The sequence below is a fragment of the Streptomyces sp. NPDC107522 genome (assembly GCF_055657525.1).
The window spans coordinates 224178-336925 of the sequence record NZ_JBVKAU010000007.1; the positions used below are offsets into that span (position 1 = coordinate 224178).

113 protein-coding genes (2 of these 113 cut by a window edge) are annotated in these 112748 nt (G+C 69.1%); 89 read left to right on the top strand and 24 right to left on the bottom strand.

Annotated features, from left to right (window positions below):
• The 6 genes from ACZ7L6_RS24285 to tuf all read left to right on the top strand — a co-directional run.
• A protein-coding gene (locus ACZ7L6_RS24285; protein WP_471927215.1) for a DNA-directed RNA polymerase subunit beta' crosses the window boundary here: on the top strand, window positions 1-3683 show its 3' portion. It extends 217 nt beyond the left edge of the window; the window shows 3683 of its 3900 coding nt (coding positions 218-3900); the start codon falls outside the window, past its left edge; its stop codon occupies window positions 3681-3683.
• A gap of 157 nt (window positions 3684-3840) precedes the next feature.
• A complete protein-coding gene (locus ACZ7L6_RS24290) occupies window positions 3841-4407 on the top strand; it encodes a DUF1707 and DUF4190 domain-containing protein (RefSeq protein ID WP_471927217.1) in 567 nt (188 codons plus the stop codon).
• A gap of 329 nt (window positions 4408-4736) precedes the next feature.
• On the top strand, window positions 4737-5108 hold the full coding sequence (gene rpsL / locus ACZ7L6_RS24295; RefSeq protein WP_003948652.1) for a 30S ribosomal protein S12: 372 nt from the start codon (window positions 4737-4739) through the stop codon (window positions 5106-5108).
• Window positions 5109-5110: 2 nt separating this feature from the next.
• Window positions 5111-5581, top strand: coding sequence for a 30S ribosomal protein S7 (gene rpsG / locus ACZ7L6_RS24300; RefSeq protein WP_003998848.1), 471 nt, complete (start codon window positions 5111-5113; stop codon window positions 5579-5581).
• Between the two features lie 39 nt (window positions 5582-5620).
• Complete coding sequence (gene fusA, locus ACZ7L6_RS24305; protein WP_019754096.1) at window positions 5621-7747, top strand: elongation factor G; 2127 nt, start codon at window positions 5621-5623, stop codon at window positions 7745-7747.
• Between the two features lie 168 nt (window positions 7748-7915).
• Entirely contained in the window at window positions 7916-9109 is a 1194-nt protein-coding gene (gene tuf / locus ACZ7L6_RS24310; RefSeq protein WP_390741020.1) for an elongation factor Tu, read from the top strand.
• Window positions 9110-9208: 99 nt separating this feature from the next.
• Here tuf and ACZ7L6_RS24315 read toward each other — a convergent pair whose 3' ends face one another.
• A complete protein-coding gene (locus tag ACZ7L6_RS24315) occupies window positions 9209-9727 on the bottom strand; it encodes a hypothetical protein (protein ID WP_471927220.1) in 519 nt (172 codons plus the stop codon).
• A 232-nt stretch (window positions 9728-9959) separates the two neighbouring features.
• On the opposite strand from ACZ7L6_RS24315, the gene ACZ7L6_RS24320 reads away from it, so the two are divergent.
• The 46 genes from ACZ7L6_RS24320 (at window position 9960) to ACZ7L6_RS24545 (ending at window position 46588) form a co-directional block, all read left to right on the top strand.
• Complete coding sequence (locus tag ACZ7L6_RS24320; RefSeq protein WP_471927222.1) at window positions 9960-10547, top strand: LbetaH domain-containing protein; 588 nt, start codon at window positions 9960-9962, stop codon at window positions 10545-10547.
• The gene (locus ACZ7L6_RS24325; RefSeq protein ID WP_471927224.1) at window positions 10544-11683 is read left to right on the top strand and encodes a glycosyltransferase; all 1140 of its coding nucleotides are present in this window, start codon (window positions 10544-10546) and stop codon (window positions 11681-11683) included. Before ACZ7L6_RS24320 ends, ACZ7L6_RS24325 begins: the two co-directional genes overlap by 4 nt.
• 149 nt (window positions 11684-11832) lie before the next feature.
• Window positions 11833-12534 carry a CDP-alcohol phosphatidyltransferase family protein gene (locus ACZ7L6_RS24330; protein WP_471927226.1) on the top strand — a complete coding sequence of 234 codons (702 nt, stop codon included), beginning with the start codon at window positions 11833-11835 and terminating at the stop codon, window positions 12532-12534.
• A gap of 132 nt (window positions 12535-12666) precedes the next feature.
• Window positions 12667-13647, top strand: a complete 981-nt coding sequence (locus ACZ7L6_RS24335) for an NAD-dependent epimerase/dehydratase family protein (RefSeq protein ID WP_471927228.1) — start codon at window positions 12667-12669, stop codon at window positions 13645-13647.
• Between the two features lie 26 nt (window positions 13648-13673).
• Window positions 13674-14873: a glycosyltransferase family 4 protein gene (locus ACZ7L6_RS24340; RefSeq protein ID WP_471927230.1), complete on the top strand. Its 1200-nt coding sequence runs from the start codon at window positions 13674-13676 to the stop codon at window positions 14871-14873.
• A 152-nt stretch (window positions 14874-15025) separates the two neighbouring features.
• A complete protein-coding gene (locus ACZ7L6_RS24345) occupies window positions 15026-16462 on the top strand; it encodes a hypothetical protein (RefSeq protein ID WP_471927232.1) in 1437 nt (478 codons plus the stop codon).
• Window positions 16459-18084: a YveK family protein gene (locus ACZ7L6_RS24350; RefSeq protein ID WP_471927234.1), complete on the top strand. Its 1626-nt coding sequence runs from the start codon at window positions 16459-16461 to the stop codon at window positions 18082-18084. The genes ACZ7L6_RS24345 and ACZ7L6_RS24350 overlap by 4 nt, the downstream gene beginning before the upstream one ends.
• On the top strand, window positions 18081-19622 hold the full coding sequence (locus ACZ7L6_RS24355; protein ID WP_471927236.1) for an oligosaccharide flippase family protein: 1542 nt from the start codon (window positions 18081-18083) through the stop codon (window positions 19620-19622). Before ACZ7L6_RS24350 ends, ACZ7L6_RS24355 begins: the two co-directional genes overlap by 4 nt.
• A gap of 73 nt (window positions 19623-19695) precedes the next feature.
• Window positions 19696-21237: a fibronectin type III domain-containing protein gene (locus ACZ7L6_RS24360; RefSeq protein WP_471927238.1), complete on the top strand. Its 1542-nt coding sequence runs from the start codon at window positions 19696-19698 to the stop codon at window positions 21235-21237.
• The gene (locus ACZ7L6_RS24365; RefSeq protein WP_471927240.1) at window positions 21234-21722 is read left to right on the top strand and encodes an FAD synthase family protein; all 489 of its coding nucleotides are present in this window, start codon (window positions 21234-21236) and stop codon (window positions 21720-21722) included. The genes ACZ7L6_RS24360 and ACZ7L6_RS24365 overlap by 4 nt, the downstream gene beginning before the upstream one ends.
• A gap of 508 nt (window positions 21723-22230) precedes the next feature.
• Entirely contained in the window at window positions 22231-22539 is a 309-nt protein-coding gene (gene rpsJ, locus ACZ7L6_RS24370) for a 30S ribosomal protein S10 (protein ID WP_003948644.1), read from the top strand.
• 18 nt (window positions 22540-22557) lie between these two features.
• Window positions 22558-23202 (top strand): 50S ribosomal protein L3, encoded by a 645-nt coding sequence (gene rplC, locus ACZ7L6_RS24375; protein ID WP_019753089.1) that lies wholly within the window; start codon window positions 22558-22560, stop codon window positions 23200-23202.
• An 8-nt stretch (window positions 23203-23210) separates the two neighbouring features.
• The gene (gene rplD / locus ACZ7L6_RS24380; protein WP_471927242.1) at window positions 23211-23867 is read left to right on the top strand and encodes a 50S ribosomal protein L4; all 657 of its coding nucleotides are present in this window, start codon (window positions 23211-23213) and stop codon (window positions 23865-23867) included.
• Window positions 23867-24286, top strand: a complete 420-nt coding sequence (gene rplW / locus ACZ7L6_RS24385) for a 50S ribosomal protein L23 (RefSeq protein WP_471927244.1) — start codon at window positions 23867-23869, stop codon at window positions 24284-24286. Before rplD ends, rplW begins: the two co-directional genes overlap by 1 nt.
• Window positions 24287-24326: 40 nt before the next feature.
• Window positions 24327-25163 carry a 50S ribosomal protein L2 gene (gene rplB / locus ACZ7L6_RS24390; protein WP_037887002.1) on the top strand — a complete coding sequence of 279 codons (837 nt, stop codon included), beginning with the start codon at window positions 24327-24329 and terminating at the stop codon, window positions 25161-25163.
• Window positions 25164-25175: 12 nt separating this feature from the next.
• Window positions 25176-25457 carry a 30S ribosomal protein S19 gene (gene rpsS, locus ACZ7L6_RS24395; RefSeq protein ID WP_019753092.1) on the top strand — a complete coding sequence of 94 codons (282 nt, stop codon included), beginning with the start codon at window positions 25176-25178 and terminating at the stop codon, window positions 25455-25457.
• Between the two features lie 44 nt (window positions 25458-25501).
• Window positions 25502-25849 (top strand): 50S ribosomal protein L22, encoded by a 348-nt coding sequence (rplV, locus tag ACZ7L6_RS24400; protein WP_019753093.1) that lies wholly within the window; start codon window positions 25502-25504, stop codon window positions 25847-25849.
• Window positions 25849-26670, top strand: a complete 822-nt coding sequence (gene rpsC, locus ACZ7L6_RS24405; RefSeq protein ID WP_003998826.1) for a 30S ribosomal protein S3 — start codon at window positions 25849-25851, stop codon at window positions 26668-26670. The genes rplV and rpsC overlap by 1 nt, the downstream gene beginning before the upstream one ends.
• A 5-nt stretch (window positions 26671-26675) precedes the next feature.
• Window positions 26676-27095, top strand: a complete 420-nt coding sequence (rplP, locus tag ACZ7L6_RS24410; protein ID WP_030745246.1) for a 50S ribosomal protein L16 — start codon at window positions 26676-26678, stop codon at window positions 27093-27095.
• Complete coding sequence (rpmC, locus tag ACZ7L6_RS24415) at window positions 27095-27319, top strand: 50S ribosomal protein L29 (RefSeq protein WP_003974259.1); 225 nt, start codon at window positions 27095-27097, stop codon at window positions 27317-27319. Before rplP ends, rpmC begins: the two co-directional genes overlap by 1 nt.
• Window positions 27319-27606: a 30S ribosomal protein S17 gene (gene rpsQ / locus ACZ7L6_RS24420; RefSeq protein ID WP_003992363.1), complete on the top strand. Its 288-nt coding sequence runs from the start codon at window positions 27319-27321 to the stop codon at window positions 27604-27606. The genes rpmC and rpsQ overlap by 1 nt, the downstream gene beginning before the upstream one ends.
• 106 nt (window positions 27607-27712) lie before the next feature.
• Window positions 27713-28081: a 50S ribosomal protein L14 gene (gene rplN, locus ACZ7L6_RS24425; protein WP_003998823.1), complete on the top strand. Its 369-nt coding sequence runs from the start codon at window positions 27713-27715 to the stop codon at window positions 28079-28081.
• 2 nt (window positions 28082-28083) lie between these two features.
• On the top strand, window positions 28084-28407 hold the full coding sequence (gene rplX, locus ACZ7L6_RS24430; RefSeq protein WP_433045758.1) for a 50S ribosomal protein L24: 324 nt from the start codon (window positions 28084-28086) through the stop codon (window positions 28405-28407).
• Complete coding sequence (gene rplE, locus ACZ7L6_RS24435; RefSeq protein WP_015658460.1) at window positions 28407-28964, top strand: 50S ribosomal protein L5; 558 nt, start codon at window positions 28407-28409, stop codon at window positions 28962-28964. Before rplX ends, rplE begins: the two co-directional genes overlap by 1 nt.
• Before the next feature lie 5 nt (window positions 28965-28969).
• Window positions 28970-29155 (top strand): type Z 30S ribosomal protein S14, encoded by a 186-nt coding sequence (locus ACZ7L6_RS24440; protein ID WP_003948630.1) that lies wholly within the window; start codon window positions 28970-28972, stop codon window positions 29153-29155.
• 213 nt (window positions 29156-29368) lie between these two features.
• Window positions 29369-29767, top strand: coding sequence for a 30S ribosomal protein S8 (gene rpsH / locus ACZ7L6_RS24445; RefSeq protein WP_015658459.1), 399 nt, complete (start codon window positions 29369-29371; stop codon window positions 29765-29767).
• A gap of 24 nt (window positions 29768-29791) precedes the next feature.
• Window positions 29792-30331, top strand: a complete 540-nt coding sequence (rplF, locus tag ACZ7L6_RS24450; RefSeq protein WP_031477828.1) for a 50S ribosomal protein L6 — start codon at window positions 29792-29794, stop codon at window positions 30329-30331.
• Window positions 30332-30334: 3 nt separating this feature from the next.
• Entirely contained in the window at window positions 30335-30718 is a 384-nt protein-coding gene (rplR, locus tag ACZ7L6_RS24455; RefSeq protein ID WP_471927249.1) for a 50S ribosomal protein L18, read from the top strand.
• A gap of 36 nt (window positions 30719-30754) precedes the next feature.
• Window positions 30755-31360 carry a 30S ribosomal protein S5 gene (gene rpsE, locus ACZ7L6_RS24460; protein ID WP_009190144.1) on the top strand — a complete coding sequence of 202 codons (606 nt, stop codon included), beginning with the start codon at window positions 30755-30757 and terminating at the stop codon, window positions 31358-31360.
• A gap of 2 nt (window positions 31361-31362) precedes the next feature.
• The gene (gene rpmD / locus ACZ7L6_RS24465; RefSeq protein ID WP_003998814.1) at window positions 31363-31545 is read left to right on the top strand and encodes a 50S ribosomal protein L30; all 183 of its coding nucleotides are present in this window, start codon (window positions 31363-31365) and stop codon (window positions 31543-31545) included.
• A 2-nt stretch (window positions 31546-31547) separates the two neighbouring features.
• The gene (gene rplO / locus ACZ7L6_RS24470; protein ID WP_019753100.1) at window positions 31548-32003 is read left to right on the top strand and encodes a 50S ribosomal protein L15; all 456 of its coding nucleotides are present in this window, start codon (window positions 31548-31550) and stop codon (window positions 32001-32003) included.
• Between the two features lie 245 nt (window positions 32004-32248).
• Complete coding sequence (gene secY, locus ACZ7L6_RS24475; protein WP_471927251.1) at window positions 32249-33565, top strand: preprotein translocase subunit SecY; 1317 nt, start codon at window positions 32249-32251, stop codon at window positions 33563-33565.
• Window positions 33565-34227, top strand: coding sequence for an adenylate kinase (locus ACZ7L6_RS24480; protein WP_471927253.1), 663 nt, complete (start codon window positions 33565-33567; stop codon window positions 34225-34227). The genes secY and ACZ7L6_RS24480 overlap by 1 nt, the downstream gene beginning before the upstream one ends.
• A gap of 185 nt (window positions 34228-34412) precedes the next feature.
• Window positions 34413-35249: a type I methionyl aminopeptidase gene (map, locus tag ACZ7L6_RS24485; protein ID WP_471927255.1), complete on the top strand. Its 837-nt coding sequence runs from the start codon at window positions 34413-34415 to the stop codon at window positions 35247-35249.
• A gap of 242 nt (window positions 35250-35491) precedes the next feature.
• On the top strand, window positions 35492-35713 hold the full coding sequence (gene infA, locus ACZ7L6_RS24490) for a translation initiation factor IF-1 (RefSeq protein ID WP_003948620.1): 222 nt from the start codon (window positions 35492-35494) through the stop codon (window positions 35711-35713).
• 59 nt (window positions 35714-35772) lie between these two features.
• Window positions 35773-35886, top strand: coding sequence for a 50S ribosomal protein L36 (gene rpmJ / locus ACZ7L6_RS24495; protein WP_003974245.1), 114 nt, complete (start codon window positions 35773-35775; stop codon window positions 35884-35886).
• Window positions 35887-36083: 197 nt separating this feature from the next.
• Complete coding sequence (gene rpsM, locus ACZ7L6_RS24500; protein WP_019753104.1) at window positions 36084-36464, top strand: 30S ribosomal protein S13; 381 nt, start codon at window positions 36084-36086, stop codon at window positions 36462-36464.
• Window positions 36465-36529: 65 nt separating this feature from the next.
• On the top strand, window positions 36530-36934 hold the full coding sequence (gene rpsK / locus ACZ7L6_RS24505; RefSeq protein ID WP_003956432.1) for a 30S ribosomal protein S11: 405 nt from the start codon (window positions 36530-36532) through the stop codon (window positions 36932-36934).
• 150 nt (window positions 36935-37084) lie between these two features.
• Complete coding sequence (locus tag ACZ7L6_RS24510; RefSeq protein WP_003966937.1) at window positions 37085-38107, top strand: DNA-directed RNA polymerase subunit alpha; 1023 nt, start codon at window positions 37085-37087, stop codon at window positions 38105-38107.
• Window positions 38108-38203: 96 nt separating this feature from the next.
• The gene (gene rplQ, locus ACZ7L6_RS24515; protein WP_471927257.1) at window positions 38204-38710 is read left to right on the top strand and encodes a 50S ribosomal protein L17; all 507 of its coding nucleotides are present in this window, start codon (window positions 38204-38206) and stop codon (window positions 38708-38710) included.
• 141 nt (window positions 38711-38851) lie between these two features.
• Window positions 38852-39718 (top strand): tRNA pseudouridine(38-40) synthase TruA, encoded by an 867-nt coding sequence (gene truA, locus ACZ7L6_RS24520; protein WP_471927259.1) that lies wholly within the window; start codon window positions 38852-38854, stop codon window positions 39716-39718.
• A 225-nt stretch (window positions 39719-39943) separates the two neighbouring features.
• Window positions 39944-41566: a glycosyltransferase family 2 protein gene (locus ACZ7L6_RS24525; RefSeq protein WP_471927261.1), complete on the top strand. Its 1623-nt coding sequence runs from the start codon at window positions 39944-39946 to the stop codon at window positions 41564-41566.
• On the top strand, window positions 41566-42591 hold the full coding sequence (locus tag ACZ7L6_RS24530; RefSeq protein WP_471927263.1) for a glycoside hydrolase family 26 protein: 1026 nt from the start codon (window positions 41566-41568) through the stop codon (window positions 42589-42591). Before ACZ7L6_RS24525 ends, ACZ7L6_RS24530 begins: the two co-directional genes overlap by 1 nt.
• Window positions 42591-44399: an ArnT family glycosyltransferase gene (locus tag ACZ7L6_RS24535; RefSeq protein WP_471927265.1), complete on the top strand. Its 1809-nt coding sequence runs from the start codon at window positions 42591-42593 to the stop codon at window positions 44397-44399. Before ACZ7L6_RS24530 ends, ACZ7L6_RS24535 begins: the two co-directional genes overlap by 1 nt.
• Before the next feature lie 75 nt (window positions 44400-44474).
• Complete coding sequence (locus ACZ7L6_RS24540; protein WP_471927267.1) at window positions 44475-45785, top strand: UDP-glucose dehydrogenase family protein; 1311 nt, start codon at window positions 44475-44477, stop codon at window positions 45783-45785.
• Window positions 45786-45814: 29 nt separating this feature from the next.
• Entirely contained in the window at window positions 45815-46588 is a 774-nt protein-coding gene (locus ACZ7L6_RS24545) for a polyprenol monophosphomannose synthase (protein ID WP_471927269.1), read from the top strand.
• A gap of 70 nt (window positions 46589-46658) precedes the next feature.
• Here ACZ7L6_RS24545 and ACZ7L6_RS24550 read toward each other — a convergent pair whose 3' ends face one another.
• Complete coding sequence (locus tag ACZ7L6_RS24550; RefSeq protein WP_471927271.1) at window positions 46659-47543, bottom strand: hypothetical protein; 885 nt, start codon at window positions 47541-47543, stop codon at window positions 46659-46661.
• A gap of 73 nt (window positions 47544-47616) precedes the next feature.
• On the opposite strand from ACZ7L6_RS24550, the gene ACZ7L6_RS24555 reads away from it, so the two are divergent.
• From ACZ7L6_RS24555 to ACZ7L6_RS24575, 5 genes are all read left to right on the top strand, one after another.
• On the top strand, window positions 47617-48882 hold the full coding sequence (locus tag ACZ7L6_RS24555) for a glycosyltransferase family 87 protein (protein ID WP_471927273.1): 1266 nt from the start codon (window positions 47617-47619) through the stop codon (window positions 48880-48882).
• Window positions 48883-49151: 269 nt separating this feature from the next.
• A complete protein-coding gene (gene rplM / locus ACZ7L6_RS24560) occupies window positions 49152-49595 on the top strand; it encodes a 50S ribosomal protein L13 (RefSeq protein ID WP_030046395.1) in 444 nt (147 codons plus the stop codon).
• 42 nt (window positions 49596-49637) lie between these two features.
• Entirely contained in the window at window positions 49638-50150 is a 513-nt protein-coding gene (gene rpsI, locus ACZ7L6_RS24565) for a 30S ribosomal protein S9 (RefSeq protein WP_146463584.1), read from the top strand.
• A gap of 260 nt (window positions 50151-50410) precedes the next feature.
• Window positions 50411-51769, top strand: a complete 1359-nt coding sequence (gene glmM, locus ACZ7L6_RS24570) for a phosphoglucosamine mutase (protein ID WP_471927276.1) — start codon at window positions 50411-50413, stop codon at window positions 51767-51769.
• Window positions 51770-51935: 166 nt separating this feature from the next.
• The gene (locus ACZ7L6_RS24575; RefSeq protein ID WP_471927278.1) at window positions 51936-52472 is read left to right on the top strand and encodes a hypothetical protein; all 537 of its coding nucleotides are present in this window, start codon (window positions 51936-51938) and stop codon (window positions 52470-52472) included.
• Here ACZ7L6_RS24575 and ACZ7L6_RS24580 read toward each other — a convergent pair.
• Both ACZ7L6_RS24580 and coaA read right to left on the bottom strand, forming a co-directional pair.
• Entirely contained in the window at window positions 52469-53416 is a 948-nt protein-coding gene (locus ACZ7L6_RS24580) for a DUF389 domain-containing protein (RefSeq protein ID WP_471927279.1), read from the bottom strand. The genes ACZ7L6_RS24575 and ACZ7L6_RS24580 overlap by 4 nt on opposite strands.
• 50 nt (window positions 53417-53466) lie before the next feature.
• Window positions 53467-54435: a type I pantothenate kinase gene (gene coaA, locus ACZ7L6_RS24585; RefSeq protein ID WP_471927280.1), complete on the bottom strand. Its 969-nt coding sequence runs from the start codon at window positions 54433-54435 to the stop codon at window positions 53467-53469.
• A gap of 200 nt (window positions 54436-54635) precedes the next feature.
• Between coaA and ACZ7L6_RS24590 the strand changes: the two genes are divergently transcribed.
• Both ACZ7L6_RS24590 and ACZ7L6_RS24595 read left to right on the top strand, forming a co-directional pair.
• Entirely contained in the window at window positions 54636-55649 is a 1014-nt protein-coding gene (locus tag ACZ7L6_RS24590; protein WP_471927281.1) for an ATP-binding cassette domain-containing protein, read from the top strand.
• Window positions 55646-56461: an ABC transporter permease gene (locus ACZ7L6_RS24595; protein ID WP_471927282.1), complete on the top strand. Its 816-nt coding sequence runs from the start codon at window positions 55646-55648 to the stop codon at window positions 56459-56461. Before ACZ7L6_RS24590 ends, ACZ7L6_RS24595 begins: the two co-directional genes overlap by 4 nt.
• Window positions 56462-56946: 485 nt before the next feature.
• Here the strand turns inward: ACZ7L6_RS24595 and ACZ7L6_RS24600 are convergent, their stop codons facing one another.
• Both ACZ7L6_RS24600 and ACZ7L6_RS24605 read right to left on the bottom strand, forming a co-directional pair.
• On the bottom strand, window positions 56947-57384 hold the full coding sequence (locus ACZ7L6_RS24600) for a hypothetical protein (RefSeq protein ID WP_471927283.1): 438 nt from the start codon (window positions 57382-57384) through the stop codon (window positions 56947-56949).
• Between the two features lie 138 nt (window positions 57385-57522).
• Window positions 57523-57771, bottom strand: coding sequence for a hypothetical protein (locus ACZ7L6_RS24605; protein ID WP_471927284.1), 249 nt, complete (start codon window positions 57769-57771; stop codon window positions 57523-57525).
• A gap of 208 nt (window positions 57772-57979) precedes the next feature.
• Between ACZ7L6_RS24605 and glmS the strand changes: the two genes are divergently transcribed.
• A complete protein-coding gene (gene glmS / locus ACZ7L6_RS24610) occupies window positions 57980-59827 on the top strand; it encodes a glutamine--fructose-6-phosphate transaminase (isomerizing) (protein WP_471927285.1) in 1848 nt (615 codons plus the stop codon).
• Here the strand turns inward: glmS and ACZ7L6_RS24615 are convergent.
• Entirely contained in the window at window positions 59788-60000 is a 213-nt protein-coding gene (locus ACZ7L6_RS24615) for a DUF397 domain-containing protein (RefSeq protein ID WP_471927286.1), read from the bottom strand. The genes glmS and ACZ7L6_RS24615 overlap by 40 nt on opposite strands.
• Window positions 60001-60008: 8 nt before the next feature.
• Entirely contained in the window at window positions 60009-60845 is an 837-nt protein-coding gene (locus ACZ7L6_RS24620) for a helix-turn-helix domain-containing protein (protein WP_471927288.1), read from the bottom strand.
• 212 nt (window positions 60846-61057) lie between these two features.
• Here ACZ7L6_RS24620 and ACZ7L6_RS24625 point away from each other — a divergent pair, with 212 nt between their 5' ends.
• Window positions 61058-61468 carry an ATP-binding protein gene (locus tag ACZ7L6_RS24625; protein WP_471927290.1) on the top strand — a complete coding sequence of 137 codons (411 nt, stop codon included), beginning with the start codon at window positions 61058-61060 and terminating at the stop codon, window positions 61466-61468.
• Window positions 61469-61478: 10 nt separating this feature from the next.
• Here the strand turns inward: ACZ7L6_RS24625 and ACZ7L6_RS24630 are convergent, their stop codons facing one another.
• The 4 genes from ACZ7L6_RS24630 to ACZ7L6_RS24645 all read right to left on the bottom strand — a co-directional run bounded on the left by ACZ7L6_RS24630 (window position 61479) and on the right by ACZ7L6_RS24645 (window position 65471).
• Entirely contained in the window at window positions 61479-61871 is a 393-nt protein-coding gene (locus ACZ7L6_RS24630) for a VOC family protein (RefSeq protein ID WP_471927292.1), read from the bottom strand.
• Window positions 61868-62173, bottom strand: a complete 306-nt coding sequence (locus ACZ7L6_RS24635; protein ID WP_471927294.1) for an ArsR/SmtB family transcription factor — start codon at window positions 62171-62173, stop codon at window positions 61868-61870. Before ACZ7L6_RS24635 ends, ACZ7L6_RS24630 begins: the two co-directional genes overlap by 4 nt.
• 283 nt (window positions 62174-62456) lie before the next feature.
• Complete coding sequence (locus ACZ7L6_RS24640; RefSeq protein WP_471927296.1) at window positions 62457-63638, bottom strand: FAD-dependent monooxygenase; 1182 nt, start codon at window positions 63636-63638, stop codon at window positions 62457-62459.
• Window positions 63639-64025: 387 nt separating this feature from the next.
• Window positions 64026-65471: an NAD(P)H-hydrate dehydratase gene (locus tag ACZ7L6_RS24645; protein WP_471927298.1), complete on the bottom strand. Its 1446-nt coding sequence runs from the start codon at window positions 65469-65471 to the stop codon at window positions 64026-64028.
• A gap of 185 nt (window positions 65472-65656) precedes the next feature.
• Between ACZ7L6_RS24645 and ACZ7L6_RS24650 the strand changes: the two genes are divergently transcribed.
• The gene (locus tag ACZ7L6_RS24650; RefSeq protein WP_471927300.1) at window positions 65657-66796 is read left to right on the top strand and encodes a hypothetical protein; all 1140 of its coding nucleotides are present in this window, start codon (window positions 65657-65659) and stop codon (window positions 66794-66796) included.
• Between the two features lie 57 nt (window positions 66797-66853).
• Here the strand turns inward: ACZ7L6_RS24650 and ACZ7L6_RS24655 are convergent, their stop codons facing one another.
• A complete protein-coding gene (locus tag ACZ7L6_RS24655; protein ID WP_471927302.1) occupies window positions 66854-67225 on the bottom strand; it encodes a holo-ACP synthase in 372 nt (123 codons plus the stop codon).
• 100 nt (window positions 67226-67325) lie between these two features.
• Between ACZ7L6_RS24655 and ACZ7L6_RS24660 the strand changes: the two genes are divergently transcribed.
• The 5 genes from ACZ7L6_RS24660 (at window position 67326) to ACZ7L6_RS24680 (ending at window position 71791) form a co-directional block, all read left to right on the top strand.
• Window positions 67326-68357, top strand: a complete 1032-nt coding sequence (locus tag ACZ7L6_RS24660) for a L,D-transpeptidase family protein (RefSeq protein ID WP_471927304.1) — start codon at window positions 67326-67328, stop codon at window positions 68355-68357.
• Window positions 68358-68429: 72 nt separating this feature from the next.
• On the top strand, window positions 68430-69596 hold the full coding sequence (gene alr / locus ACZ7L6_RS24665; protein WP_471927306.1) for an alanine racemase: 1167 nt from the start codon (window positions 68430-68432) through the stop codon (window positions 69594-69596).
• A gap of 155 nt (window positions 69597-69751) precedes the next feature.
• Window positions 69752-70996 carry an alpha/beta fold hydrolase gene (locus ACZ7L6_RS24670; protein WP_471927308.1) on the top strand — a complete coding sequence of 415 codons (1245 nt, stop codon included), beginning with the start codon at window positions 69752-69754 and terminating at the stop codon, window positions 70994-70996.
• Window positions 70962-71474 carry a tRNA (adenosine(37)-N6)-threonylcarbamoyltransferase complex ATPase subunit type 1 TsaE gene (gene tsaE / locus ACZ7L6_RS24675; protein ID WP_471927310.1) on the top strand — a complete coding sequence of 171 codons (513 nt, stop codon included), beginning with the start codon at window positions 70962-70964 and terminating at the stop codon, window positions 71472-71474. Before ACZ7L6_RS24670 ends, tsaE begins: the two co-directional genes overlap by 35 nt.
• A gap of 146 nt (window positions 71475-71620) precedes the next feature.
• Window positions 71621-71791 (top strand): hypothetical protein, encoded by a 171-nt coding sequence (locus ACZ7L6_RS24680; protein ID WP_471927312.1) that lies wholly within the window; start codon window positions 71621-71623, stop codon window positions 71789-71791.
• A 129-nt stretch (window positions 71792-71920) separates the two neighbouring features.
• Here the strand turns inward: ACZ7L6_RS24680 and ACZ7L6_RS24685 are convergent, their stop codons facing one another.
• A complete protein-coding gene (locus tag ACZ7L6_RS24685; protein WP_471927314.1) occupies window positions 71921-72475 on the bottom strand; it encodes a hypothetical protein in 555 nt (184 codons plus the stop codon).
• Window positions 72476-72589: 114 nt separating this feature from the next.
• Here ACZ7L6_RS24685 and tsaB point away from each other — a divergent pair, with 114 nt between their 5' ends.
• The 4 genes from tsaB to ACZ7L6_RS24705 are packed head-to-tail and all read left to right on the top strand — an operon-like array spanning window position 72590 to window position 75141.
• Window positions 72590-73246: a tRNA (adenosine(37)-N6)-threonylcarbamoyltransferase complex dimerization subunit type 1 TsaB gene (gene tsaB / locus ACZ7L6_RS24690; protein WP_471927316.1), complete on the top strand. Its 657-nt coding sequence runs from the start codon at window positions 72590-72592 to the stop codon at window positions 73244-73246.
• Between the two features lie 26 nt (window positions 73247-73272).
• Entirely contained in the window at window positions 73273-73761 is a 489-nt protein-coding gene (gene rimI / locus ACZ7L6_RS24695; RefSeq protein ID WP_471927528.1) for a ribosomal protein S18-alanine N-acetyltransferase, read from the top strand.
• Window positions 73754-74887, top strand: a complete 1134-nt coding sequence (gene tsaD, locus ACZ7L6_RS24700; protein ID WP_471927318.1) for a tRNA (adenosine(37)-N6)-threonylcarbamoyltransferase complex transferase subunit TsaD — start codon at window positions 73754-73756, stop codon at window positions 74885-74887. Before rimI ends, tsaD begins: the two co-directional genes overlap by 8 nt.
• Window positions 74884-75141 carry a hypothetical protein gene (locus tag ACZ7L6_RS24705; protein WP_471927320.1) on the top strand — a complete coding sequence of 86 codons (258 nt, stop codon included), beginning with the start codon at window positions 74884-74886 and terminating at the stop codon, window positions 75139-75141. Before tsaD ends, ACZ7L6_RS24705 begins: the two co-directional genes overlap by 4 nt.
• 48 nt (window positions 75142-75189) lie before the next feature.
• Here ACZ7L6_RS24705 and ACZ7L6_RS24710 read toward each other — a convergent pair whose 3' ends face one another.
• The gene (locus tag ACZ7L6_RS24710) at window positions 75190-77517 is read right to left on the bottom strand and encodes a beta-xylosidase/alpha-l-arabinosidase (protein ID WP_471927322.1); all 2328 of its coding nucleotides are present in this window, start codon (window positions 77515-77517) and stop codon (window positions 75190-75192) included.
• Between the two features lie 121 nt (window positions 77518-77638).
• Here ACZ7L6_RS24710 and ACZ7L6_RS24715 point away from each other — a divergent pair, with 121 nt between their 5' ends.
• The 6 genes from ACZ7L6_RS24715 (at window position 77639) to ACZ7L6_RS24740 (ending at window position 86728) form a co-directional block, all read left to right on the top strand.
• Window positions 77639-78712 carry a LacI family DNA-binding transcriptional regulator gene (locus ACZ7L6_RS24715; RefSeq protein ID WP_471927324.1) on the top strand — a complete coding sequence of 358 codons (1074 nt, stop codon included), beginning with the start codon at window positions 77639-77641 and terminating at the stop codon, window positions 78710-78712.
• Between the two features lie 111 nt (window positions 78713-78823).
• The gene (locus ACZ7L6_RS24720; protein WP_471927327.1) at window positions 78824-80170 is read left to right on the top strand and encodes a glycoside hydrolase family 10 protein; all 1347 of its coding nucleotides are present in this window, start codon (window positions 78824-78826) and stop codon (window positions 80168-80170) included.
• A gap of 135 nt (window positions 80171-80305) precedes the next feature.
• Entirely contained in the window at window positions 80306-81361 is a 1056-nt protein-coding gene (locus tag ACZ7L6_RS24725; RefSeq protein WP_471927329.1) for an LCP family protein, read from the top strand.
• Window positions 81362-81533: 172 nt separating this feature from the next.
• Window positions 81534-81890 (top strand): YciI family protein, encoded by a 357-nt coding sequence (locus ACZ7L6_RS24730; protein ID WP_471927331.1) that lies wholly within the window; start codon window positions 81534-81536, stop codon window positions 81888-81890.
• 44 nt (window positions 81891-81934) lie between these two features.
• Window positions 81935-83239 (top strand): RNA polymerase sigma factor, encoded by a 1305-nt coding sequence (locus ACZ7L6_RS24735; protein WP_471927333.1) that lies wholly within the window; start codon window positions 81935-81937, stop codon window positions 83237-83239.
• Between the two features lie 156 nt (window positions 83240-83395).
• On the top strand, window positions 83396-86728 hold the full coding sequence (locus tag ACZ7L6_RS24740) for an NACHT domain-containing protein (protein WP_471927335.1): 3333 nt from the start codon (window positions 83396-83398) through the stop codon (window positions 86726-86728).
• On the opposite strand, the gene ACZ7L6_RS24745 is transcribed toward ACZ7L6_RS24740, so the two are convergent.
• Window positions 86725-87894, bottom strand: coding sequence for a THUMP-like domain-containing protein (locus ACZ7L6_RS24745; RefSeq protein WP_471927337.1), 1170 nt, complete (start codon window positions 87892-87894; stop codon window positions 86725-86727). The genes ACZ7L6_RS24740 and ACZ7L6_RS24745 overlap by 4 nt on opposite strands.
• Before the next feature lie 304 nt (window positions 87895-88198).
• Between ACZ7L6_RS24745 and ACZ7L6_RS24750 the strand changes: the two genes are divergently transcribed.
• The 4 genes from ACZ7L6_RS24750 (at window position 88199) to groL (ending at window position 92448) form a co-directional block, all read left to right on the top strand.
• Entirely contained in the window at window positions 88199-89215 is a 1017-nt protein-coding gene (locus ACZ7L6_RS24750) for a polysaccharide deacetylase family protein (protein ID WP_471927339.1), read from the top strand.
• A complete protein-coding gene (locus ACZ7L6_RS24755; RefSeq protein ID WP_471927341.1) occupies window positions 89212-90066 on the top strand; it encodes a polysaccharide deacetylase family protein in 855 nt (284 codons plus the stop codon). Before ACZ7L6_RS24750 ends, ACZ7L6_RS24755 begins: the two co-directional genes overlap by 4 nt.
• Before the next feature lie 327 nt (window positions 90067-90393).
• On the top strand, window positions 90394-90702 hold the full coding sequence (gene groES / locus ACZ7L6_RS24760; protein ID WP_055493212.1) for a co-chaperone GroES: 309 nt from the start codon (window positions 90394-90396) through the stop codon (window positions 90700-90702).
• A 120-nt stretch (window positions 90703-90822) separates the two neighbouring features.
• Entirely contained in the window at window positions 90823-92448 is a 1626-nt protein-coding gene (gene groL / locus ACZ7L6_RS24765) for a chaperonin GroEL (RefSeq protein WP_471927343.1), read from the top strand.
• Window positions 92449-92552: 104 nt separating this feature from the next.
• Here the strand turns inward: groL and ACZ7L6_RS24770 are convergent, their stop codons facing one another.
• Window positions 92553-93245, bottom strand: coding sequence for an ester cyclase (locus ACZ7L6_RS24770; RefSeq protein WP_471927345.1), 693 nt, complete (start codon window positions 93243-93245; stop codon window positions 92553-92555).
• Between the two features lie 100 nt (window positions 93246-93345).
• Between ACZ7L6_RS24770 and ACZ7L6_RS24775 the strand changes: the two genes are divergently transcribed.
• The gene (locus ACZ7L6_RS24775) at window positions 93346-96684 is read left to right on the top strand and encodes a hypothetical protein (RefSeq protein ID WP_471927347.1); all 3339 of its coding nucleotides are present in this window, start codon (window positions 93346-93348) and stop codon (window positions 96682-96684) included.
• Here the strand turns inward: ACZ7L6_RS24775 and ACZ7L6_RS24780 are convergent.
• From ACZ7L6_RS24780 to ACZ7L6_RS24790, 3 genes are all read right to left on the bottom strand, one after another.
• Window positions 96647-97420 (bottom strand): SDR family NAD(P)-dependent oxidoreductase, encoded by a 774-nt coding sequence (locus ACZ7L6_RS24780; RefSeq protein WP_471927349.1) that lies wholly within the window; start codon window positions 97418-97420, stop codon window positions 96647-96649. The two genes, ACZ7L6_RS24775 and ACZ7L6_RS24780, sit on opposite strands and share 38 nt — an antisense overlap.
• Before the next feature lie 43 nt (window positions 97421-97463).
• Window positions 97464-98987, bottom strand: coding sequence for a multicopper oxidase family protein (locus ACZ7L6_RS24785; RefSeq protein WP_471927351.1), 1524 nt, complete (start codon window positions 98985-98987; stop codon window positions 97464-97466).
• A gap of 408 nt (window positions 98988-99395) precedes the next feature.
• Window positions 99396-100655 carry an MFS transporter gene (locus tag ACZ7L6_RS24790; protein WP_471927353.1) on the bottom strand — a complete coding sequence of 420 codons (1260 nt, stop codon included), beginning with the start codon at window positions 100653-100655 and terminating at the stop codon, window positions 99396-99398.
• A 139-nt stretch (window positions 100656-100794) separates the two neighbouring features.
• Here ACZ7L6_RS24790 and ACZ7L6_RS24795 point away from each other — a divergent pair, with 139 nt between their 5' ends.
• Window positions 100795-101730, top strand: coding sequence for a LysR family transcriptional regulator (locus tag ACZ7L6_RS24795; RefSeq protein ID WP_471927355.1), 936 nt, complete (start codon window positions 100795-100797; stop codon window positions 101728-101730).
• Between the two features lie 34 nt (window positions 101731-101764).
• Here ACZ7L6_RS24795 and ACZ7L6_RS24800 read toward each other — a convergent pair whose 3' ends face one another.
• Window positions 101765-102433, bottom strand: a complete 669-nt coding sequence (locus tag ACZ7L6_RS24800; RefSeq protein WP_471927357.1) for an MOSC domain-containing protein — start codon at window positions 102431-102433, stop codon at window positions 101765-101767.
• Between the two features lie 80 nt (window positions 102434-102513).
• On the opposite strand from ACZ7L6_RS24800, the gene ACZ7L6_RS24805 reads away from it, so the two are divergent.
• On the top strand, window positions 102514-103425 hold the full coding sequence (locus ACZ7L6_RS24805) for a LysR family transcriptional regulator (protein ID WP_471927359.1): 912 nt from the start codon (window positions 102514-102516) through the stop codon (window positions 103423-103425).
• Between the two features lie 64 nt (window positions 103426-103489).
• On the opposite strand, the gene ACZ7L6_RS24810 is transcribed toward ACZ7L6_RS24805, so the two are convergent.
• Window positions 103490-103819 carry a WhiB family transcriptional regulator gene (locus ACZ7L6_RS24810; protein WP_433045929.1) on the bottom strand — a complete coding sequence of 110 codons (330 nt, stop codon included), beginning with the start codon at window positions 103817-103819 and terminating at the stop codon, window positions 103490-103492.
• Between the two features lie 381 nt (window positions 103820-104200).
• Here ACZ7L6_RS24810 and ACZ7L6_RS24815 point away from each other — a divergent pair, with 381 nt between their 5' ends.
• The 4 genes from ACZ7L6_RS24815 to ACZ7L6_RS24830 all read left to right on the top strand — a co-directional run bounded on the left by ACZ7L6_RS24815 (window position 104201) and on the right by ACZ7L6_RS24830 (window position 108599).
• Window positions 104201-104812 (top strand): response regulator transcription factor, encoded by a 612-nt coding sequence (locus ACZ7L6_RS24815; protein ID WP_003948568.1) that lies wholly within the window; start codon window positions 104201-104203, stop codon window positions 104810-104812.
• 304 nt (window positions 104813-105116) lie between these two features.
• Window positions 105117-105704, top strand: coding sequence for a sigma-70 family RNA polymerase sigma factor (locus tag ACZ7L6_RS24820; protein WP_127178445.1), 588 nt, complete (start codon window positions 105117-105119; stop codon window positions 105702-105704).
• 139 nt (window positions 105705-105843) lie between these two features.
• Window positions 105844-107346, top strand: coding sequence for an IMP dehydrogenase (guaB, locus tag ACZ7L6_RS24825; protein WP_471927362.1), 1503 nt, complete (start codon window positions 105844-105846; stop codon window positions 107344-107346).
• 128 nt (window positions 107347-107474) lie between these two features.
• Window positions 107475-108599, top strand: a complete 1125-nt coding sequence (locus ACZ7L6_RS24830) for a GuaB3 family IMP dehydrogenase-related protein (protein WP_471927364.1) — start codon at window positions 107475-107477, stop codon at window positions 108597-108599.
• Window positions 108600-109277: 678 nt separating this feature from the next.
• Here ACZ7L6_RS24830 and ACZ7L6_RS24835 read toward each other — a convergent pair.
• Complete coding sequence (locus tag ACZ7L6_RS24835; protein WP_471927366.1) at window positions 109278-110486, bottom strand: nucleotide sugar dehydrogenase; 1209 nt, start codon at window positions 110484-110486, stop codon at window positions 109278-109280.
• A 262-nt stretch (window positions 110487-110748) separates the two neighbouring features.
• On the opposite strand from ACZ7L6_RS24835, the gene ACZ7L6_RS24840 reads away from it, so the two are divergent.
• Window positions 110749-112455: a glycerol-3-phosphate dehydrogenase/oxidase gene (locus tag ACZ7L6_RS24840; protein ID WP_471927368.1), complete on the top strand. Its 1707-nt coding sequence runs from the start codon at window positions 110749-110751 to the stop codon at window positions 112453-112455.
• Between the two features lie 100 nt (window positions 112456-112555).
• Here ACZ7L6_RS24840 and ACZ7L6_RS24845 read toward each other — a convergent pair whose 3' ends face one another.
• Window positions 112556-112748 carry the 3' end of a serine hydrolase domain-containing protein gene (locus ACZ7L6_RS24845; protein WP_471927530.1) on the bottom strand. The gene runs 815 nt beyond the window's last position, so the window shows 193 of its 1008 coding nt (coding positions 816-1008); the start codon falls outside the window, past its right edge; it ends in the stop codon at window positions 112556-112558.

A 112748-nucleotide genomic window follows, 5' to 3' on the forward strand; every position in this document is an offset into this window, starting at 1 on the left:
TCATCTGCGAGCGCTGTGGCGTCGAGGTCACGCGCGCCAAGGTGCGTCGTGAGCGGATGGGCCACATCGAGCTGGCCGCGCCCGTCACGCACATCTGGTACTTCAAGGGTGTCCCGAGCCGGCTGGGCTACCTGCTCGACCTGGCTCCCAAGGACCTCGAGAAGGTCATCTACTTCGCGGCGTACATGATCACGTACGTCGACGAGGAGCGCCGTACCCGCGACCTGCCCTCCCTGGAGGCGCACGTCTCGGTCGAGCGGCAGCAGATCGAGAACCGCCGGGACGCCGACCTGGAGGCCCGCGCCAAGAAGCTGGAAAGCGACCTGGCCGAGCTGGAGGCCGAGGGCGCCAAGGCCGACGTGCGCCGCAAGGTGCGCGAGGGTGCCGAGCGTGAGATGAAGCAGCTGCGCGACCGTGCGCAGCGCGAGATCGACCGCCTCGACGAGGTGTGGACCCGGTTCAAGAACCTCAAGGTCCAGGACCTCGAGGGCGACGAGCTCCTCTACCGCGAGCTGCGCGACCGCTTCGGCACGTACTTCGACGGTTCGATGGGTGCCGCGGCGCTGCAGAAGCGCCTGGAGTCCTTCGACCTCGACGAGGAGGCCGAGAAGCTCCGCGAGATCATCCGTACCGGCAAGGGCCAGAAGAAGACCCGTGCGCTCAAGCGCCTGAAGGTCGTCTCCGCGTTCCTGCAGACCAGCAACAGCCCCAAGGGCATGGTGCTGGACTGCGTGCCGGTCATCCCGCCGGACCTTCGCCCGATGGTGCAGCTGGACGGTGGCCGCTTCGCGACCTCCGACCTGAACGACCTGTACCGCCGTGTGATCAACCGGAACAACCGACTGAAGCGCCTTCTCGACCTCGGTGCGCCCGAGATCATCGTGAACAACGAGAAGCGCATGCTCCAGGAGGCCGTCGACGCGCTGTTCGACAACGGTCGTCGTGGTCGCCCGGTCACCGGTCCCGGTAACCGTCCGCTGAAGTCCCTCAGCGACATGCTGAAGGGTAAGCAGGGTCGATTCCGTCAGAACCTGCTCGGTAAGCGTGTGGACTACTCCGCGCGTTCCGTGATCGTCGTGGGTCCGCAGCTGAAGCTGCACCAGTGCGGTCTGCCCAAGGCGATGGCGCTGGAGCTCTTCAAGCCGTTCGTGATGAAGCGCCTGGTCGACCTGAACCACGCGCAGAACATCAAGAGCGCCAAGCGCATGGTGGAGCGCGGCCGCACGGTCGTGTACGACGTCCTCGAAGAGGTCATCGCCGAGCACCCGGTTCTGCTGAACCGTGCTCCCACCCTGCACCGCCTGGGCATCCAGGCCTTCGAGCCGCAGCTGGTCGAGGGCAAGGCCATCCAGATCCACCCGCTCGTCTGCACCGCGTTCAACGCGGACTTCGACGGTGACCAGATGGCCGTGCACCTGCCGCTGTCCGCGGAGGCGCAGGCCGAGGCCCGCATCCTGATGCTGTCCTCGAACAACATCCTCAAGCCCGCCGACGGCCGTCCGGTGACGATGCCGACCCAGGACATGGTCCTCGGTCTGTTCTTCCTCACCACCGACGGCGAGATGCGGGACATCAAGGGTGAGGACCGCTCCTTCTCCTCCGTCGCCGAGGCGATCATGGCCTTCGACGCGGGCGAGCTCTCGCTCCAGTCGAAGATCGACATCCGCTTCCCGGTCGGCACCATCCCGCCGCGCGGCTGGACCCCGCCGGCGCAGGAGGAGGGCGAGCCGGAGTGGCAGCAGGGTGACAGCTTCCGCCTGAAGACCACGCTGGGTCGTGCGCTCTTCAACGAGCTGCTGCCCGAGGACTACCCGTTCGTCGACTACGAGGTCGGCAAGAAGCAGCTCTCCGAGATCGTCAACGACCTCGCCGAGCGCTACCCGAAGGTCATCGTGGCGGCGACGCTCGACAACCTGAAGGCGGCCGGCTTCTACTGGGCCACCCGTTCCGGTGTCACCGTCGCCATCTCCGACGTCGTCGTTCCCGAGGCGAAGAAGGAGATCGTCCGCGGCTACGAGGCGCAGGACGAGAAGGTCCAGAAGCAGTACGAGCGCGGTCTGATCACCAAGGACGAGCGCACGCAGGAGCTCATCGCGATCTGGACCAAGGCGACCAACGAGGTCGCCGAGGCGATGAACGACAACTTCCCGAAGACCAACCCGATCTTCATGATGGTGAACTCGGGTGCACGAGGCAACATGATGCAGATGCGTCAGATTGCCGGTATGCGTGGTCTGGTGTCGAACGCGAAGAACGAGACGATCCCGCGGCCCATCAAGGCCTCGTTCCGTGAGGGTCTGTCCGTGCTGGAGTACTTCATCTCCACGCACGGTGCCCGTAAGGGTCTGGCGGACACCGCCCTGCGTACCGCCGACTCGGGTTACCTGACCCGTCGTCTGGTGGACGTCTCGCAGGACGTGATCATCCGCGAGGAGGACTGCGGCACCGACCGTGGCCTCAAGCTCGACATCGCCGAGCGCGGTGCGGACGGCGTGCTGCGCAAGGCGGACAACGTCGAGACGTCCGTGTACGCGCGTTGCCTCGCCGAGGACATCGTGGTCGACGGCAAGGTGCTGGCCCCGGCCGGTACCGACCTGGGCGACGTGCTCATCGACGAGCTGGTCCGCCACGGCGTCGAGACGGTCAAGACCCGCTCGGTCCTGACCTGCGAGTCCGCCGTCGGCACCTGCGCCATGTGCTACGGCCGCTCGCTCGCCACCGGCAAGCTGGTCGACATCGGTGAGGCGGTCGGCATCATCGCCGCCCAGTCCATCGGTGAGCCCGGTACCCAGCTGACGATGCGTACCTTCCACACCGGTGGTGTGGCCGGTGACGACATCACCCAGGGTCTGCCGCGTGTCGTCGAGCTCTTCGAGGCCCGTACCCCGAAGGGTGTCGCCCCGATCTCCGAGGCCACCGGCCGCGTCCGGATCGAGGAGACCGAGAAGACCAAGAAGATCGTCGTCACCCCGGACGACGGCAGCGACGAGACGGCGTACCCGATCTCGAAGCGTGCCCGACTCCTGGTCAGCGAGGGCGAGCACGTCGAGGTGGGCCAGAAGCTCACCGTGGGTGCCACCAACCCGCACGACGTGCTGCGCATCCTGGGCCAGCGTGCCGTCCAGGTCCACCTGGTCGGCGAGGTCCAGAAGGTCTACAACTCGCAGGGTGTGTCGATCCACGACAAGCACATCGAGATCATCATCCGGCAGATGCTCCGCCGTGTGACGATCATCGAGTCCGGCGACGCCGAGCTGCTGCCCGGCGAGCTGGTCGAGCGCTCGAAGTTCGAGACCGAGAACCGTCGTGTGGTCCAGGAGGGCGGTCACCCGGCCTCCGGTCGTCCGCAGCTCATGGGTATCACCAAGGCCTCGCTGGCCACGGAGTCCTGGCTGTCGGCGGCGTCCTTCCAGGAGACGACCAGGGTCCTCACGGACGCGGCGATCAACGCCAAGTCCGACTCCCTGATCGGCCTCAAGGAGAACGTCATCATCGGTAAGCTCATCCCGGCCGGTACGGGCCTGTCCCGCTACCGCAACATCCGGGTCGAGCCGACCGAGGAGGCCAAGGCCGCGATGTACTCGGCCGTCGGCTACGACGACATCGACTACTCGCCGTTCGGCACCGGCTCCGGCCAGGCCGTTCCGCTGGAGGACTACGACTACGGTCCGTACAACCAGTAAGCGAGCGTCCGCTTGAAGGGCGGTCACCCCTCGGGGTGGCCGCCCTTCGGCGTTCGCCGGGAGCGCCTCCGGGTTTTCTCCGGGTGTGGCCCCGATGTCGGGAATGGCGGTTCGGCGCATCATGGAGGGAACCCGACCTTTACGGGGGAGGTGCTCCATGACCCATCCGTCGTGGCAGCCGTGGCAGCCGTGGCAGCCGTGGCAGCCGTGGCAGGGGAGCGGCGTCCCACAGCCGTGGGCCGGGGCCGGTGCCCCCGGGATGCTCGCCTCTCACGCCGACCGTGAGCGTGCCGTGGACGTGCTCAGGGCCGGCTTCGGCGAGGGGCGGCTGGAGCAGCCGGAGTTCGACAAGCGGGTTGCGCGGGCCTACACGGCCCGTACGGTGGGCGAGCTCGCCCTGCTCGTCGCCGACCTGCCCCAGGGGCCCGTGCCGCAGCCGGCGCCCGTCGTGCCCGTCCCGCGGACCTTCCTGCCGGTGGCCCGGCCGCAGACCAACGGCAAGGCGGTCGGCTCGGCCGTGTGCGGCGTGCTGTGTCTCGTGAGCTTCGGGCTGACCGGCATCCCCGCCGTGGTTCTGGGGCACTCGGCGCGCAACGAGATTCGCCGCACCGGGGAGAGCGGTGACGCGCTCGCCCTGACCGGGCTCGTGCTCGGGTGGCTGTCGACCGCGTGCTGGGCGGTTCTGCTGACGCTGATGGTCGTGGCCGCCGCCCTGTCCGCATGAGCTCTGAGAGAAGTGGCCTGACGTGGCCGGATCGGGAATTCGAAGATCAAACACGCCGCGCGGTCTTGACATCGGCCGTATGGCGATGCGGGCGGGGCCCATTTGTTTTGACCGCAGCGAATGAGGTAGGTACGCTCAGACCTTGTGCCTGGGGTGTGCCCTGGCTCTCGTGCGTGCCTTCAACCGCATAACGAGCTGTGAGCGGCCACCGTAATCTGTGCTCTTTTCGCCTCGCGGCGGGAGTCCGCCGGATTCGACACACCCGACCGCGTGGGTCGGCGACGTTCCAGGTTAGCTGTACCAATCGGCACACAGAAACCGGAGAAGTAGTGCCTACGATCCAGCAGCTGGTCCGCAAGGGCCGGCAGGACAAGGTCGAGAAGAACAAGACGCCCGCACTCGAGGGTTCCCCTCAGCGTCGTGGCGTCTGCACGCGTGTGTTCACGACCACCCCGAAGAAGCCGAACTCGGCCCTGCGTAAGGTCGCGCGTGTGCGTCTGACCAGCGGGATCGAGGTCACCGCTTACATTCCGGGTGAGGGACACAACCTGCAGGAGCACTCCATCGTGCTCGTGCGCGGCGGCCGTGTGAAGGACCTGCCGGGTGTTCGCTACAAGATCATCCGTGGCTCCCTCGACACCCAGGGTGTCAAGAACCGCAAGCAGGCCCGTTCCCGCTACGGCGCCAAGAAGGAGAAGTAAGAATGCCTCGTAAGGGCCCCGCCCCGAAGCGCCCGGTCATCATCGACCCGGTCTACGGTTCTCCTCTGGTCACGTCGCTCATCAACAAGGTGCTGCTGAACGGCAAGCGCTCCACCGCCGAGCGCATCGTCTACGGCGCCATGGAGGGCCTGCGCGAGAAGACCGGCAACGACCCGGTCATCACGCTGAAGCGCGCTCTCGAGAACATCAAGCCGACCCTCGAGGTCAAGTCCCGCCGTGTCGGTGGCGCCACCTACCAGGTGCCGGTCGAGGTCAAGCCCGGCCGCGCCAACACCCTGGCGCTGCGCTGGCTGGTCGGTTACTCCCGCGCCCGTCGCGAGAAGACCATGACCGAGCGTCTCCTCAACGAGCTTCTCGACGCCTCCAACGGCCTCGGTGCGGCCGTGAAGAAGCGCGAGGACACCCACAAGATGGCCGAGTCCAACAAGGCCTTCGCGCACTACCGCTGGTAGTCGCTACCCACATCGAGACCGAGAGAAGACTGAAGCCTTATGGCTACCACTTCACTTGACCTGGCCAAGGTGCGCAATATCGGCATCATGGCCCACATCGACGCGGGCAAGACGACCACCACCGAGCGGATCCTGTTCTACACCGGTGTGTCTTACAAGATCGGTGAGGTCCACGACGGCGCTGCCACCATGGACTGGATGGAGCAGGAGCAGGAGCGTGGCATCACGATCACCTCTGCTGCCACCACCTGTCACTGGCCGCTGGAAGACGTCGACCACACCATCAACATCATCGACACCCCGGGCCACGTCGACTTCACCGTCGAGGTGGAGCGCTCCCTGCGCGTGCTCGACGGTGCCGTGACGGTGTTCGACGGCGTCGCCGGCGTTGAGCCCCAGTCCGAGACGGTGTGGCGTCAGGCGGACCGCTACCGCGTTCCGCGTATCTGCTTCGTCAACAAGCTGGACCGTACGGGCGCGGAGTTCCACCGCTGCGTCGACATGATCAGCGACCGTCTGGGTGCCCAGCCGCTCGTCATGCAGCTCCCGATCGGTGCCGAGGCCGACTTCAAGGGCGTCGTGGACCTGGTCCGCATGAAGGCGCTCGTCTGGTCCGCCGAGGCGACCAAGGGCGAGATGTACGACGTCGTCGACATCCCGGCCACGCACACCGAGGCCGCCGAGGAGTGGCGCGGCAAGCTGCTCGAGGCCGTCGCGGAGAACGACGAGGAGATCATGGAGCTGTACCTCGAGGGCGAGGAGCCCTCCGAGGAGCAGCTGTACGCGGCCATCCGCCGCATCACGATCGCCTCCGGCAAGTCCAGCGACACCACGGTCACCCCGGTGTTCTGTGGTACCGCGTTCAAGAACAAGGGCGTCCAGCCCCTGCTCGACGCGGTGGTCCGCTACCTGCCCTCCCCGCTCGACATCGAGGCCATCGAGGGCCACGCGGTGAACGACCCCGAGGAGGTCGTGAAGCGCAAGCCCTCCGACGACGAGCCGCTGTCGGCGCTGGCGTTCAAGATCATGAGCGACCCGCACCTCGGCAAGCTCACCTTCGTCCGGGTCTACTCGGGCCGCCTGGAGTCCGGCACGCAGGTGCTGAACTCCGTCAAGGGCAAGAAGGAGCGCATCGGCAAGATCTACCGCATGCACGCGAACAAGCGTGAGGAGATCCAGTCGGTGGGCGCCGGCGACATCATCGCCGTCATGGGTCTGAAGCAGACCACGACCGGTGAGACGCTGGCCGACGACAAGAACCCGGTGATCCTGGAGTCCATGGACTTCCCGGCGCCGGTCATCCAGGTCGCCATCGAGCCCAAGTCGAAGGGCGACCAGGAGAAGCTGGGCGTCGCGATCCAGCGTCTGGCCGAGGAGGACCCGTCCTTCCAGGTCCACTCGGACGAGGAGACCGGCCAGACCATCATCGGTGGTATGGGCGAGCTGCACCTCGAGGTGCTGGTCGACCGTATGCGCCGTGAGTTCAAGGTCGAGGCCAACGTCGGCAAGCCGCAGGTCGCCTACCGTGAGACGATCCGCAAGGCCGTCGAGCGTGTCGACTTCACGCACAAGAAGCAGACTGGTGGTACCGGCCAGTTCGCCAAGGTGCAGATCGCGATCGAGCCCCTCGAGAGCGGCGACACGTCGTACGAGTTCGTGAACAAGGTGACCGGTGGTCGTATCCCGAAGGAGTACATCCCTTCGGTCGACGCCGGTGCGCAGGAGGCCATGCAGTTCGGCATCCTCGCCGGTTACGAGATGACCGGTGTCCGCGTCACGCTGCTCGACGGTGCGTACCACGAGGTCGACTCCTCCGAGCTCGCGTTCAAGATCGCCGGTTCGCAGGCCTTCAAGGAGGCCGCGCGCAAGGCCAGCCCCGTGCTGCTCGAGCCGATGATGGCCGTCGAGGTCACCACGCCCGAGGACTACATGGGTGAGGTCATCGGTGACATCAACTCCCGCCGTGGCCAGATCCAGGCCATGGAGGAGCGGGCGGGTGCCCGCGTCGTGAAGGGCCTCGTGCCCCTCTCGGAGATGTTCGGTTACGTCGGCGACCTGCGCAGCAAGACGTCCGGCCGTGCGAGCTACTCCATGCAGTTCGACTCCTACGCCGAGGTTCCGCGGAACGTCGCCGAGGAGATCATCGCGAAGGCCAAGGGCGAGTAACGCACCGCGTTAACGCAGCGCGTTCACACGCCGTAGGCTTGACTCCGGAGCCTCACGGGGCAAACGCACACAATCGTGGTGTTTGCCCCGGGTTCCGGGACTTAACAGCAAAGATCACCTGGCGCCGATGAAGTAAGGCGTACAGAACCACTCCACAGGAGGACCCCAGTGGCGAAGGCGAAGTTCGAGCGGACTAAGCCGCACGTCAACATCGGCACCATCGGTCACATCGACCACGGTAAGACGACCCTCACGGCCGCCATTACCAAGGTGCTGCACGACGCGTACCCGGAGCTGAACGAGGCCACCCCGTTCGACAACATCGACAAGGCTCCTGAGGAGCGCCAGCGCGGTATCACCATCTCCATCGCGCACGTCGAGTACCAGACCGAGGCGCGTCACTACGCCCACGTCGACTGCCCCGGTCACGCGGACTACATCAAGAACATGATCACCGGTGCCGCCCAGATGGACGGCGCGATCCTCGTGGTCGCCGCGACCGACGGTCCGATGCCGCAGACCAAGGAGCACGTGCTCCTGGCCCGCCAGGTCGGCGTGCCGTACATCGTCGTCGCCCTGAACAAGGCCGACATGGTGGACGACGAGGAGATCCTGGAGCTCGTCGAGCTCGAGGTCCGTGAGCTCCTCTCCGAGTACGAGTTCCCGGGCGACGACCTGCCGGTCGTCAAGGTCTCCGCTCTGAAGGCGCTCGAGGGCGACAAGGAGTGGACGCAGTCCGTCCTGGACCTCATGAACGCCGTCGACACCGCGATTCCGGAGCCGGAGCGCGACGTCGACAAGCCGTTCCTGATGCCGATCGAGGACGTCTTCACGATCACGGGTCGCGGTACGGTCGTCACCGGCCGTATCGAGCGTGGTGTCCTGAAGGTCAACGAGACCGTCGACATCATCGGCATCAAGACCGAGAAGACCACCACCACGGTCACCGGCATCGAGATGTTCCGCAAGCTGCTCGACGAGGGCCAGGCCGGTGAGAACGTCGGTCTGCTCCTCCGTGGCATCAAGCGCGAGGACGTCGAGCGCGGCCAGGTCATCATCAAGCCGGGCTCGGTCACCCCGCACACCGAGTTCGAGGCGCAGGCCTACATCCTCTCCAAGGACGAGGGTGGCCGCCACACGCCGTTCTTCAACAACTACCGTCCGCAGTTCTACTTCCGTACGACGGACGTGACCGGCGTCGTGACCCTCCCCGAGGGCACCGAGATGGTCATGCCGGGTGACAACACCGAGATGAAGGTGGAGCTCATCCAGCCCGTCGCCATGGAAGAGGGCCTGAAGTTCGCCATCCGTGAGGGTGGCCGGACCGTGGGCGCCGGCCAGGTCACCAAGATCAACAAGTGAGCTTGCTGATCTGACCTGGTAGCTCCAACGCGAGCTCCTGAAGGGGCCCGTACGACTTCGGTCGTACGGGCCCCTTTGCTTTGCGTCGGCTGGGACGCGTCAGCTGGTGGAGCCGTCCTCTACGAGGCAGAAGTCGATGTGGCTGAGGCCGTAGAAGTCGTTCGGGGGCGAACTGCTCGTGTTGAGCGGCGCGTGGAGATCCGCGTCCGCCTGGATGCCGGTGGGCCGGTAGTCATAGAGGTTGGCGTTCGGGCCGCCCTTGACGATCACGCCGATGGCGGCGAAGTCGTCGGAGATGTCGAAGTCGAAGGTGTTGTCGGTGCCGATGTTGAGGATGGTCACCTCGTCGTCGTCCCCGAACGACCCCGCCCTCACCGGATCGACCTTGACGATCCGGTCGCAGTCGAACGGGGTGATGTTGGCGGGCAGCGTGGTGAAGGTCGGGTTGCCCGCCACCTCCACCGGCTGCTCGCCGGAGTCGCTGGGCGGCCCCGGCTGAGCCGACGCGGGGCCGGCCGCGAAGGCGACCGCGAGCGCGGTGGTCAGGCCGAGGCCGACGCACCGCGCTCCCCATCTCGCTCGTGTCGACCGTGTGGTTGTTCGAGTGGTTACTCGCACGACGAGTGCTCCTTTTTGGTCTTTGTTCCGGTGTTCCGGGCAGTCTGATCATTTGCACAATCAGACCGGCGTCACTCGCCGGGGATTCGTCTTACTGGGCCGTCCGGGCGGCAGAGCACCGGAAAGGCCGAGCATCGTGCGATAACACGCCTGTATGTCCTGGGTCATGAAGTGCGGTCATAGTAAGTACATGTAAATACGGCTATCTCCCAGTTCGTGAAGGGCTACCGCCATGGCAGAGACCGCAGCGCCACCCGATTCGGGCCCCCGCCCAGGCCGGCCCGATCACCGGGCAGTCGTCGAGCGTTCCCTGCGGGGTTTCACGGGGGCGGGCTATGACAAGGGGCGTCCGTGGCTTGTCCAGGCGGCGTGGTTCGCCGTACTCCACCTCGCGTTCAGCAGGTGGTGGTTCCCGGCCCGCTGGCGGCCCGCTGTGCTGCGGGCCTTCGGCGCGCGGGTCGGGCGGCGAGTGCTGATCCGGCACGGTGTTCGTGTGCACTGGCCCTGGCGGCTGCGCATCGGGGACGACGTGTGGATCGGTGAGGGCGCCTGGCTGCTGAACCTCCAGCAGATCACGATCGGCAGCGACGTGTGCGTCTCGCAGGACGCGTTGCTGTGCACGGGAAGCCACCAACACCGCAGCCCCACCATGGAGTTCGACAACGGGCCCATCCAACTGGAGCCCGGATCCTGGGTCGCGGCCCGGGCCGTCGTACTGCGCGGCGTGACCGTCGGCCGGGGTGCGGTGGTGGGTGCCTCGGCGGTCGCCCACCGCGACGTCGCTCCGGGTGAGGTCATCACCAGTGGGGCCGCGGCATGAGGGTGGTCCACGTGGTGACGCTCGTCAGCGATGACGGAGCGTACGGCGGTCCGACGAGTGTGGCCGCCGGGCACCTGGAGGAGTGCGCCGCCCGCGGCCACGAGGTGACGCTGGTGTCCCTGTGGCGGGGCAGGTCCCCGGCGCCGGCACACCTCGGTTCGGTGCCGCTGCGCACGCGCCCGGCCCGCTCCCTGCTCCCTGGGGGATTCTCGGGGCTCATGCATCCGCTGCTGCTCAGGGACATGTGGCGCACCATGGGCAGGGCAGATGTGGTCCACATCCATGCGGGGCGCGATCTCGTCTCCATGGCTGCGCTCGCCGTCGCCGCGCTGCGCCGCAAGAGGTTCGTCGCACAGACGCACGGCATGGTGCAGCCCCGGCGCGCGGCCGTCGTCAGGCTCTTCGACCGCTTGTACGTGCCGCTGCTGCGCCGGGCGCGCGGCTGCCTGGTTCTCACCGAGCACGAACGTCGGGCCGTGGCCGAGGTCGTCGGTGCCGACGGTCCGCCACTGGTGACGCTGCCCAACGGTGTGCGCCCTGGGCGCGGAGGCGAGGCGGAGCATGGGCGTGAGACGGAGCGCGGCCGGGAGGTGCTCTTCCTCGCCCGGCTGCACCCGCGCAAGCGCCCGGAGGTCTTCGTCGAGATGGCCGCTCTCGTGCACCGGAGGATGCCCGACGCCCGCTTCACCCTTCACGGGGCGGATGAGGGGATGCTGCCGACGGTGCGCCGACTGATCGCCGCCCACGGGCTGGAGGGCATCGTCTCCTACGGCGGGGCGCTGGGGCATGCCGAGGCGCTGAAGGCCTATGCGAGGGCGGCGGTCTATGTGCTGCCCAGCATCGACGAACCGTTTCCGATGACCGTGATGGAGGCCCTCCAGGCGGGCACCCCGGTGGTGTGCACCGACAGCTGCGGCATCGCGGACGAGCTGGCTCGCCGCGAAGCGGCCGTGGTAACCGACGGCAGTGCCTGGGAGCTGGCCGAAGCGGTGTGCCGTGTGCTGGCCGACGACACGAAGCGGGGCGCCCTCGTGGAGGCGGGGCATCGCGCCGTCGCGGAGGCGTTCTCGGTCCACGCGGTGACGGATCGGCTGGAGGAGATCTACCGGGACATGTGCCCCGTGCCCCGTCCATAGGAGCCGCACCAGGGATCTGCGGCCGATCGGATGGACGCCCTGGCCATTTTGCTGGTCGGATCAGGTGAATGGGGTCCAGGCGCCTACTTTCGGGCCACGGGTTCCCTTCTCGGAACAGCCGTCCGCCCGTTCACGCACGAGGTCAGGGAATGGACTTCTCCAGCACGCTGCGGCAGCTCTCGAAGATGCAGAAACCCGCTCAGGGGGTTTCCGTCTACACACGGTTCGTCAACCGGCCGGCCGGCAGGCTGCTCGCGGCAGCGGCGTACCGTATCGGGTTCTCACCCAACCATGTGACGGCCGTCAGCGCGCTGATCACCTTCGCGGCCGTTTTCGCGACGGCTCTTCATCCGCCTTCACGTGCGCTGGGACAGTTCGTCTCGCTTGCTCTCCTGCTCGGCTTCGCACTCGATTCCGCGGACGGGCAGCTGGCCCGGCTGCACCGGTCGACCAGCCTTTCCGGAGAGTGGCTGGACCATGTGGTGGACTGCGCGAAACTTCTGGGCATTCACGCGGCGGTGCTGATTTCCTTCTACCGCTTCTTCGACCTGCCGCGTCCCGCGTTGCTGCTCCCGATCGCCTTCCAGTTCGCCGCTGTCCTGCTGTTCTTCGGGGGGATTCTCACGGAACAGCTGAGAAGGCGAAGAGGGGAGGTGCCGGCCGGACCGGTGGCTCCGCCCTCCCGTTTTCGCGGCATGGCGCTGTTGCCCGTGGATTACGGCCTGTTGTGCCTGAGCTTCCTCTTCCTGGGGAGCCGGCAGCTCTTCCTCGCGTTGTATGTCGCCTTGCTCGCGGCCCACGTCGTGCTGCTTCCGGCGTTCCTTGCCAAATGGCTCCGGGAGCTGTCCTGACGCGAACTCGATGTGAACTCGGACGGAGCCATCGGGCGCCTTGTCATGCGGAAACGCGGGGTATATCGCATGAAAAGGTGCAAACAGTGATTAATGTTCCAGGCAGATTCCGGCTTTCGAGAAGGAGCTGCCATGAGCAAGCAGGTGGACATCGTTGTCGCGGGAGGCGGGGGATTCATCGGTGGGCATCTCGCCGCAGACCTCCTGTCCCAGGGGCTGACCGTCCGGTGCGTCGACATCAAGCCGCGGCACGAGTGGCATCAAGTGCACGCCGCCGCCGAGAACGTCGTCGCCGATCTGTCCCTTCTCGACAACGCCCGCGCCGCCGTCCGGAACGCCGGCCAGGTGTACATGCTGGCCGCCGACATGGGCGGCATGGGCTTCATCGAGAACCACAAGGCGGCCTGCATGATGTCGGTGCTGATCAGCACCCACATGCTCAAGGCGGCGCACGAGGCCGGTGTCGAGCGCTACTTCTACTCCTCCTCCGCCTGTGTGTACGCCGCCGGCAGGCAGACCGACCCGAACGTCACCGCGCTGAAGGAGCGGGACGCCTATCCGGCGCAGCCCGAGGACGGTTACGGCTGGGAGAAGCTCTTCTCCGAGCGCATGTGCCGCCATTTCGAGGAGGACTACGAGTTCGTCTGCCGCGTCGCGCGCTACCACAACGTGTACGGGCCGGCGGGCACCTGGACCGGAGGCCGCGAGAAGGCCCCGGCGGCCGTGTGCCGCAAGATCGCCGAGGCAGCCCTCTCCGGTGATCACCGGATCGAGATCTGGGGCGACGGCCGGCAGACCCGTTCCTTCATGTACATCGACGACTGCCTCCACGGCACGCAGATGATCATGAACGGAGACAGCAGCGTCCCCGTCAACCTCGGCTCGTCAGAACTGGTCACCATCAACCAACTGGTCGACATCGTCGAGGAGATCGCGGGCATCCGCTGCGAGCGCAAGTACCAGCTGGACGCGCCGCAGGGCGTACGCGGCCGCAACTCCGACAACGGCCTGATCCGCGAACTGTACGGCTGGGAGCCGTCCGTCCCCCTGGCCGACGGCCTCGAGAAGACCTACGCCTGGGTCTACGACCAGGTCAAGCTCGCTCGCTCCTGATCCTTCGAACCGGCCGGGAGCAGCAGATGAGGATTCTCGTCCACGACTACAGCGGGCACCCGTTCCAGGCGCAGCTCAGCCGTGAGCTGGCGCACCGCGGTCATGACGTCGTTCACTCCACCTGCTCGGCCTACGTCTCCGGGAAGGGCAACCTCGCCGAGGACGCGGTCGCCGGCCTTCGCTTCGTCACCATCGGCGACCGCGTCGTGCTGGACAAGGGCGCCTACGTCCGACGCCTCTTCCAGGAGACGCGGCTGGGCCTGGAGCTGGCACAGCAGGTACGGCGTGAGAAGCCGGACGTGGCGATGCTGGCGAATCTGCCGATCCCGGCGCTGGTGGTGGCCGCGTCGGCGCTGAAGTCGCTGCGCATCCCCTGGGTGCTGTGGCACCAGGACATCACCGCCGTGGCGCTCAAGAGCTTCGCCGTCGCCGGAGTGTCGAGGCTGATGGGCGTCGCCGCCAGAGTCTTCGAGCAGGGCGAGAGATGGTCGGCGCGACGCGCCTCGGCGATCGTGGTGATCGCCGACTCCTTCCTGCGGATCCACCGGGAGTGGGGCACCGCCGGCAAGGTCACGGTCATTCCCAACTGGGCGCCGCTGGACGAGATTTCCCCCGCGGTCCGGGCGAATGCCTGGTCGCGGGAGCACGGCCTCACCGGCGTGCGGACCCTGCTGTACTCGGGCACCATCGGCCTCAAGCACAACCCCGTCCTGCTGGTGCGGCTCGCCGAGACCTTGCGCGAGCAGGGCGAACGGGTCCGCCTCGTCGTCGTCAACGACGGCCCGGCCGTGCCGGTCCTCAAGGAGGCCGCCGCCGAACGCGGGGTCGATCTGACCCTGTTGCCCTTCCAGCCCTACGAGCGGCTGCCCGAGGTGCTGGGCACGGGCGATGTGCTGGTCGTGCTCCTGACGGCGGACGCCGGAGAGTTCTCGGTCCCCTCCAAGACATTGTCGTATCTGTGCGCCGGGCGCCCGGTGCTGGGCCTGATGCCGGCGGACAACCTGGCGGCCGAGTTGCTCCGTCAGGCCGGCTCGGCGGTGTTCGCCCCGGAGGAGTCCTCGCTGGCCGACGCCGCCACGTGGGTCCGCGAAGTCCTGAACGACCCGGCGCGCGCCGAACTGCTGGGCAAGGAGAGCCGGGCGCTGGCCGAGCGGGAGTTCGCCCTGGAGGGGTGCGCTTCACGATTCGAGGAAATTCTGCGAGCGGCGACCCGGACCGGTGAATGATCATGGTGAATTCATAGGAATTACGCCGATTGAAACACCCTCTGAAATACCGGAGATCGACCGGACCTTCCGGTTATAAATCTATCGGCGTCGATTCATTCCGTTTGCCCGCTCATCCGGGGGTGCAGGTGCGAGGCAGTCAGAGGCGTTGCGTGGCGGCGGTGTGCTGCTGGGCCTTCCTTTTCATCGCCTTCCTGCCGGCGCTGATCCTGCAGGCCATCGACACGCGATTCGGCGTGGCACTCGCCGTGCAGTGCGTCGTCGTGGCGCACACCGGAGGCGGACTAACCCGGGTACTCACCGATACGTCGGTGCGCCTCGTCGCCTTCGGTTTCTGGCTCTTCGCCTACGTCTGGCTCGGACTGGCACCGCTCGCCATGCTCGCCACCGACAGCTACCCGCTGGGATACCGCACCGGTGAGACGACCGCTTTCGCGGCCGCCACGCTGACCGAACTCGGGCTCCTCGCCTACTGCGCGGGGGCGGCACTGGCCGCCGGACGCAAGGGCGCCCGGTCGACGGCGCTCGCGCCCCTGCTGTCCCGCAGACTCGCGCCGCTGCCCGTGCTCCTGCTGTGCGGGCTGGCACTCGCGCTCGCGATCGTGCTCATCCCCGGGCACGAAGGGGGGCTGCGAGCCTTCTTCACCAGCAGACAGGCTCTGTGGAAAACGGGCACCGAGGAGGACCACACGCATGCGCTGCGTGTCTGGCTCGTCGCCGTTCCCGCCTTCTGGGCCCTGGTGGCCCTGATCCACCTGCCCCGCCGCCGGACCGGGGGAGACCGGTTGCTGCGTGCGGTCCGATGGATGCTGCTCCCGGTCCTGCTCGCGCTCAACGTGACCGTCAACAACCCGATCAGCAGGCCGCGGTTCTGGGCCGGCACCGTACTTCTGGTCCTGCTTTTCTCATGGCCCCGGTTCAATACGCCGCGGGCCTTTCGCGTCACCGCCGCGGCGATCACGGTCGTGGTGCTGCTCGCTTTCCCGTACAGCGACTACTTCCGTTACAACGAACGCGAGTCGGTACAGGTCGTGGGGCTGGCGGAGCAGTTCACCGCCAACATGGACTACGACGCTTTTCAGCAGATGCAGACCGGCATCGATTATGTGCAGGAAAAAGGCTTCTCGCCCTCGGCCGCGCTCGGCCCCGTCCTGTTCATGGTGCCCCGCTCCCTGTGGTCCGACAAACCGCAGGCCACGGGTATCGAACTCGCCCAGTACGCGGGCTACGACTTCCAGAACCTCTCCGCGCCGCTGTGGATCGAGAGCTACCTGTGGGGCGGTGCTCCGTGTGTCGTCGCCGTCTTCTGCCTGCTCGGCGCGGCCGGACGGCGGATGGACGACATCAGGGCACGACTGTGGGACCGCCCGAGCACGCTGGCGGTTCTGCTGGTCCCCGCCTTCGCCTTCTACCAGATGATCTTCCTGCGCGGCAGCCTCCTGGGGATCATCGGCCCCCTGCTGCTGCTCCTGACCGTTCCGCTCTTCATCACCACCCGCGCGGCCAGGTCGTTCCGGCTCCCGTCACCGGCGCGGCCGCCTGCGCTGACGGGCCACGCACCCATCCCCGGACACAGGAGGCACCCGTGACCAGCCCCGCCGGTTTCGACGATCGGTACGACGACCCCGACCAGCTTCGCGACCAGGTGCGCCTCCTGCTGAGGTACCGCTCGGCCATCGCGCTGGGCGTGGTGCTCGGGCTGCTCGGCGGACTGATCCTGGTCCTGCTGCGCGCGGGCGGCTACACCTCCACCAGCGAGGTGCTCGTCCGCCCGAGAACGGACCCCTTCAACGCGATGGGGGTGTCCGTCGACAACCAGGTGAGCATGGGCACGGAACAGCAGATCGCCCTCAGCGCGACCGTCGCGGCCCGCGCGGCGAAGGCGCTGCGGCAACCGTCCCGCGCCGACGCGCTGCTGACGGACCTGCGCGTGACGAACCCCCGGGACACACAGGTGCTCCGGTTCGAGTACACGGCGGGCACCGCCCAGCGTGCGGCCCGGGTGACCAACGCGTTCGCGCAGGCCTATCTCGCCGATCGCCAGGACCGGTCCCGGGCCATGGTCACGCGGATGACCGGCGCGCTGGAACAGCAGATCACCGCGCTGACCAAGCGGATCAACGACAAGAAGGCCGACGGGTCCGGCACCGCGACCGCGGGCCTGCGGGAACAGATCGCCGTCCTGCACAAGCGGGTCTCGGACATCCGGGCCTACGACACCACCGGCGGTGACGTCGTCCGCCGGGCCGAGCCCGCGGCGCGGCCCTCGGGACCGGGCCCCGCCTGGCTCGTCGCGCTCGGACTGATCGCCGGTCTCGCCCTGGGTGTCGTGCTCGCCTGGCTGCGATCCGCCCTCGAACCGCGGGCCCGTTCGGTCGGCGAGGTCCAAGCCGCGCTGGGCGCTCCGGTGCTGGGCATCCTCCCGGAGCCCGGCACCGACGGCGCACTGCTGGAGGTGGGCCGGGCCGGCGGCAGCGGTGCTGAGGCGTACCGCACCCTCGCCTTCCGCCTGCGGGGCGGCGACGGCCGTACGGCCGTGGGCACGCTCATGATCGTGGCGCCGACTGCATCGAGGCGGGCCTCCGGCACGACGCAACGAGGTGACGAGACCGTCGCCGTGAATCTCGCCGCCGCCCTCGCCGAGTCCGGCGACGACGTACTGCTCGTGGACGCCGCCGCGCACACACCCGGCCTGTCGGCACGACTGCCGCTCTCGACCGGCGACACCGCACCGGCCGACGTCCCCGAGGGCACGGTGGTCGTCGACGCGGGCACAGCCGGGCGGTTCACGCTCTGCCCCGACAGCCGTGACATCACGGGCGACGACGTCACGGCGGCGGCGCGTGCCCTGGCATCCGCCGATTCCGAGCGGCCGACGCTCTTCCTGGCCCCGCCCCTGCTGGAGCACGCCGACGGTCTGGCGCTCGCCCAACGGGTGTCCGGCGTGCTGGTGGTGGGCGTTCTGGACGACATCAGGCGCAACGACCTCAAGCGGGTGCGCGAGCTGATCGACTGCCTGGGAGGGCACATCGTCGGCGCGGTGCTCCACCACGGCACCCGGCCCGGCCTGCTCCGCCGCGTCCTGGACAGCGACCGTGTACGTCGTGCGAGGGAGCGGATCGCATCCACGACACCGACCGCGCCGGCCGGCGACGACGCCGGGAAGCCGACGGTGCCCGTCCAGGACGACACGCTCAGCGCCTCCCGGTGAGCGCCTCCGGTACGGCCGTCTCCACCGGCGACTCGCCTGCCCGGTGCGGAGTCGCGGCCACGGCGCGCGGCGGGTGGTGGGGCTTTCTGGGCGCGACCGCCAACGCGGTCTTCGGCTACGCCCTGGTCGCCCTGGTCACCCGCGCGCTCGGGGCGTACGGCGCCGGGGCGGTGTTCACCGGCGTCGCGGGCTTCACCATCCTCTGCAACACCTGCAAGCTCGGTGCCGACACCGGGCTGGTGCGCTTCGTCTCCGGTGACCTGGCCACCACCGGGGGCCGCAGGGTGGGCGCACTCCTGCGCAGCGCGGTCGTGCCGGGAGCGGTGGCGAGTACGGCCGCCGCCGCGCTGCTCTTCTCGTCCCCCTGGACGGCCACCTCGCTGCTGCCGAGTCTCGCCCCGGACGACGCGGTGACCCTGGTCCGGCTGTTCGCCGTGTTCCTCCCCCTGGCCACGATCACCCTGGTCCTGCTGGGCGCCACGCAGGGCTACGGCACCGTGATTCCGTACGTCGGTGTCGAGCAGATCGGCAAACCCGTACTGCGCGTGCTGATCGCCGTGCCGGTCGTGCTGCTGGCGCCGGGTGTGCTGAGCCTGGCCGCTGCCTGGCTCGTGCCCTCTCTGGCGGGCTTCCTCGTCGCCTGGTTCGCACTGCGCAGGTACCGCCGGACGAGTCCGGGACACCCGTCCGCAGGGGAGGGTTCCGCCGCCCGGCGGGGATTCTGGGCGTTCGCCGCGCCACGGGCGGTGTCCTCCGTCTTCGACATCAGCGCGGTCTGGCTGGGTGTCGTCCTGCTGTCCAGCCTGGCGACGAGTGAAGAGGCGGGCATCTACACCGCCGTCGGCCGTGTCGTCATCGCGGCGACTCTGCTGCAGCTCGCCATCCGGCTGGCCGTCGCTCCGGAGATCAGCCGCCTCCTCGCCGTGGGCGACATCCCGCAGGCCCACCATCTCTACCGCATCTCGACGCGCTGGATCGTGCTGTTCTCCTGGCCACTGCTCGTCCTGCTGGCGAGCTTCCCGGGCACCGTACTCAGTTTGTTCGGGCCGGAGTTCGAGCAGGGGGCGCCCGCGCTGCTGGTGCTCTGCGTCGCCGCAGCGGTCAACGTGGGGGTGGGAAACGCCCAGACGGTGCTGCTCATGGCGGGCAAGAGCTCCTGGCATCTGGCCGTCACCGGTGTCGCGTTCGCCGTGCAGCTGACGGTCGGTCTGCTCGCCATTCCCCGGCTGGGTGTCCTCGGAGCCGCCCTGTCCTGGGGTGCGGCGACCATCGTCGAGAACCTCGTCTCGGCCGCGTTGGTGCGGCGGCATCCGGGCTTCACGTTCATCGACGACGGATACCTCCTCGCGACGGTCACCGGTCTGTGCCTCACGGTGCCGCTGGTCCTCCCCGCGCGGCTGCTGGCAGGTGACACGGCCGTCGGACTTGCCGTAGCAATCACCATGGGATTTTGCGTATTCGGTATAAGTTTGTGGAGATTTAGTACCCCTCTGGGGGTGCGTGAACTAGTCGGCGTGCTGCGCGAACGCACCACATGAGGCCCTCTCGGACCGAGACCGCCAGACCTTCCCCCCTCTCACCACCCGTATCCGCTGCAACCCGGGATGTTCCATGCGCCTGAGAAAAAGCACGAAGAGGACGGCCACCACGGCTTCGGCTGTGGCCCTCCTCGCGGCTGCCTCGCTCATCACCGCCTCGGCGTCGGCGGCCGACGGCGACGAAGTGCCCCTGACCGCCGACACCTTGGCGACCTGGCAGACCGACGGGATCGTCTGGTCGCTCGCGTACGCGGACGGTGTCGTGTACGTCGGCGGCAGCTTCGACAAGGTCCGCCCTCCGGGCGCCGGACCCGGCCAAAGTGAGGTCGTCCGCAGGAACTTCGCCGCGTTCGACGCCGCCACCGGCAGACTGCTGCCGTGCGCCGTCTCCTTCACCGGCAGCGGTGGCACGGTACGGGCGCTGAAGGCGTCGCCGGACGGGAAGGTGCTGTACGCCGGCGGTTCGTTCGCCAAGGCCGGTCGGGCCCAGGTGGCCAACGCCGTCGCGCTCGACACGGCGGACTGCTCCGTGCGCAAGGACTTCCGTCCGAGCGTGTCGTCCTTCGTGCGGGCCATCGACGTCACGAACGACACGGTCTATCTGGGGGGCGACTTCACGGTCGTCGACGGCCGGGAGAGGGAGCGCGTCGCGGCGTTCACCCGCAGAGGCTCGCTGCTGCCGTTCCAGGCGGAGATCGACCGTCCCGTATACGCCCTCAGCGCCGCGCCCGCATGGGGCAAGATCCTCGTCGGCGGTGACTTCCGCATGGTCAACGACGATCTGGAGTCGGCGCTCGTCGCCCTGCATCCCGTCACGGGCAAGACGGTGACCTCGTACCCGGACTGGCTGCCGAGCAGATCGGCCGTGAAGGCGCTGACGCGCGACAAGACCAACTTCTATGTGGCGGCCGAGGGCAGCGGGACGGGCATCTTCGACGGCCGCATCGCCGCCCGCCTCGGCAAGCGCAAGATGGTGTGGAAGGACAACTGCCTGGGTGCCACCCAGGCAATCGCCGTGCACAACGGCATCCTCTACAGCGGATCCCACGCCCACGACTGCACTGAGACACCGGGCGGTTTCCCGGAGATCCACGACCGCCAGCACTTCCTGGCCCAGTCGATCCGCAACGCCCGCATCCTGCACTGGTTCCCCGACACCAACGGAGGAACCGGCGAGGGCAACGGCCCTCGAGCGCTGGCGGTGGCGCGTGGGGTCCTGTGGGCCGGGGGCGAGTTCACCCGGGTCAACGGCAGGCCCCAGCAGAGCCTGACGCGTTTCGGGGCCGGGCCCGACAGGGGAGCCCCGGAAGATCCGCCCCGGCTCACGGCCGCGAGCCGGGGCGCCGGCCGGATCACGCTCAGCTGGCGGGCCGCATGGGACCGGGACGACGCGAAGCTGACCTACCTGATCTACCGGGACGGCCGCCTCGTGGCCTCGCCGACGCGACGGTCCACCGAGTGGCGCCGCCCGCAGATGACGTACACGGATTCCGTCACCCCCGGCTCGCGGCATCGCTACACGATCGCCGTCACCGACGGCCGGAACGCCTCGGCCACGTCGGATGCGCTCGTGGTCACCGCGTCCGCCGCCGGGCGCGCGAAGGGCAAGCGTTGACGGGGGAACGCCTCGGTTACGCGCCCGGGGTCTTCGACCTCTTCCACGTGGGCCATCTGAACATCCTGCGCCGGGCCCGGGGGCACTGCGACCGGCTCATCGCCGGCGTCTGCTCCGACGACCTCGTGGTGCGCCTGAAAGGGCGGCCGCCTGTCGTACCGCTCGCCGAGCGGCTGCAGATCGTCCGCAGTGTGCGCTATGTGGACGAGACGTTCGTCGCGACCGTGGACGACAAGATCGAGATCTGGAAGGAAGTCGGTTTCGACGTCATCTTCAAAGGTGACGACTGGCTCGGCACGGAGGTCTGGACGACTCTCGAAGCCGAATTCGCGAGGGTGGGCGTGGAGGTCGTCTACTTTCCGTACACCGTGCACACCTCGAGCACGCTGCTACGGGACGCGCTCCGCCTCCTCGCCCAGCAGAGTCCTCCCGGGCCGGTCGCGCGACAGCTCGCGGGCCCCCGGCCGAAGGAAACGCAGGGCTGACGCAGGTCCCCGCCTCGCTCATCGCTGCGGCCGCCCCTGTCGGCGGCCGCAGTGGCGTCCACGACCCCGATGGTCTCGCCGCAGGGCAGTGGCCATCGGGTTTGACGTGCGTCACCCTCGGGGTATTCTCTCCGGCTCGATTGGCGGAGCCCCCGCCCCATATGGCAGACTGTCCGAGTTGCTCGGTCGAGTGTTGATGCTGCGCGCCTCCCGCCGGGAGGACCGGAAGCGAGTCCCACAGTACTCGTCGCCCTAACTGCCGTGAGGCAGCGCTGGGGCGGACGTACGGGAATCTTCCGGGAAGTGTATGCGCGGCACCGGCCAGGCGCCCGGTGGGCCTCCTAGCTCCCGGCTTGCGGTTCCGGAAGGGCCGTGTTCCCACGCAGGGATGTTCGAACAAGGGACATCTGTGTCAGCGGGAGTGCGACACGCCCGACCGCGTGGGTCGGAGGGGGTCAAGGGAACACCGGGTTCCAGAGCGTAAGAGAGACAGGACTACTGAGTAGCCATGGCGGGACAGAAGATCCGCATCCGGCTCAAGGCCTACGACCACGAGGTCATCGACAGCTCGGCGAAGAAGATCGTCGAGACGGTGACGCGTACTGGTGCGTCGGTCGCGGGCCCGGTGCCGCTGCCCACTGAGAAGAACGTGTACTGCGTCATCAAGTCGCCGCACAAGTACAAGGACTCGCGCGAGCACTTCGAGATGCGCACGCACAAGCGCCTGATCGACATCCTCGACCCGACCCCCAAGACCGTTGACTCTCTGATGCGACTCGACCTCCCGGCCGGTGTCGACATCGAGATCAAGCTCTGAGGCGCGGTGATCTGAGAGATGGCTAAGCAGATCAAGGGCATCCTGGGCGAGAAGCTCGGCATGACGCAGGTGTGGGACGAGAACAACCGTGTTGTTCCGGTCACCGTCGTCAAGGCCGGCCCCAACGTCGTCACCCAGGTTCGTACCAACGACGTCGACGGCTACGAGTCCGTCCAGCTCGCCTTCGGCGAGATCGACCCGCGCAAGGTGAACAAGCCCCTCAAGGGCCACTTCGCGAAGGCCGACGTCACCCCCCGTCGTCACCTCGTCGAGATCCGCACCGCGGACGCCTCCGAGTACACGCTCGGCCAGGAAGTCACCGCCGAGGTGTTCGAGGCCGGCGTGAAGGTCGACGTCACCGGCAAGAGCAAGGGCAAGGGCTTCGCCGGTGTCATGAAGCGCCACAACTTCGGTGGCCTCGGCGCCGGTCACGGCACCCAGCGCAAGCACCGCTCTCCCGGTTCCATCGGTGGCTGCGCCACCCCGGGCCGTGTGTTCAAGGGCCTCCGCATGGCGGGTCGCATGGGCAACGAGCGGGTCACCACCCAGAACCTGACCGTCCACGCCGTTGACGCGGAGAAGGGTCTGCTGCTCATCAAGGGCGCGGTTCCCGGTCCGAACGGCGGCCTCGTCCTGGTCCGCACCGCGGCCAAGGGGGCCTGAGGTAACCGATGAGCACTGTTGACATCCTTTCGCCGGCGGGCGAGAAGGCCGGTACCGTCGAGCTCCCCGCGGAGATCTTCGACGTAGAGAAGATCAGCGTTCCGCTGCTTCACCAGGTCGTCGTCGCGCAGCTGGCCGCTGCCCGCCAGGGCACGCACAAGACCAAGACCCGCGGTGAAGTCCGTGGTGGTGGCAAGAAGCCGTACCGCCAGAAGGGCACCGGTCGCGCCCGTCAGGGTTCGACCCGCGCGCCGCAGTTCGCCGGTGGTGGCGTCGTGCACGGTCCCGTGCCGCGTGACTACTCGCAGCGGACCCCGAAGAAGATGAAGGCCGCGGCCCTGCGCCACGCCCTCACCGACCGGGCCCGCAACAACCGCATTCACGTCGTCTCCGGCGTGATCGAGGGCGAGACCCCCTCCACGAAGGCCGCGAAGAGCCTGTTCGGCAAGATCAGCGAGCGCAAGAACCTGCTCCTGATCGTCGAGCGCGCCGACGAGGCCGCGTGGCTGTCCGCCCGCAACCTGCCCCAGGTCCACATCCTGGAGCCGGGCCAGCTGAACACGTACGACGTTCTCGTCTCCGACGACGTGGTCTTCACCCAGGCCGCCTTCGAGTCCTTCGTGTCCGGCCCGAAGGCCAATGACACCGAAGGGAGCGAGGCCTGATGGCTATCCGTCACCCCGCCATTGCCTCCAAGGCCGCCAAGAAGGCCAAGGCCGCGCGCGTCGCCAAGGCGCGTCGTCACGCCACCGAGGGCAAGAACACCGTCGAGACCCCGCTGAGCAAGGCGTACACGGACCCCCGTGACGTCCTGATCAAGCCGGTCGTCTCGGAGAAGAGCTACGCGCTCCTCGACGAGAACAAGTACACGTTCATCGTCGACCCGAACGCCAACAAGACCCAGATCAAGCAGGCCGTCCAGGCGGTCTTCGAGGTCAAGGTCACCGGGGTCAACACGATCAACCGCCAGGGCAAGCGCAAGCGGACCCGCACGGGCTTCGGCCAGCGTGCCGGCACCAAGCGCGCGATCGTGACCCTTGCCGAGGGCGACCGTATCGACATCTTCGGCGGTCCGACCGCCTGAGGGCGGTCCGGATCGTCCGATATCGGACGAGGACTGAGAAATGGGAATCCGCAAGTACAAGCCGACTACGCCGGGCCGTCGTGGTTCCAGCGTCGCCGACTTCGTCGAGGTCACGCGGTCCACGCCGGAGAAGTCGTTGGTCCGCCCCCTGCACAGCAAGGGTGGCCGTAACAACTCCGGTCGTGTGACCGTCCGCCACCAGGGCGGTGGCCACAAGCGCGCCTACCGCGTGATCGACTTCCGTCGTCACGACAAGGACGGCGTGCCGGCGAAGGTCGCGCACATCGAGTACGACCCCAACCGCACCGCGCGCATCGCGCTGCTGCACTACGCCGACGGCGAGAAGCGCTACATCCTCGCCCCGCGCAACCTGCAGCAGGGTGACCGCGTCGAGAACGGTCCCGGGGCCGACATCAAGCCGGGCAACAACCTGGCGCTGCGCAACATCCCGGTCGGTACCACGATCCACGCGATCGAGCTCCGTCCCGGTGGCGGCGCCAAGTTCGCCCGCTCCGCCGGTGCCTCCGTGCAGCTGCTCGCGAAGGAGGGCCAGATGGCCCACCTGCGCATGCCCTCCGGTGAGATCCGCCTGGTCGACGTGCGCTGCCGCGCCACCGTCGGCGAGGTGGGCAACGCCGAGCAGAGCAACATCAACTGGGGTAAGGCCGGCCGTAAGCGCTGGCTGGGCGTTCGCCCGACCGTTCGCGGTGTGGCGATGAACCCGGTTGACCACCCGCACGGTGGTGGTGAGGGCAAGACCTCCGGTGGTCGCCACCCGGTCTCCCCGTGGGGTCAGAAGGAAGGTCGTACTCGTGCTCCCAAGAAGGCGAGCAACAAGTACATCGTCCGCCGCCGCAAGACGAACAAGAAGCGCTAGGAGCGGGTTTAGATGCCGCGCAGTCTCAAGAAGGGGCCCTTCGTCGACGACCACCTGATCAAGAAGGTGGAAGCCCAGAACGAAGCCGGCACCAAGAACGTCATCAAGACCTGGTCCCGTCGCTCCATGATCGTGCCGGCCATGCTCGGCCACACGCTCGCGGTGCACAACGGCAAGACCCACATCCCGGTGTTCGTCACCGAGTCGATGGTCGGCCACAAGCTCGGCGAGTTCTCGCCGACGCGCACCTTCCGGGGCCACGTCAAGGACGACCGGAAGTCGAAGCGCCGCTAGTAGCGGATCGCATTCAGACACGTAAGTAACTGAGAGGGACAACCATGGAAGCCAGGGCCCAGGCGCGGTACATCCGCGTTACGCCCATGAAGGCCCGCCGCGTGGTGGACCTTATCCGTGGCATGGATGCCACGGAGGCTCAGGCTGTTCTGCGATTCGCTCCGCAGGCAGCCTCCGTGCCCGTCGGCAAGGTGCTCGACAGCGCCATCGCCAACGCCGCGCACAACTACGACCACCCGGACGCCTCCTCGCTGTTCATCAGCGAGGCGTACGTCGACGAGGGCCCGACCCTGAAGCGGTTCCGTCCGCGTGCCCAGGGCCGTGCCTACCGGATCCGCAAGCGGACCAGCCACATCACCGTGGTCGTCGCCAGCAAGGAAGGAACCCGGTAATGGGCCAGAAGGTTAACCCGCATGGGTTCCGGCTCGGTGTCACCACGGACTTCAAGTCCCGGTGGTACGCCGACAAGCTGTACAAGGACTACGTCAAGGAAGACGTCGCCATCCGTCGGATGATGACGTCCGGCATGGAGCGCGCCGGTATCTCGAAGGTTGAGATCGAGCGCACCCGTGACCGTGTCCGCGTGGACATCCACACCGCGCGTCCGGGCATCGTCATCGGCCGCCGTGGCGCCGAGGCCGACCGCATCCGCGGTGACCTCGAGAAGCTCACGGGCAAGCAGGTCCAGCTGAACATCCTCGAGGTCAAGAACCCCGAGACCGACGCTCAGCTGGTTGCCCAGGCCGTCGCCGAGCAGCTCTCCTCCCGCGTCTCCTTCCGTCGGGCCATGCGTAAGAGCATGCAGTCCGCCATGAAGGCCGGCGCCAAGGGCATCAAGATCCAGTGCGGTGGCCGCCTCGGCGGCGCCGAGATGTCCCGCTCGGAGTTCTACCGCGAGGGCCGTGTGCCCCTGCACACGCTCCGTGCGAACGTGGACTACGGCTTCTTCGAGGCCAAGACGACCTTCGGCCGCATCGGTGTGAAGGTCTGGATCTACAAGGGCGACGTCAAGAACATCGCCGAGGTCCGCGCCGAGAACGCTGCGGCCCGTGCGGGTAACCGCCCGGCCCGCGGTGGTGCCGACCGCCCGGCCCGTGGTGGCCGCGGTGGCGAGCGGCGCGGTCGTAAGCCGCAGCAGGCTGCCGGCGCCGAGGCCCCCAAGGCCGAGGCTCCCGCGTCCGCTCCGGCTGAGAGCACCGGAACGGAGGCCTGACCGACATGCTGATCCCCCGTAGGGTCAAGCACCGCAAGCAGCACCACCCGAAGCGCTCTGGCATGTCCAAGGGTGGAACGCAGGTTGCGTTCGGCGAGTACGGCATCCAGGCGCTCACCCCGGCGTATGTGACGAACCGTCAGATCGAGGCCGCTCGTATCGCCATGACGCGTCACATCAAGCGTGGTGGCAAGGTCTGGATCAACATCTACCCGGACCGTCCGCTCACCAAGAAGCCCGCTGAGACCCGCATGGGTTCCGGTAAGGGTTCTCCGGAGTGGTGGATCGCCAACGTCAAGCCCGGACGCGTGATGTTCGAGCTGTCGTACCCCAACGAGAAGATCGCCCGTGAGGCGCTGACTCGTGCGGCCCACAAGCTGCCGATGAAGTGCCGGATCGTCAAGCGCGAGGCAGGTGAAGCGTGATGTCGGCCGGTACCAAGGCGTCCGAGCTGCGCGAGCTGGGCAACGAGGAGCTTCTGGCGAAGCTCCGCGAGGCCAAGGAAGAGCTGTTCAACCTCCGCTTCCAGGCGGCGACCGGTCAGCTCGAGAACCACGGTCGGCTGAAGGCCGTCCGCAAGGACATCGCGCGGATCTACACCCTGATGCGTGAGCGCGAGCTGGGCATCGAGACGGTGGAGAGCGCCTGATGAGTGAGAGCAACGTGACTGAGCAGACTGCAGAGGCCCGCGGCTTCCGCAAGACCCGTGAGGGTCTCGTCGTCAGCGACAAGATGGACAAGACCGTCGTCGTCGCCGTCGAGGACCGCGTCAAGCACGCGCTGTACGGCAAGGTCATCCGCCGTACCAACAAGCTCAAGGCGCACGACGAGCAGAACGCTGCGGGCGTCGGCGACCGCGTCCTCCTCATGGAGACCCGGCCGCTGTCCGCGACGAAGCGCTGGCGCGTCGTCGAGATCCTCGAGAAGGCCAAGTAATTCCTGCGGGGAACATCCCGCAGGTCAGTTCCGCCAGGCTCGGCAGGGGCTCACCTCGTAACGAGGCGGCCCCTGCCGGGAACCGGCAGACAAACAGGAGATAGACGTGATCCAGCAGGAGTCGCGACTGCGTGTCGCCGACAACACTGGTGCGAAGGAGATCCTTTGCATCCGTGTGCTCGGTGGCTCCGGTCGCCGCTACGCGGGCATCGGTGACGTCATCGTCGCCACCGTCAAGGACGCGATCCCCGGTGGCAACGTGAAGAAGGGTGACGTCGTCAAGGCGGTCATCGTTCGCACCGTCAAGGAGCGCCGCCGTCCGGACGGCTCGTACATCCGCTTCGACGAGAACGCCGCCGTCATTCTGAAGAACGACGGCGACCCTCGCGGCACCCGCATCTTCGGCCCGGTCGGCCGTGAGCTGCGCGAGAAGAAGTTCATGAAGATCATCTCGCTCGCGCCGGAGGTGCTGTAAGCATGAAGATCAAGAAGGGCGACCTGGTCCAGGTCATCACCGGCAAGGACAAGGGCAAGCAGGGCAAGGTCATTGCCGCTTACCCGCGCGACGAGCGCGTCCTGGTCGAGGGTGTCAACCGGGTCAAGAAGCACACGAAGGCCGGTCCGACCGCTCGCGGTTCCCAGGCCGGCGGCATCGTGACCACCGAGGCGCCGATCCACGTCTCCAACGTCCAGCTGGTCGTGGAGAAGGACGGTCAGAAGGTCGTCACGCGTGTCGGCTACCGCTTCGACGAAGAGGGCAACAAGATCCGCGTTGCCAAGCGGACGGGTGAGGACATCTGATGGCTACCACCACCACTCCGCGTCTGAAGACGAAGTACCGCGAGGAGATCGCGGGCAAGCTGCGTGACGAGTTCAAGTACGAGAACGTCATGCAGGTTCCCGGCCTCGTCAAGATCGTGGTCAACATGGGTGTCGGCGACGCCGCCCGTGACTCGAAGCTGATCGAGGGCGCGATCCGCGACCTGACCACCATCACCGGTCAGAAGCCGGCCGTCACCAAGGCCCGCAAGTCCATCGCGCAGTTCAAGCTGCGTGAGGGCCAGCCGATCGGTGCCCACGTCACGCTCCGTGGCGACCGCATGTGGGAGTTCCTGGACCGCACCCTGTCGCTCGCGCTGCCGCGCATCCGCGACTTCCGTGGTCTGTCCCCCAAGCAGTTCGACGGCCGTGGCAACTACACCTTCGGTCTCACGGAGCAGGTCATGTTCCACGAGATCGACCAGGACAAGATCGACCGTACCCGGGGTATGGACATCACCGTGGTCACCACGGCGACCAACGACGCTGAGGGCCGCGCGCTCCTTCGTCACCTCGGCTTCCCGTTCAAGGAGGCGTGAGCGAGATGGCGAAGAAGGCTCTGATTGCCAAGGCTGCTCGCAAGCCCAAGTTCGGTGTGCGTGGCTACACCCGCTGCCAGCGCTGCGGCCGTCCGCACTCCGTGTACCGCAAGTTCGGCCTGTGCCGCGTGTGCCTTCGTGAGATGGCTCACCGTGGCGAGCTGCCGGGCGTGACCAAGAGCTCCTGGTAATCCCCGTTATTTAGGGATTCCGGAAGCTCTCGGTAAGCATCTGGGTGGACAGGGGCCCGCCCCCACATGGCTTAGGCTTGTGGGGTTGGGCGCCTGTCACGCCCGTACGACTTACTACGCCGTAGGTCCACCGCGCCGCACCCGTCCCGTCTCGGATCGGGGAGAGGGATGGCGCACCAGGAAACCCCGGCGAGAGAGGCCGAAGGCCAATTCATGACCATGACTGATCCGATCGCAGACATGCTTACGCGTCTGCGGAACGCGAACTCGGCGTACCACGACACCGTGGCGATGCCGCACTCGAAGATCAAGTCGCACATCGCGGAGATCCTCCAGCAGGAGGGCTTCATCACGGGCTGGAAGGTCGAGGACGCCGAGGTCGGCAAGAACCTCGTCCTGGAGCTGAAGTTCGGCCCCAACCGTGAGCGCTCCATCGCGGGCATCAAGCGGATCTCCAAGCCCGGTCTCCGGGTGTACGCGAAGTCCACCAACCTGCCGAAGGTGCTCGGCGGCCTCGGCGTGGCGATCATCTCCACGTCCCACGGGCTCCTCACCGACAAGCAGGCCGGCAAGAAGGGCGTAGGCGGAGAAGTCCTCGCCTACGTCTGGTAGCAGAAGGGAACGGAGGAAACAGCTATGTCGCGCATCGGCAAGCTCCCCATCGCGGTTCCCGCCGGCGTGGACGTCACCATCGACGGCCGTACGGTCAAGGTCAAGGGCCCCAAGGGCGAGCTGACCCACACCGTCTCGGCTCCGATCGAGGTCGCCAAGGGCGAGGACGGCACCCTGCAGGTGACCCGCCCGAACGACGAGCGTCAGAACAAGGCCCTGCACGGCCTGTCCCGCACGCTGGTGGCGAACATGATCACCGGCGTGACCCAGGGTTACGTGAAGAAGCTCGAGATCAGCGGTGTCGGTTACCGCGTGACCGCCAAGGGCTCGAACCTCGAGTTCGCGCTCGGTTACAGCCACCCGATCCTGGTCGAGGCCCCCGAAGGCATCACCTTCAAGGTCGAGGCGCCCACGCGTTTCTCGGTCGAGGGCATCGACAAGCAGAAGGTCGGCGAGGTCGCGGCGAACATCCGCAAGCTGCGCAAGCCCGACCCGTACAAGGCCAAGGGCGTCAAGTACGAGGGCGAAGTCATCCGCCGCAAGGTCGGAAAGGCGGGTAAGTAAGCCATGGCATACGGGCAGAAGATCCTCAAGGGTGACGCCTACAAGCGTGCTGCCATCAAGCGTCGCCACATCCGGATCCGTAAGAAGGTCTCGGGTACGGCTGAGCGTCCCCGTCTGGTCGTGACCCGCTCCAACCGCCACATCGTGGCGCAGGTGATCGACGACCTGAAGGGCCACACCCTGGCGTCGGCGTCCACCCTGGACGCCTCGGTCCGTGGTGGCGAGGGCGACAAGTCCTCGCAGGCCAAGCAGGTCGGCGCCCTGGTCGCCGAGCGTGCCAAGGCCGCCGGTGTCGAGGCCGTCGTGTTCGACCGTGGTGGTAACCAGTACGCCGGGCGCATCGCCGCTCTGGCGGACGCCGCCCGCGAGGCCGGGCTCAAGTTCTGAGCCGGTTCCGCTAAACAGACAAGGAAGGTAAGTCCAATGGCTGGACCCCAGCGCCGCGGTGGCGGTGCCGGTGGCGGCGAGCGGCGGGACCGGAAGGGCCGTGACGGCGGCGCTGCTGCCGCCGAGAAGACCGCGTACGTTGAGCGCGTCGTCGCGATCAACCGCGTCGCCAAGGTTGTGAAGGGTGGTCGTCGCTTCAGCTTCACCGCGCTGGTCGTGGTGGGCGACGGTGACGGCACCGTGGGTGTCGGTTACGGCAAGGCCAAGGAGGTGCCGGCCGCCATCGCCAAGGGCGTTGAGGAGGCCAAGAAGCACTTCTTCAAGGTCCCCCGCATCCAGGGCACCATCCCGCACCCCATCCAGGGTGAGAAGGCTGCCGGCGTCGTGCTGCTCAAGCCCGCGTCCCCCGGTACCGGTGTTATCGCCGGTGGTCCGGTGCGTGCCGTGCTCGAGTGCGCCGGTATCCACGACGTGCTGTCGAAGTCGCTCGGCTCCGACAACGCGATCAACATCGTGCACGCGACCGTGGAGGCCCTGAAGGGCCTGCAGCGTCCCGAGGAGATCGCGGCCCGCCGTGGTCTGCCGCTCGAGGACGTCGCTCCCGCGGCTCTTCTCCGTGCGCGTGCCGGGGCGGGTGCGTAATCATGGCGCAGCTCAAGATCACGCAGGTCAAGTCCTACATCGGCAGCAAGCAGAACCACCGTGACACCCTGCGGTCGCTTGGTCTCAAGGGGATCAACACCGTGGTCGTCAAGGAGGACCGCCCCGAGTTCCGCGGCATGGTGCACACCGTCCGCCACCTCGTGACGGTCGAGGAGGTCGACTGATCATGGCGGAGCAGAACCCGCTGAAGATCCACAACCTCCGTCCCGCCCCGGGCGCCAAGACCGCCAAGACCCGTGTGGGTCGTGGTGAGGCGTCGAAGGGTAAGACGGCCGGTCGTGGTACCAAGGGCACCAAGGCCCGCTACCAGGTTCCGGAGCGCTTCGAGGGTGGCCAGATGCCGCTGCACATGCGCCTCCCGAAGCTGAAGGGCTTCAAGAACCCGTTCAAGACCGAGTACCAGGTCGTGAACCTCGACAAGCTGGCCGCGCTGTACCCCGAGGGTGGCGAGGTCACCGTCGAGGGCCTCGTGGCCAAGGGTGCCGTTCGCAAGAACAGCCTCGTCAAGGTCCTCGGCCAGGGCGAGATCTCCGTGGCGCTGCAGGTGACGGTCGACGCCGTCTCCGGCTCCGCCAAGGAGAAGATCACCGCCGCCGGCGGCAGCGTCACCGAGCTCGTCTGAACCCATCAGGCGTCTCGATGACTTGAGCGGTCCCGACCGGGGATACCCCACAAATGGGGTATCCCCGGTTGGTCGTTCCAAGGGGGGCTGTCTCGCCGGTAAGGTGGCCTGCACTGCCCACTTTTACTGAGTGCTTCGTGTGAGGCACTCTGAGCGGCAGTTGACCGTTAGCTAAGTCGTTCCTATTAGTCGAACCTCAAGACCGTCACCCTTGACGCAGTTGCGCGGGGGTCGCAGGAGGCACCGTGCTCACCGCGTTCGCCCGGGCGTTCAAGACGCCCGACCTGCGCAAGAAGCTGCTCTTCACGCTCGGCATCATCGTCATCTACCGGATCGGTACCCACATTCCGATCCCCGGCGTCGACTACAGGGCCGTCCAGATCTGTATCGACCAGGCGAGCACCAACCAGGGCCTCTTCGGTCTGGTCAACATGTTCAGTGGCGGCGCGCTGCTTCAGATCACGATCTTCGCGCTCGGCATCATGCCGTACATCACGGCGAGCATCATCCTTCAGCTGCTGACCGTCGTGATCCCGCGCCTGGAAGCCCTCAAGAAGGAGGGCCAGGCCGGTACGGCGAAGATCACGCAGTACACCCGTTACCTGACGGTGGCGCTCGCCATCCTGCAGGGCACCGGCCTGGTGGCGACCGCCCGCAGCGGCTCGCTGTTCCAGAACTGCCAGGTGGCCGGCCAGATCGTGCCGGACCGCTCGATCTTCACCACCATCACGATGGTCATCACCATGACCGCCGGTACGGCCGTCGTCATGTGGCTCGGTGAGCTCATCACCGACCGCGGCATCGGCAACGGCATGTCGATCCTGATGTTCATCTCGATCGCCGCCACCTTCCCGTCGGCCCTGTGGGCCATCAAGCAGCAGGGCGACCTGGCGGGCGGCTGGATCGAGTTCGGCACCGTCATCGCCGTCGGCCTGTTCATGGTCGGCCTGGTGGTCTTCGTCGAGCAGGCCCAGCGCCGTATTCCGGTGCAGTACGCCAAGCGCATGATCGGCCGCCGTTCCTACGGTGGTACGTCGACCTACATCCCGCTCAAGGTGAACCAGGCGGGTGTGATTCCCGTCATCTTCGCCTCGTCGCTGCTCTACATCCCCGCGCTGATCGTGCAGTTCTCCAGCTCCCCGGAGTCCGGGTGGGCGACCTGGATCACAAAGAACTTGGCCGACACGGCGGCGCCGGTTCACATCACTCTCTACTTCTTCCTGATTGTCTTCTTCGCGTTCTTCTACGTGGCCATCTCGTTCAACCCCGAGGAAGTCGCGGACAACATGAAGAAGTATGGTGGCTTCATCCCGGGCATCCGGGCTGGCCGACCGACCGCTGAGTACCTTTCCTATGTGCTCAACCGGATCACCTGGCCGGGTTCGCTGTATCTGGGGCTGATCGCTCTCGTACCGACGATGGCGTTGGCAGGGTTTGGGGCAAACTCGAACTTCCCGTTCGGCGGGACCAGCATCCTGATCATCGTGGGTGTCGGTCTCGAGACCGTGAAGCAGATCGAGAGCCAGCTTCAGCAGCGCAATTACGAAGGGTTCCTCCGCTGATGCGAATCGTCCTCGTCGGGCCGCCGGGTGCCGGAAAGGGAACGCAGGCCGCGTTCCTGGCCAAGAACCTGTCGATCCCGCACATCTCCACGGGCGACCTGTTCCGCGCCAACATCAGCCAGCAGACGGAGCTCGGGAAGCTCGCGAAGTCCTACATGGACGCGGGCAACCTGGTGCCGGACGAGGTCACCATCGGGATGGCCAAGGACCGCATGGAGCAGCCGGACGCCGAGGGCGGCTTCCTGCTGGACGGCTTCCCCCGCAATGTGTCCCAGGCCGAGGCGCTCGACGAGATGCTCCAGTCCGAGAGCATGAAGCTGGACGCGGTGCTGGACCTCGAGGTCCCCGAGGAAGAGGTCGTCAAGCGGATCGCCGGGCGGCGGATCTGCCGCAAGGACTCCAGCCACGTCTTCCACGTCACCTACAGCCGGCCGAAGCAGGAAGGCGTCTGCGACGCCTGCGGCGGCGAGCTGTACCAGCGGGACGACGACTCGGAGGAGACCGTCCGCAAGCGGCTGGAGGTCTACCACACGCAGACCGAGCCGATCATCGACTACTACAAGGCGCAGGGACTGGTGGTCACCATCTCCGCGCTGGGCAAGGTCGAAGAGGTCACGGCGCGTGCCATGGAGGCGCTGCAGCGTGGCGAGGACGGCAAGTAGGAGCGTTCACAGCTCGTACGTAGCTCAGGCCGCGGTTCCCGGTGAGGGGGCCGCGGCTGCTGCGTGGGGTGGGGTGTGCGGACTCCGCCCTTATGGTTGAAGCAGTCGTCTCTGTCCCACCCGTCAGTGTCCCGCCCGTCCGTGTCCGGCCCTGTCCGTCCAGCCCGAGAAAGGCGTCCGTCCCCATGGTGCAGATCAAGTCCCCCGAGCAGATCGCCAAGATGCGTGAGGCGGGGCTGGTCGTCGCCGCCATTCACGCGGCCACGCGTGAGGCCGCGGTGCCCGGGGCCAGCACCAAGGATCTGGACGAGGTCGCCCGCAAGGTGCTCGCGGAGCACGGCGCCAAGTCGAACTTCCTCGGCTACGGCGGGTTCCCCGCGACGATCTGCACCTCCGTGAACGACGTCGTCGTCCACGGCATCCCGTCCGAGGACGTCGTCCTCAAGGACGGGGACATCATCTCCATCGACTGCGGCGCCGTCATCGACGGCTGGCACGGCGACGCCGCCTACACCGCCTTCGTGGGCTCCGGTCACGCCCCGGAGCTGATCGAGCTCTCCCGGGTGACCGAGGAGTCGATGTGGGCCGGTATCGCGGCCATGAAGCAGGGCAATCGCCTTGTCGACGTCTCCCGTGCCATCGAGACGTACATTCGCCGGCAGCCGAAGCCGGGTGGCGGCAAGTACGGGATCATCGAGGACTACGGCGGCCACGGCATCGGTACCGAGATGCACATGGACCCGCATCTGCTGAACTACGTCGACCGGCGGCGGGGGAAGGGGCCGAAGCTGGTTCCGGGGTTCTGCCTGGCGATCGAGCCGATGGTGTCCTTGGGCACGCCGAAGACGGAGGTCCTGTCGGACGACTGGACGGTCATCACGACGGACGGTACGTGGTCGTCCCACTGGGAGCACTCCGTCGCGCTGACGGAGGAGGGGCCGCTTGTGCTGACGGCTCCCGACGGGGGTAAGGCGAAGCTGGCGGAGCACGGGATCGTGGCTGCGCCGGATCCGCTGGGCTGAGTTCGTCTGCGGCTGTATGGGGCTGGTCGCGCCCACGCGGCGGAGCCGCATGTCGATACAGCCTGGCGCCCCCGGGTTGGCTGCGCTTACGGATCTTCCAAGCGGGGCAGGCTTCCTCGATTCGTCTTTCCGGGGGCGCTGACGTAGACTGACTCGTCGGCTCTCGTGCACCCGCATGCCTGCATGCGCCCGTAAGGGACGCAAGGGAGTCGATCAAGGTAGTCGATTCCGAAGGGCGAAGCGTGGCCAAGAAGCAAGGTGCCATCGAGATCGAGGGCACTGTCGTCGAGTCTCTGCCGAACGCCATGTTCAAGGTCGAGCTCCAGAACGGCCACCAGGTCCTGGCACACATCAGCGGCAAGATGCGTATGCACTACATCCGCATCCTCCCTGACGACCGGGTCGTGGTGGAGCTGTCTCCGTACGACCTGACGCGTGGCCGGATCGTCTACCGGTACAAGTAGATCTTGCCCGCGCCCCGGCCTCGCCGGGGTGATGGCACTGACCCGGAGAACCTCACCCAATGAAGGTCAAGCCGAGCGTCAAGAAGATCTGCGACAAGTGCAGGGTGATCCGCCGTCACGGTCGGGTCATGGTCATCTGCGACAACCCGCGCCACAAGCAGCGCCAGGGCTGACGCACGACCAACCCCTCTGCACCTCTATCGCAGAGTTTTCGCGCGACGCGAGCTGAATATGTTCATACGCAGGACCCAGCCGGACGAGCGTCCGCCTGACACCCCCGGTTCGGAGGCCGGGGACCCAGTTCGTACCTGGTACGGCGGCTGGGAGTCGGTTCTGCGGAAGACCTCCGAAGATCACCAGGAGCCATTGAATGGCACGCGTTTCCGGTGTTGACATCCCGCGCGACAAGCGCGTGGAGGTCGCCCTCACCTACGTGTTCGGCATCGGCCGGACCCTTTCGCAGCAGACGCTGGCTGCCACCGGCGTCGACCCGAACACCCGCGTTCGCGACCTCTCCGAGGAGCAGCTCGTCGCGATCCGCGAGTACGTCGACAACAACATCAGGACCGAGGGTGACCTCCGTCGTGAGATCCAGGCCGACATCCGCCGCAAGGTCGAGATCGGTTGCTACCAGGGTCTGCGTCACCGTCGCGGCCTGCCCGTCCGCGGTCAGCGCACCAGCACCAACGCTCGTACCCGCAAGGGCCCGCGTCGCGCCATCGCCGGCAAGAAGAAGCCGGGCAAGAAGTAGTCCGCAGCGGACACCTGTCCACGGTCTTCGCTGTAGGACCGACCACCTCCCGTAGGAGTTAGTAGATGCCCCCCAAGGGACGTCAGGGCGCTGCCAAGAAGGTGCGCCGCAAGGAAAAGAAGAACGTCGCTCACGGCCACGCGCACATCAAGAGCACGTTCAACAACACGATCGTCTCCATCACGGACCCGTCCGGCAACGTGATCTCCTGGGCCTCAGCCGGCCACGTCGGCTTCAAGGGCTCCCGGAAGTCCACGCCGTTCGCCGCGCAGATGGCCGCCGAGTCGGCTGCCCGCCGCGCCCAGGAGCACGGCATGCGCAAGGTCGACGTGTTCGTGAAGGGTCCGGGTTCGGGTCGTGAGACCGCGATCCGTTCGCTTCAGGCGACCGGTCTCGAGGTCGGCTCCATCCAGGACGTCACCCCGACCCCGCACAACGGCTGCCGTCCGCCGAAGCGTCGTCGCGTCTGACGTACGGCCGGTTCGGCTTCGGGTATTCGGGCGGTACGGCTCTGTTGGGCCGTATCGCCCGTACCCTTGCAGTACCCGCGCTTTTCATGGGCGCGGTTTCCGTCGGGCGTCAAATAGCGGGCGTCCACGAAAGAAGGATCTGATCCACACATGCTGATCGCTCAGCGTCCCTCGTTGACCGAAGAGGTCGTCGACGAGTTCCGCTCCCGGTTCGTGATCGAGCCGCTGGAGCCGGGCTTCGGCTACACCCTCGGCAACTCCCTCCGCCGCACCCTCCTGTCGTCGATCCCCGGCGCTGCTGTCACCAGCATCCGCATCGACGGTGTCCTGCACGAGTTCACCACCGTGCCGGGCGTCAAGGAGGACGTCACCGACCTGATCCTCAACATCAAGCAGCTGGTCGTCTCCTCGGAGCACGACGAGCCGGTCGTGATGTACCTGCGCAAGCAGGGACCGGGTCTGGTCACCGCCGCCGACATCGCGCCCCCGGCCGGTGTCGAGGTGCACAACCCCGACCTCGTCCTCGCCACGCTCAACGGCAAGGGCAAGCTGGAGATGGAGCTCACGGTCGAGCGTGGCCGTGGTTACGTCTCCGCCGTGCAGAACAAGCAGGTGGGCCAGGAGATCGGTCGTATCCCGGTCGACTCCATCTACTCGCCGGTTCTGAAGGTCACGTACAAGGTCGAGGCCACGCGTGTCGAGCAGCGCACCGACTTCGACAAGCTGATCGTCGACGTCGAGACCAAGCAGGCGATGCGTCCGCGTGACGCCATGGCCTCCGCCGGTAAGACCCTGGTCGAGCTGTTCGGTCTCGCCCGCGAGCTGAACATCGACGCCGAGGGCATCGACATGGGCCCGTCCCCGACGGACGCCGCCCTTGCCGCCGACCTGGCGCTGCCGATCGAGGAGCTGGAGCTCACCGTTCGGTCGTACAACTGCCTCAAGCGTGAGGGCATCCACTCCGTGGGTGAGCTCGTCGCCCGCTCCGAGGCCGACCTCCTCGACATTCGTAACTTCGGTGCGAAGTCGATCGACGAGGTCAAGGCGAAGCTGGCCGGCATGGGCCTGGCCCTGAAGGACAGCCCGCCCGGATTCGACCCCACGGCCGCTGCCGACGCCTTCGGCGCCGACGACGACGCGGACGCGGGTTTCGTGGAGACCGAGCAGTACTGATCAGTACTTGATCGGTCGTTGCCGGTGAGCATCCGCTCATCGGGTTCCTGACCCCGGTACCTGACACGGCCGGGGCAGACACACAGGAGAAAGAACATGCCGAAGCCCACCAAGGGTGCCCGTCTGGGCGGCAGCGCCGCGCACGAGAAGCTGCTCCTCGCGAACCTCGCGAAGGCGCTGTTCGAGCACGGCCGTATCACCACCACCGAGGCGAAGGCCCGCCGTCTGCGGCCGTACGCCGAGCGTCTGGTGACCAAGGCGAAGAAGGGCGACCTTCACAACCGCCGCCAGGTGCTCCAGGTCATCACGGACAAGAGCGTCGTCCACACGCTCTTCACCGAGATCGGCCCGCGGTACGAGAACCGTCCGGGTGGCTACACCCGTATCACCAAGATCGGTAACCGCCGTGGCGACAACGCGCCCATGGCTGTCATCGAGCTGGTCGAGGCGCTGACGGTCGCGCAGCAGGCGACGGGTGAGGCCGAGGCCGCGACGAAGCGTGCCGCCAAGGACGCCGAGGTTGCCGAGGCCAAGGTCGACACGACCAAGGCCGACGAGGCTGTCGCGGCCGATGAGGCTGCCGAGGAGTCCAAGGACGCCTAAGCGTCTGCCGGGTGGCTGCTGTCTTGCGGCTGCGGCGCCGCCGTGGTTGTTCGCGCAGTTCCCCGCGCCCCTGAAGGGCGATTGCGGGCCCGTTCCTTTCGAGGAGCGGGCCCGCTCTTGTGTTGCTGAGAGGATCTGTACGTGAGTGATGAAGTGGCACCCGGTTACGTTCGTATCCGCCTCGATCTGTCCTATGACGGCTCCGCGTTTCACGGGTGGGCCAAGCAGGCCGGTGGTAAGCGGACCGTGCAGGGGGAGATCGAGGACGCGCTGCGGACCGTGACGCGGTCGGGGAGTGCGACGTACGAACTGACCGTGGCCGGGCGGACCGATGCCGGGGTGCATGCGCGGGGGCAGGTCGCGCATGTCGATCTGCCGGAGGGGGTCTGGCGGGAGCACCACGAGAAGTTGCTCAAGCGGCTTGCCGGGCGGTTGCCCAAGGATGTGCGGGTGTGGGCCCTCAGGGAGGCGCCCAGGGGGTTCAATGCCCGGTTCTCGGCGGTCTGGCGGCGGTACGCGTATCGCGTCACCGACAATCCCGGCGGTGTCGACCCGCTGCTGCGGGGTCACGTCCTGTGGCACGACTGGCCCCTGGACGTCGACGCCATGAACGAGGCGGCGCGAGGGCTGCTCGGGGAGCATGACTTCGCCGCGTACTGCAAGAAGCGGGAGGGGGCCACGACCATCCGTACCTTGCAGGAACTGAGCCTGGTGCGTGGGGACGACGGGATCATCACCGCCACCGTTCGGGCCGACGCCTTCTGTCACAACATGGTGCGCTCGCTCATCGGGGCGTTGCTGTTCGTGGGGGACGGGCACCGGCCCGCCGACTGGCCCGGCAAGGTGCTCGCCGCCGGGGTCAGGGACTCCGCCGTGCATGTCGTACGGCCGCATGGGCTGACGCTCGAAGAGGTCGGGTACCCCGCTGACGAGTTGCTCGCCGCGCGGAACAAGGAGGCGCGAAACCGGCGATCTCTGCCCGGGACGTCCGGATGCGAAACCTGTTAGTTACCTGACATTTGCAGGTAGATAGCGCTCATGTCGGGACTTACCGGGCGTAAGTCCGTTGTTGCCCCTTACGACCTCCTTACCTCTCGTATAGCCTTTCGTCGCTCGACCATTGGTTCGAGTCGCTCGGCCATTGTTCGAAGGATCGACAGTTCGACATGGGGAAGGCCGAGCTGAGGGTGGGGGTATCAACGGGCCGTTTCCGGGCCCGGGGGTGGGTTTGGCATGAGTTCAGTTGGTCCTGCGCGGACTGGGGGGCGCCGTGCCGCGCGTCAGAACAGCGCCGGCGGGCGGCGGAAGACGGGGCGGAGTGACGGCGCTCCGCTGGGGCTGCTGCCGCTGCCGCCGACGGACAAGGAGAAGTACTCCTATGCGCGCCGGCATCTGTGGATTCTGACGGTCAGTTCGCTGGTCAGTTTCTGCTGTCTGGTGGTGAGCCAGTTCAAGCTGGCCCAGTCGACGCCGGTGCTGTGGATCTACACGCCGCTGCTGGTCTTCACGGTGCTGTACTACCTGGTGTCGCTACGGGTGAACGGGTTCACCCGGGACTTCGACATCGCGCACCACAAGCGGCTGGTGCACAACTGGCGCCCCGACGTGTACCCGACGGTCGACGTCTTCCTGCCGGTGTGCGGTGAGCCCATCGAGGTGCTGCACAACACGTGGCGGCATGTGCGGGAGATGGCCGACCGGTATCCGGGGGTGTGTGTCCCGTTCGTGCTCGACGACGGGGCCAGTCCTGAACTCGCCGCCATGGCCCGGGACTTCGGTTTCCGCTACGGCACCCGGGAGAACCGCGGTTGGTTCAAGAAGGCCGGCAACCTGCACTTCGGGTTCGGGCAGTCCGACGGCCAGTACATCCTGATCCTGGACGCCGACTTCACCCCGCGCGCCGACCTGCTCCAGGAGCTGCTGCCGTACATGGAGGCCGACCCGCGCATCGGGATCGTCCAGTCGCCGCAGTACTTCCGGGTGCTGGACTCGCAGAACTGGATCGAGCGGGGCGCGGGCGCCGTGCAGGAGCTGTTCTACCGCTCCGTGCAGGTGTCGCGGCAGGGCAGCGACGGCGCGATCTGCGTCGGCAGCTGCGCGGTGTACCGGCGGGCCGCCCTGGAGACCAACGGCGGTACGACGCTGATCGAGCACTCCGAGGATGTGCACACCGGCTTCGACCTGCGGGGGCTCGGCTGGGATCTGCGGTACGTGCCGGTCGCGGTGTCGACGGGGGTGTGCCCGGACACCGCGGGCGCCTTCTTCAACCAGCAGTACCGCTGGTGCTCCGGCTCGATGAGCCTGCTAGGCAGCCGTAAGTTCTGGCAGGCGAAGATCAAGCTCTCCAGCCGCCTGTGCTACATGTCCGGCTTCTTCTACTACATCCACACGGCGCTGTTCACGTTCGCGGCCCCGGTCATCCCGATCGTGCTGCTGATCATGATGCCGGAGAAGCTCATGGTCGAGCATCTGGCCCTGGTGCTGCCCAGCATCATCTACACCACGATCATCTTCCCCATGTGGCACAAGGCGCCCTACCGCCTGGAGGCCTGGGCGGCCCGCATGATGTACGGCTGGGCGCACGTCTTCGCCATCTGGGACATCCTCCGCAAGAACCGCATGGGCTGGCAGCCCACGGGCTCCTCCGGCGCCAAGAAGAACAAGACCCGGCGTTTCTGGATCGGCATGTGGGTCTGGAGCGGCGGCACCGCGCTGGTCTGGGTCGTGGGAGCGGTCTACCGCACGTTCACCATGGACGCCCCGGACTTCGCCCTGATCCTGTCCTCCGGCCTCTTCTACGCCCTCGTCGTGGGCCGTGTCCTGGTCCAACCCCGCGAGAAGGCGGTGGCTGCCTGATGCAGTCGTTCACCCGTGTCCGTACGGCTTTGACGGCCTGCCTGCTGTCCGGCGCCCTCGCCCTCACCGGCTGCTCGGTCCTGGGCGAGGAGTCCGGCGGTTCCTCGCAGACCGGCCAGCAGGGCAAGGAGGCCGGCGCCGATGCCGCGGAGGGCACCGAGACCGACGTGCCCTACGACGTCGTACCGCTGCTGAAGCCGGGCAAGAAGTACTTCGGTGCCGCCGTCGAGGGCGCGCCGAACTCCATGAAGGGCGTCGACACGTACACGAAGATGGTCGGCAAGCAGCCGAACCTCATCGAGTACTACGCCGCCTGGGGCGACGGCTTCGACGCGACCGGTGTGCGCAACGCCTGGCGTGAGGGCGCCATGACGCTGATGTCGTGGGAGCCCTTCGACACCTCCATCGCCGACATCGCGGCCGGCAAGTCGGACGCGTACATCACGGAGTACGCGACGGCGGTCCGCAAGCTGAACCTGCCCGTGGTGATCTCCTTCGCCGACGAGTTCAACGGCCACTGGGAGAAGTGGGGCACGCAGAACGTGACCCCGAAGGACTACGTGGCCGCCTGGCGGCACATCCACCAGACCTTCATCGACGTCGGCGCCTCGAACGTCATCTGGGCCTGGTCGCCCAACATCGTCAACCCGGTCAAGAGCGTGCGGCTCAAGCCGTACTACCCGGGCGACGCCTACGTCGACTGGGTGGGCCTGATCGGCTACTGGACGATCGAGGAGGACAACGCCTTCGACAGCGTCTTCGGGGCGACCCGGGACCAGGTCCGCACCTTCACCAAGAAGCCGATGATCCTGCTGGAGACCGCGGCCATGGCGGGTGAGCGGCGCCGTGCCGACATCCGCAACCTGTTCGCGGGCGTCGCGGCGGACGACGACATGCTCGGCTTCATCTGGTTCAACCACAAAAAGCGTGCCGACTGGCGACTGGAGGCGAGCCCGCTGGCGCTGAAGGAGTTCAAGCGCCTGGCCGCCGACGACAGCTTCGGCTTCGACGTACGGAAGCCGTGATGACCTCCCGACACGATCACTACACGCCTCAGCCCTACGATCCGTACGCCGAGGAAGACTTCACCTGGTTCAACTCAGACGGCCAGGCCGCCGCCCCGCAGGCGCAGCAGGGATACGCGTACGACGAGCAGTACTACGCCTACCAACAGCAGCAGGAGCAGTACGCGGCCGGCGTCCCGCAGCAGCCGCAGGGGCTGCACGAGGACCAGCCGACGTACGCGCTGCGCACGGTCCAGTACCAGCAGGTGCCGGACGACGACGAGCCCGGCTACGAGATTCCCGAGACGCCGGACGCGGGCTGGGACGACCGGCCGAGCCGGCGCCGTGCCTGGGTCAGCCGCGGTGTCCTGGCGATCCTCATGGTGATCCAGGCGGTGCTGTCGCTGCGGCTGTCCAACACCGCGTTCCAGGACGAGGCCCTGTACCTGGCGGCGGGCCACAACATCATCGACCACTGGACGAACGGCACCCCGCTGCACAGCGGTTACGAGTCGTACTTCTCCGGGTCGCCGATGCTGTACCCGGTCGCCGCGGCCGTGGTCGACGGCTGGTTCGGGCTCTCCGGCGCCCGGCTGCTGAGCCTGCTGTGCATGCTGGGCGCGACCGGGCTGCTGTACTCCTTCACCCGGCGCATGTTCAACGAGCGGGTCGCGCTCGCGGCCGCCGCGCTGTTCGCGGTGACCCAGCCGACGATCGTGCTCGGCTGGTTCGCCACGTACGACGCTCCGGCGATCTTCCTGCTGGCGCTGTCCGCCTGGATCGTCGTCCGCACCAACCGGGCGCCCGCGATAGCCGTGCTGCTCGCGGCGCCGGTGATGGTGCTGGCGGTCGCGGTGAAGTACGCGTCCGCCCTCTACGTGCCCACGCTCATCGTGCTGGCCGCGCTGACCGCGTGGCACCACAAGGGCTGGCGCTGTCTGCTGCGGGCGTTCCTGCTGGGAGTGGGCACTGCCGCGCTGGTCGGCGTGGGCCTGATGTACACCGATGTGCTCGCCGGTGTGCAGCAGACGACCACCAACCGCGCGCACGGCACCGACAGCGCGATGTCGCTGCTGGAGAAGTCCGCGGAGTGGGGCGGCCTGATGTTCGCCACCGCCGTCGCGGGCGCCGTCGCCTACGCGCTGCGCGGCCGGATGAACGAGTCCCCGCGCTCCTACGGCCTCAACGGTCCCGGCTGGCGCTGGCGCCTCCTGACAGGTCTGCTGCTGACCGGCACCGCCGTGCTGGCGCCGGCGTACCAGATCCACCTCAGCACCGCGGTCTCCCTCTACAAGCACCTCGACTTCGGTCTGCTCTTCGCCGCCCCCATGGCAGGCGTCGGCGTGATCCGGCTGGTCGGCAAGCACTTCCGCTATCCGCAGCTGGGCATCATGATCTGGGTCGCCGCCCTGTGCCTCGGTGTCTCGCAGTCGGAGTGGCGATTCGGGCTGTGGCCCGACTCCAGGCCGCTCGTCAAGGCGATCGAGCCGTACATGAAGCCCAAGGCCCGCTATCTCGGGGCGACGTACGAGGTGCCGGTCTACTACCTGCGGGACAAGACGAAGCACTCGCAGTGGACCTCGACGTACGGCATCGGCTACTCGGACAAGAACGGCAAGATCCACCACGGCCGGGAGGGCTACCGCCTGGCCATCGAGGCCGGCTACTTCGACCTCGTCGTACTGGACGGCGTCGCTACGCCGGATCTCGACAAGTACCTCGAGCAGCAGGTGACCACCAGCGGGCACTACCGCATGGTCGGCACGATCCCCTTCGAGCTCAGCGGGGGCGGCACCGGCTCCTACAAGATCTGGGCGAAGACGTCCTGAGCCCGCCGTTCATCTCCTCCTTTCCTTCTCCTCTTTCTCCTCCTTCTCCACCCTGTACATGAAAGGCCGTACTCCATGCGGCTCACCGTCATCGGCACCGGCTACCTCGGTGCCACCCACGCCGCCTGTATGGCGGAGCTCGGTCACGAGGTGCTCGGGGTCGATGTCGACCCGGACAAGGTCGCCGCGCTGCGGCACGGGCGCGTGCCGTTCCATGAGCCCGGGCTGGCGGAGCTGATCGCCCGGCACACGGCCAGTGGGCGGCTTCGCTTCAGCACCTCCTACGAGGAGGCCGGGGCCTTCGGCGACGTGCACTTCGTGTGCGTCGGCACGCCGCAGCGCAAGGACTCCGAGGGCGCCGATCTGACGTACGTGGAGTCCGCGTTCGCGGCGATCGCGGCGCATGCCGCGCCGGACGCGCTGCTGGTCGGGAAGTCCACCGTGCCGGTGGGGACGGCGGGGCGGCTCGCGGCGGAGCATGACCGTGTCGAGGTCGCCTGGAACCCGGAGTTCCTGCGCGAGGGCTTCGCCGTCGAGGACACGCTGCGGCCGGACCGGCTGGTGTTCGGGGTGGGCTCGGAGCGGGCCGAAACGATTCTGCGGGAGGTGTACGGCTCTGTCCTCGCCGCGGGGACCCCGCTCGTCACCGCCGACTTCCCGACCGCGGAACTGGTGAAGACGGCCGCCAACGCCTTCCTCGCCACCAAGATCTCCTTCATCAACGCGATGGCGGAGGTCTGTGAGGCCGCGGGCGGCGACGTCGGCGTGCTGGCCGAGGCGATCGGGTACGACGACCGGATCGGCCGCAAGTTCCTGCGGGCCGGCGTCGGCTTCGGCGGCGGCTGCCTGCCCAAGGACATCCGCGCCTTCGCGCACCGCGCCGACGAACTGGGGGTGTCGCTGGCCTTCCTGCGCGAGGTCGACGCGATCAACATGCGGCGCCGCGACAAGGTTGTCGAGGTGGCGCGGGAGATGTGCGGGGGAGCGGTGCTGGGCGCCCGGATCGCCGTACTCGGGGCCGCGTTCAAGCCGGACTCCGACGACATCCGTGACTCGCCGGCGCTCAATGTCGCCGCACGCCTGCGCCTCGACGGCGCCGACGTCACGGTCTACGACCCCGAGGCGATGGACAACGCCCGCAAGGCGTTCCCGCTCCTCGGGTACGCGCTGTCGGCAGAGGAGGCGCTGCACCGCGCCGATCTCGTGCTGCATCTGACCGAGTGGCCGCAGTTCCGGGAGATCGACCCGGAGCGCGCCCGGTCGCTGGTTTCCCGTCCGCGGATCGTGGACGGGCGGGGGGTGCTCGACGCGGACCGCTGGACCGCGGCGGGCTGGCGTTTCCGGGCGCTGGGAAGGCCCGCGCCCGTTGGGGAGGAGCCCCGGTAGGGGCTCCTAGGGGAGGGAAAGAGAAAGCCATGACGGGACGTGACGGACGTGACAGCCACGGCAGATACCCGGGCGTACCGGTCACCGTGGTGATGCCGACGTACAACGAGGCCGCGAACCTGCCGCGGATGGCCGAGCTGGTGCTCGGGCTGCCGGTCGACGGGCTGCACCTGAAGATCGTCGACGACTCCAGCCCGGACGGCACCGGGCGGATCGCCGAGGAACTGGCCGAGAAGTACAACTGGGACGGGCGGCGCCGGATGAGCGTGCTGCACCGCACCGAGAAGGACGGCCTGGGGCGGGCGTACGTCGCCGGCATGAGCGCCGCGCTGGAGGAGGGCGCCGCCTACGTCGTCCAGATGGACGCCGACGGCAGCCACCCGGCGGAGGCGGTGCCGCGGATGCTGGGGACGGCGGTGGCCTCGGGGGTGGGGCTGGTCGTCGGCAGCCGGTACGTCGAGGGCGGCTCGCTCGACGAGGAATGGGGCATGCACCGAGTCCTGCTGTCCCGGTTCGCCAACCGTTACGCCCGGGCCGTGCTCGGCACGAAGATCCGGGACATCACGGCCGGCTTCAACCTGTGGTCGGCGGCCACCCTGCGGGACATCGACCTGGCCACCCTGGACAGCGCGGGCTACAGCTTCCAGGTCGAGCTGAAGTACAAGGCCGTACGGGCCGGGCACAGTGCCGTGGAGATCCCGATCCGCTTCGAGGAGCGGACCGAAGGTGTGTCGAAGATGACGCTGAGGACGCAGCTGGAGTCGGCGGTCGTGCCGATCCGGCTGCGCCTGAAGCACCGGTGAGTCCGAGGGCGGAGGCCGACTGCGCGTCGTCCTCCGCTCTTCCTCGGCTACGACTGCTCGTAGGCCTCTTCTACTCGTTGGCCGCCGCCGACGCCTGCGCCGCGCCCCGCTTGTAGATCTGATCGCGCGTGAAGCTCTTCAGGTTCTCGCTGACCTCGAAGACGCTCGTGTCCTTCTTCGTCACGTCCTTGCCGTTGGTGAAGCCGTTGATGGTGAAGTAGGCGTAACGGCCGTAGGCGTTGACGGTCGAGAGGCAGACGGCGGCGGTGCAGTGGTCCTTGACGCCCTGGCCGGAGAGCGACCTGATGATGTCCGTCTTGGTGTTGACCTGACCCGCGGCCTTGGTGGCCTGCGCCGCGGTGTCGAAGACGGCCACGCCGATCGTCGCCGCGATGCCGTCCTTGACGTACGACACGCGCATGAGGCGTGTGCAGCCGTTGTCCGTGAGGATCTTGGGGAGCTTGCCCTTGCTGACCGCGGAGCAGTTCTTCGTGTCGTCCGTCGGGCCCTTCTTGTACACCGTGTCGCCCGCCGTCAGCTGCTTGCCCGGGAAGAGGATCTGAGCGCCGAGCGGGGCGGTGTCCTTGCTCTTGCTGGAGATGAAGTCCTTCGGATCCAGCGGCGGCGGAGCGCTCGTCGACTCGAACGACGGGGCCGCGCCGGTGGTCTGGCCCGGCAGGTCCGCGGTCGCCGGGAGCCCGGAAGCCGGTTGGTCGGAGCCGGAGTTGTCGTTCGCCGACACCACGGCCACGGCGACGGCGGTACCGATCGCGACGGTGGCGAGGGCGCCGCCGCCGATGAACAGCAGCCGGCGCCGCTTGTTGCGCGACTCGGAGGCCTCGGCGAGCGCTGCCCAGTCAGGGGTTTGGTCGGCGCCGCTGTTCCACGGCTGCTGGGAATGCGGTTTCCAGGGATCCCACTGGGACTGGGGTCCCCCCTGCTGCCCGTAGCTCATGGGGCGCATCTTAGACGGGTCGCGGGTGTGCCGCTCCGCCCCAAGAGGCCCATGGGCCCCTAGCGTTCAGTCGATGAGCGAGTACAAAAGCGACATCTCCGGGTGGTTGGTGCGACGGGCGACCTGGCATCTGTGGGTGGTGCTCGGGGCTGTGCTCGGGGCTCTTGTGGTGCGTACGGCGCGGGTGACCTCGGACGGAGGGATGGACAACGCGATCGTCGTGCGGGCGGCGCGGGTCTGGCTGGCCGGGGAATCGCCGTATGACGACCCCCACTTCCTCTATCTGCCGAGCGCGGTGCTGGCGGCGGCGCCTCAGGTGCTGGTTCCGCGGGGTGTGCTGGGTGTGTTGGTGCCGGTGGTGGTGACCGGGTGTCTGGTGGGGGGCTGGGTCTGCGCGCTGCGTCTGTACGGCGTCGATGTGCGCAGCCGCTTCGCGGCCCTCGGTCTGATCGGGCTCGCGGTGGGGTTCGCGCCCTTCGCCCACCTTGTTCTGCTGGGCAATTGGACGGCTACGGCGGTGTTCGCCCTGCCGCTGGGGTTGTTGCTGGCCGGGCGGGGGCGGTGGGTGTGGGCGGGGGTGGTGTTCGGGGCGGCGGTCGCGTTGAAGCCGTTGCTGGCGCCGGTCGGGCTGCTGTTCGTCTTCGCGGGGCGGTGGCGGGGGCTGGTGGTGATGGTCGGGGTGCCGGTGGTGGCGTCGGTGGGGGCGGCGCTGGTGCTGCCGGATCCTGCGGGGTTCTTCACTCGCACCCTGCCGTTTCTGCTGCGCGGCGACGACGGGTTTGTACGGCTGTATGAGGCGTCGCCGGTTGCGGTGCTGCCGCGGGTGGGGGTGCCGGGGGTGGTGGCCGGGGGGATCGGGTGGGTGGCTGCGGGGGTGGGGGTGGGGTGTGCTTGGCGGCGGTGGCGGGGTGGGGGTGCCGGGAGTGCTGGGGGCGTGGGGGGTCCCGGGGTGCTGAGGCTGGCGGAGACGGCGGCGATGCTGATGCTCTCGGCGTTCCTGGTCTCCCGGCCGTCGTACGACCACTATCTGCTGGTTGTCGTGCCGGTGCTGGTGGCGGGGTTGCCGTGTGAGGGGGCGGCTGCGCGGGGGGTCTGGTTCTGGGTGGCGTTCGTTCCGCAGCTGCCTGGGGTGAGCTGGCCCCTTCTGGAGGCAGTGCAGCGGCGGGCCTTCAAGGATGCGGTCACGCTGTGTGTCCTGGCGGTTACGCTGGCTGTGCGCTGCTTCCGCTCCGGCCCGGTTTCCCCGCCCCCGCCGCCCCTACCCTTCCCGTCCTCCAGGGGCGCCGCCCCTTCGACCCCGCTGGGGGCTGCCGCCCCCAGACCGCCGCTTCGGCCCTGAAGGGGCCTCGTCCTCAAACGCCGGACGGGCTGAGACGCGGGGCGGCAGCTCCGGCCCGTTTTGACCCGGCCGCGGCGTCGCAGGTATCCTGCATGTTCGTTGTGTATTGGCTTGCTCATTCTCACGGGACGGGCCCTTACACCGGTCCACCGGGCCGATGACCAGCGACCCCATGTACGCGGTATGCGTCGCCGCCATGCGGTCAAGGCTGTCGTGATCGTTTCGGTGACCTTGTCAGGACCATTCACTCGAAGCGAAGGCTACGAACCGTGCGTACGTACAGCCCCAAGCCCGGCGATGTGACGCGCCAGTGGCACGTCATTGACGCTCAGGACGTCGTCCTGGGTCGTCTCGCCAGCACCGCCGCCTCCATCCTGCGGGGCAAGCACAAGCCGATCTACGCGCCCCACGTCGACACCGGTGACTTCGTCATCATCATCAACGCCGACAAGGTGCACCTCTCCGGCAACAAGCGGACCCAGAAGATGGCGTACCGCCACTCCGGCTACCCGGGTGGTCTGCGCTCCGTCCGTTACGACGAGCTCCTCGACAAGAACCCCGAGAAGGCCATCGAAAAGGCCGTCAAGGGCATGCTCCCCAAGAACACGCTGGGCCGTCAGATGCTCTCGAAGCTGAAGGTCTACAAGGGTGACCAGCACCCGCACGGCGCGCAGCAGCCGCAGCCGTACGAGATCACCCAGGTCGCGCAGTAAGTCCGGCCACCCCCTAAGCCTGAAGAGAATCTGAGGAGAATCGTGGCCGAGACCACTGCCGAGCAGCCGCTCGAAGAGCTTGACATCGACAGCTACACCACCGAGTCCGAGGTTCCGGTGGAGGGTGAGTACACCTCCGAGTCCCTCGCCTCGCGCTTCGGTGAGCCCCAGCCGGCCGCCGGCCTGGGCCGTCGTAAGAACGCCATCGCCCGCGTCCGGATCGTCCCGGGCACCGGCAAGTGGAAGATCAACGGTCGCACCCTTGAGGACTACTTCCCCAACAAGGTGCACCAGCAGGAAGTCAACGAGCCGTTCAAGGTTCTCGAGCTCGAGGGCCGCTACGACGTCGTCGCCCGCATCGCCGGTGGCGGTGTCTCCGGTCAGGCCGGTGCGCTCCGTCTCGGTGTCGCCCGCGCGCTGAACGAGGCCGACGTCGACAACAACCGCGGCCCGCTGAAGAAGGCCGGCTTCCTCCGCCGCGACGACCGTGCGGTCGAGCGCAAGAAGGCCGGTCTGAAGAAGGCCCGCAAGGCCCCGCAGTACAGCAAGCGCTAATCGCTCGCTGCCTCTGCTGGTACTCCGGTACTCCGAACGCCCCGGCGGCACGCCACAGTGCCGCCGGGGCGTTCGTTTTATCCCCGGGCTCGGGCGTATAACGGCACAAGACGTTCAGACGCTCGGATGCTCAGGCGTTCAAAGGCTTGTGTGATCCGATGGCCCGGGCATGGAATGCCTGGAAGCGGGAGCCCCCGGCGACATGCGTCACAGCGCACGCCGGCTCCGCTTTCGGAACTGATGTTTCCTCAGGAGGACAAGTGGGACGACTCTTCGGCACGGACGGCGTGCGCGGCGTCGCCAACGCGGATCTGACGGCCGAGATGGCGCTCGGTCTGTCCGTGGCGGCGGCGCACGTACTGGCCGAGGCGGGCACCTTCGAGGGCCACCGGCCGAAGGCGGTGGTCGGGCGGGACCCGCGTGCGTCCGGGGAGTTCCTGGAAGCGGCCGTGGTGGCCGGTCTGGCGAGCGCGGGTGTCGACGTGCTGCGGGTCGGTGTGCTGCCGACGCCGGCGGTGGCTTTCCTGACCGGCTCGCTCGGCGCCGACCTCGGCGTCATGCTCTCCGCCAGCCACAACGCCATGCCCGACAACGGCATCAAGTTCTTCGCCCGGGGCGGCCACAAGCTCGCCGACGAGCTGGAGGACCGTATCGAGGCCGTCTACGACGAGCACCGGCACGGTGAGCCGTGGGAGCGGCCGACCGGCGCGGCCGTCGGGCGGGTGCGGTCGTACGACCAGGGGTTCGAGGAGTACGTCGCCCACCTCCTCGGCGTGCTGCCCAACCGGCTGGACGGGCTGAAGATCGTCCTCGACGAGGCGCACGGCGCCGCCGCGGGCGTCTCGCCCGAGGCCTTCACGCGGGCCGGGGCCCAGGTCGTCACCATCGGTGCCGAGCCGAACGGCCTCAACATCAACGACGGCTGCGGGTCCACCCACCTCGACAAGCTGAAGGCCGCCGTCATCGAGCACGGTGCCGACCTCGGTGTCGCGCACGACGGTGACGCCGACCGTTGCCTCGCCGTGGACCACACCGGCGAGGAGGTGGACGGCGACCAGATCCTCGCCGTGCTCGCGCTGGCGATGCGGGAGCGGTCCGTGCTGCGGGCCGACACCGTGGTGGCGACCGTGATGTCCAACCTCGGCTTCAAGCTGGCCATGGAGCGCGAGGGCATCGCCCTGGTGCAGACCGCCGTCGGTGACCGGTATGTGCTGGAGGAGATGAAGGAGCGCGGCTTCGCCCTGGGCGGCGAGCAGTCCGGGCACGTCATCATCCTCGATCACGCGACGACCGGTGACGGCACGCTGACGGGGCTGCTGCTGGCGGCTCGGGTCGCGCAGACCGGTCGTACGCTCAAGGACCTCGCCTCGGTCATGGAGCGGCTGCCGCAGGTGCTGATCAACGTGCCGGACGTCGACAAGGCGCGGGTGAAGACCTCGGCCGACCTCGCTGCCGCCGTCGCCGACGCGGAGCGCGAACTGGGCTCGACGGGGCGGGTGTTGCTGCGTCCGTCGGGTACGGAACCGCTGGTGCGGGTGATGGTCGAGGCGGCCGACATCGATCAGGCCCGGTCCGTTGCCGGGCGGCTGGCCGATGCGGTGAAGTCGGCGCTGGGTTAGTTCACCGGCGTACGTCGCTCGTCGCTCGTCGATCGTCGCTCGTTACTCGTCACTTGAACGTACGTACAAAGAGTGCACGGCCGATGACTCGTTGTTTCACTTTCGTCGAGGGGGGCTCTGCGTGGCGCCCTGCCTCGACGAAAGTGAGACGCACAGCATGAAGATCGTGAGCAGCACCCTGAAGCGAGCGGCCGTGCCGGTTCTGGCCGCCGGTCTTCTCGTCCCTGTGTTCGCCACCCCGGCCGCGGCCCAGACCCCTGGCTCCACTGCATTCCGTGTCTTCGGCAACGTCGGGCTCAGCGCGCGTGCCGGCTTCATGAACAACGTGACGGCCACCCTGGTCACCATCAACAGCATCCAGCGGCTGAGGCTCATGGACAGCACGGGCGTCTCGGCGGGACCGGGGTGCACTCAGGTGGACTTCAACACGGTCGACTGTCCCCTTCCCGTCAGCCGGCTCTCGGTCGGGCTGGGTGACGCGCGCGACACCTTCGACGGGACGGGCATCGGGATCCGCACCGTCGTCGATGCCGGCTCGGGCCCCGACACCGTGGCGACCGGCAGCGGCAACGACACGATCGGCGTGGACGACGACACGCCCAGTAACGACGTCGTGTCCACCTGTGGCCCCGGTTCCGACGTGGTGTTCGCCAACCCCGGTGACGTGATCGGCTCGCTCTGCGAAGCGCGTTACATCTCTTAGACGCCGGCGGCCTTTGCCGAACGCTCGCGCTGCCTGGCCCAGAGCCACTTCTGGGCCAGCAGCGTCAGCGTGCCGGCCAGGATGATGCCCAGGAGGTTCAGCAGCAGCTGCTCCGTCGAGCCCCAGGTCTGCTCGGTGTCGCCGTAGCTGAGGGCCACGGCGGCATTGGCGGCGGCCGGGACGGTCGTCACCGAGATGGCGACGCCGACCAGCGCGCCCGACTTCGCGGACGTCAGGGAGAGCGTGCCGGCGGCGCCCGCGAGGACCGCCACGATGAAGGAGAACCAGTCCGGGGCGTAGATGAAGCCGGTATTGGGCCGGGTGTCGTCCAGCAGGTCCTTGCTGAACAGGTCGACCGAGTCCATGAAGAGGCTGAAGACGACCGTGGCCGCCATCGCCACCGCGAAGCCCACCAGCAGGGCGATCAGCGACCGCAGGGCCAGGCGTGGGGCGCGCTGCACCACGGCCGTGCAGATGCCCGCCAGCGGCCCGAACTCCGGGCCCACCGCCATCGCGCCCACGATCAGGATCGCGTTGTCGAGCACCACACCGCAGGCCGCGATCATCGTGGCGAGCGTGATGAAGGCGACGTAGGTGATGGAGAGGGTCGACTCCTCGTGCGTGGCGTCGGTCAGGTGCTCCCAGAGCACCGCGTCCGCGCCCTCGCCCGGAGCCTCCGCCTCCGCCTTGTCGGCCCGCTTGGACAGCGACAGGTCGATGGTCTCGACGGCGATGGAGCCTTGCTCGTCGAGGCCCAACTGCTGCAGCCCGGTGAGGAGTTCGTCGCCGGCCTCGCGCGCCACGTCGCACAGCACCAGGTCGCCCGCGGGGTTGCGGGCGGCGCCCGGCAGGACCGCGAGGTGGGTCGTGCCGACCGTCTTCTCGATGAGGCGGACCACGTCGTCGGTCTTGTCGGCCGGGGTGATCAGGCGCAGATGCAGCATGACGCCTTTCTAACAGGCCCGCGTTTCTTTGACAGGCTCGCGTTACCGCCTTACAGCTTGCGCAGGCTCAGCCGCTGCACCTTGTGGTCGGGGCCCTTGCGCAGGACGAGGGTGGCCCGGCCGCGGGTGGGGGCGATGTTCTCCACCAGGTTGGGCTTGTTGATGGTGCGCCAGAGGGTGCGGGCGTAGTCGAGGGCTTCCTCCTCCGATACCTGGGTGTACTTGCGGAAGTACGAGTCCGGCTTCTGGAAGGCGGTCTGGCGCAGCTTCTTGAAGCGGTTGAGGTACCAGCGCTCGATGTCCTCGGCGCTCGCGTCGACGTACACGCTGAAGTCGAAGTAGTCGGCGAGGCCGACCCGGGTGCGGCCGTCCTTGCCGGGGAGGGCGGGCTGGAGGACGTTCAGGCCCTCGACGATCAGGATGTCCGGGCGGCGGACCGTGAGCCGCCGGTCAGGGACGATGTCGTAGATCAGGTGGGAGTAGACGGGGGCCGTGACCTCGTCCTTGCCCGCCTTGATGTCGGCGACGAAGCGGGTGAGCGCGCGGCGGTCGTAGGACTCGGGGAAACCCTTGCGCGACATCAGGCCGCGGGCCTGAAGCTCCCTGGTGGGCAGGAGGAAGCCGTCCGTGGTGACCAGCTCGACGCGCGGGTGCTCGGGCCAGCGGGAGAGCAGGGCCTGGAGGAGGCGGGCGACCGTGGACTTTCCTACGGCGACGGAGCCGGCGACTCCTATGACGAACGGGGTGCCCGACTGGGAGCCCTGTTCGCCGAGGAAGGTGTTCAGCGCGCTTCGGAGGCCGTCCGTGGCACCGACGTAGAGATTGAGCAGGCGGGAGAGCGGGAGGTAGATGTCGCGGACCTCGTCGAGGTCGATGACGTCGCCGAGACCGCGCAGCTTCTCGACCTCCTCCGCGGTGAGCGGCAGCGGGGTCTTGTCGCGCAGTGCGCTCCACTCGGCGCGGGTGAGGTCGACGTAGGGAGTCGCCTCCGGCCGCTGCCGGTGGGCGCTCCGGGGCATCGAGGAGACCGGAGAGATCACAGTCCATTGTTACGGGCGTACGAACAGACGGTGGGGTGGGATCCGTCACGCAGGTCCGCGTTCCGCTCATTTTCGGGAGGAAATAGGACAAGGCGGGGAATGTCAGTGCCGTGCGTCACAGTTGTGGGAGAGGTGGGCCCGGGCCGGGGTCCACTGAACCGAGCCCCCGAGGGGGACCCATGACGTATGCGATCGAAGCGGAAGGTCTGGTCAAACGGTTCAAGGAGACCGAGGCGCTGGCCGGTGTCGACCTAGGGGCCCGCAGAGGGTCGGTCCTCGGGCTGCTGGGCCCCAATGGCGCGGGGAAGACGACGGCGGTGCGGATCTTCGCGACGCTGCTCCGGCCCGACGGAGGCAGGGCGCACGTGGCCGGTCATGACGTGGTGCGGGAGGCCGGGGTCGTACGTGCCATGGTCGGGCTGACCGGGCAGTACGCGGCGGTCGACGAGAACCTGACCGGCACGGAGAACCTGCTGCTCATCGGCCGGCTGCTCGGTCTGTCGAGGAGGGAGGCCAGGGCGCGGGCGGCCGAGCTGCTGGAGCGGTTTCAGCTGACGGACGCGGCCGGGCGGGCCGTGAAGACCTTCTCGGGCGGGATGCGCAGGCGTCTGGACCTGGCGGCCAGCCTGGTGGGCCGTCCCAGCATCCTCTTCCTCGACGAACCGACCACCGGTCTGGACCCGCACAGTCGTGGTGAGCTGTGGGACCTGCTGCGGGGGCTGGTCGCGGACGGTGCGACGGCCCTGCTGACCACGCAGTATCTGAACGAGGCCGATGTGCTCGCCGACGACATCGTGGTGATCGACAAGGGCCGGGTGATCGCCGAGGGCACCCCGGACCAGCTGAAGTCGCAGGTCGGCGGGCAGGTGCTGGAGCTGCGGCCGGTGGTGGCGCGGGATCTCGCGCGGGCGCACACGCTGGTGGCCGGGGCGGCGGGTCCGGAGGCCCGGATCGAGGGCGAGACGGTCACCGCCCCGGTGAAGGATCCCGAGCTGATGCCGGCCGTCGTGCGTGCGCTCGACCGTGAGGGGATCGCGGTGGGGGAGCTCGCGCTGCGGCGTTCGTCGCTCGACGAGGTCTTTCTGGCGCTGACCGGGCACCGGGCGGAACCCGGCGCACCCGAGGGCAACGGCGGTGCGTCCGTCCGGGACGACGACAGCTCCGAGCTTCACAAGGCGGTGATGCGGCCATGACCGCCACCACCACGACCGTCACGGCCCCGATCAGCAAGTCGGGCCGTGTACGGCCGCTCGACGGGCTGCGGCAGACCTTCACGATGGCCTGGCGGAGTCTGGTCGCGGTCAAGCACAACCCGCTGGAGCTGGTCGACTACAGCATCACGCCCATCATGTTCGTGTTCCTCTTCACGTACGTGCTGGGCGGGCAGATGGCCGGGTCGCCCGAGGCGTATCTGAAGTACGCGCTGCCCGGGATCATCGTGCAGAACACCCTGTTCATGACGATGTACACGGCCATGGCACTCAACACCGACCTCACCAAGGGCGTCTTCGACCGCCTGCGCAGCCTGCCGATCGCCCGCTCCGCCCCGCTCATCGGCCGGATCACCGCGGACCTCGCCAAGCACGTCTGGGCGATGCTGCTGATGATCGGCCTCGGTCTGCTGCTCGGTTTCCGGATCACCGGGGGAGTGGACGGGTTCCTGCTCGGGGCGGTGCTGCTGGTGGTGTTCGCGGCGGCGGTGTCGTGGAGCGCTGTGCTGATCGGGATGCTGGCGGGGGACGTCGAGAAGGTGCAGGCCTTCGCCTTCACCCTCATCTTCCCGATCACCTTCACCAGCAGCGCGTTCGTCAGGGTGGAGACGATGCCGGGGTGGCTGCAGGCATGGAGCGACGTCAATCCGGTGACCCATCTGTCGGACGCGTTCCGGGGGTTGCTGCTGGGTGGGGCGGTGGCTGAGCCCGTGTTGTGGTCGTTGGTGTGGGCCGCGGGGATTGCGGTGGTGTTCTATCCGCTGGCGATGAGGGCTTATCGGGCGAAGACGTGACTTGGTGCACGGCGGGCCTGGTCAGCGGATACGCGAACGGACCCGCGACCCTCTCGAAGACTTCGAGGGTGATCTCCGGAACGGAAACGGCATCGCTCTCCATGCCCTCGGGAAGGTGCGCCCGCATGTCCTCGCGGCACAAGAACGTCCCGTTGGGAATGAGGATCCCGGCACCGAGCCGGTCCGCCAGCTCGATGATTACCTTCCAAACGTCGCCCACCTGCGGGCGTTCGACACCGATGACGTTGCCGAAGACGGCGACCTCGGCCTCACTGCCGTCAGCGGCACGGACCCGGAACTCCGTACCGCCGTCCGTCGTCTTCTCGGGCGCGGCAGCGTAGGGAGAAAGGACCTCCCGGACCGCGTCCATGTCGGGCTCGGCCAACGCACCATCCGCGAACCTGTAGAAGCTCAGGCTGTAGCTCATTACACCTGCCCCTGCCTGAAACGACCTTGACCACTTGTCTCGGAGCGGCGGCGTCCGGTCAGGGCTGTCTCGCTTTCACAGGAGTCCCAGCAGGTCCATGTCGTTCTGCTCCACCTCGACCTCCGATCGCCCGGCCAGTCATCTCGATGACGACCGCATCCTGTTGGAACTGGGCGGGGAGATGGGCTCGTTCTTCCGGCCTACAGATGAAAGAGCCGTCTCTCGGATCGATGAGCACCGCTCCTAGTCGGATGACCAGTTCGGCAAGGATGTCGAGGATGCCGCCGACAGACGGGCGCTCGACCCGGATGCCGTCCTCGTCGGCGAACACGTCGGCGCCCCCGCCGTCAGAGGCACGGATCTCGAATTCCGTTTCGTCCTCGGCCACCCTCTCAGGATCTGCATCGTGGGGTGCCAGAACCTCCCGGACCGCAGCCAAGTCCAGGGAAGCGGGCTCCCCGTCGATGAACTTGTGGATCCACAAATCGCGGCTCATCTGGACCCTCCCGTGCAGTCAGGGCGCGCGGATCGCCTGCGTGATCTCTGCACGCGTCGACGCGATGACGACAGACCACTCGCCCCTGAGAGTCTGCGCCAGGTGGTCACGGTCTTCGTACCGGTTCACGATCACCGTTCAGCCCGGAAGGATGAGAACTGCCTCAAGGTGGCGCATCAGATCGGAGGTGACGTTCATGATCCCGTCTCCGCCGAAGTGGCTGATCGTGATGCTGTTGGCAGAGGTGAGGGGTGACCTGAGCTGGAGGAAGCCGTGTTCAGGGTGCTGTGCCGCCACGTACGGGCAATGGACCTCGTGGACCATGTTGTGATCCAGCGACGCCTGTTTACCGTTCACGAACCGGCACACGTAGATGTCGTAACTCACGTGCAGCTCCACGGGGCTTGGGCAAGCGGGCCGAGGCAGGTCGAGGACGGCGGATGCAGGGCCGATGTTATGCACCGCGGCAGGGCGGTGCTGGGGGTGGCGGTCGTGAGGGATGCGGTCGTCGGGGTGTTCGTACTGCCGCGGGAATTTCCGAAATCGGGCACGCTTCGGCCGTTTCTGAACGGAGTTCGGTCGTAGGCTGCCCCGCATGTGCGGAATCGTGGGATACGTGGGGTCGCAGTCGGCACTTGAGATCGTGATGGCCGGGCTGAAGCGGCTGGAGTACCGGGGGTACGACTCGGCCGGTGTTGCCGTGCTGGCGGACGGGGGGCTGGCCGGGGCCAAGAAGGCGGGGAAGCTGGAGAACCTGGAGAAGGAGCTGGGCGAGCGGCCGCTGCCGACCGGGACCACGGGGATCGGGCACACGCGGTGGGCCACGCACGGGGGGCCGACGGATGCCAACGCCCATCCGCATCTCGACAACGCCGGGCGCGTCGCCGTCGTGCACAACGGGATCATCGAGAACTTCGCCGGGCTGCGGGCCGAGTTGGAGGAGCGGGGGCATGAGCTGGCCTCCGAGACCGATACCGAAGTGGTCGCTCATCTCCTTGCCGAGGAGTTCTCGGCCTGTGACGATCTCGCCGAGGCAATGCGGCTCGTGTGCCGGCGGCTGGAGGGGGCGTTCACGCTTGTTGCCGTGCATGCCGACGAGCCCGATGTCGTTGTCGGCGCGCGGCGGAACTCGCCGCTGGTGGTGGGCGTTGGGGAAGGTGAGGCCTTTCTCGCCTCGGACGTCGCCGCGTTCATCGCCCACACGCGGTCGGCGATCGAGCTGGGGCAGGATCAGGTCGTGGAGCTGCGCCGGGATGGTGTGACGGTGACTGGCTTCGACGGTCGTCCCGCCGACGTGCGGTCGTATCGCGTCGACTGGGATGCCGCCGCCGCGGAAAAGGGGGGCTATGACTACTTCATGCTCAAGGAGATCGCCGAGCAGCCCAAGGCGGTCGCCGATACGTTGCTGGGGCGCATCGACACCGCCGGCTCACTGACGCTGGACGAGGTCCGGATCAGCGCCTCCGAGCTGCGGGAGGTCGACAAGATCGTCGTCATTGCCTGCGGTACGGCCTTCCACGCCGGGTTGATCGCCAAGTACGCCATCGAGCACTGGACGCGGATTCCGTGCGAGGTGGAGCTTGCGAGTGAGTTCCGGTACCGGGATCCGATCCTGGATCAGCAGACGCTGGTGATCGCCATCTCGCAGTCCGGCGAGACCATGGACACCCTCATGGCGCTACGGCACGCCCGTGAGCAGGGCGCCAAGGTGCTGGCCATCTGCAACACCAACGGTTCGACGATTCCTCGTGAGTCGGATGCGGTGCTTTACACGCATGCCGGGCCTGAGGTCGCGGTTGCGTCGACCAAGGCGTTTCTGACGCAGCTCGTCGCCTGTTATCTCGTCGCGCTCTATTTGGGGCAGGTGCGGGGCACCAAGTGGGGTGATGAGATCGGTGCCGTCATTCGGGATCTGTCGCAGATCTCGGGCGAGGTCGAGCGGGTGCTGGAGACCATGGAGCCGGTGCGGGAGCTGGCGCGGGGGCTCGCCTCGAAGAACACCGTGCTGTTCCTGGGGCGGCATGTGGGGTATCCGGTCGCCCTGGAGGGGGCGCTGAAGCTCAAGGAGCTCGCCTATATGCACGCCGAGGGGTTCGCGGCGGGCGAGTTGAAGCACGGGCCGATCGCCTTGATCGAGGACGATCTGCCGGTGGTCGTGGTGGTGCCTTCGCCTCGGGGGCGGTCGGTTCTCCACGACAAGATCGTGTCCAACATTCAGGAGATCCGGGCTCGGGGTGCGCGGACGATCGTGATCGCGGAGGAGGGGGACGAGGCGGTGGTGCCGTATGCGGATCACTTGATCTGGATTCCGGCTACGCCGACGTTGTTGCAGCCGCTCGTCGCTACGGTGCCGCTTCAGGTCTTCGCTTGTGAGCTGGCCACCGCTCGGGGGAACGAGGTGGATCAGCCTCGGAACCTGGCGAAGTCGGTGACGGTGGAGTGAGCCGGCTTTAGGGCGTCGAGGAATGCGGTGAAGGCTCCGGCCGGGAAGGTGAGGGTTGCCCTGGCCGGGGCCTTTGAGTCGCGGATGGCGACCTGAGTGACTGAGTTCGCGATTTCCACACAGGCGTTGCCGTCGTCGGGGCCTGAGTAGGACGACTTCCGCCAGTTCTCCACGGGGTGCCTCACAGCTCTTTCGCCAGACGGTTGATGAAGTCACGCGACCGTTCGGGGTCGAGTGATACAGCTTCCACTTTACGGAAGCGCGTTCGAAAGGCGCTGAGCTGTGCTTCGGAGTCGATGAAGGCCAAGCCGTGGGGCACGTCGCGCACGACGGTGTCCAGCTTGGGGAGGGGGCCACCGACGTACGTCATGGTGCTGGCTGCTCTGCCGAAATCGTCCAGGTCGAACGGGATGACACGCACGGTGATGTTGTCGGTTTCGGAGAACTCCACGAGTTTGGTGAGTTGGGCCCGGGCGGCGGCCCGGTCGCTGACTCTGATGCGCAGGGCGCACTCGTGGATCACCAACTCGTACGGGATGTTGATCTGCTGGCGTCGCATTCGGTGTCGCAGGCGCAACTCAAGCTCGTCGTCGGCGAGTTCAGGCACTCTGGAGGAGAAGACGCCGCGGGCGTAGTCCTCCGTCTGAAGTAGGCCTGGAACGTACAGGATTGCAACCTCGTGCAGGTATGTGGCGTGGTGCTCCAGCTCCGCAAGGTCCAGGAACGACGTGGGTAGCAAGCCCCGGAAATCCTCCCACCAGCCGCGTGTTCGGTACGTGGCCATGGCGACCAGTGCGTTGATGAACTCCTCGTCCGTGCAGGCGTAGTGAGACCCGAGGCGGCGCAGTCGCTGTTCGCTCACGCCCGCGACCCCGGACTCGATTTGGCTGATCTGGACTCGATTCACCCCAAGCAGTGCTGCTGCCTCGATGGTGGTGAGCCCTGCCGCCTCTCGCATCTTGCGCAACTCCGTCGCCAGGCGCATCTGACGTGCAGTCGGTTCGCGCCTCAGAACCATCAGTTGCTCCTTGTTTCAACACGTCCGCCGATGCGGCTCGTTCGGGGTCAGATTACGGGATCGGCTTGCTCCGTATTGCATGTAAGCCGTACCGTCAGTGATGCGTCGCACACGCAGCGGAAGCGCACCGCCCCGTCCTGCCATGACGGCTGCGGCAATGACACCGGCCTGACGACGACCGCAACTTCCCATCAAACGAACGGAGTTCACCCATGCCCGAAACCGAACCCTGGGAGTACACCCTCTACATCCCGAACGACGTCCGAGCAGTCACCGTCTCCCGCCGCACCCTCCGCCTGATCCTCACCCTGCACGGCCTCATCAGCCTCGTCGACACCGCCGAACTCCTGGCCGCCGAGCTGGTCGCCAACGCCGTACGCCACACCAAAGGGCCCGCCGCACTACGGGTCCGCTGGTCGGCCGGGGTGCTGCGGATCGGAGCGTGGGATGCGGACCCCGAACCTCCGGAGCCTCCACGGGAGCTGGAGGGGCTCGGGGAGGCCGAGGAAGGGCGAGGGCTCGCGCTGGTGCGGGCCTGCTCCGATCTGTGGGGCTGGCAGCCGTTGACCAGGAACGGCAATCGGGGCAAATACGTGTGGTGCGAGCTGACGTCGGCGGCGTGAACGCCCACGGCTACTGCGGCTTGGTCGCGATCTGGATCAGGTTGCCGCAGGTGTCGTCGAGGACGGCGGTGGTGACGGGGCCCATCTCCAGGGGCTCCTGGGTGAAGTGGACGCCGAGGGCGCGCAGGCGGTCGTACTCCGCCTGTACGTCGTCTACGGCGAACTGGGCGAGCGGGATGCCGTCCGCGGTGAGTGCGTCGCGGTAGGGCTTGACGGCCGGGTGGCCTGCGGGCTCCAGGAGGAGTTCAGTGCCGTCGGGCTCGTCGGGGGAGACGACGGTCAGCCAACGGGCCCCGCCGCCGAGGGGGACGTCGTGCTTCTTCGCGAAGCCGAGGATCTCGGTGTAGAAGTGCTCGGCCTTGGCCTGGTCGTCGACGAAGACGCTGGTCAGGTGGATCTTCATGGGGTGCTCTCCTCGGGTCCTGATGCGGTTTCGGGCACGCGCCATCGCTCGGTTATCTGCCGCAGCGGGGCCGTGTTCAGGTCGTGGAACTTGTAGCGGCCCTCCCGTCTGGTCTCGACGAGTCCGGCGGCCTCCAGTACGGCGAGGTGCTGGGAGACGCCCTGGCGTGAGATGCCGAGCTGATGCTTCATGCTCAGCCGCGAGCAGATCTCGAACAGCGTCTGTCCGGATTTCTCCGTGAGCTCGTCGAGGATGGTGCGGCGGGTGGGGTCGGCCAGGGCTTTGAAGAGGTCGTCGGGCACACCCCCAGGATAGGCAAGTGAACGCTTGCCTATCAAATCGAGCCAGCCCACGGCTACCGCCCGCCGCAGGTCGTCATCGACGCCGTTCTGGAGGTCGGCTTGGACGCGTGGGCCGCCACACGGTGGCCCGACGTCCCCTTTTCGGGGGTACCGAATGACGCGGAACGCCTGCTGGAGTAGGGCGAGTGGGCCGCACGTCCGAAACGGTCCACCGCGAGACGAGCCACGGGGGCCAGCGTCGGCCCGGCGGTGATCCGAAGGAACGGCCTGGCGCGTGCCGCACTCACGGTTCCGGCTGCCTGGCCAGGACGTCCGCCCTCCACGCCGGTGCCTGCGGCAGGAACCTGTGCTCCGCCGCGTACGCCGCCATGCGGGCGTTGCGTGCCTGGGCCTGCGGGCCGTCCGGCAGGTGGAAGTCCTTGCCCGCCTGGGCCGAGGCGGCCTGCATGCTGGTGGCGGCCGAGATGCGGCGGCGGGCGTAGTGGTCGAGCGCGTCGGGTACGTCGGCCGGGGTCGCGTCCTTGAGGACGTCGCCCAGTACTGCCGCGTCCAGGATCGCCTGGGCCGCGCCCTGGGCCTGGAACGGGACCATCGCGTGGGCGCTGTCGCCGAGGAGGGTGACTCGGCCGAGGTTCCAGCGGGGGAGCGGGGTGCGGGTGTAGATGCCGTAGCGGAGGACCTGGCCGGCGCGTTCGAGGACCGTGCGGACCCGGGGGTCCCAGCCGGTGAACTCGCGCAGTTGCCCTCCGGGTTCCGCCTTGGCCGTCCACGACTCCTGCGCCGTCGTCTCCGTGCTGAACACGGCCACCACGTTGAGCAGTTCGCCGCGGCGCACCCAGTAGTGGACGAAGTGGCGGTCCGGGCCCAGCCAGGCGGCGAGCGGGGGCAGGTCCAGGTCGGCCACCTCGTCGGACGGGAGCAGGGCTCGGTAGGCGGCGGTTCCCGAGAACACCGCCTCGTCCTTGCCGAAGAGCCACTGGCGGGCCGGGGAGCGGATCCCGTCCGCGGCCACGACCACGTCCGCGTTCAGGCGTTCGCCGGTCGCCGTCATCACGTGGGCCGAGTCGTCCTCCTGGTCGATGCCGATGACGGTCGTGTCCAGGCGTACCGACTCGGGCGGCACCGCGGCGGCCAACGCGCCGTGCAGATCGGCCCGGTGGAGCAGCAGGTACGGCGCCCCGAACTCCTCCTCGGCCTCGCGGCCCAGCGCGTAGCGGCAGATCTCCGCCCCGTCCGACCAGGTGTGGAAGCTCACGTGGGACGGGCGGGCGGCCTGTGCGGCGACCGCGCCGAGCACGTCCAGCCGGCGCAGTTCCCGCGTGGCGTTGGGCGCGAGCTGGATCCCGGCACCGACCTCGGTGAAACGGGGGGTCTGCTCGACGAGGGTCACCTCGCACCCGGCGCGGCGCAGGCTCAGGGCGGCCGCCAGTCCTCCGATGCCGGCTCCGACGACGATCGCCCTCATGTCATGGCCTCGCAGTCGCACGAAGGCGCCAGGGCGACAGGCGCGAGGGCGTGTGAGCGGAGAGGGAGGCGGGGCCGTCGGGAGGGGGAGGGGCGGAGGTGGCAGCAGCCGCGCGGCGGCGCGCTCCGCACCGGCTGCTTCGGTGGCAGGGGAGGCGTGCGGGAGCCGCTGCAGGGCGGGGCGGGCTGCCTCGGCGGCAGGAGGCGCGGGCGGGAGTCGCGGCACGGTGCGGCGGGCCGCCTCGGTGGCCGCGCGCGCAGGTGCGGGGGCCGTCGTATCGCGCCTCCCTCAGACGCGTACATCGTGTCGTGCGCCGGGAGTTCGGCCCCGTTCATCGTGTCGTGCGCCCGGAATTCGGCCCCGTACATCCCGTCAAGCGCCCGGAATTCAACCCCGTACATCCCGCCAAGCCCCCGGAATCCCCTCGGCAACGTCATGCGCCCCCACCGGTGCCCCGTCCGCCGTGAACCTCGCGGACAGGCCGTGGAGATACGCCGCCACGCTCGCAGCATCCACGGCCCGGAGCCCCGCCGCCAGCAGCGATCCCGCCAACCCCGACAGCACGTCGCCGCTCCCGGCCGTGGCCAGCCAGGACGTCCCCGTCGGATTGACCCGGACCGGACCGGCGCCCCCGGCGTCGGCCACCAGCGTCGTCGACCCCTTCAGCAGCACGGTCGCGGCATAGCGCCCCGCCAGCTCCCGTACCGAAGCCAGCCGAGCCCCCTCGACCTCCTCGCGGGAGACACCGAGCAGCGCCGCCGCCTCACCGGCGTGAGGGGTCATCAGGGTCGGTGCCGTACGGCCCCGTACCGCCTCCGCGTCCGCCAGCCGCAGCCCGTCCGCGTCGATCAGTACCGGGACGTCCGTCGCCAGCACCTCCGCCACCGTCGCCGCGTCGTCCCCGGCGCCCGGGCCGACGACCCACGCCTGGACGCGCCCGGCCTTCTTCGGTCCCCGGTCCGACACCAGCGTCTCGGGGAACCGGGCGATCACCGCGTCCCCGGCCGGGCCGACGTACCGTACGGCCCCCGCGCCGCCCCGCAGCGCCCCCGCGACCGCGAGCACGGCGGCGCCCGGGTACCTCCCCGAGCCCGCCGCGATGCCGACAACTCCTCGGCGGTACTTGTCCGTCTCGGCCGCCGGCAAGGGCAACAACCGTGCCACGTCAGCGTGTTGGAGCGCCTCCAGGTCCGCCGGGGCCGGCAGGTCGAGCCCGATGTCCACCAGCCGGACCACCCCGGCGTACTCCCGCGCCGGATCGATCAGCAGGCCCGGCTTGTGCGTGCCGAAGGTGACCGTCAGGTCGGCGCGCATCGCCGTGCCGCGCACCTCACCCGTGTCCACGTCCACGCCGCTCGGCAGGTCGACGGCGACCACCGCGGCCCGCGACCGCTCGGCCGCCGCGGCCAGCGGTGCCGCCTGCGGCCGTAGCCCGCCCTTGCCGCCGATCCCGACGATCCCGTCCACGACCAGGTCCGCGCGCTCGATCAACTCCTCGGCCGACTCCCCGGCGGCGCCCGTGCCGACCGTCCGGCCGCCCGCCCGGCGCAGCGCCGCGAGCCCCCCTGCGTGCGCCCGCTCGGGCGTCAGCAGCACGGCGGTGACGCCCGCCCCGCGCCTGGCCAGTCGGGCCCCGGCGTACAGGGCGTCGCCGCCGTTGTCGCCGCTGCCGACCAGCAGCACGATCCGGCTGCCGTACACCCGGCCCAGCAGATCCGCGCAGGCGGCGGCGAGTCCGGCCGCCGCGCGCTGCATCAGCGCGCCGTCCGGAAGCCGTGCCATCAGCTCCCGTTCGGCCGCCCTTACCGTCTCCACGCTGTACGCACTCCGCATACGACCGAGTCTTCCGCACGCGCTTGTGTGCGCGGCGAACCCCGTGGCATCCATTGACGCTTTGCCGTGCCTTTGCCAAACTCGCCGGCCCCCACAGGGTGAATCGATTCAGTCGAAACGGATTCGACGAGATCGGTCGATGAATTCCGTTCGATGAGACCGGTTCGATGAGAGGAAGCCCCCTCATGGCACGCAGAGCCGTACTGAAAGGCCGCACAGCCGCACTCCTCACCGCCGTCGGAACTCTCACCGCCCCCACCCCCGCCGTCGCCGCCGCCTGCGGTGAAGGCTCCTACCAGGCCGAGGCCGTGCTCAGCGGCGGCACCTGGACCGCGCGGCGCGGCAGCAGCACCGTCTACTCGGGCGGTGACTTGCGGGCCGCCGTCCAGGCGGCCGTGAACAGCCTCACCTCGGGGCGTACCGCCAAGGAGCGCGTGGTGGTGCGGGGTTCGGGAGCCATGTCCGCCGGGTCGCGCATCTCCCTGCCCAGCTACACCGTGCTCGACGTCTGCGGCACCATCAACGTCACCGGCAGCGGTTCCGGCGACCAGGCGCCCGTCTACTCGCGCGGCACCCGGGACGTCGAGGTCCAGCACCTGAACCTCACGGGCAGCCCGCTGTACGGCGTCTTCCTGCGCAATGTTCAGCATGCCGTGCTCGGGCAGCTCGACATGCGTCTTTCCGGCGGACTCGGCGTGCGGATCGACAACCGCGGGGACACCAGCCAGTGGACGCGGAACGTCCGGATCGACAACGTCCATGTCTCCGGGGCCTCCAGCCACGCCGTGGAGACGTACGGCGTCGACGGCCTCACCATCGGGACGGTGACCGCGCGGAACGTGGGCGAGTCGGGCCTGCTGCTCAACCAGACCATCAACGCCACCGTCAACAAGGTCGACGCGGAGAACGCGGGGACGGGCACCGGCTACGCCGCCTTCCGCATGGCCAACCGCAACGGGCGCGTCGGCAGTTCCTACCCGGCCAACATCCGGGTGGGCGAGGTCGTCGCGCGGGGCGGCGGGCGCGGCGTGTTCTGCGTGTCCGAGAGCGGCGGGGCCGTCATCGACCGGGTGACCCTCTCCCACACCGGCAACAACTCGGTCCTGATCGAGAACTGCTACAACGTCAGCCTCGCCGCCCAGAGCGGCTCCATCACCGGCGGCGGCGAACTGCGGCTGGCGGCGCGCTCCGAGTTCCCGAACAACCGGGACATCACCGTCCAGAACCTGACGGTGACCAACTCGTCGATCAGGGAGAGCCCCTGCGGTGAGAACACCACGTTCCGGAACATCACCCGGGTGAACAGCAGCCAGTCGATCTGCTGAGCCGGCCGCCGCCGGCCGGGCATACGGTGGCTGAGGCTCGACCCCGACCTGTGTGGCTCAGCCCTCCGCCACCACCACCGCCGACGCCACCCCGGCGTCATGGCTCAGCGAGACATGCCAGGACTCCACGCCCAGTTCGGCCGCCCGCGCCGCCACCGTCCCCGTCACCCGCAGCCGTGGGCGGCCACTGTCCTCGACGTAGACCTCCGCGTCCGTCCACAGCAGGCCCGCCGGTGCGCCCAGCGCCTTGGCGAGGGCCTCCTTCGCCGCGAACCGGGCCGCGAGGGAGGCCACGCCCCGGCGTTCGCCGCTGGGCAGCAGCAACTCGCTCGCCACGAACAGCCGTTCCGCCAGCCCGGGTGTGCGGTGCAGCGCCGCCTCGAACCTGTCGATCTCGGCCACGTCGATGCCGACCCCGATGATGCTCATGCCGAGCACCCTATGGGTCCTCGGAAAGTGGCTCCTCGAAAGAGTGACCCCGCCGCGCGGCGCCTCCCGCACGGGCAGGGCCGCACGCTTCCCTGAGCCAATGATCACCGGACGTATCGCATGCGGGAGCATCGCCGTACTGCTCGCCGGGGCCGCCCTGCTGCCGGTCGGTAGCGCCACGGCGGAACCCGTGGACCCCGCACCCCCGGCTTCGGGACCGCAGGCCGAGCCCGCGGCTCCGGCTTTCGTTCCGCGGGCCGACCCCGTACCTCCGGCGTACGGACCGCAGGCCGACCCTGCGCCCCCCGCCTCCGGACCGCAGGCCGAGCCCGCACCCCCGGCCTCCGGACCGGAGACCCCAGAGCTCGTGCCCGGAATCCCCCTGAACCTGTTCCCGGCCTGGCAGATGGACACGCCCGACCAGGCCCTGGAGCCGAAGGTGTACAAGCCCAGCGCCGAGGAGGACGCCGTCGAGCCGCAGGACGCGCCGGAGGGGGCGGACGACCGCGTGGAGTACGTCGATCCCATCGACGCCCTCGGGGGCGTGAAGTGCAGCGAGGAGACGGGGGTGAAGCAGCGGGAGGTCGAGCGCTGGCTGAAGCTGCGAGTCGACGGGGAACAGTCGGCCGCCGACTGCCGGGCCATCCGCGCCTTTCAGAAGAAGCACAGGATCAAACCCGCCATTGGGTACGCCGGGCCTGTGACATGGGCCACCATGCAGCTCCTCTCCGCCGGGAACAACCCGAACGCCGCCAAGAAGTGCCCGGTGCGCGGGTACCGGGTCGCCTGTGTCGACCTCGACCGGCAGCTGACCTGGGTGCAGGACAGCAAGGACGTCGTCTTCGGGCCCGTGCCCATCCGGAGCGGAAGGGAGGGGTACGGGACGCGCACCGGGTGGCACGCCGTCTACTGGCGGCACAAGAACCATGTGTCGTCCCTGTACAAGAGCCCCATGCCCTACTCCCAGTTCTTCAGCGGGGGCCAGGCCTTCCACGGCATCTACGGCAACATCTTCACCCCCGTCGGCTCGATGGGCTGCGTCAACATGACCCTGGGCGACGCCCGGAAGCTGTGGCGGGTGCTGAAGAAGGGCGACCGGGTGTACGTGTGGGGACGCAAGGTGGAGGAGTAGGTCGTCGGAGGAGTAGGTGATGGCTCCCGGCGCGGCGGCGCTGTCGTACCCCTCTGAGACACTGGGGGCGCGATGACAGAGACAGCAGCCCTGCGGACCGCCCCCCTGCGTGCCCGCGCCGAGATCGACCTGGCCGCCCTGCGGGCCAATGTGCGGAGCCTGCGCGCCCATGCGCCGGGCGCGGCCCTGATGGCCGTCGTGAAGTCGGACGCGTACGGCCACGGGGCGGTGCGGTGTGCCCGCGCGGCCGTGGACGCGGGCGCCGGCTGGCTGGGTACGGCCACGCCGGAGGAGGCCCTCGTGCTGCGGGCCGCCGGGCTGGACGACGTACGGATCATGTGCTGGCTGTGGACACCGGGCGGGCCCTGGCGGGAGGCGATCGAGGCCGATCTCGACGTCTCCGTGAGCGGGATGTGGGCCCTGCGGGAGGTCACCGAGGCCGCCCGGCAGGCCGGCGCCCCCGCGCGCGTGCAGCTCAAGGCCGACACCGGGCTCGGGCGCAACGGCTGCCAGCCGGGTGACGACTGGGCCGAGCTGGTCGGTGAGGCGCTGCGGGCCGAGGCCGACGGGCTGATCCGGATCACCGGGCTCTGGTCGCACTTCGCCTGCGCCGACGAGCCGGGCCATCCGTCCATCGCCGCCCAGCTCTCCCAATTCCGGGAGATGCTCGCGTACGCCGAGGCGCGGGGCGTGCGGCCCGAGGTGCGGCACATCGCCAACTCGCCCGCCACGCTCACCGTCCCCGACAGCCACTTCGACCTGGTGCGCACCGGCATCGCGACCTACGGCATCTCACCCAGCCCCGAGCTCGGCAGTCCCGCCGACTTCGGGCTGCGGCCCGTGATGACGCTGTCGGCGTCCCTCGCGCTGGTCAAGCACGTGCCGGGGGGCCACGGCGTCAGTTACGGCCATCACTACATGACCCCCGGCGAGACCACCCTCGGCCTGGTCCCCCTCGGCTACGCCGACGGCATCCCGCGGCACGCCTCGGGGGCGGGGCCTGTCCTGGTCGGCGGCAAGTGGCGTACGGTCGCGGGACGGATCGCCATGGACCAGTTCGTCGTCGACCTGGGCGGGGACGAGCCCGAGCCGGGCGCCGAGGCCGTGCTGTTCGGGCCCGGCGACCGCGGCGAGCCCACCGCCGAGGACTGGGCGCAGGCCGCGGGCACCATCGTGTACGAAATCGTCACACGGATCGGAACGCGCGTTCCACGCGTCTATAAGGATGCGTCCGAGTGATGCGTCCATGTGATGCGTCTTCGTGATGCGGCTATGTGACGCGGGCAATGTGATGCGTCCGTCCGAATGCGGTTATGTGAATGAGGAACGAGACGGGTAACCCGTAGCGGCACCGGACTGAACCACGGGCATCACCCAGCGAAGAGGAGCGGTACGTGAGCGAGAGCAGTGCGGAGGCCGCGGTCGCGGCCGTCGCCTCCGCCACGGGGGCGGCCGCGAACTGGCGCAGGGCGACGGGTATCGCCGGTGCCGCGATAGGCGTGATCGCGGCCGGCGCGGCCGCCGGCGTCGCCATAGAGCGGATGACCGTGGGCCGCGGCATGCGGCAGAAGGCCCGGCTCGCCCTGGACTCGGCGGGACCGTACGGCTCGCTGCGCGGCACGCCCGGCAAGGCGCACGCCGACGACGGCACGGAGCTGTACTACGAGGTCGACGACATCGACCCCGACGCCGCCCCCGCCCTCACCCCGCGCCGTCGACGCCTCTTCGGACGCAAGGCTCCCGCCCCCGTCACCGTCGTCTTCAGCCACGGCTACTGCCTCAACCAGGACTCCTGGCATTTCCAGCGCGCCGCGCTGCGGGGCGTCGTGCGCACCGTGCACTGGGACCAGCGCAGCCACGGCCGGTCCGGACGGGGCGTGGCCCAGACGCAGGACGGCATCCACGTCGACATCGAGCAGCTCGGGCGCGACCTGAAGGCCGTCATCGACGCGGCCGCGCCGGAGGGGCCGCTCGTGCTGGTCGGGCACTCCATGGGTGGGATGACGGTGATGGCGCTGGCCGACCAGTACCCGGAGCTGATCCGTGACCGGGTCGTCGCCACCGCCTTCGTCGGTACGTCGTCCGGGAATCTCGGCGAGGTCAACTTCGGACTGCCCGTCGCAGGAGTGAATGCCATTCGGCGGGTGCTGCCGGGCGTGCTCAGGGCGCTGGGGCAGCGGGCCGAGCTGGTGGAGAAGGGGCGCCGGGCCACCGCCGACCTGTTCGCCGGGATCATCAAGCGGTACTCGTTCTCGTCCCGGGACGTCGACCCTGCCGTCGCGCGGTTCGCCGAGCGGATGATCGAGGGGACGCCGATCGACGTGGTCGCGGAGTTCTACCCGGCTTTCGCCGACCACGACAAGACCGAGGCGCTGGCCCACTTCACGGACCTGCCGGTGCTCGTCCTGGCCGGGGTGGGCGACCTCGTCACGCCCAGCGAGCACAGCGAGGCGATCGCCGACCTGCTGCCGGACGCCGAGCTGGTGCTCGTGCCGGACGCCGGGCACCTGGTGATGCTGGAGCACCCGGAAGTCGTCACCGACCGGCTGGCCGACCTGCTCACCCGTGCGGGTGCCGTGCCCGCAGGGGCTACCGTAAGTGGCTATGGAAGCACCAGCAGCACCGCACAACGCGGGTGACATCGAGCTGACCGTCACTTCTCCCGACCAGATGCGGGAGCTGGGCCGCCGCCTGGCCAAGGTGCTGCGCGCCGGCGACCTCGTGATGCTCAGCGGGGAGCTCGGCGCGGGCAAGACGACGCTGACGCGGGGGCTCGGCGAGGGGCTGGGGGTGCGGGGAGCGGTCACGTCCCCGACCTTCGTGATCGCCCGTGTGCACCCCTCCCTCGGCGACGGGCCGCCGCTCGTGCACGTCGACGCGTACCGGTTGTCCGGTGGGCTCGACGAGATGGAGGACCTCGACCTCGACGTCTCGCTGCCCGAGTCGGTGATCGTCGTGGAGTGGGGCGAGGGCAAGGTCGAGGAGCTGACCGAGGAGCGGTTGCAGGTCGTGATCCACCGGGCCGTCGGAGACACCACCGACGAGGTGCGGCATGTCACGGTGACCGGGCTCGGGGAGCGGTGGGCGGCGGTGGATCTGAGCGTGCTGTCCGCGTGAGGGGGCAGCGGCCGCATTTGCCTGCATGAACATTCCGACAAGACGTCGGCAAGATGTTGCGTTCGCGGTCTTGCGCGTGGTCACATGGTAGCCAGTCCGTAGTTAGGTGTACCTAACTACGTCCCTCCCGGTCCCAGGAGGCGTCCATGTCGGCCTCAGAGAACAAGGTCCAGCAGCCGCATGTGGTTGCCGGGGTGTCCATGCGTGATCTGCTGGCGGCCGGTGTCGCGGCGAGCGTGATCTCCACGCCGCCGAGGTCGCCTGAGCCGGAGGCGGTTCGGCCGTCCGCCGGGCACGGTCACAGCAAAGCTGCGTGAGCGCTGGGCTTGAAATGCCGCGACAGGGGGTGTCGCGATGTGTCGTCCGGCGGGTGCGGCGCCGTCGTGGCCGGTCGCGCAGTTCCCCGCGCCCCTTTAGGGCGTTGCCCTGACCGCTCCCTGACCTGCCTACGGGATCACTGCCACCGTTCGGCCGATCGTCGCGAACTCCCACATCGCGTTGCCGTCGGCTCGGGTCTCGCGGATGCCGCCCGTTTTCACCGCGGGGTCGGGTGGGGGCGTCGTGCCGTCGACGGCGGCGCTGAAACCGATGGTGATGCCCTGAACGGTGGTGAAGCGGACGACGTGCTCGACGGGGCGGCCGTCGGAGCCGGTGACCGTGTTGGAGCGGGACGTCACCGTGTAGACACCCGGCGCCGGGTCGACCGATCCGGGGGTCACGCGGAACGTGTGCTTGACCGTGTCGCCCTCGCCCACCAGCCACACCCGCTTGCCGCCCACCGAGTACACGACCCGCACACCCGTACCCGAGCCGACGGGCAGTGCGGCCGGGTCCTTCCCGTGGCGGGCGGTCTTGGCGGTACTCACCTCGGGTGAGCCGTTGGCACGGGGCTTGCCCAGGTCGGCCGTAACGCCGGCGGAGGCCTGGTAGCCGAGGAATCCGACGGTCGCGAGGGCAGCCGCCGTCAGCAACGCCACGAATCCGGAGCTGCTGCCTGCCACCGTCGCCCACCTCAGTGTTCGAGCCGTAGGGAGTGATCAAGTCCGACCGTAGCAGCCGTCAAGCGCCGGGTCGGGGCGGCGCTTCCGGGGCTGTGAGCGCCGTAGGCTGTTTGCGTGCTCTTGCTCGCTCTGGATACCGCCACCCCCGCCGTCACCGTCGCGCTGCACGACGGTACGGACGTCATCGCCTCGTCGAGCCAGGTGGACGCGCGCCGGCACGGCGAGCTGCTGCTGCCGGCCGTCGACCGGGTCCTCGCCGAGGCCGGTGTGACGCTCGACGCCGTCACCGGCGTCGTCGTAGGCATCGGCCCCGGCCCCTACACCGGACTGCGCGTCGGTCTGATGACCGCCGACACCTTCGGGCTCGTCCTCGGCGTCCCCGTGCACGGCGTGTGCACGCTCGACGGCCTCGCGTACGCCGCCGACATCGAGAAGGGCCCCTTCGTCGTGGCGACCGACGCCCGGCGCAAGGAGGTCTACTGGGCGAAGTACGCCGACTCCCGCACCCGCCTGACCGACCCGGCCGTCGACCGGCCCGCCGACATCGCCGACGAGGTCGCCGGACTGCCGGCCGTCGGCGCGGGCGCGCTGCTGTACCCCGACACGTTCCCCAGCGCCCACGAGCCCGAGCACGTGTCGGCGGCGGCGCTGGCCGCACTGGCCGCCGGGAGACTGGCGGCGGGCGAGGAACTCCCCGCGCCCCGGCCGCTGTACCTGCGCCGGCCCGACGCCCAGGTCCCCAAGAACTACAAGGTGGTCACCCCCAAGTGACACAAGTGCAAGCGGTGCTGCGCGAGATGCGCTGGTGGGACATCGACTCCGTCCTGGAGCTGGAGAAGGACCTCTTCCCCGAGGACGCCTGGTCCCGGGGCATGTTCTGGTCCGAGCTGGCCCACTCGCGGGGGCCCGAGGCGACGCGGCGCTATCTCGTCGCCGAGGAGGGCGAGCGGATCGTCGGCTACGCCGGCCTCGTCTCCTCCGGAGACCTTGCCGACATCCAGACCATCGCCGTCGCCCGAGACCACTGGGGGACCGGGCTCGGCGGGCGGCTGCTGACCGAACTGCTGCGGGCCGCGACCGCCTTCGAGTGCGCCGAGGTCATGCTGGAGTGCCGCGTGGACAACGTCCGCGCGCAGAAGCTGTACGAGCGTTTCGGCTTCGAGGCCATCGGCTTCAGGCGCGGCTACTACCAGCCGGGCAACGTCGACGCCCTCGTGATGCGACTGACCGACCCTTCCACTTCCGTACCAGGAACTCCCGTACAAGGAACCGAGATCAATGGCTGACGAACCACTCGTCCTCGGCATCGAGACCTCCTGCGACGAGACCGGCGTCGGCATCGTCCGCGGCACCACCCTGCTCGCCGACGCCGTCGCCTCCAGCGTCGACGAGCACGCCCGTTTCGGCGGTGTCGTGCCGGAGGTCGCCTCCCGGGCGCACCTGGAGGCGATGGTCCCGACCATCGACCGCGCGCTGAAGGAGGCCGGGGTGAGCGCCCGCGACCTGGACGGCATCGCGGTGACCGCCGGTCCGGGGCTGGCCGGCGCGCTGCTGGTCGGCGTCTCGGCCGCGAAGGCGTACGCCTACGCGCTGGGCAAGCCGCTCTACGGCGTCAACCACCTCGCCTCCCACATCTGCGTGGACCAGCTGGAGCACGGCAGCCTGCCGGAGCCGACGATGGCGCTGCTGGTCAGCGGCGGCCACTCGTCGCTGCTGCTGTCGGCCGACATCACCTCCGACGTGCGGCCCCTGGGCGCGACCATCGACGACGCGGCCGGCGAGGCCTTCGACAAGATCGCCCGTGTGCTGAACCTGGGCTTCCCGGGCGGTCCGGTCATCGACCGGTACGCGCGCGAGGGCGACCCGGAGGCGATCGCGTTCCCGCGCGGTCTGACCGGGCCGCGCGACCCGGCGTACGACTTCTCCTTCTCGGGGCTGAAGACCGCCGTGGCCCGCTGGATCGAGGCCAAGCGGGCGGCGGGCGAGGAGGTGCCGGTGCGGGATGTCGCTGCCTCCTTCCAGGAGGCCGTCGTGGACGTGCTGACCCGCAAGGCCGTCCGCGCCTGCAAGGACGAGGGCGTCGACCACCTGATGATCGGCGGCGGTGTCGCCGCCAACTCCCGGCTGCGGGCGCTGGCCCAGGAGCGGTGCGAGGCGGCCGGGATCCGGCTGCGGGTGCCCCGGCCGAAGCTGTGCACCGACAACGGGGCGATGGTGGCCGCGCTGGGCGCGGAGATGGTGGCGCGTAACCGGACCGCGTCCAGCTGGGACCTTTCGGCGGACTCGTCGTTGCCGGTGACGGATCCTCATGTGCCCGGGGATTTCGGCGACGAGGGCCACGGCCACGGTCATGCCCACCACCACGGTCACGACCATGTGCACGAGGTCGGCAAGGAGAACCTCTACTCGTGACGGTCGCGTTGATGTGGGAGGCGCGGGCGGTTCCCGGGCGGGGCGAGGAACTGCTCGCCTGGGCCCGGGCGCAGGAACTGGCCGTACGGCCGCTGCGCCGGGAGACCTTCCGCGCCCCGCAGGACCGGGTCCTCGTCATCACCTGGTGGGACGCGGACTACGACGCCGTACTTCCCGAAATCCCCGAGCCCGACGGTGAGTTGGTCACGCGCGCGGTGCATCGGTGGCGGTTCGAGGCAGTAGAGGAAGGCTAGCGGGGCGCCGGGGAAGTGCCGGCTGCTCTTCGGCACGCCTTGATCCGGTCAGTCCCGCGCCACCTCCACCTCGCACACCAGCCGCCGGTCCGGTCCCAGCTCCCGTACCGGCCCCCTGAGTTCGACCCGGGCCGTATGCCGTACGTCGGCACTCGACGCCGCCAACCGCAGCTCCAGGACACCCGGTTCGACGATCCGGCGGCCCGTGCGGTCGGTGAAGGAGGAGAGGTCCGCGTGGAAGTGGAAGGTGACGCGGCTCGCCTCGCCCGGTTCCAGCTCCACCCGCTGGTAGCCGATCAGCCGCACGTCCGGCCGGGTCACCGACGCGACCGGATCGTGCAGGTACAGCTGGACCACCTCCGCGCCCGCGCGGTCGCCCGTGTTGCGGACCTTCACCGACACGTCGTACGAACCGTCCGTGCCGATCTCCGCCGTGTCCGTCGTGTCGTCGCCGCCCGTGCCGTCCTCCCACACGAAGGACGTATAGGACCGTCCGTGTCCGAACGCGTACAGCGGTGTCGGATCCAGGTTGCTGACCTCGTCCGCCAGCCCCAGCGGCGGCTGGAGATACGTCCACGGCTGACCCCCGGGCACCCGCGGCACGCTCACCGGCAGGCGGCCCGACGGGTTGACGCGGCCCGACAGCACCCCCGCCACCGCCGGGCCGCCTTCCTCCCCCGGGAAGAACGCCTGGACCACCGCGGCCAGGCGTCCGTGCCAGCGGCCCAGGGCGTAGGGGCGGCCGGTGAGGAGAACCAGGACGACCGGGACGCCCGTGGCGACCAGTGAGTCGAGCAACTCGCCCTGTACTCCGGGAAGCTGGAGGTCGGTCACGTCGCAGCCCTCGCCCGACGTGCCCCGCCCGAAGAGCCCCGCCCGGTCGCCCAGCACCGCCAGGCACACATCCGCCTCCGACGCCCGCGCCACGGCCTCCTCGAAGCCCGCCGTGTCCGGGTCGGACACCCCGCAGCCCTCGGCGAACGTCACCTTGGCGTCGGGGAGTTCGGCGCGCAGCGCCTCCAGGACCGTGGGGATCTCGATGCCCATCGGGACGTCGGGATGGTGGGTGAGGACGTGGGACGGGAAGGAGTAGCAGCCCAGCATCGCCAGGGCGTCGGCCGCGCGCGGGCCCACCACAGCGATACGGGCGTCGGGGGAGAGGGGCAGCACGCCGTCCGGGTTGTCGAGCAGGACCACGGACTGCTCGGCCAGGCGGCGGGCCAGCGCGCGGTTCGCGGGGGAGTCCAGGTCGATGTGGGTCGCCGCCGGCTCCGGGGTCCAGTCCTCGTCCAGGAGGCCCAGCTCGCACTTCTGGAGCAGGACCCGGCGGGCCGCGCGGTCCACCAGCTCCTCCGGCACATCGCCTGCCCGCACCGCCTCCAGGAGCGGCTTTCCGTAGCAGTTCAGCGTCGGCAGCTCCACGTCGAGACCGGCGGCCAGCGCCGCGTGCCCGGCCTCGGCGGGCGTACCGGCGACGCGGTGCAGGGTCTGCAGGAAGGCGACGCCGAAGTAGTCGGCCACGACCGTTCCGGTGAAACCCCACTCCTCGCGGAGGAGTTCGGTGAGCAGCGCCGGGTCGGCGGAGGCCGGGACGCCGTCCGTCTCGTTGTACGCCGCCATCACCGAACGTGCCCCGCCCTCGCGCAGGGCCATCTCGAACGGGGGCAGCGTGACGTCCGCGACCTCCCGGACGCCCGCCCGCACGGGGGCGAGGTTGCGGGCGCCCGCCGAGGACGCGTACCCGGCGAAGTGCTTGAGCGTCGCGATGACGCCGGCCGACTCCAGGCCCCGGACGTAGGCCGTGCCGATCGTGCCGGTCAGGTACGGATCCTCGCCGATGGTCTCCTCGACGCGGCCCCAACGCGGATCGCGTACGACGTCCAGGACGGGCGCGAGGCCCTGGTGGACGCCGACCGAGCGCAGGTCCTGGCCGATGCGGCGGGCCATCTCCTCGACGAGCGGGGGGTCGAAGGCGGCTCCCCACGCCAGCGGTACCGGGTAGGCCGTGGCCTGCCAGGCCGTGAAGCCCGCCAGGCACTCCTCGTGGGCCACCGCCGGGATGCCGAAGCGGCTCGCTCCGGCGATCCGGCGCTGGGCGCGGGCCAGTGCCTGCGCGCCCAGCGCCGGGTCCACGGGGGCGGTGCCGAAGGAGCGGGTGAGCTGTCCGAGGCCGTGGGTGATCAGCTCGGCGAAGTCGTCGGCGGAGACCGCGGTCATGTCCTGCTGGTGCGGGGCGACTCCGTCCCCGTCCGTGGCGGCGCCCACCCACACGCCGTACAGCTGGGCTGTCTTCTCCTCCAGGGTCATCCGGGAGAGGAGGGCGTCGACGCGGTCGGCGGCGGGCAGGGCGGGGTCGCGCCAGGGGGCGGTGGTCATGAAACTCCTGTCGGGGCGGGGCCCACTCGCGAATGTTTCGTTGGTCACCTCGAATGTTCCGGGAACCTAGGCGTGGTGAGAAGGGTTCGTCAAGAGGTCGCGCAGGGATACGATCGCCGCCATGAAACCCTCGGAGTCCGCTGAAACCCGGACGACAACGCGTGGAACCGGGACGACAGGCCGGTCCGCACAGACCGCGACGCTCGCCGAGATCGCCCGCGAGGCCGGCGTGTCCGCGCCGACTGTTTCGAAGGTCCTCAACGGACGTGCGGACGTGGCCCCGGCCACCCGCACCCGGGTCGAGGAACTGCTGCGCGCCCACGGCTACCGGCGCCGGCGCGCCGAGGCCGGCCGCTCGCCGCTGATCGACCTGGTCTTCCACGAGCTGGAGAGCGCGTGGGCGATGGAGGTCATCCGCGGCGTGGAGAACGTGGCCCGGGACGCCGGCCTGAGCGTCGTGCTGAGCGAGAGCGCCGGCCGGCTCACCCCCGGCCGGACGTGGGCCGACCAGGTGGCCGCCCGCCGCCCGCACGGTGTGGTCCTCGTGCTGTCCGGCCTCGACGAGTCCCAGCGCGCCCTGCTGACCAGCCGGTCCATCCCGTTCGTGGTGATGGATCCGGCGGGCGACCCGGGCGCCGACGTGCCGTCCCTCGGGGCGACCAACTGGCAGGGCGGACTCGCCGCCACGCGGCACCTGGTCGAGCTGGGGCACCGGCGCATCGGCGCGATCACCGGACCCTCCCGGATGATGTGCAGCCGCGCCCGCATCGACGGCTACCGGGCCGCCCTGGAGACGGCCGGGCTCCCGGTCGACCAGGACCTGGTCCGGCCCGGCGACTTCCACCACGAGACCGGCTACCGGCAGGGCCTGGAGCTGCTGCGCCGCCCGGACCGGCCCACCGCCGTCTTCGCCGGCAATGACCTGCAGGCGCTCGGGCTGTACGAGGCCGCGCGCGAGCTGGGCCTGCGGATTCCGGAGGACCTGAGCGTGGTCGGCTTCGACGATCTGCCGGTGGCGCGCTGGGTGGGGCCGCCGCTGACGACCGTACGGCAGCCGCTGACGGAGATGGCGGAGGCGGCGGCGAAGCTGGTCCTCGACCTGGCGCGGGAGGAGGGGGCGCCGGTGGCGACGCGGGTGGAGCTGGCGACCAGCCTGGTGGTGCGCAGCAGCACGGGGACGCCTCCGGCGGTTTAGCGGCGCGGTTCAGCAGCGCACAAGGGTTGCTGATTGACGGGTGTTGCGTGCCGCCCCACACTGCACCGAAGCCAATCGGTTGTTCGACCGAAACTTTCGGAGGCACCCGCCATGAGATCTCTGAGAACCGGCTTATCCCTGACAGCACTCGTCACCTGCCTCGTGACGCTGTTCACCGCGCCCGCGGCGCACGCCGCCGACACTCCCCTCCGCGACCTCGCCGCCGCCAAGGGCAAGGTCATGGGCACGGCCGTCACCGGCTCCAGGCTCACCGGCACCTACGGCGACATCGCGGGCCGCGAGTTCAACGCGCTGACCCCCGGCAACGCCATGAAATGGGGGTCGGTCGAGCCGACGCGCGGCAGCTTCAACTGGGCGGAGGCCGACCAGATCGTGGCCTTCGCCGAAACGCACGGCCAGCAGGTGCGCGGCCACACTCTCGTCTGGCACAGCCAGAACCCGAGCTGGCTGACGAACGGCAGCTGGACGTCCGCCCAGCTGAGCCAGCTGATGAACGACCACATCGCGCTGGAAGTCGGCCGCTACAAGGGCCGGCTGGCGACCTGGGACGTGGTCAACGAGCCGTTCAACGAGGACGGCACCTACCGGCAGACCCTCTGGTACAACGGCCTCGGCGCCGACTACATCGCCCAGGCCCTGACCGCGGCCCGCGCGGCCGACCCGAGCGCCAAGCTGTACATCAACGACTACAACGTCGAGGGTCTCAACGCGAAGAGCACCGCCCTGTACAACCTGGTCAAGTCGCTGAAGGAGCGCGGAGTCCCGATCGACGGGGTGGGACTGCAGGCTCACCTGATCCTCGGCCAGGTGCCGTCCACGATGCAGCAGAACATCCAGCGGTTCGCCGATCTCGGCGTCGACGTGGCGATCACGGAGCTGGACATCCGTATGCAACTGCCCGCGGACAGCGCCAAGCTGACCCGGCAGGCCGCGGACTACAAGGCGGTCATGAACGCCTGCCTCGCGGTGTCGCGGTGCGCCGGCGTCACGGTCTGGGGGTTCACCGACTCCGACTCCTGGATCCCCGGCACCTTCCCGGGGCAGGGCGCGGCGACGCCGTACGACGAGAACTACGCGCCGAAACCGGCGTACCACGCGATCGCCGAGTCGCTGGGCGGCGGCACGACGACTCCGCCACCCACGGATGCGTGCACGGCGACCTACAGCGTCCCCAACCAGTGGAACACCGGCTTCACCGGGCAGGTCAGGATCGCCTGTTCGGGGGCGGCGCTGTCGTCCTGGAAGGTCAGCTGGACGTTCGGCGCGGGGCAACAGCTCACGCAGGCCTGGAACGCGAGCTGCACGCAGTCGGGGGCGACGGTCACCTGTTCCAACGCCTCGTACAACGGGACGGTTCCCGACGGGGGTTCGGTGTCCTTCGGGTTCAACGGGTCGTGGAACGGGAGCAATCCGGTGCCGGCGGTGAGCCTGGGCTGAGCGCGGGATGCGGGCCGGGCCGGTCGGCCAATTGGTCAGTCGGCCGGGCCGTTCGGGCCGGGAAGTCTGAGAATTTCCGAAGAAAACCCGGTCTGGCGTTCCTGCCCGTAATAATTCGGACTTACGTTCCTCCCTGTGACTGGACGAGACGAGAACGGGGACGACGGCAGACGAGTGGGCCGGCGGTCGAGAGCACTGAAGACCGTCGGCATCGTCCTGGCGGGCGCGGTGGTGCTGGGCGTGGGCACGGCGGGCTGGGCCTACTGGCACCTCGACGACAACATCCAGAGCGTCGACATCAACAACGCGCTCGGCGACGACCGTCCCGCGAAGGCGGTCACGACACCGTCGCCGTCGGCCTCCGCATCGGCGTCCCCTCTGCCCACGGAGTCCCTGAACATCCTCGTCCTCGGCTCGGACTCGCGCAGCGGTGAGGAGAACCAGGAGCTCGGCGGCGGCAGCAGCACCGGCGCCCGCTCGGACACGGCCATGGTGGTCCACCTCGACGCCGGCCGCACGGGGGCCACGATCGTCAGCATCCCGCGCGACACCCTCGTCACCCGCCCGTCCTGCCCGTTGCCGTCGGGCGGTTCGACGGAAGTGGCGTACAACTCGATGTTCAACAACGCGTACGCGGTCGGCGGCCCCGTATGCGCCGTCAAAACCGTCGAGTCCATCACGAACATCCGCATGGACCACTACATCGAGATCGACTTCTCGGGCTTCGCGAAGCTGGTGGACGCGCTGGGCGGCGTCACGGTCACGACGGACGAGGACATAGACGACGAGGACAGCCACCTTCAACTCGACGCGGGCACCCATCACCTGGACGGACAGCAGGCCCTGGCCCTGGCCCGCACCCGGCACGGCATCGGCAACGGCAGCGACCTGGGCCGCATAGGCCTCCAGCAGAAGCTGGTGAAGGCCCTCCTGGACCAGATCTCCACCGCCGGCCTCCTCACCGACCCGGCCCGGCTCTACCGCGTCGCCGACGCGGTGACGGGCAGCCTCACCACGGACACGGGACTGGACTCGCTGAGTGAGCTGATGGGGCTGGGGCAGAGCCTGAGGGCTTTGTCGTCGGATGCGGTGCGGACGGTGACGATGCCGGTGGTGCCGGCGGCTTCGAACCACAACCGGGTGGTGGCGAACGAGCCCGAGGCGAGCGAGCTGTGGGAGTCGTTGCGGTGAAGGACCGCTCGTAGCGGGTACTGCCTGCGGAAACGCCGGCCGGAGAAAAAGTTCCAGGAAATCCGGGGAGCGTGTCGATCCAGGGGTCTCCCGTTCGACGCAGGGGTGAGAGGCCGGGAAGGATCCGGCCGATCCCAGCGGAACCGAACCGACCCGAACCCGAGGAGTCACCATGCCCCGCTACCTGTCGCTCGTGAAGATCGACGAGAACACCATGCCCGCCGAGGGCCCCAGCCCCGAGCTGATGCAGCGCATGGGCGAGCTGATCGAGGAGGTCACCAAGGCCGGCGTCATGCTCGACACCGCCGGACTGACGCCGTCCGCGCAGGGCACCCGGCTGCACTGGGAGGGCGGCAGGATCTCCGTCACCGACGGGCCCTTCACCGAGGCCAAGGAGGTCGTCGGCGGCTACGCGATCATGCAGTGCAAGGACAAGGCCGAGGCGCTGGAGTGGACCAAGCGGTTCCTGAAGGTGCACGAGGAGTTCTGGACGGTGACCTGCGAGGTGCGGGAGATCGCGGAGGGCTGAGCCTTCCTTGGCCTGTGGCCACGCGGGGTGTTCGATGGTGGGTTGTGGAACCACAGCCCGCCGTCGACCCGTACCGGAGCGACCCCGCCGCCGATGCGCGCCGTACCGTCGAGACCGTCTTCCGTATCGAGTCCCCGCGTGTCATCGCCGCCGTCGCCCGCCTCGTCCGCGACGTCGGCATCGCCGAGGAGCTCGCGCAGGACGCGCTCGTCGCGGCGCTGGAGCAGTGGCCCCGGGACGGCATCCCCGACAACCCCGGCGCCTGGCTCATGGCCACCGCCAGGCACCGCGCCGTGGACCTGATCCGCCGCCGCGAGAACTACGCCCGCAAGCTGGCCGAGATCGGCCGCGACCTGGAGACGACGGCACCACCGCAGGAGCCGGCCGCCCACTACGACCCCGACGACATCGACGACGACCTGCTCCGCCTCGTCTTCACCACCTGCCACCCGGTCCTGTCGCCGGAGGCCCGCATCGCCCTCACCCTGCGCCTCCTCGGCGGCCTGACGACACCGGAGATCGCCCGGGCGTTCCTGGTCCCGGAAGCGACCGTCGCCCAGCGCATCGTCCGCGCCAAGCGCACGCTCGCCACGAAGAACATCGCCTTCGAGGTCCCGTACGGCCCCGACCGCGAGGCCCGCCTCGGCTCGGTCCTCGACGTCATCTACCTGATCTTCAACGAGGGGTACGCCGCCACCGCAGGCGACGACTGGCTGCGCCCGGCGCTGTGCGAGGACGCGCTGCGCCTGGCCCGAGTGCTGTCGGGACTGATGCCGAAGGAGCCCGAGGTCCACGGCCTGACCTCCCTCCTCGAATTCCAGGCGTCCCGTACGGCAGCCCGCACCGGCCCGTCCGGCGAACCGATCCTCCTCAAGGACCAGAACCGCAGCCGCTGGAACCGCATGCTCATCGCCCGCGGCATCGAGGCGCTGGCCCGCGCGGACGCCACGGCCACGGGCGCCCCCGGCCCGTACGCACTCCAGGCCGCGATCGCCGCGTGCCACGCGCACGCGTACACGTACGAGGAGACGGACTGGCAGACGATCGCCGTCCTGTACGGCCTGCTCGCCGCCCGGTCCCCCTCTCCCGTGGTCGAGTTGAACCGAGCGGTCGCCGTGTCGATGGCGGAGGGACCGGAACCCGCACTGGCGATCGTCGACACCCTCGCCTCCGAACCCGCCCTGCGGGACTACCACTTGCTGCCGAGCGTGCGCGGAGACCTGCTGGCGCGCCTCGGGCGTACGGAGGAGGCGCGGGCGGAGTTCGTACGGGCCGCGGAGCTGACGCGCAACGCGCGGGAGCGGGAGATGCTGCTGGAGCGGGCGGCCGCCGCCGAGCCCTCCCGGTAGCGCCTCGGCGCCGGTGTGCCTCGCTGCCGCCGAAGCCTCCCCGTAGCGCCTCGACCGCTGCCAGAATCGACGCGGGACTTCCGAGAACTCGGAGAACTCGGAGAAGTCGGAACACCGCAGAACGCTGAGAGCTCGGGGGATTCGGGGGAGTGGGCCGTGTCGCGGGAGAACCTCGCGCTGGACGAGGCGTCGATGATCACCGCCCTGGGCGCCGTGATCGTGGCGCTGATCGCGGGAGCGGTCACCGTCTGGCAGACGCAGCGGACCCGGCGGCTGGAGAACGAGAAGATGAGGCTGGAGAGGGAGAAGATCCAGCTTCAGTTCAACGCCGACCTGCGTCTCAAGGAACAGGAGTGGGCCCACGAACGGCGAGTCTCCGAGCGCGAGCGCAGACGCGCGGCCCAGGAGGAGACGGAGCCGGCCCGGCCCCGAGTGGCCGACCCGCCGGCCGCCCTCCCCAGCAGCCTGGTCGCGGAGGCGGCGGCCTACTGCGCGAAGCTCGCACGGGAACTGTCCACGCTGAAGATCCTCGACATGTCCCGCCCCCTGCGCCTGGACCGCCTCTACGTCCAGGTCCGCGTCCAGGAACAGCAACCCCTCCGCTTCGTCCGCGAGGAGCAACTCGACCAGGAACGCGGCCGGCCCGACACCCGGCGGGAGGCCTTCGCCCCGGAGACGGCGGCGGCCCACACCTACGCCCCGATCGACGCCCTCCAGCGCTACCAGCGCATCGTCGTCGTGGGCGACCCGGGCGCCGGAAAGACCACCATGCTCCGGCACCTGGCCCTGCTCATGGCCGCCCGGACGGAGGGCGCCGAGCTCCCCGAACTCCCCGCGTACGTCGAGCTGTTCCGCTTCACCGAGAGCGGCCACGACTCGCTGCTCGACTACCTCGCCGAGCACTGGGCCGACCAGTACGACTTCACGGACGCCCGCGAGTATGTCGAGCAGAAGCTGGCCGACGGCTCGGCGGCCCTGCTGCTCGACGGCCTGGACGAGGTCCTCGGCGGCGAGAGCGCGGAGGACGCGGCCGGGGCCTACGGCCGTGTCACCGACGAGATCACCCGGCTGGCCACCCGCTTCCCGAGAGCACTGATCGCCACGACGTGCCGCCGGCACGGTTGGCAGGGCGGGCTGCAGCAGTTCCAGGTCCTGGAGGCCCTGGACTTCGAGTGGCCGCAGATCGAGACCTTCATCGCCAACTGGTTCGGCGAGCGCGACCCCCGACGGGGTGCTCTCGTCCGCGCGCTGTCCACCAACGCCCGCCTGCAGACCCTCGCCGCGAACCCGCTGCTGCTCAGCCTGATCGCGATCGTCTACGAGCGGGACCTGGAGCTTCCCGAGCGCAGAGCGGCGTTGTACCGGCGGTGCGTCGAGGTCCTCCTGCGTGAGTGGGACGCGCACCGCAAGGTCACCCGCTACAGCCGCTTCACGACCGACCGCAAGCAGGACCTCCTCAAACAGATCGCCTGGCACTACCACCAGCGGGGACAGCGGTACTTCCGCGAGGACGACCTGCTGGAGCTGATCGCCGACTTCCTCCCGACGATCGACCTGCCCCGCGCCGACAGCCGCGCCATCCTCGACGAGATCGCCGCCCAGTACGGCCTACTCAAGGCACAGGCCCACGGCTGGTACGGCTTCCTCCACCTGACCCTCCAGGAGCACTTCGCGGCGACGGCCCTGCTGGAGCAGGGGGCGCCGGGCATCGAGCGGGCGGTGGCGGCGCGGTTCGACCCGTGGTGGGAGGAGGTGATCATGCTGCTGGCGGGGGCGTTGCCGGATGCGACGCCGTTGTTGCTGGGGGTGCTTCAGCTGAAGCCCGGGCGGCGACGTACCCGGCGGGGCGGTGCGGACCTGCTGCGGCTGCCGAACGACGATCTGTTCCATACCGATCTGCTGCTGGCCGCACGGTGTCTGACGGGGAGTCCGCGGGTGGCGGATGTGGAGTTGCGGCGGCAGATCATCCGGACCGTGTGGGAGCTGCTGGAGTCGACGCCGTACACCGAGGATCGGCAACGGGCGGCTCAGGCGATCGTGGGTGTGCTGGCGTCGGAGGAGCAGCTCGACGAGGTGATCGGTTGTATCGCCGACGTCGACCAGGACCAGGACGTGAGGCTGGCGCTCGTGGACGCGCTGGCGGTGCACGGTGGCCGGAAGGCGGGCGAGCGGCTGCTCGGGGTGTTCACTCTGCAGTCCGAGCAACCGGACAGCTTGCGCGACCGCATCATCAATGCGCTCGGAGTGCTCCATGTGGCCCCCGCTGTTCCCGCGCTGCGCGGAGAACTGGAAGAGGTGCTGAGCACGCGGCGGCTGCCCGACGGAAGTGCCGAGGGGTACAGGGTGGACGATCACGTGGGCACGCTGGTCAGAGCATTCGCAGCCGCGGGAGGGGCCGTCGACGTTCTCCTGCGAACGCTCGACGTCGTCGCGGGGTGGAGGTACAGCTGGTCGGTCGTCCGTGGGGTGTCCGCTGCCCTGACCGAGCTGAGGGACCCCGGCATGGAGCAGCGGCTGCTGGAGTTCCTGAAGCAGGACAACCACTGGTTCCACGAGCGCCAGACCCTGGCCGAGGCCTACCTGGACATCGCCGGTGATCGCGGAGCTGACGCTCTCCTCGACCTCGTGCGGTCGGACCGGGCAACGGACTTCCAGAAGATGCCGCTGATGGGCGCCCTCGTGGAGTTCACCGGCAAGGGGCATGGGTGGGCGCACCGCTCCGCCCTGCTCGCGCTCGCAGGCGATGACACCGTGGCATGGCAGCTCCGCTGGCTGGCGTGCGAGTGCCTCGACCACACACCGGGCACCTCCACGGAGCTGGCACCACTCCTCGAAAGCCCCGACGTCCGCGTCCAGGTGGCCGCGGCCGCCACCTTGGCGGCCTGGGGCACACCGCCCCGTCTCGACACCATCCGTACCGCGATCCTGGGCGGCAGCCTTTCGCCGGGCCTGTCGAACGAAGCGGACCCGCCTCTGTTGCGGAGCTGGGGGGCCAGGATCTCCCGGCGCCTGGGCACGGTACTGGCCCCGTACGGAGACATCGGTGTGGTCCAGCATTTCTACGACATGGCGGCCTCGGTAGACGAGAACGAATTGACCCAGGCTGCGCGCTTGTGGATCGATGCGTTCGACACGGAAGTCGCGGTGGACGCGTTTCTGGTCCATCTGAGGCACCGGGACGATTCCTATCCCGACTACATTCCGTCACGGGTTCCGCGCTCACGGGTACGAGCCGTCATCCGCTATACCCAGGAACCCGTGCTCAGGAGCCTCACCTTCGTCGACCTCATCAACGGGCAACTGCTCAGCGCGGTAGCCAAGATCGCGGACGATGCCGAAACCGTCGCCGGGCTCTTGCAACTCGCCAAGCAATATCGTCGCTTCCCGTTTCCCCGTAACGCCGCATACTCCGCCGCCTACGAAGTAAGCCGCCGAGCCCGAGTCCGGGTCCTCCCCAACCACAGAATCGTCCCGCTCTCCCGCCCCTAAGCCGGCCGCCCCACCAGCATCGTCGGCGCCCCCGCCACCCGGGTCAGAAACACCGTCGCCGAGTTGGGCCCCTGCGGCTTGACCTTCTTCCGCAGCTCCTCCGGCTCGACGGCCGACCCCCGCTTCTTCACGGTCAGGATCCCGACCCCCCGCTCCCGCAGCAGCGCCTTCAACTTCTTCACGTTGAAGGACAGTTGGTCGGTGATCTCGTACGCCGTCGCATACGGCGTCGGCCGCAGCTCGTCCGCCGTCACGTACGCGATGGTCGCGTCGACGAGCCCACCGTCCAGCTGCCGCGCCACCTCGGCGACCAGATGCGCCCGGATGACAGCCCCGTCCGGCTCGTACAAATACCGCCCCACGGGCCGCAGTTCAGGGTCGGGAAGCTGGGAGGAGACCAGTGTCCTCGGCCCCGGCAACAGCGTGGCCCGTACGCCCCCGGGCTCCGTCCCGAACCACAGCACCGCCTCCTTCACATCCCCGCCGTCCGAGATCCACTCGGCCTCGGCATCGTCGGGAATCGCCTCGTGCGGAATCCCGGGCGCGATCTTCAGCGCGGCCCGCGGCGCCTTGCGAGCCGCCTCCACGGCCCAGGACAACGGCGGTGAGTAAGCCTCCGGGTCGAAGATCCGGCCGCGTCCACCCCGCCGCGCCGGGTCCACGAACACGGCGTCATAACCGCCCGTGTCCACCCCGACGACATCCGCCTCCCGCACCTCGACCAGCTCCCCGAGCCCCAGCGCCGCCACATTCGCCCGCGCCGCCGCGACCGTCACCGGATCCCGGTCCACCGCCAGCACCCGGATCCCGGCCCGCGCCAGCGCGATCGCATCGCCCCCGATCCCGCAGCACAGGTCGGCGACCGAGCCAACCCCCAGCTCCTTCATCCGCTCCGCGCGATACGCCGCGACACTCGCCCGCGTCGACTGCTCGACCCCGTTCGGCGTGAAGAACATGCGCCCAGCGTCCGCCGCCCCGAACTTGGCCACCGCCCGCTGCCGCAGTCGCGCCTGCCCGAGCGCCGCCGACACCAGCTCGGCGGGGTGCTCGCGGCGCAGACGGGTGGCGACGGCGAGTTCATCGGCGGGGTCGAAGTCGCGCACGGCGTCGAGGAGGGCGCGGCCCTCGGGGGTGAGGAGGGAGGCGAAGGAGGCGAGGTCGTTCACCGGGTCATTGTCGGACAGCGGGTGCGCTGTCCGCTCCCCGCCGGCCCGGGATCCCCGGCTCCCTGCCGGCCCTGGGACCTCCCGGCTCCCTGCCGGCCTGGGGCCCACGGCTCCCTGCCGGCCCTGGACCTCCCGGCTCCCTGCCGGCCCTGGACCTCCCGGCTCCCTGCCGGCCCGGGCCCCCCGGCTCCCTCCCCGTCGGCCGGTGGACCGTCCGCTCCCTATCGGCCAGTCGGTGGATGCTCCGTCCCCGGCGGCGGTGTCGGCCGCGCTACGGGACGAGTGCCTGCGAAGATCCCGCTCCATGCGACTAGTAGTACAAAATGACAAAAGTGCCCCTAATGGGGGAGTCGCGGGACGTCGGCGTCCGGCAGCCGGCCGTTCCCGGGTCCGCGGCGGAATCACCCTGCTCACCGTCGCCGCCATCGCCTCGGCCTGCGCACCGGCGGGCGGAGGCGGCACCGAGGCCGAACGCCCCACCCCGAGCCGGCCGCCCCTCAAGGCGCCGCCTCCGGGCCCCACCCCGGGCACCCGGGATCCGCACGCCGAAGCCCCGCCCGCCCCGCCCGCCAAGAAGTTCAAGTCCGCCCGGGCCGCCCACGCCGCACGCGTCGCCGCCGCGAGACACTGGCGTCTGGCAAGAGTCCCGCTCACGCCCCCGCCGCCCCCGGCGAAGAAGCCGAAGATCACCACCCGCAAGGGCTTCGAGGTGGACGGGCACAAGGAACTCGGCCTCCCGCCGGTCTTCACGACCGTCCCCACCAAACAGCGGGTCGTCTTCCTCACCATCGACGACGGCGCCGAGAAGGACCCGGCGTTCCTGCGGATGATGAGCGACCTGCAGGTGCCGTACACCGCCTTCCTCAGCAACTACCTGATCAAGGAGGACTACGGCTACTTCAAGCGGATGCAGCGCAGCGGCGTGGTCCTGAACAACCACACCCTCCGCCACCCCTACCTCCCGAACCTGTCCTACCTCGGGCAGAAGCGCGAGATCTGCGGCATGCAGCAGGTGCTCCAGGAGCGCTACGGCAAGCGCCCGCTGCTCTTCCGCCCGCCCTTCGGCAACTACGACAGGAACACCCTGCGTGCGGCGAAGTACTGCGGCATCAGGTACGTCCCGCTGTGGAACGAGGAGGTCTTCGTCGACCACTGGGAGTTCCGCGAGTGGGACCGGAGGATCCGGCCGGGTGACATCGTCCTCACGCACTTCCGGGGCAGGGACGACTGGAAGGGCACAATGCCCGACATGATCCGCCGGTTCCTGAACAAGGTGACGGCCGACGGGTACGCGGTGGCCCGGCTGGAGGACTACCTGTGAGGTCGGCGTCGGGGCCGCGGGGTGTCGCCGCCGTGGTCCTGTCCTGCGTGCTGCTGGCCGGTTGCACCCAGTCGGCCGATTCCGCCGGCTTCGGCGGCGGCCCGGGCGGCAATGCGGCCCGAGAAGGCGGCAAGGCGGACCGAGACGCACGGTCGGCGAAAGGCCCGACGCAGGCGGCACAGCCGTACCGCCGTTGGGGCCTGACCGCCCCACTGCCCGCGCCCTCGTCCCCGCCCGCCCGGTGGCAGCCGCCGCGCGCGGGCGACCGGTTGCCCGTCGTGGACCACGTCCCCACCCGCGACCAGGTCGTCTTCCTCACCTACGACGACGGCGCCGAGAAGGACCCCCGCTTCGTCGACATGGTCCGTGAACTGCGCCTGCCCGTCAGTATGTTCCTCACTGACAGCGTGGTCGGCCCGGGCTACGGCCACTTCGCGCGCCTGCGTTCGGTGGGCGCGTCCATCCAGAACCACACCCTCGACCACGCCGCTCTGCGCGGTCTGCCGTACGCCGGCCAGCGCGCCGAGATCTGCGGCCAGCAGAACAAACTCCGCGCCCGCTTCGGCATCCGCCCCCGCCTCTTCCGCCCGCCCTACGGCACGTACGACGCCACCACGGTACGCGCCGCCGCCCACTGCGGGGTCACGGCGGTGGTGCTGTGGCGGGCGGCGATGGAGGGCGACGGCGAACTGACGTACGCCAAGGGCCCCGCCCGGCTGCGGGCCGGCGACATCATCTCCGTCCCTTCGGGCGAGCCGACCGGACTGAGCCTGAGGGAGCGGACGACACGGCTGCTGCGGGAGATCCAGGGGCGGGGGCTGACGGTGGGCCGATTGGAGGACTACGTCTGACCGATCTTTTTCGACGCCGGTCAGGCAATCTCAGCCCGTCCGGCGTTTGAGGACGAGGCCCTTTCGGGGCCGAAGCGGGGGTCTGGGGGCGGCAGCCCCCAGTGACGGTCACGCCAACGCCGGTCACCCAACCCGGCTCAGCCAGCGCCGCGAATTAGCAGTCCGCTTGACCGAGTGCTAATCCCGGTCATAGTCTCGGCTCTGGCACTCGACAGAGGAGAGTGCCAACAACGCGACGGGCAGGTCCGGCACCCGCGACGACGGATCGACCTGGTCGCCACCTCAGACAGTTAACCCCGTGAGATCTCCGAAGGGGGAGGTCGGATCGTGACGACCGCCAGCTCCAAGGTTGCCATCAAGCCGCTCGAGGACCGCATCGTGGTCCAGCCGCTGGACGCCGAGCAGACCACGGCCTCTGGCCTGGTCATTCCGGACACCGCCAAGGAGAAGCCCCAGGAGGGCGTCGTCCTGGCCGTGGGCCCGGGCCGCTTCGAGAACGGCGAGCGCCTTCCGCTCGACGTCAAGACCGGCGACATCGTGCTGTACAGCAAGTACGGCGGCACCGAGGTGAAGTACAACGGCGAGGAGTACCTCGTCCTCTCGGCTCGCGACGTGCTCGCGATCATCGAGAAGTAAGACCACCTCGAAGCATTTGCTTCCAGCTGCGCCCCTGGCCCCCGCGACCACATAAGAAGCCGGGCGCCCGGGGCGCAGTGTCTTTTTGAACCCACAGATTCCGAGAGGGCTCCCGCTGTCATGGCGAAGATCCTGAAGTTCGACGAGGACGCCCGTCGCGCCCTCGAGCGCGGCGTCAACAAGCTGGCCGACACGGTGAAGGTGACGATCGGCCCCAAGGGCCGCAACGTCGTCATCGACAAGAAGTTCGGCGCCCCCACCATCACCAACGACGGTGTCACCATCGCCCGCGAGGTCGAGGTCGAGGACCCGTACGAGAACCTCGGCGCGCAGCTGGTGAAGGAGGTGGCGACCAAGACCAACGACATCGCGGGTGACGGTACGACCACCGCCACCGTGCTCGCCCAGGCGCTGGTGCGCGAGGGCCTGAAGAACGTCGCCGCGGGTGCCTCCCCGGCGCTGCTGAAGAAGGGCATCGACGCCGCCGTCGCCGCCGTGTCGGAGGAGCTGCTCGCCTCGGCCCGCCCGATCGACGAGAAGTCCGACATCGCCGCCGTCGCCGCGCTGTCCGCCCAGGACCAGCAGGTCGGCGAGCTCATCGCCGAGGCGATGGACAAGGTCGGCAAGGACGGTGTCATCACCGTCGAGGAGTCCAACACCTTCGGTCTGGAGCTGGACTTCACCGAGGGCATGGCCTTCGACAAGGGCTACCTGTCGCCGTACTTCGTGACGGACCAGGAGCGCATGGAGGCCGTCCTGGAGGACCCGTACATCCTCATCAACCAGGGCAAGATCTCCTCCATCGCCGACCTGCTGCCACTGCTGGAGAAGGTCATCCAGGCCGGTGCCTCCAAGCCGCTGCTGATCATCGCCGAGGACGTCGAGGGCGAGGCCCTGTCGACCCTGGTCGTCAACAAGATCCGCGGCACCTTCAACGCGGTCGCCGTCAAGGCCCCCGGCTTCGGTGACCGCCGCAAGGCGATGCTGCAGGACATGGCGGTCCTCACCGGCGCCACGGTCATCTCCGAGGAGGTCGGCCTCAAGCTCGACCAGGTCGGCCTGGACGTGCTGGGCTCCGCCCGCCGCGTGACGGTCACCAAGGACGACACGACCATCGTCGACGGCGCCGGCAACTCCGAGGATGTCACCGGCCGCGTCGCCCAGATCAAGGCCGAGATCGAGAACACCGACTCCGACTGGGACCGCGAGAAGCTCCAGGAGCGCCTCGCGAAGCTGGCCGGCGGCGTGTGCGTGATCAAGGTCGGCGCCGCCACCGAGGTGGAGCTGAAGGAGAAGAAGCACCGTCTGGAGGACGCCATCTCCGCGACCCGCGCCGCGGTCGAGGAGGGCATCGTCTCCGGTGGTGGCTCCGCGCTGGTCCACGCCGTCAAGGTCCTCGAGGGCAACCTCGACAAGACCGGCGACGAGGCCACGGGTGTCGCGGTCGTCCGCCGCGCCGCCGTCGAGCCGCTGCGCTGGATCGCCGAGAACGCCGGCCTCGAGGGCTACGTCATCGTCTCCAAGGTGGCCGAGCTCGAGAAGGGCAACGGCTACAACGCCGCCACCGGCGAGTACGGCGACCTGGTCAAGGCCGGCGTCATCGACCCGGTCAAGGTCACCCGCTCCGCCCTGGAGAACGCCGCCTCCATCGCCTCCCTCCTCCTCACGACCGAGACCCTGGTCGTCGAGAAGAAGGAAGAGGAGGAGCCGGCCGCCGCTGGTCACGGCCACGGCCACGCCCACTGAGGCACGCACCACCTCACGCACCACCCGAAGAAGCCCCCCGCTGCTGTCGCAACGGGGGGCTTCTCCCTTCGCGGGCGATTCTCACCGGCCTTCTCGCGGCCGGGTCACTGACCGAGTACCCCCAGCTGCTCCAGCAGCCCCGCCCGGTCGTAGAGCCAGTGGCTCTCGCAGATCTTCCCGTCCCGGAACCGCTGCCAGGTCATGCCCTGCATGGTCACGTCCTGTCCGGTCGCCGGGATCCCCAGGAACTCGCCCTTGTGCCGTGCGGTCCAGGTCCACCGCGTGCACACCTGGTCGCCCTGGGCCAGCTGATCGTCGATCCGGAACGTGAAGTCGAAGGCGGCACGCCACCCCGCGTACTGCTCGCGCACCCCGTCGATGCCCTGCACGGGCTGCGGATACGACGGATCGTGATCCACGTAGTCGTCCGTGAGGTGCTCACCGATCCGCCCCGGCTCCATCCTGCCCATGGCCGTGAAGAAGGCCTGCGCGGCCAGGACGTTCAGCTGCTCGTCCCGTACGACATCGAGATCGGTGAAGGTCGGCGTCTCGTCACAGAGCGCGACCATCTCCTGGAAGATCCGGTCGGTCTCGGGCAGGTTGGAGTTCCGCATCGCCTCTTCGTACGACGGAAACTCCACGATCTCGATGAAGTGCGACGCGTCGGACCGGTCCTTGCCGATGATGTCGTGCGTCGCCGTCCGCTTCCCCTTGGTCTGCTCGACCCACCTGTCCATCAGCCGGTTCATCTCGTCGAAGCGGCTGGTCCTGCAGTCGATGAGCTGTACGAAGGTCATGGCGTCGTCGCCTCCCGGGCCCCCCTGGGTGCGCCTGGACAGCACCATTGTCCACGCCGGGCAGGCGCTGTGCCTGTCGGCGCTTTGGCATCATGACGGCATGCGCTGGTGGGGGAAGCAGCGGTCGGTGGCCGCGGGACGGGACATCGGGGTGGCGGTCACCGGGGACCATAACCAGATCGTCGTGGCGCCCCCGGCACGCTCGGCCTACCGGGAGCAGGTAGTGCAGTTGATCGCCCCCTTCGCGATCCTGGACAGAGAACGGGAGTTGGCCGAGTTGGCCGCCTTCTGCACCGCCGACTCCGGTCCCGCGTACGCCTGGTGGCGGGCCGGAGCCTGGGCCGGCAAGACCGCTCTGATGGCGAGCTTCGCACTGCGACCCCCACGAGGCGTGCGAGTCGTGTCATTCTTCGTCACCGCCCGGCTGGCCGCACAGAACGACGTCGACGCATACGCCGAGGTCGTACTCGAGCAGCTTGCCGAACTGGTGGGTGAGGGACTTCCGGCCGACCTGAAGCCGACGGCCCGTGACGGACAACTGCTGCGCCTCTACAAGGAAGCGGCACAGGCCTGCGCCCGGCGCGGAGAGCGTCTCGTCCTGCTGGTGGACGGGCTGGACGAGGATCGCGGCGTCACCACAGGACCGGACGCCCGCAGCATCGCGAGCCTGCTGCCCAGGAGGCCGGCGGCCGGAATGCGGGTGATCGTGGCCGGCCGGTTGAATCCACCGCTTCCCGAGGACGTCCCGGCGGACCATCCTCTGCACGACCCCGCGATCGTCCGCATCCTCTCGGTGTCTCCGCACGCCGACGTCGTACGTGTGAACGCGAAGAGCGAGCTGAAGCTCCTGCACCGGGCCGGAGGACTGGAACGCGACCTGCTGGCCCTGGTCACGGCGGCCGGAGGCGGTCTGACGGCCGAGGATCTCGCCGCGCTGACCGGGGCGTCGGAGTACGAGGTCGAAGAAGTCCTGGCGACGCACGCGGGACGCACGTTCGGCCTCCGGGTGAAGGCGTACCTGCTCGGACACGAGGAACTGCAGATCCTCGCGGAGAAGATCCTCGGTCCGGCCGAACTCGACCGCCACCGGCGCAGGCTCCACGACTGGGCCGACGACTGGCGCGACCGGGGCTGGCCCGCGACGACACCGGAGTACCTGCTTCGCGGGTACTTCCGGATGCTGAGCGCAGTGGGCGACGTGGACCGCATGACCGCCCTGGCCATGGACGAGGCCCGCCACGACCGGATGTTCGACAGGACGGGTGGGGACACGGCCGCGCTCACGGAGATCCGCGCTGCCGGGGACCGCCTCGTGCAGGCCGCGGACCCCGACCTGCCGAACCTGCTGAGACTGGCCGTGCATCGGACGGACGTGGAGCACCGCAGCCTCGGCATCACCGTGGAACTGTGCCGGGCCCGGGCCCGGCTGGGCCAGACGGAGCGGGCGGAGGCGATGGCCCGGTCCATCCCGTCGCCTCGCGTCCGGGCGGCCGCGATGGCAGAGGTCGCCGCGGTTCTCTGTGCGCACGGTGACCGGCGACGGGCCTTCGAGGTCGCCATCGATGCCCAGAAGGATCTGGCGGGCCTGCTCGTGGACCGCGAAGGCGCCCTGTGCACGGCGCGCGTCGTCGGGGTCCTCGCGGCGGTCGGCGCGGAAGGCCTGGCGGACCGTCTCGAACAGGTGGTCAGGCGGATGCCGTTGGAGATCGAGCGAGGGGAACCCCTCGTCGACATGGTCGAAGGATGGGCCGCCGCCGGGCGGTTCGAGCGGGCGGAGGCCCTGGCGAGATCGGTGGGGCCGGCCTTCGAACCCGCGGCACTGACCCGCCTGGCCTCGGTCCTCGCCCGCGCCGGGGAGAAAGCACGAGCCGAAGCCGTGTTGGCCGAGGCCCGGGAGCTGGGAGAAGAACGCGGGATCGGCATGGACGATGACGGCGGCCCAGGGGTTCAGCGGCTGGTCGCGGCTCTCGCGCTCAGAGGTGAATTCGGGCGCGCGGCCGCATACGTCGAAAGCATCGAGGACGAGTACGACCGGTCCCTGGCGACAGCCGAGTTGGTGACGAGACTCGCGGTGGACGGACGGATCACCGAGGCCGAGGCGCTCGCCGCCGAGATCCAGGACGAGGACATCCACGAGGACGCGCTGGCCGAGATGGTCGAAGTACTCGCCGCTCACGGACAGTTCGATCGGGCCGAGACCATCGCGGGGCAACTGCACCACGGACAGGGGGTCGCCGACGCTCTGGCCCGCGGTGTGGTCTCCTGGGCCGGACAAGGGCACATGGACGAAGCCATCGGGCTCCTGGCTCGTGTCGAGACGGCGGTGCGCACACGGGTACCGAGGCATCGGGACGCCTGGTTGCGGGCCGTGGTGGCGCAGGCCCTCCGGGAGGCCGGCGAGAGCACACTCGCTCTGTCCCTGCTCGAGGACGTGGAAGCCCTCGTCCCGCCGTCTCCGGCACGCGACGGACTGTGGGAGTCCGACGTCTACGCACATGACTCGCTCCTCGGCTGGGTGTCGGAGGAACTGGCCCGGGCGGGGGAGTGGTCCAGGGCGGAGAAACTGGCCGACAGGGCCTTCGAGCCGTATCAACTGCGAGGTACATGGTCCGCGATCGCCCTCGACCGGATCGCAGCCGGCGACTATGAAAGTGCCGAAGAGATCGCCAGGAGGCACGAGCCGCCCCTTCGCGACTTCCTGTACGGGGACATGGCACCGAAGCTGGCCGAAGCCGGCGAGGTGGAGCGTGCCTTGGCCCTGGCCGACCGGATCGGGCATCGCCTCGACCGAGTCTGCGCCCGCGCGGGGATCGCCGCGGCCCTGGCGCTGTCGGGCCAGGAGAAACGAGCCCGCGCTCTGCTGGACGGGTTTCCGGAGCGAGAGGACCCGCAGTCGGTGGCCGACGGGTGGCAGGTCCTGACGAGGGGCACTCACCTCTTCCGGGCCTGGCATGCCCTGGGCGACGACGCCGCTGCGCTCAGGGAGATGGACGCGGCGGCGGAGGTGGCGGTCCAGCGCCGGACGGGGCACGAAACCGTCCTCAACGCGCTTGTCACCACGGGCTGGTACGAGCGCGCCGAGAGGTATGTCACCGACGCCGCGGGCGCCGGTCAGCAAGGTGATGCCAACGACGCGCTGGTAGAGGAACTCGTCGCGGCCGGTGAGGTCGAGCGGGCGGCGCGGCTGGCGGGTCCCGTCGACGATCCCGCCCGCGCGAGCGTGCGGGCCGTGGCGGCTCTGGCCCCCGTCATGGAACCGGCCGCTGCTCGTCGGCTGGCCGTGCACATGCTGGGCAAGGGCGACTGGGTCGACGCGATTCCCGCCCTCGTACGCCTGGAGCCGAGCGTCGTACCTGTCATCATCGAGGCGCTGCGTCCGCCGCCGGCACCCACCAGCGTCCCTACTGCGGCCCGTACTTCCGCCCCGTCCGCGAACTGATCCCCCCGAGCACCCCCCGAGGCACCAACTTCGCCGCTCCCATCAGCACCTTGTAGCGGGGGTCCGGAATCGAGAGGGTCTTCCCCCGCGCCAGGTCGTTGAGCGCCGTCGCCACCAGCTTGTCCGCATCCAGCCACATCCACCCCGGAATGTTGTCCGTCCCCATCCCGGCCCGCTGATGGAACTCGGTCCGTACGAACCCCGGGCACAGCGCCATCAACCGCACCCCGCTCCCCGCCAGATCCCGCGCCGCGCCCTGCGTGAACTGCACGACCCACGCCTTGGACGCGCCGTACGTTCCGCGCGGCACGAAGGCCGCGACCGACGCGACGTTGACGACGCCCCCGCGCCCCCGCTCCCGCATCGCCTCCGTCGCCGCCGACGTCAGGCGCAGCACCGCCTCGCAGTGCACCTTGAGCATCTTCAGCTCGTCGGCCATGGAGACGTCGAGATAGCGGCCCTTGTTGCCGAAGCCGGCATTGTTGATCAGCAGGTCGACGGGGTTCCTGCGGTCGCCGAGGCGGGCGGCGACCGTCTCGATGCCGGTGTCCTCCGCCAGGTCGGCCGTCAGCACCTCCGCCTCGATGCCGTGCCGGTCGTGCAGTTCGGTCGCCTGCTCCCGCAGCCGCTTGGTGTCCCGGGCCACCAGGACGAGGTCGTGCCCGTCACCGGCCAGCCGCCGCGCGAACGCGGCGCCGATGCCCGCGGTCGATCCCGTAATCAGTGCCGTTGTCATGGCGCAAGGTTAGGGCCCCGGACTACGCGCTTCCGCTCCCGTCTCAGCCGTGCTCGTGCCCCGACCGGTCCGAATGCCGCGACGGTGCCTGCGCCCGCTGCCCCTTCTCCACCACCACGAACTGGCCCATCATCCCTTGGTCCTCGTGGTACAGCAGATGACAGTGGTACATGTACGGCGTGTCCGGATCGGCCGGCCCGGTGAAGCGCAGCGCCAGCTTCATGGTCGTGCCGTTCGGCAGGAACACCGTGTCCTTCGGCCCGCGCAGCGCCGCCGGCGGCGCCTCGCCGTTCACCTCCAGCACCCGGAACTGCACGTCGTGCACATGGAAGTTGTGCGGCATGCCGTTGCTGTTGCGGACCGTCCACACCTCCGTCGTCCCCCGCGTGACCGTCTCGTCGACGCGGCCCATGGCCATCGCCCGCCCGTTGATACCGGACCGCTTCAGATCGAAGTACCGCCCGCGCACCGCATCCGCGCCGTCCGGTGTCTCCGACTCGGCCAGTGCGGCCGGTATCGCGGGTGACGGCCGGAGCTCGCCGGCCGCCCGCAGCTCCAGTACGTCGAAGGAGTCGTCGCCCCCACCGAACCGCCGATTCCAGGCGTCCCCGTAGTTGTCCTGCGGGAAGCTGCGCAGCATCGCCCGCTCACCCGCCCGCATCCGCACGACGATCTCGGCGCGCTCACCCGGCGACAACTGGACCCGGTCCATGGACTCCGGCCGCTCCAGCAGACCCCCGTCCGTCGCTATCAGCGAGAAGGCGCGGCCGTCCGGGAAACCGAAGGCGTACGTCCGCGCCGTCGACGCGTTGAGCAGGCGCAGCCGTATGAGCTCGTCGCCGACCTCCCGGAAGGGACGCAGCGTGCCGTTGACCATCGTCCGGTCGCCGAGGAAACCCACGTTCTGCATGATCCTGTGGCCGTCGTCGAGCTTCGCGCCGTCGAAGCGCATGTCCTGCACGATGACGGGCAGGTCGTCGACGCCGTACCGCTTCGGCAGGGCGAGCTTCCCGGACTTCTCGTCGTCGAGGATGAACAGGCCTGCCAGGCCCCGCCGCACATGCCGTTCGGTCGCGCCGTGCGGGTGCGGGTGGTACCAGAGCGTCGCGGCCGGCTGGTCCACGGTCCAGTGCGGAGCCCAGGTGCCGCCGGGGGCGATCATCTGGTGCGGGCCGCCGTCCATCCGTGCGGGCAGGTGCATGCCGTGCCAGTGCACGCTGGACGCTTCTTCGAGCCCGTTCGCCATGCGCACGCGGACCTTTTCGCCGCGTGCCGCGCGGAGCGTCGGGCCGAGGTAGGAGCCGTTGAATCCCCAGGTCGGAGTCTTCAGGCCGTCCTCGAACTCCGTCTCGCCCGCGCGCATGCGCAGGTCGAAGACGCGCGTGCCGTCCTTGTCGACGGTGGACTCGGCCAGGGGCGGTATCGCCAGCGCGTTGTCGAACGAGGCCTTGCCGACCGTGTTCACGTCGGCGCCGGTCCACAGCCAGGCGAACAGGCCGCCGACCGCCATCACGACGACCGTGACGACGGAACCGAGGACGATGAGGACGCGCTTGAAGCGGGACATGCTTCGAGCGTCCTTGATCGCCGCCCGCCGAACATCCGGGTCGTCCCCCTGCCGACCCCGAGCCAACCCCCGCCGCTCGTACGGGGTTTCCCCCTAGGAGCCGTGCGGCACCTGGCCGACCGCCGACGCTCGCCGCTGGCCCTCGTCCGACCGCCGACCGGCCCTTGGCTGACCGGGGACCGGCCCCCGGCTGACTGCCGACCGGCCCTCGTCCGACCGCCGACCGGCCCCTGACTGACCGCCAACCCGCCTCTGGCCGACTCGGCTGACTGCGGATCAGCCCCCGGCCCCCTTCCACGCGAACGAGCACAGCGTTGCGGTCCCCGCCTTCCGGCATCGGCGGGCAGCTGCGGCCCACGGCCCACGGCCCATGGCCTACGGCGGCGAGTCGCGGGCCGCCATGAGTGACTACGGGCCGGTTCCGGCTCGCGCCGCGACGTCCGGAGGCGTCGGGGACGTCTGATCGCGTCGGGGAAGCAGGAGCGGGGTGGTCAGGATGAGCAGTCCGGCGACCGTGAGAGCGGTGCGTGGGCTGGTGACGTCGGCGAGCAGCCCGCCGAGCGCGGTGAAGACGGCGACGGACGCCTGCTGGCCGATCGACCATGCCGACAGCGTGCGGGCGACGAGGTGCTTGGGGGTCCGCTCGAGCCGGTAGGTGGCGAGCACCGGCGTGTACAGGCTCATGTTGATGATGATCGCCAGCTCGACAGCCATCACGGTGACGAGGCCGACGACGCCGGGACGGACGAAGGCCAGGCCGATCAGCCAGATGGCGCGCAGGGTGCCGACGGTCCGGAAGACCCCGTGCCGGCCGTAGCGGGCCAGGACACGGCGGGCCAGCCGGGAGCCGATCAGTCCGCCGACACAGGGGGCGGCGAAGGCGAGGCCGTACTGCCAGGGCGGGAACCCGAGTTGGCGAAGGAGGAGCACGGCCAGCAGCGGCTCGGTGGCCATGATCAGACCGGCGACGAGCATGTTGTTGAGGTAGAGCGCCCGCAGACCGGGATGGCCCATGATGTGCCGCCAGCCGTCGAGCAATGCGCCTGCCCGCACCGGGCTTTTGCCGATCGCCTTCTGTGGCGGCGCTTCTTCCCGGCCGCCGATCGCGGTGATGCCCAGCGCGGAGAACAGATGGCTGAGCGCGTCGGCCACGACGGTCGTGACCGGCCCGAACAGGCCGATCGCCGCCCCGCCCAGCGGTGGCCCGACCGCGATGGAGCTCCAGTTCGTCGACTCGAACCGCGCGTTGGCCACGAGCAGGTCGTCCGGCCGGACGAGGGCCTTGAGGTAGGCGCCGCCGGCCGCGTTGAAGGCGATCTTGGCCGCGGCGACGACGGCCGAGATCACGAGCAGCTGCACGAAACCGAGCCAGCCGAAGGCGTAGGCGACCGGGATCGTCGCCATGACGGCAAACCGGGTCAGGTCCATCGCGATCATCACCGGGCGCTTGCGCCGGAACTCCACCCACGGCGCGAGGGGCACCGCGATCAGCGCGCCCACCGCGGGCCCCACCGCGGACAGCGCGGACACCTCGGCGGGGCCGGCGTGCAACACCATCACGGCGATCAGCGGCAACGCCCCGAACCCCAGCCCGGACCCGTAGGCGCTCACCGCGTACGCCGCCCACAGCCAGCCGAACCGCCGGCCCAGCCGTCTCCTGCCCACCACCGCTCAGCGCGCCCCTCGATACCCCACCCGAACAAACCGACGTTGACCGGTGAGAGCAAATCGAGCAGCACGGCAGCAGGTCAAACAACCGAACCACCACAGACCCACAACCATGCGTTGTTCCCTAAGGTGACTCGGCGTGGATCTCGAAGCAGTACACACCTTCGTCGCCGTCGCGGAAGCGGGCCAGTTCCAGAAGGCCGCCGCCGATCTGTCGATCACCCAGCAGGCTGTCTCCAAGCGCATCGCCGCGCTGGAGCGCAACCTCGGCGTGCGGCTGTTCACGCGCACGCCGCGCGGCGCCGAGCTCACCATCGACGGTCAGGCGTTCCTGCCCCACGCGCGCGAGCTGATGCGCGCCGCCGAGCGCGCGGTCGCGTCCGTGCACACGGGCCGCCGTCCGCTGCGCGTCGACGTGATCGCCTCGCGCGGCGCGGCGTCCGGTCTGATGCGCGGATTCCACCGCGCCCACCCCGAGATCGCGCTCGACGTGCTGATGCTGCTCGACATCGAGCCGGCCGTCACCGCCATCCGCTCCGGCTCGATCGACGCCTCGTTCCGCGCCGTCGCCGCGCCCGGCCGTCCCCTTCCCGAGGACATCGAGTCCGTCCGCGTGCTCGACGAGCCGCTCCAGCTCCTCACCGGCCCCGCCCACGCGCTGGCGGGCGCCCGCTGGGTGACCGTCGCCCAGCTCGCCGGGCACCGGATCTGGATTCCCGGCCTCGTCCCCGGTAGCGAATGGGCCGCCTACTACGACGACCTCGTCGCCGAGTTCGGCCTCACCATCGAGTCGACCGGCCCCAACTTCGGCTCCGACGCCCTCCTCGACACCGTCGCCGACACCCCGGCCCTGGCCACCTTCATGGGCGAGCACACCCGCCTCATCTGGCCCGCCGGCCACGGCCTGCGCCGCATCCCCGTGACGGACCCGACGCCCGTCTACCCGCACTCGCTCCTCTGGCACCGCGACAACCCGCACCCGGCGCTGGCCACCCTCCGCGCCCACCTCGCCGCCACAGCGGCCGGCCACGACGCCGCCGGAACCTGGACGCCGCGCTGGGTGATCCCGCGCTGAACGCCATCAGGCCCTGCTCCCGGCCGAGCCCCCGTCAGGAGCCGTATTTCTCCACGTACTTCCGCGCCGCCTCCAACGACTCCGGATGCAGGGCCTCGCCCGCCGCCAGCAGCCGCGGCAGCAATGTCCGCTCCGTCGTGACCGCCCGGAACTGCAGCGCCACCGTCACGCCGTGATCGGGCCGGTGGACGACCTCCATCGCATCGCCGGCACGGACCTCGCCCGGCTCGATCACCCGCAGATACGCCCCCGGCGCCCCCTTCGCCGTGAACCGCTTCACCCACTGCTTCTCACCGACATGGCCCTGGAAGGTACGACAGGGAATCCGCCCGGAGGTGACCTCCAGCACCACCTCGGACCCGATCCGCCAGCGCTCGCCGATCAGCGCACCCGAGACGTCCACGCCCTCGGTCGTGAGGTTCTCGCCGAACCCGCCGTTCGCCAGCGACCGCCCCAGCTCGCGCTCCCAGTCGTCGAGGTCCTCGCGCGCCACCGCGTACACGGCCTGGTCGTCCCCGCCGTGATAGCGCGTGCTGCACACCTCGTCCCCGGCCACCCCGCTGGCCCCGATCCCCTTGGGGCCGGGCGCCGCCACCCGCACCGGTCCCCCCACCGGCTGCTTGTCGATCCCGGTCACGCCTTCCGGGTGATCCGTGTACGGCACATGCGTCCGGCGGCCCAGGTTCACTGAAAGAAGCTTCATGGCGGCACGGTAGGCGACCGCTGGTCAAAGCGTCCATGCGTTATTCGGCGCGAGATCCAAGGCTCCCTTATGCTCGAACTGTGATCGAGGCCCGTCATCTCCGAGTGCTGCGCGCCGTCGCCGCCACCGGTTCCTTCTCCGCGGCAGGACGCGAACTGGGCTGCACCCAGCCCGCCGTCAGCCAGCAGATGAAGGCCCTGGAAGCATCCGTCGGCACCCCCCTTCTGGTCCGTAGCGGGCGCGAGATGCGGCTGACCCAGGCCGGTGAGGCGCTGGTCCGGCACGCCGCCGGGATCCTGGCCGGACTCACCGCCGCCGAGGAGGAGGTCGCCGCCATCGCCGGGCTACGGGCCGGCCGCGTCCGCCTCGTCTCCTTCCCCAGCGGCAGCTCCACGCTGGTCCCGACCGCCCTCGCCGCCCTGCGCGCCGCGCACCCCGGCACCCGCGTCTCCCTGGAGGAGGCCGAGCCCCCGAACTCCGTCGAGCTGCTGCGCGAGGGCGACTGCGACGTGGCCCTCGCCTTCCGGTACGAGGGTGCCGCGGGCGCACCGGAAGGGGAGTGGGACGACCTCGTCGTACGCCCGCTGCTGACCGACCGGCTCGTCGCCCTCGTACCCGAACGGCATCGGCTCGCGCGCACCGCGGCCGCAGGGTCCCTCGCCATCGGGGAACTCGCCGCCGAGCCGTGGATCGCCGGATGCCCGCGCTGCCGAGGACAGTTGATCGAAGTGTGCGAGAGCGCCGGCTTCACGCCCCGCATCGACTTCGCCACGGACGACTATCCGGCGGTCGTCGGCCTGGTGGGCGCCGGCCTGGGCGTGGCCGTACTGCCCCAGCTCGCCGTCGAGTCCGTACGGCCGCGAGGGGTGCGCATGGTGACGCTGGAGCCGGCGGTGCGGCGGGAGATCGTCGCGCTCACCCTGCCCGACCTGGCGCAGGTGCCGGCGGTGGCGGCGACGCTCGAGCAGCTCGCGCGGGCCGCTGCCCGGTAGCGGAAGGCACCGGTGGCCAAAAACAAGGGCACGCGTGCGCGTGCCCGGTTGCAGAAACGTTCCTTCAGTTGTTCGGACCGGCCTCCCCGCTGGTCGTCGACGCCGAGACCAGCCGGTTGCGCGCCCGCCCCATGAGCTCCTCGCGCTCGTCCTCGGTCAAGCCGCCCCAGACGCCGTACGGTTCGCGGACCGCCAGCGCGTGCGCCGCGCACTGCGCGCGCACCGGGCACCTCATGCAGACCTCCTTGGCCGAGTTCTCACGAGCACTCCGAGCCGCACCGCGCTCACCCTCGGGATGAAAGAAGAGCGAGCTGTCCACCCCGCGGCAGGCAGCCAGCAGCTGCCAGTCCCACAGGTCCGCGTTCGGTCCGGGAAGGCGGGAGAAATCTGCCATTGCGTGACCCCTTGTAGCCGTTCTGGGCGGATACGGTGTCCACGACCGTACATCTACGATCTAAGGAGATGAAAATATGACTCATTGCGAATCTAGCCCCAATCGCCAACAAACGGGAAGAAAAAGGGCTGAATGGGGCATGGGTTGTGATGAAACATTGAGGGTCCGTCGTGCATGTCTGCCCCGTGTCCGTCCCCTCACGTAGAGTGCCGAAGATGGCACACGGCCCCGTAACTCTTTCGAGTGACCGTCGTTGAGAGGGCGGAGGCGGTTGAAGCAACAAGCGCTCGGGCAGGCGTCCGAGACGGTCGACCGCACAGGTGACGATTTCGTACCAGCCTGGAGGCTCAAGGTGACGTGCATCAGCTGCGGAGGGCGGCCATGACATCCGTCCTCGTCTGCGACGACTCCCCGCTTGCCCGAGAGGCGCTCCGCCGCGCGGTCGCGACCGTGCCCGGCGTCGAGCGTGTGACGACGGCGGCCAACGGCGAGGAAGTCCTCCGCCGCTGGGGCGCCGACCGCTCGGACCTGATTCTGATGGACGTACGCATGCCCGGCCTGGGCGGCGTCGAGACCGTGCGGCGGCTGCTGTCCGCCGACCCCGGTGCGCGCATCATCATGCTCACCGTCGCCGAGGACCTGGACGGCGTGGCCCTCGCGGTCGCCGCCGGTGCCCGCGGCTATCTGCACAAGGACGCCTCGCGCGCGGAGTTGCGTGCCACGGTGACGCAGGCGCTGGCCGACCCGACCTGGCGGCTCGCCCCGCGTCGGCTGCGCTCCGCGGAGATGGGCGCCGCGCCGACCCTCACCGCGCGTGAGATCCAGGTCCTGGAGGGCATGAGCCACGGCCGCTCCAACGCCGAGATCGGCCGCGAGCTGTTCCTCTCCGAGGACACCGTCAAGACCCACGCCCGGCGGCTGTTCAAGAAGCTCGGCGCCTCGGACCGGGCACACGCGGTGGCGCTCGGGTTCCGGTGGGGCCTGGTCCGGTAGGTGGACCTCAGCGGGGGAACGGGGATCCCCGCCCGCCGAGTGGTGGGCGGGGCTGCTTTTCCCACGGCGGGTCGGCGTGCTTACCGCAAGGTGAGCGGGGGTGGCAACGGGGCCCGCCGGGTGCCCGCTGCTCGTTTCGGCGCGGATGCCGCATCCTTGAGATGTGGAGTCTCTCGGGGACGAGTCGGTCGAGCGGAAGGGGAGGGCGCAGGGGATGAGTGCCGGCGCACCTGCTCATAACGCTTCGGTGCACAACATCGGGCGCGATGCCACGGACCACACGGCCGCAAGGCACCATGGACCGATGCGCGACGACGAGGCGGCCACTGCCGCAGGGGCGATCGGTGCACTCGTCCACCGCGCCGTGGACGGGGACGAGCAGGCCACGCACGATCTGCTCGCGCACGTCCACCCCCTGGCCCTGCGCTACTGCCGCACAAGGCTGTCCCGCCTCCCGGGCGACGCCCGGCACTTCGTCGAGGACCTCGCCCAGGAGGTCTGCGTCGCCGTCCTGCTCGCGCTTCCTCGCTACAAGGACACCGGCCGCCCCTTCGAGGCGTTCGTCTTCGCCATCGCCGCCCACAAGGTGGCGGACCTGCAGCGGGCGGCGATGCGGCACCCGGGATCCACGGCGGTCCCGTCCGACGAGATGCCGGAACGCCCGGACGACTCCCTCGGCCCGGAGGAGCGGGCGCTGCTGAGCAGCGACGCCGAGTGGGCCAAGAAACTGCTGGCCAACCTGCCCGAGAACCAGCGGGAGCTGTTGCTGCTGCGCATCGCCGTGGGCTTGACCGCGGAGGAGACGGGTCAGATGTTGGGAATGTCACCCGGTGCGGTTCGGGTTGCACAGCACAGGGCGCTGAGCCGCCTGCGGGCGCTGGCCGAGCAGTAGTTGCTCTGTTGAACGGCCGCTGCGCCGATTCCGTACGAACATACGAAGCCCGGAGCGGGTCTGAACCGTGGAATGTGCCACCTCTGCTTCCCGTTAGCATGGACATCCGCACCGATCAAGGCCATTTGGGGAAGGTGTCATGACTGCCAACGTCGACGGAGTGCCCGAGAAATTCGCGACACTCGGGCTGACCTACGACGACGTGCTGCTGCTGCCGGGTGCATCCGAGGTGCTCCCCAACGCGGTCGACACCTCGTCCCGCATCTCCCGCAATGTCCGGGTCAACATCCCCCTGCTGTCCGCCGCCATGGACAAGGTCACCGAGTCCCGCATGGCGATCGCCATGGCCCGCCTCGGCGGCGTCGGCGTGCTGCACCGCAACCTGTCCATCGAGGACCAGGTCAACCAGGTCGACCTGGTGAAGCGGTCCGAGTCCGGCATGGTCACCGACCCGATCACGGTGCACCCGGAGGCGACGCTCGCCGAGGCCGACGCGCTGTGCGCCAAGTTCCGCATCAGCGGCGTCCCGGTCACCGACCCGGCCGGAAAGCTGCTCGGCATCGTCACCAACCGTGACATGGCCTTCGAGAGCGACCGCAGCCGCCAGGTGCGCGAGGTCATGACCCCGATGCCGCTGGTCACCGGCAAGGTCGGCATCTCCGGCGTCGAGGCCATGGAGCTGCTGCGCAAGCACAAGATCGAGAAGCTGCCGCTGGTCGACGACGCGGGCATCCTCAAGGGCCTCATCACGGTCAAGGACTTCGTCAAGGCCGAGAAGTACCCCAATGCCGCCAAGGACGCCGAGGGCCGCCTCCTCGTCGGTGCCGCCGTCGGCGCCAGCCCCGAGGCGCTGGAGCGCGCCCAGGCCCTGGCCGCGGCCGGCGTGGACTTCCTGGTCGTCGACACCTCGCACGGCCACAACAGCAACGCCCTCAGCTGGATGTCGAAGATCAAGTCCAGCGTGAGCGTCGACGTGATCGGCGGCAACATCGCGACCCGCGACGGCGCGCAGGCGCTCATCGACGCCGGTGTCGACGGCATCAAGGTCGGCGTGGGCCCGGGCTCGATCTGTACGACCCGCGTGGTCGCCGGCATCGGCGTCCCGCAGGTCACCGCCATCTACGAGGCCGGCCTCGCGGCCCGCCCGGCCGGCATCCCGGTGATCGGTGACGGCGGCCTGCAGTACTCCGGCGACATCGGCAAGGCGCTCGCCGCCGGTGCCGACACGGTGATGCTGGGCAGCCTGCTCGCGGGCTGCGAGGAGTCGCCCGGCGAGCTGCTCTTCATCAACGGCAAGCAGTTCAAGTCGTACCGCGGTATGGGCTCGCTCGGCGCCATGCAGTCCCGCGGCCAGGGCCGGTCGTACTCCAAGGACCGCTACTTCCAGGCGGAGGTCGCCTCCGACGACAAGCTCGTGCCCGAGGGCGTCGAGGGACAGGTGCCCTACCGCGGCCCGCTGGCCAACGTGCTGCACCAGCTCGTCGGCGGTCTGCGCCAGACCATGGGCTATGTGGGCGCCGCCACCATCGAGGAGATGGAGTCCAAGGGCCGCTTCGTCCGGATCACCTCCGCGGGCCTCAAGGAGAGCCACCCGCACGACATCCAGATGACGGTCGAGGCGCCGAACTACAGCAGCAAGTGACGCGCACGCGCGCGTGAGGCGCTGTGAGGGCTTGGTGAGGGCGGTCCCGGAGGCATCCGGGGCCGCCCTTGTCGTACCCGTCGGCGATACTGGTAGACGCTGAAACGCATCAGGGAAAGGCCACAGACGTGACTGAGATCGAGATCGGGCGCGGCAAGCGCGGCCGCCGGGCGTACGCCTTCGACGACATCGCCGTCGTCCCCAGCCGCCGTACGCGGGACCCGAAGGAGGTCTCGATCGCCTGGCAGATCGACGCCTACCGCTTCGAGCTGCCCTTCCTGGCCGCCCCCATGGACTCGGTCGTCTCCCCGGCCACCGCGATCCGCATCGGCGAGCTCGGCGGCCTCGGCGTGCTGAACCTCGAGGGTCTGTGGACGCGGTACGAGGACCCGCAGCCGCTGCTCGACGAGATCGCGGAGCTGCCCACGGAGGCCGCCACCCGCCGCCTCCAGGAGATCTACGCCGCTCCCATCAAGGAGGAGCTGATCGGCGCGCGCATCAAGGAGGTGCGCGACTCCGGCGTGGTCACGGCCGCCGCGCTCTCCCCGCAGCGCACGGCCCAGTTCTCCAAGGCGGTCGTCGACGCGGGCGTGGACATCTTCGTCATCCGCGGTACGACGGTCTCGGCGGAGCACGTGTCGTCCTCGCACGAGCCGCTGAACCTGAAGCAGTTCATCTACGAGCTCGACGTCCCGGTGATCGTCGGCGGCTGCGCCACGTACACGGCGGCCCTGCACCTGATGCGGACGGGCGCCGCGGGCGTGCTCGTCGGCTTCGGCGGCGGCGCCGCGCACACCACGCGCAACGTGCTGGGCATCCGCGTCCCGATGGCGACGGCGGTCGCGGACGTGGCGGCGGCCCGCCGGGACTACATGGACGAGTCCGGCGGCCGGTACGTGCACGTGATCGCGGACGGTGGTGTGGGCTGGTCCGGCGACCTGCCGAAGGCGATCGCCTGCGGTGCGGACGCCGTGATGATGGGCTCCCCGCTCGCGCGTGCCACGGACGCGCCGGGCCGGGGCCACCACTGGGGCATGGAGGCCGTGAACGAGGAGCTGCCGCGGGGCAAGAAGGTGCACCTCGGGACGGTCGGCACGATCGAGGAGGTGCTGACGGGGCCGTCGCACACGCCGGACGGTTCCATGAACTTCTTCGGTGCGCTGCGACGGGCCATGGCCACGACCGGGTACAGCGAGCTGAAGGAGTTCCAGCGGGTCGAGGTTGCGGTGGCGGATTCGCAGCACACGCGGTAGGCGTTACGCGGGTACGCCGCTTCCGTCGGCGTCTGGCGTCAGGGAAGGGCCGGTCACTCCTGGTGGGTGACCGGCCCTTTTGTGTGCCCAAGTGGGGCTGGGTGGGGGCGCGTTGTGGGGCAGGGGGCGCATGGTTGCGTTTGGGGCGAATGTGGGCTGAACGGGCGAGGGGAGTCGGTAGTGTCCGTGATCGGCGACCCAAGCTCTCTGGGGCGCCCCCTTCCAAGGAGATGTTCCGGACCCCGGCCCTCGGGGCCCGGCCCGAGCTCCAGACGGACCGCCTACCGGGCATATGGGCGGCATCGTGGAAGGGGGCGCGCCCATGGGCCGTCACCGCAAGCCCACCCACTGGGATCGCACTTGGCTTCGGCTGGTGAAGTTCCGCAGGAGGTGCATCTTGTGGATTAACAGCTGGTGAGCGGCCGCCCCCAAAGAGAGTGGGGGCGGACACCTGCGAACTAGCTAGGAGCCCGCTGCAGTAGCCCCTGCGGTGGGCTCCACTTATTGGCGGGATGGTGAGCGGCCGTCCCTACGACAACTAGGGGCGGACACTCCCTGATCCATCCGCGAGCCTGCCGCAGTGCCTGCTGCGGCCGACCCCGCCTGTCTCCGTAAGGTACCCGCGCCGCGCCCCGCATGCCACCAGCCGCAGGAGCCCGCCCGCCCACGCGCCCCCCATCACAACCGATGCGCCGCCCCCGTAGGCGCCGCCCCCCGCGTATCCAGCAACAGCTGCGCCTTGACCGACAGCCCCTGCAAGTCATACGTCCGATGCTGCTGAAGCAGAATCGTCAGGTCGGCCTCCGCCACAGCCTCGTACAGCGCGTCCGCGCGTGGCACCGGCCGGTCCAGGACGTTCCAGGATGGGACGTACGGGTCGTGGAAGCTGATGCAGGCGCCCAGCTCCAGCAGGCGGATCGCGACCTCGTGGGCGGGCGTGGACTGCTGGTCGGCGAGATCGGGCTTGTAGGTGACGCCGAGCAGGAGGATGCGGGCGGCGCGTACGGATTTGCCGTGCTCGTTGAGGAGGGTGGCGGCGCGCTGGACGACGTAACGGGGCATCTGGCTGTTGACCTGTTCGGCCAGTTCGACCATGCGCAGGGTGCGGCCGGCGGAGCCGGTGAGGTCCTGCGGGACGGCGTGGCCGCCGACGCCGGGGCCGGGGCGGAAGGCATGGAAGCCGAACGGTTTGGTCTCCGCGCAGCGGATGACGTCCCAGAAGTCGACGCCCAAGTCGTGGCAGAGGACGGCCATTTCGTTGACGAGGGCGATGTTGACGTGCCGGAAGTTGGTCTCAAGGACCTGCACGGTCTCCGCCTCGCGCAGGCCACGCGCGCGTACCACCTTGTCGGTGAGACGGCCGTAGAAGGCGGCGGCCGACTCGGTGCACGCGGGCGTGAGGCCGCCGATCACCTTGGGGGTGTTGGCGGGCGTGAAGTGGCGGTTGCCGGGGTCGACGCGGCTGGGGGAGTACGCCAGGTGGAAGTCGCGGCCCGCGCGCAGCCCTGAGCCTTCTTCGAGGAGCGGGCGCAGGATGTTCTCCGTGGTGCCCGGGGGCACGGGCGACTCCAGGACGACCGTGGTGTGCGGGCGCAGTCGTTCGGCCAGGGTGCGGGCGGCGGCCTCGACCTGGCTCAGGTCCAGGCCGCCATCCGCGCCGCGCGGGGTGGGCGGGCAGATGACGGCGGTGCGTACGCGGCCGAGCTCGGCGGGGTTGGTGGCGTGCCGGAAGCCCCCCGAGAGCATCCGGCGCAGTTCGGCGGGGCTGAGGGAGGCGGCCTCCGGTCCGGTCCGGTAACCGAGCGTGTGGATGCCGGCGGCGACGGCGGCCTTGGCCAGGGGCAGGCCGTACGGGCCTAGTCCGATGACGGCGAGATCTGCGGGCATGGCGTTGGGCCGTCCTTCCCAGTAACCGAAGCGGGGCAGCTGCGCAAGTCCTGTGGACAGGATGAGGGAGCGCAATGTCAGACTAGGAGTAAATATGACCGATTTGCGGGATTGAATGATCGCGTTTCCTTGAGTGTTGTCCACAGGCTGGGGGCGCGTGGTGGCTGAAGTCGGGCAACCCGGTCAGAATTTGGCATGGGGGGTACGAACCGGGCTTCGCCCGACGGGTGCGGCCTACGCGACCGATCAGCGGGAGGCAGCGGTGAGGACAGCGACACTGGGGCCGGCGGAGCGCGCCGAGTCACTCGCAGCAATGGCCGAGCGCGAGCTGGACCTACTGGTCGTGGGCGGCGGCGTCGTGGGCGCCGGCACCGCCCTCGACGCGGCGACCCGCGGACTGTCCACCGGCCTGGTCGAGGCCCGTGACTGGGCGTCCGGCACGTCCAGCAGGTCCAGCAAGCTGATCCACGGCGGCCTGCGCTATCTGGAGATGCTCGACTTCACGCTCGTACGGGAAGCCCTCAAGGAGCGCGGCCTGCTGCTGGAGCGGCTCGCCCCGCATCTGGTCAAGCCGGTGCCGTTCCTGTACCCGCTGCAGCACAAGGGCTGGGAGCGCCTGTACGCCGGTTCCGGCGTCGCGCTCTACGACGCCATGTCGATGGCCCGCGGCCACGGGCGGGGCCTGCCGATGCACCGCCATCTGAGTCGCCGTCGCGCACTGCGCGTCGCCCCCGCCCTGAAGAAGGACGCGTTGGTGGGCGCGCTGCAGTACTACGACGCGCAGATGGACGACGCCCGCTATGTGGCCACCCTCGTGCGTACGGCGGCGGCCTACGGCGCGAAAGTCGCCAACCGCGCGCGCGTGACCGGGTTTCTGCGCGAGGGCGAACGTGTCGTCGGGGCCCGGGTGCAGGACGTCGAGGCGGGCGGGGAGTACGAGGTCCGCGCCCAGCAGATCGTCAACGCGACCGGTGTGTGGACCGACGACACCCAGTCGATGGTGGGGGAGCGGGGGCAGTTCCACGTCCGTGCCTCCAAGGGCATCCACCTGGTCGTCCCCAAGGACCGCATCCACTCCACCACGGGCCTGATCCTGCGCACCGAGAAGTCCGTACTGTTCGTCATCCCCTGGGGCCGGCACTGGATCGTCGGCACGACCGACACCGACTGGGACCTCGACAAGGCCCACCCGGCCGCGTCCAGCGCGGACATCGACTACCTGCTGGAACACGTGAACTCGGTGCTCGCGGTGCCCCTGACCCGCGACGACGTGGAGGGCGTGTACGCCGGACTGCGCCCTCTGCTCGCGGGTGAGTCGGACGCCACCAGCAAGCTGTCGCGCGAGCACACCGTGGCGCACCCCGTGCCCGGACTCGTCGTCGTGGCCGGCGGCAAGTACACGACGTACCGGGTGATGGCCAAGGACGCCGTGGACGCGGCCGTGCACGGTCTCGACATGCGGGTCGCCGAGTGCGTGACGGAGGACATCCCGCTGCTGGGGGCCGAGGGATACCGGGCGTTGTGGAACGCACGGGCGCGGATCGCGGCGCGGACGGGGATTCATGTGGTGCGGGTGGAGCACCTGTTGAACCGGTTCGGGTCGCTGGCGGAGGAAGTGCTCGACCTCATCGCCGCCGATCCGACGCTGGGCGAGCCCCTGCACTCCGCGGACGACTATCTGCGCGCCGAGATCGTGTACGCCGCCTCGCACGAGGGGGCGCGGCATCTGGACGACGTGCTGACGCGGCGCACGCGCATCTCGATCGAGACGTTCGACCGGGGGACGCGGTGCGCGCGTGAGGCGGCCGAGTTGATGGCGCCGGTGCTGGGCTGGGACAAGGACCACATCGAGCGCGAGATCGAGCACTACCGCAAGCGGGTGGAGGCCGAGCGCGAGTCGCAGCGGCAGCCGGACGATCTGACGGCGGACGCGGCACGGTTGGGGGCGCCGGACATCGTGCCGTTGTAGGACGGCGGGGGCGGGCTGAATGTTGCGCCGCTGACATCGGGGAACGTCACCCGATCGAGTGGCGGAAGTCGGGATCTCTGCTCGAACCCCGTCCGTTCTTTCAGGTGCGAGGGCAGAACTCGGCGGCGAGCAGCCGGGGTTCGAGGCCGGGATCTGCGATCGCCGTCGTGTTCACCCGGAAGGTGAGGACTTGACGACCGCCCATGGTGGCTGCTGAGCGCACGTAGCTGCCGGAGATGCGCCCGTTGTGCCCCCATACGACGGTGCCGCAGGGCAGTTTCACGGGAAAGATG

Excerpts from the sequence above, each read along its gene's own strand:
- ACZ7L6_RS24290 (WP_471927217.1), top strand. The coding sequence starts at position 3,841 with ATGACCCATCCGTCGTGGCAGCCGTGGCAGCCGTGGCAGCCGTGGCAG.
- rpsG (WP_003998848.1), top strand. The coding sequence starts at position 5,111 with ATGCCTCGTAAGGGCCCCGCCCCGAAGCGCCCGGTCATCATCGACCCG.
- fusA (WP_019754096.1), top strand. The coding sequence starts at position 5,621 with ATGGCTACCACTTCACTTGACCTGGCCAAGGTGCGCAATATCGGCATC.
- ACZ7L6_RS24320 (WP_471927222.1), top strand. The coding sequence starts at position 9,960 with ATGGCAGAGACCGCAGCGCCACCCGATTCGGGCCCCCGCCCAGGCCGG.
- ACZ7L6_RS24325 (WP_471927224.1), top strand. The coding sequence starts at position 10,544 with ATGAGGGTGGTCCACGTGGTGACGCTCGTCAGCGATGACGGAGCGTAC.
- ACZ7L6_RS24330 (WP_471927226.1), top strand. The coding sequence starts at position 11,833 with ATGGACTTCTCCAGCACGCTGCGGCAGCTCTCGAAGATGCAGAAACCC.
- ACZ7L6_RS24335 (WP_471927228.1), top strand. The coding sequence starts at position 12,667 with ATGAGCAAGCAGGTGGACATCGTTGTCGCGGGAGGCGGGGGATTCATC.
- ACZ7L6_RS24340 (WP_471927230.1), top strand. The coding sequence starts at position 13,674 with ATGAGGATTCTCGTCCACGACTACAGCGGGCACCCGTTCCAGGCGCAG.
- ACZ7L6_RS24360 (WP_471927238.1), top strand. The coding sequence starts at position 19,696 with ATGCGCCTGAGAAAAAGCACGAAGAGGACGGCCACCACGGCTTCGGCT.
- rpsJ (WP_003948644.1), top strand. The coding sequence starts at position 22,231 with ATGGCGGGACAGAAGATCCGCATCCGGCTCAAGGCCTACGACCACGAG.
- rplC (WP_019753089.1), top strand. The coding sequence starts at position 22,558 with ATGGCTAAGCAGATCAAGGGCATCCTGGGCGAGAAGCTCGGCATGACG.
- rplD (WP_471927242.1), top strand. The coding sequence starts at position 23,211 with ATGAGCACTGTTGACATCCTTTCGCCGGCGGGCGAGAAGGCCGGTACC.
- rplW (WP_471927244.1), top strand. The coding sequence starts at position 23,867 with ATGGCTATCCGTCACCCCGCCATTGCCTCCAAGGCCGCCAAGAAGGCC.
- rplB (WP_037887002.1), top strand. The coding sequence starts at position 24,327 with ATGGGAATCCGCAAGTACAAGCCGACTACGCCGGGCCGTCGTGGTTCC.
- rpsS (WP_019753092.1), top strand. The coding sequence starts at position 25,176 with ATGCCGCGCAGTCTCAAGAAGGGGCCCTTCGTCGACGACCACCTGATC.
- rplV (WP_019753093.1), top strand. The coding sequence starts at position 25,502 with ATGGAAGCCAGGGCCCAGGCGCGGTACATCCGCGTTACGCCCATGAAG.
- rpsC (WP_003998826.1), top strand. The coding sequence starts at position 25,849 with ATGGGCCAGAAGGTTAACCCGCATGGGTTCCGGCTCGGTGTCACCACG.
- rplP (WP_030745246.1), top strand. The coding sequence starts at position 26,676 with ATGCTGATCCCCCGTAGGGTCAAGCACCGCAAGCAGCACCACCCGAAG.
- rpmC (WP_003974259.1), top strand. The coding sequence starts at position 27,095 with ATGTCGGCCGGTACCAAGGCGTCCGAGCTGCGCGAGCTGGGCAACGAG.
- rpsQ (WP_003992363.1), top strand. The coding sequence starts at position 27,319 with ATGAGTGAGAGCAACGTGACTGAGCAGACTGCAGAGGCCCGCGGCTTC.
- rplX (WP_433045758.1), top strand. The coding sequence starts at position 28,084 with ATGAAGATCAAGAAGGGCGACCTGGTCCAGGTCATCACCGGCAAGGAC.
- rplE (WP_015658460.1), top strand. The coding sequence starts at position 28,407 with ATGGCTACCACCACCACTCCGCGTCTGAAGACGAAGTACCGCGAGGAG.
- ACZ7L6_RS24440 (WP_003948630.1), top strand. The coding sequence starts at position 28,970 with ATGGCGAAGAAGGCTCTGATTGCCAAGGCTGCTCGCAAGCCCAAGTTC.
- rpsH (WP_015658459.1), top strand. The coding sequence starts at position 29,369 with ATGACCATGACTGATCCGATCGCAGACATGCTTACGCGTCTGCGGAAC.
- rplF (WP_031477828.1), top strand. The coding sequence starts at position 29,792 with ATGTCGCGCATCGGCAAGCTCCCCATCGCGGTTCCCGCCGGCGTGGAC.
- rplR (WP_471927249.1), top strand. The coding sequence starts at position 30,335 with ATGGCATACGGGCAGAAGATCCTCAAGGGTGACGCCTACAAGCGTGCT.
- rpsE (WP_009190144.1), top strand. The coding sequence starts at position 30,755 with ATGGCTGGACCCCAGCGCCGCGGTGGCGGTGCCGGTGGCGGCGAGCGG.
- rpmD (WP_003998814.1), top strand. The coding sequence starts at position 31,363 with ATGGCGCAGCTCAAGATCACGCAGGTCAAGTCCTACATCGGCAGCAAG.
- rplO (WP_019753100.1), top strand. The coding sequence starts at position 31,548 with ATGGCGGAGCAGAACCCGCTGAAGATCCACAACCTCCGTCCCGCCCCG.
- ACZ7L6_RS24480 (WP_471927253.1), top strand. The coding sequence starts at position 33,565 with ATGCGAATCGTCCTCGTCGGGCCGCCGGGTGCCGGAAAGGGAACGCAG.
- map (WP_471927255.1), top strand. The coding sequence starts at position 34,413 with ATGGTGCAGATCAAGTCCCCCGAGCAGATCGCCAAGATGCGTGAGGCG.
- rpmJ (WP_003974245.1), top strand. The coding sequence starts at position 35,773 with ATGAAGGTCAAGCCGAGCGTCAAGAAGATCTGCGACAAGTGCAGGGTG.
- rpsM (WP_019753104.1), top strand. The coding sequence starts at position 36,084 with ATGGCACGCGTTTCCGGTGTTGACATCCCGCGCGACAAGCGCGTGGAG.
- rpsK (WP_003956432.1), top strand. The coding sequence starts at position 36,530 with ATGCCCCCCAAGGGACGTCAGGGCGCTGCCAAGAAGGTGCGCCGCAAG.
- ACZ7L6_RS24510 (WP_003966937.1), top strand. The coding sequence starts at position 37,085 with ATGCTGATCGCTCAGCGTCCCTCGTTGACCGAAGAGGTCGTCGACGAG.
- rplQ (WP_471927257.1), top strand. The coding sequence starts at position 38,204 with ATGCCGAAGCCCACCAAGGGTGCCCGTCTGGGCGGCAGCGCCGCGCAC.
- ACZ7L6_RS24525 (WP_471927261.1), top strand. The coding sequence starts at position 39,944 with ATGAGTTCAGTTGGTCCTGCGCGGACTGGGGGGCGCCGTGCCGCGCGT.
- ACZ7L6_RS24530 (WP_471927263.1), top strand. The coding sequence starts at position 41,566 with ATGCAGTCGTTCACCCGTGTCCGTACGGCTTTGACGGCCTGCCTGCTG.
- ACZ7L6_RS24535 (WP_471927265.1), top strand. The coding sequence starts at position 42,591 with ATGACCTCCCGACACGATCACTACACGCCTCAGCCCTACGATCCGTAC.
- ACZ7L6_RS24540 (WP_471927267.1), top strand. The coding sequence starts at position 44,475 with ATGCGGCTCACCGTCATCGGCACCGGCTACCTCGGTGCCACCCACGCC.
- ACZ7L6_RS24545 (WP_471927269.1), top strand. The coding sequence starts at position 45,815 with ATGACGGGACGTGACGGACGTGACAGCCACGGCAGATACCCGGGCGTA.
- ACZ7L6_RS24550 (WP_471927271.1), bottom strand. The coding sequence starts at position 47,543 with ATGAGCTACGGGCAGCAGGGGGGACCCCAGTCCCAGTGGGATCCCTGG.
- ACZ7L6_RS24555 (WP_471927273.1), top strand. The coding sequence starts at position 47,617 with ATGAGCGAGTACAAAAGCGACATCTCCGGGTGGTTGGTGCGACGGGCG.
- ACZ7L6_RS24580 (WP_471927279.1), bottom strand. The coding sequence starts at position 53,416 with ATGCTGCATCTGCGCCTGATCACCCCGGCCGACAAGACCGACGACGTG.
- coaA (WP_471927280.1), bottom strand. The coding sequence starts at position 54,435 with ATGCCCCGGAGCGCCCACCGGCAGCGGCCGGAGGCGACTCCCTACGTC.
- ACZ7L6_RS24590 (WP_471927281.1), top strand. The coding sequence starts at position 54,636 with ATGACGTATGCGATCGAAGCGGAAGGTCTGGTCAAACGGTTCAAGGAG.
- ACZ7L6_RS24595 (WP_471927282.1), top strand. The coding sequence starts at position 55,646 with ATGACCGCCACCACCACGACCGTCACGGCCCCGATCAGCAAGTCGGGC.
- ACZ7L6_RS24600 (WP_471927283.1), bottom strand. The coding sequence starts at position 57,384 with ATGAGCCGCGATTTGTGGATCCACAAGTTCATCGACGGGGAGCCCGCT.
- glmS (WP_471927285.1), top strand. The coding sequence starts at position 57,980 with ATGTGCGGAATCGTGGGATACGTGGGGTCGCAGTCGGCACTTGAGATC.
- ACZ7L6_RS24620 (WP_471927288.1), bottom strand. The coding sequence starts at position 60,845 with ATGGTTCTGAGGCGCGAACCGACTGCACGTCAGATGCGCCTGGCGACG.
- ACZ7L6_RS24625 (WP_471927290.1), top strand. The coding sequence starts at position 61,058 with ATGCCCGAAACCGAACCCTGGGAGTACACCCTCTACATCCCGAACGAC.
- ACZ7L6_RS24630 (WP_471927292.1), bottom strand. The coding sequence starts at position 61,871 with ATGAAGATCCACCTGACCAGCGTCTTCGTCGACGACCAGGCCAAGGCC.
- ACZ7L6_RS24640 (WP_471927296.1), bottom strand. The coding sequence starts at position 63,638 with ATGAGGGCGATCGTCGTCGGAGCCGGCATCGGAGGACTGGCGGCCGCC.
- ACZ7L6_RS24645 (WP_471927298.1), bottom strand. The coding sequence starts at position 65,471 with ATGCGGAGTGCGTACAGCGTGGAGACGGTAAGGGCGGCCGAACGGGAG.
- ACZ7L6_RS24650 (WP_471927300.1), top strand. The coding sequence starts at position 65,657 with ATGGCACGCAGAGCCGTACTGAAAGGCCGCACAGCCGCACTCCTCACC.
- ACZ7L6_RS24655 (WP_471927302.1), bottom strand. The coding sequence starts at position 67,225 with ATGAGCATCATCGGGGTCGGCATCGACGTGGCCGAGATCGACAGGTTC.
- ACZ7L6_RS24660 (WP_471927304.1), top strand. The coding sequence starts at position 67,326 with ATGATCACCGGACGTATCGCATGCGGGAGCATCGCCGTACTGCTCGCC.
- alr (WP_471927306.1), top strand. The coding sequence starts at position 68,430 with ATGACAGAGACAGCAGCCCTGCGGACCGCCCCCCTGCGTGCCCGCGCC.
- tsaE (WP_471927310.1), top strand. The coding sequence starts at position 70,962 with ATGGAAGCACCAGCAGCACCGCACAACGCGGGTGACATCGAGCTGACC.
- ACZ7L6_RS24680 (WP_471927312.1), top strand. The coding sequence starts at position 71,621 with ATGTCGGCCTCAGAGAACAAGGTCCAGCAGCCGCATGTGGTTGCCGGG.
- rimI (WP_471927528.1), top strand. The coding sequence starts at position 73,273 with ATGCGCTGGTGGGACATCGACTCCGTCCTGGAGCTGGAGAAGGACCTC.
- tsaD (WP_471927318.1), top strand. The coding sequence starts at position 73,754 with ATGGCTGACGAACCACTCGTCCTCGGCATCGAGACCTCCTGCGACGAG.
- ACZ7L6_RS24710 (WP_471927322.1), bottom strand. The coding sequence starts at position 77,517 with ATGACCACCGCCCCCTGGCGCGACCCCGCCCTGCCCGCCGCCGACCGC.
- ACZ7L6_RS24715 (WP_471927324.1), top strand. The coding sequence starts at position 77,639 with ATGAAACCCTCGGAGTCCGCTGAAACCCGGACGACAACGCGTGGAACC.
- ACZ7L6_RS24720 (WP_471927327.1), top strand. The coding sequence starts at position 78,824 with ATGAGATCTCTGAGAACCGGCTTATCCCTGACAGCACTCGTCACCTGC.
- ACZ7L6_RS24730 (WP_471927331.1), top strand. The coding sequence starts at position 81,534 with ATGCCCCGCTACCTGTCGCTCGTGAAGATCGACGAGAACACCATGCCC.
- ACZ7L6_RS24750 (WP_471927339.1), top strand. The coding sequence starts at position 88,199 with ATGCGACTAGTAGTACAAAATGACAAAAGTGCCCCTAATGGGGGAGTC.
- groL (WP_471927343.1), top strand. The coding sequence starts at position 90,823 with ATGGCGAAGATCCTGAAGTTCGACGAGGACGCCCGTCGCGCCCTCGAG.
- ACZ7L6_RS24770 (WP_471927345.1), bottom strand. The coding sequence starts at position 93,245 with ATGACCTTCGTACAGCTCATCGACTGCAGGACCAGCCGCTTCGACGAG.
- ACZ7L6_RS24775 (WP_471927347.1), top strand. The coding sequence starts at position 93,346 with ATGCGCTGGTGGGGGAAGCAGCGGTCGGTGGCCGCGGGACGGGACATC.
- ACZ7L6_RS24780 (WP_471927349.1), bottom strand. The coding sequence starts at position 97,420 with ATGACAACGGCACTGATTACGGGATCGACCGCGGGCATCGGCGCCGCG.
- ACZ7L6_RS24785 (WP_471927351.1), bottom strand. The coding sequence starts at position 98,987 with ATGTCCCGCTTCAAGCGCGTCCTCATCGTCCTCGGTTCCGTCGTCACG.
- ACZ7L6_RS24800 (WP_471927357.1), bottom strand. The coding sequence starts at position 102,433 with ATGAAGCTTCTTTCAGTGAACCTGGGCCGCCGGACGCATGTGCCGTAC.
- ACZ7L6_RS24810 (WP_433045929.1), bottom strand. The coding sequence starts at position 103,819 with ATGGCAGATTTCTCCCGCCTTCCCGGACCGAACGCGGACCTGTGGGAC.
- ACZ7L6_RS24815 (WP_003948568.1), top strand. The coding sequence starts at position 104,201 with ATGACATCCGTCCTCGTCTGCGACGACTCCCCGCTTGCCCGAGAGGCG.
- ACZ7L6_RS24820 (WP_127178445.1), top strand. The coding sequence starts at position 105,117 with ATGCGCGACGACGAGGCGGCCACTGCCGCAGGGGCGATCGGTGCACTC.
- guaB (WP_471927362.1), top strand. The coding sequence starts at position 105,844 with ATGACTGCCAACGTCGACGGAGTGCCCGAGAAATTCGCGACACTCGGG.
- ACZ7L6_RS24835 (WP_471927366.1), bottom strand. The coding sequence starts at position 110,486 with ATGCCCGCAGATCTCGCCGTCATCGGACTAGGCCCGTACGGCCTGCCC.